Origin of the sequence: Anaeromyxobacter sp. SG64, assembly GCF_022690745.1 — a bacterium.
Classification (GTDB): Bacteria; Myxococcota; Myxococcia; order Myxococcales; family Anaeromyxobacteraceae; genus Anaeromyxobacter; species Anaeromyxobacter soli.
Genome location: NZ_JALCZB010000009.1, coordinates 1 through 95756 on the forward strand (window position 1 = coordinate 1; position 95756 = coordinate 95756).

A 95756-nucleotide genomic window follows, 5' to 3' on the forward strand; every position below is an offset into this window, starting at 1 on the left:
CAGGAGCTCGAGCGCGAGCGCGACGCGCGCGCCGTCGGCGGGCGGGGCCGCGTCGGCCTGGGCCGGCGGGGCGTCCTGCCCGGCAGGTGCGTCCCGCGGCGCGGGCGCGCGCGCCGCCGCGGCGAACCGGGCGACGCGCTCCGAGGCGTCCTGGATGGCCTGCACCCACGCCGTCCGCGCGTCGGGCGGGGGCGTCGGCGCCGGGAGCTCCTCCTGCGTCAGGGCGGGCGCGAGCCCGCGCTCGTCGGCGCCCCGGGACTGGTAGTAGAAGGTCCCGTGCGACTGCCGCAGGTGGTAGTCGGTCGAGACGCCGCGCAGCGTCTCGGCGTGGCCGAGGAAGAGATAGCCGCCGGGCACGAGCGCGCCGGCGATCCGCGCGACCACGCGCCGGAACACCTCGGGCGAGAAGTACATGACGACGTTCCGGCAGAAGACGACGTCCCAGCTCCCGGGCGCCCACAGCTCGGGATCCTCGTCGACGAGGTTCCGCTCCTCGAACGTGACGAGGGCCCGCACGTCGTCGACCACTCGGAAGTCGCGGCCCTCCGGGCGGAAGAAGCGGGCGCGCAGCGCGGGCGACGTCTGCCGCAGCGACCAGGCCGAGTAGCGCGCCTCGCGCGCCCGGGCGATCGCGGCCGGGTTGACGTCGATCCCGTGCACGCGCACGTCCCAGGACGCGAGCTGCGGAGTCGCGCGGACGAGCATGGCGAGCGTGTACGGCTCCTCGCCCGAGGCGCACCCGGCGGACAGGAGCCGGAGCCGGCGGTCGACGCCGCGCCGGCTCACCCGGTCCGGCAGCACCGCGCCCGTGAACGCCTCCATGTCGTTGGTGTTCCGGAAGAAGTAGGTCTCGCCGACCGTGAGCCGCTCGGCCAGGGCCCGGACCTCGTCGCCGCTCGCGTCCGTCGAGAGCCGCGCGACGTACGCGTCGATGGACCGGACCCCGGTCGCCTCGGCCCGCTCGCCCGCGACCTGCGCGAGGAGGTCCAGCTTGTCGTCGTCGAACCGCAGCCCGAGCCGGGCGCCCAGCGCGCGGCGGAAGCGCTCCACCTGATCCGGGCGGGCCGGGCCGATCACGCGACGTCCTCCTGCCCGGTGATGGCGCGCCACGCGCCGTCCGGCACGATCCGCGCCGCGCGCAGGAGGACGAGCAGCTCGCCGTCGAGCGCGCCGAGCGCCTCGATGGCGCCGCCGTCCGCGGCGCCCAGGAGCGCCGTCGCCGTCCGGTCCCCGCCGGCGATCGACGCGACGCCCGTGACGGAGTCCACCGCGAGCGCGGCGGGACGAGCGCCGCAGCGGACGAGGACGAAGCGGGTCGCCGGCGCGGGGGCGACGCCGAGGAACGCGCCGAGCTCCACCACGGGGACGGCCGCGCCGCGCACCACGGCGCCCCCGAGCACGAACGGCGGGAGCCCCGCGCACGGCGTCGTGGGGAGCGGACGCAGGGTCTCGATCACCTGGGAGAGCGGGATCGCGCACGCACGCCCGCCGGCGCGGACGAGCAGGACGGATTCGCGCTTTCCTTCCGGGTCCACGACGCCTCCAGACGGGGCATTCACCGTAGGCGACCGGAGGGCCGGGCCGCAAGCATCCGAGCGCCGCTCGGTCGACCCGCCGGTCAGCCGGCGGGAGCCTGGTCGGTCGCGTCGGGACCTCGTCGAGGACTCGCGGGGGCGGCGTTCCGCCCACCGTTCTGCGCCTCGCCGGCAGCAAGCCCCCGGGACGGGAATCCCCCTGCGTGCCTCGGCCGTGGGGCCGTCCCGTGGCGGCAGTTGCTCGCGCGCGGCGCGACGCTCAGCGTCCCGACGTGAAGCCGCTCGTGTGACGGCAGGGCGAGCGGCGCGTCGTCGAAAGGGGAAGCGGAGTGAGCGGACGTCTCGGCAGGAAGTGGGTCTTCGTGGCAGCCACCCTCCTCGCGGCGTGTGGCGGCGGTGGCGGCGACGGGGCGAAGCAGCCGCAGGAGCAGCCTCCGCCGGTGCAGCCGCCGCCGGTGCAGCCGCCGGTGGATCCTCCCGTCGTCGTGCCGCCGCCCGACGCTCAGCCGGCGGTGACGCTCGCGGCGCCGGCCACCGTGGGCAGCTGGTCGTTCTACGCCGCCGAGGGAGACAAGGTCGGGGTCTACGACGCGTCGCCCGACGAGGCCGGCAACGTGTACGTGGCGGCAGGCGCGGCGGTGTTCGCGAAGGCGCGCACCGACGCCGAGTTCAAGGCCTTCGACGCGAAGTCCGCGGGGCTCACCACGAACTGCGACGAGGCGCAGACGCTGCTGTGCCCCGTCATCTCGGTCGCCGGCGCCGCGCCGGGCCGCGCGGTGCTCGGCTTCATGGGGATGGGCACCGACGGCGACCTCGACCCGGAGTGGTGGATGTCGTCGGGCGGAGCGGACGTGGTCGACTTCGACGCGGCGGCGGGCACGCTCTCGCGCGCGCGGCACGTGTTCATCGCGGCGCCCCCGGAGCGCGTGAACGAGACGGGCGCCTACGACTTCTGGAACCTCGGTCGCAAGAAGGTCCGCCAGGTGCACCGCATCGCGGTCGAGCACGACACCGCGCGCGGCTCGCACTACGGGGACGTCTGGTTCGCCGGCTCGCACGGCTCGTTCTCGGTCCTCATCGCGAACGCCGCGGAGCGCGGCTGGCACGTGGACGCCACGAAGTACCCCGGCTTCGAGGCCGCGCAGGACGTGTGGGAGCACGATCACCCGGATCTCCGCGGCGTCATCTACGAGAACGGCGTCCCCCGGAAGCCGGGCGGGGAGATGATCACCGGCACCGCCACCGCCCTCGCCATCGACCCGACGACGGGGGATCCGTGGGCCGCGAACGGCATCCGGCTCGCGGTGAAGAAGGGCGCGGGGGCGCGCGCCGACGGCTGGAACGCGCCGATGTTCCCGCCGAAGGACGGCGACTGGTCGGCCTGGACCGGGTTCTACGACGTCTGGCCGGACCCGATCTTCACGTCCGCCACCGAGTTCTGGGCGAACAACCCCGCCTACCAGGACGCGGTGAGCTCGATCTCCTTCTGCCCGGACGGGACGCTCTGGATCGCCTCCGAGATCCACGGGCTCGCGCGCCGCGCGCCGGGCGAGCCGCTCCTGGACGACGTGTTCGAGCACGTCGCCATCCCGCCGGAGTACTGCTGGGACGAGGCCGGCACGTCCGTGTGCGCGGTGTACTCGGTCGCCTGCGACCCGAAGGACGGCTCTGTCTGGGCCGGCCTCGGCTACGGCGTCATCGGCCGCTACAAGGACGGCGCCTGGACGTTCCCGGTCCCGAAGACCGCCCCGCTCTTCGCGCAGCAGAACCCGGTCGGCTCGATCCAGATCGACGCCTACGCGGGCGTGGACGGCCGGATCGTCTACTTCAGCCACATGGCGACCTGGAAGGGCGCGAACGGCGGGCTCACCGTCTACCGGGGACCGTAGCGCGCCTCACGCGGGACCGCGAGCCCGGCGCGCACCGCTCAGCGCGACCGCCGGCTCGCGGGCCCGCACCCGCGGGCCAGCACCTCGGCGCTGCCGACGAGCGCCATGTGGCTGAACGCCTGCGGGTAGTTCCCGACGAGCCGCCGCGCGCCCGGGTCGTACTGCTCGCTGAGCAGCCCCACGTCGTTCGCGAGGCTGCTCACGCGCTCGAACAGGCGCACCGCCTCGTCCCGCCGCCCGGCGAGCGCGAGCGCGTCCACCATCCAGAACGAGCAGGCGAGGAAGATCCCCTCCCCCGGCGGCAGCCCGTCGGGCGTGGTCGCGGTGTCGTAGCGTCGCACGAGGCCGTCGTCCACGAGCTCGCGCCCGATCGCGTCGATGGTCCCGAGCACGCGCGGGTCGCGCGGGGGCAGGAACCCGACCACCGGGATGACGAGCAGGCTCGCGTCGAGGTCCTTCGCGCCGTAGCGCTGCACGAACGCGCCACGCTCGACGTCGTAGCCGCGCCGGCAGACCTCCTCGTGGATCTGCTTGCGCAGCGCCCGCCAGCGCTCGACCGGGGCCTCGAGCCCGAACCGGCGCACCGCCCGGATGGCGCGGTCGAACGCGACCCACGCCATCACCTTCGAGTGCGTGAACATCTGGCGCCCGGCGCGCACCTCCCAGATCCCCTCGTCCGGCTCGTCCCAGCGCCCCTCGAGCGCCTCGAGCAGCGCCCGCTGCATGCGCCACCCCTCGGGCCGCGGCGAGAGGCCGGCCTCCTCCGCCTGGAACAGGCTGTCCATCACCTCGCCGTAGACGTCGAGCTGGAGCTGGCGGTGCGCGGCGTTGCCGACCCGCACCGGTCGCGAGCCCTCGTACCCCGCGAGCCACGGCACCTCCCGCTCGTCGAGCCGCCGCTCCCCGGCGAGGCCGTACATGATCTGCAGCTTCTCCGGATCGCCCGCGACGGCGCGGAGGAGCCAGTCCCGCCACGCCGCCGCCTCCTCGCGATAGCCCGCGTCGACGAGCGCGGTGAGCGCGAGGGTGGCGTCGCGGATCCAGCAGTAGCGGTAGTCCCAGTTGCGCACGCCGCCGAGCCGCTCGGGCAGCGAGGTCGTGGCCGCCGCCACGAGGCCTCCCGTGGGCGCGTACGTGAGCGCCTTGAGCGTGACCAGGGACCGGATGACCTCGTCGCGCCACGGGCCCTCGTGCGTGCAGCGCGCGACCCAGCCCGCCCAGAACCGCTCGGTGTTCTCCAGCTGGACGAGCGGGTCGATCGGGCGCGGCGGCGCGCGGTGCGAGGGGAACCAGGTGAGCGTGAAGGGCACCCGCTGCCCCGCCTCGACCTCGAAGGTGCGCCGCGCGCAAGCGTCCTCGAGCTCGCACGCGAGCGGCGAGCGGAGCAGCACCGCGTCCGGTCCCGCCAGCGCCTCGACCCCGCCGTCGAGCCGGCGCAGCCAGGGGCGGCGCGCGCCGTACTCCATCCTGAGCCGCAGCTCGAAGTCGATCGCGACGCGCCCCTCGACGCCCTCGACGACGCGCACGAGGTCGGGCACGTCCGCGCGCGGCGGCATGCAATCGACGAGGCGGACACGCCCGCCGTCCACCTCGAAGTCCGTCTCGAGCACGAGCGTGCCGGGGTGGTAGCGCCGCGTCACGCGGCGCGGCTCGAGCCTCGGCGCGATGCGCCAGCGCCCGTCGTCCGGACCACCGAGCAGCGCGGCGAAGCACGCATCCGAGTCGAACCGCGGCCAGCACAGCCAGTCCACCGAACCGTCGCGGCCGACGAGGGCGGCGCTCTGCATGTCCCCGACGAGCGCGTAGTCCTCGATCCGAAGCGCCATGCCCGGGTGCTAATCCAGGCGCCTGGCGGTCGCTCCTCCCGTCGCGGCGGCGAGCGGGTTCCCCCGCGGGCTGGCGGTGCGAAGGTGGCCATCACGGCGCGGACGCGGTAACGAACGGCCGATGGGCTCCCCTCACCCCGTGACGCTGCGCCGCACCCTGTTCTCGGTCCCGAAGATGGACTGTCCGTCCGAGGAGCGGCTCATCCGGATGGCGCTCGACGGTGCCGAGATCGGAGAGCTCCGCTTCGACCTCGCCGCGCGGGAGGTCGCCGTCGTGCACGGGGGCGACGCGTCCGCGCTCCTGGCCCGCCTCGTGCCGCTCGGGCTCGGCGCCGCGGTCCTCCAGAGCGAGGCGGCGGCAGCGAGCGCCGGCGCGGTGGACTCGGACGCTCGGGAGGCGGGGACGCTCCGCGCGGTCCTCGCGATCAACGCCGCGATGTTCGCGGTGGAGCTCGTGTCCGGCTGGCTCGCGCAGTCGATGGGGCTCGTCGCCGACTCGCTCGACATGCTCGCCGACGCGGCGGTGTACGCGCTGGCGCTCTACGCCGTCGGGAAGCCCGCGGCGCTCAAGGTCCGGGCCGCGCACGTCTCCGGCTGGCTGCAGGCCGCGCTCGCGCTGGGGGCGCTCGGGGACGTCGTGCGGCGGCTCGCGGCGGGCAGCGCGCCCGAGGCCCCCGCCATGATGGGGATCTCGCTCCTCGCGCTCGCCGCCAACGTCTCCTCGCTCCTCCTCGTGTCGCGCCACCGCGACGGGGGCGCGCACATGAAGGCGAGCGTCATCTTCTCGACGAACGACGTGCTCGCGAACCTGGGCGTCATCCTCGCGGGCGCCCTCGTCGCGATCACCGGCTCCCGGCTGCCCGACCTCGCGGTCGGCGCTGCAGTCGCCGCCATGGTGCTCGTGGGCGGGATCCGGATCCTGCGGCTACGTTAGAGGACGCCAGCCGCGCGGGGCGGCGGGCGTCCTCCGCCCGTCGCTCAGGGTGCCGTGGCGGGCTGCACGCCGGCGGTGCCGTCGCACGCGTACGGACATGCGGTGCCGTCGGCGCAGGCGCCCATCGCGTACGTCCCGTCGGGGTTCGCCAGGCAGGCGCCCGGCCCCGTGCCCTCGCCCAGCATCGCCTGGCAGCGCACGCGCTGCTGCTCGAGCCAGCCGCTCATCTGACAGAGGTGCTGCTGCATCTCCGCGTGGTTCGCGAGGGCGTCCCCGGCGCACGCGACCGCCTGGTGGCGGGCGAGCTCCGTCGTCATCGCCGCGACGCCGCAGGAGAGATCGGCGCCGCCGCTCTGCATGCCCATCCCGCCGGTCATGCCCATTCCGCTCGTCCCACCCATGTGCTGGCCGTCGCCCGCGAGCGCGCCGCTCATCTGGCGCATGCGCTCCAGCGCCGGGCCGGCGGCCGCGCCGTACCGCGCCTGCGCCGCCTGGCAGGCGTCGGTGGTGCTCGCCGTGGACGCCTCGGACTGGTAGGTCTGGACCGCCGTCGCGAGGTCCCCCCGCGCCGCCTGGTACGCCTGGACCTGCGTGTCCACTCCGCCGCTCTCCGCGCCGCCGCACGCGGCGACGATCCCGAACATCCAGCTCTTCGTCCTCACGTCTCTACCTCTTGCGAGCGAGGTACTCCGCGGAGAGGCGCTCGCCTCCGGCTCCGGGCCGCGGCGTGCTCCGGCGCGCCGCGACCCCTCTCCATCGCAGTCGGCGTGCCACCGCTGCCGCCGCCCCGAAACGGCTGCATTTCAGGCGGATGTGAGCGCGGCCGGGGCACGCGGCACCGTACCATCCGGTACGCTCGACCGTACTGCACGGGACACCGGCGGGGCGAATCCCCGGCGTCCGCGCCGGGTTGCGAGCGGCACGAGGCGTGCTTTTCGCATCGTTGCCGCCGCGGGCGGCTCCCAGGAGAATGAGTCCATGCGCCAAGCCCCCCTCGCCGCCCTCGCCCTCGCCGCCGCGCTCGGCCCTCTCGCCGCCTCCGCCGACGACGAGACGATGCGCGCCGCGCACGAGGCGGTCCGGGAGGCCCTGCTCGAGCGCGCGTCGCTTCCGGAGCGCCCGCCCTCGCTCCCCGACGGCGACCTGATGGCACCGGGTGCCCGCGCCGAGCGGGAGCGCCGCGAGGAGGCCTCGCGGGCCGCCCACGACCGCGCCGCCCGTCACGGCGAGCAGCAGCGCGCGCGCCACGTCGGTCGCGACCGCGACCACGGGGCCGACGCGGGCCACCGGAGCGGGATGCACCCGGGGGACTCGGCGGGTGACTGCCGCGACGCGGCCGGGGCGGTGCGCACGCGCGAGATGCACGGCGGGATGGAAGGCGGTCACATGGGCGGTGGCATGGACGGCGGCCACATGGGCGGGAGATGAGCGGAGTCGTCGTGCTGCAGGCCGCCGCCCTCGCAGTCCTGGTCGCCGCGAACGCGCCGGCGGGCGGCGCCGAGTCGCATCTCCTCGCCGGAGCGGCGCACTTCCGGGCCGAGCGCTACGACGCGGCGCTCGTCGAGTTCCGCGTCGCCGAGAAGCTCGGGGAGCCGGAGGCAGCCGGGTACGCGGGCGCGGCGCTCGTGAAGCTCGACCGCTTCGAGGAGGCGGTCGAGACGTTCGAGACCGCCGGCGACGGCGGCCTTCCGCTCCACGATTACTACCGCGCCCTGGCCTGCTACGGCGCCCGGCTCTACACGTGCGCCGACCGGCTCCTCGCGGGCCTCGGCGACCGCTCCGGCCCGCGCATCGCCGAGCAGGCGCGCGCCATCCGCGCCGAGCTCGCCCCCGCCCTCGCGGCGGCCCCTTCGGAGACGACCCTCGCCTGGTACCGCGCCCGCTGCCAGGCCCGCCGCGCGGAGGGCCGCGCTGCGCTCGCCGCGGCCTACTGCCGGGAGGCGGACGCGCTCGCGACGCGAGCCGGCACGACGCGAGCCGCGGACCCGGACGGCGACGTCACGCCGCGGAACGGAGGCTGAGGTGCTCGCTCCCCTCCTATCGCTCGCGCTCGCCGCCGTGGATCCCTGCGCGCCGGTCGAGCCGCTCCCGCCCGATCCGGCCGCCGCGCAGGCTTACCGCGCCGTCGGCGACTCCGAGCTCGCCGCGGGGGCGCGGGACAGCGCCGCGGCGGCGTACCGCGAGGCGCTCGCGCGCGATCCCGTCGACGCGGCCTCCCGCGCCGCGCTCGCGCGGCTCTGCGCCGCGCGCGGCGAGGACCCGTTCCAGGAGGGCCTCCGCAAGCTCGACGCGGAGGATCTCGCGGGCGCGGCGCGCGCGTTCGAGGCGGCGTTCGCCGCGGATGGCAGCGCCCCGGCCGCGCTCCTCGGCGGCATCGCCCGCTACGAGCTGGGCGACGACGCGGCCGCCGAGCGGCTCCTGCGCGCGGCCGAGCGGGAGCCCGCGCACCGCGAGGAGGCGCGCTTCTACCTGGGGCTCGTCGCGCTGCGCGCCGGCGACGGGACGCGGGCCGCGTCGCTCCTCGAGGGCGCGGCGGCGAACCCGGCGCTCGCGAGCCCCGCCCTGGATCTCGCCCGCCTCGCCCGGAGAGATGGCCGGCTCGTCCTGTCGTTCCTCGCCGAGTCCGGCTGGGACTCGAACGTCAACCTGGGCCCGGGCGGCCCCGAAGGCGTCGCGCCCAGGTCCGACGGCACGGCGTCGCTCTCCGCCTCGGCCCTGTGGCGCCCGCGAGGCGCCCGCGGCCCGTACCTGCGCGCCGGCGGGCTCTGGCACGAGCTCGCCCGGCTCGACGCGTACGATCTGGGCGGGGTCGAGGCGGCCGCCGGCTGGCAGCTCCGCGCCGGAAACCGTGGCGCGGCCGCGGAGTACGAGTACGCGCACCGGGCCCTCGGCGGAGAGGACTACCTGGGCGCCCATCGGCTCCTCGCCTCGGGCTGGCTGCGCCGCGGCCGGGCGGCCGTGACCGGAAGCTACGCCGTGCGCTTCGAGTCCTACGCCGGCAACTGGTCGCCGTTCTCCGGAGTCCTGCAGCGGGCCGAGGCGCGCGCCTCGCTCGACGCGACCTCGCGGCTCCGGCTCGGCGTCGCGTACGCCGGCGCGCGGGACGCCGCGGACGAGCCCGTCCTCTCCTTCTGGGAGCACGGCCCGCGCGCCGAGGCGCGCGTCCTCCTCGGGCGCGCCCGGCTGGGAGTCGATCTCGGGCTCACCTTCCGGGCCTACGACGCGTTCGACGCCGCGCTCGGCGCCCGGCGCCGCGACACCTACCTCGACGGCGCGACGTTCCTGGAGGTGGATCTCGCCGACCGCTGGATCGCGCGGGCGGGCGTCGTCGGCCGGCACGCGCTGTCCAACGTCGACGCCCTCTCCTACGACCAGGTCGCGCCCTCGGTGGCGATCGGTTACACGCTGGGACGGTAGTGTCCCTCGCGCGCATTCCCCTCGCCGCGGCCGCCGTCGGCCTCGCCGTCGCGCTCACCGCGACGCTGTCCCTGCATCGCTCCGCGACCGGCGCGCTCGATCGGGTCCTCGAGGAGCGGCTCCGCGGCGCGGGCACCGCCGCGGCCGAGCTCCTCGCCGACGTCCCCCCGACCTCCCAGCGCCTGCGCGCCATCATGACGGCGAACGCGCTCGAGGGAGCGTACGTGCTCTCGCCGGAGCTCGTCGTGCTCGCCGACGCGACCGGGCCCGCGGGTGCGCGGGCGGACCTCTTGCGCGTGGACGCGGGTCGCGTCGCGCGCGCGCTCCGCGGCGAGGCCTCGATCGCGTTCGGGTACGCCGTCGGCGACCTGCCCGTCGCGACCGGCTACTTCCCGATCCGGGGACCGGACGCCCCCCGCGCGGTGCTGGCCCTCGAGGCGGGCGAGTCGTTCGCGCAGGCGCGGGCGGGGGTCCGGCGTGCGCTCCTCGTGGCGGTCGTCGTCTCGGTGCTCGGGGCGCTGAGCCTGGCCGCGCTCGGGATCCACTGGGCGCGCGGCGAGGCGCAGCGCCGCGTCGGCGCGGAGCGGGCCGCGCGCGGCGACGCCCTCGCGCGGATGGGGGCCATGGTCGCCCACGAGATCCGCAACCCGCTCGGCGTGATCCGCGGTGCGGTCGAGCTCGTGCGCGAGCGGACCGCGGGCGCGCTCGGCCCGCGCGACCGGGAGGCGCTGGAGGACGTGCTCGGCGAGGTCGAGCGGCTCCGGCGGCTCACCGACGACTTCCTCGACCTCGCGCGCGAGCCGTCGATCTCGCCCGCGGAGCTGGACGCGGCCGCGGTGGCGGACGAGGCCGCCCGCGGGCTCGCGCGCTCCCACCCGCGGGTGGAGGTCCGGCTCGCGGTCCCGCCGCTGCCCGTGCGCGCCGATCCCGCGCGCCTGCGGCAGGTGCTCTCGAACCTCCTCCAGAACGCCGCCGAGGCCGGCGCCGGGCGGATCGAGATCCGGGGGTCGGCCGTGGACGGCGCGGTGGTCCTCGAGGTGCGGGACGACGGGCGCGGGATCGATCCCGCGCTGCGCGCGCGGCTGTTCGAGCCGTTCGCGACGGGGCGCAAGGACGGCGCGGGGCTGGGGCTCGCCATCGCGCGCAGGATCGTGGAGCGGCACGGCGGCGAGCTGCGGCTCGTCGCCGGGCCCGGGCCAGGCGCTGCGTTCGAGGTGCGCCTGCCCCGGAGCACTGGATAGGAGCCTCTCATGACGCGGATCCTGGTCGTGGACGACGAGCCGAAGCTCGGGAAGCTCGTCGCCGAGATGCTGGAGCTCGACGGGCACGAGCTCGAGCGCGCCACCTCCGGGCGCGACGCGCTCGTCCGGCTCGCGGCCTCGCGCTTCGACCTCGTGGTCACGGACCTGCGCATGCCCGACGTGGACGGGCTCGCCGTGCTGCGCGCCGCGCGGGCCCTCCCGCAGCCGCCCGACGTGATCGTCATGACCGCCTACGCCTCCGCCGAGTCGGCGGTCGAGGCGATGAAGGCGGGCGCCGTCGACTACGTGACGAAGCCGTTCTCCATGGACGAGCTCCGGCTCCGCGTCCGCCGCCTCGTCTCGCAGCGCGGCGCCGAGGCGCGGGAGGCCCGGCTCGTCGCCCGGCTCACGCCCGAGCTCGTGGCGGAGAGCCCCGCCATGCGCGCGGCGCTGCAGGCGGCCCGCCAGGTCGCGGCGACCGACGCGACCGTGCTGCTCCTCGGCGAGAGCGGCACGGGCAAGTCGCAGCTCGCGCGGTTCATCCACTACCAGGGGCGCCGGGCCGCCGGCCCGCTCGTCGAGGTGCACTGCGCGGCGCTGCCGGAGACGCTCCTCGAGGGCGAGCTCTTCGGCCACGAGAAGGGGGCCTTCACCGGCGCGATCCAGCGCAAGGCCGGCCACCTCGCCGCCGCGGACCGCGGCACCCTGTTCCTGGACGAGATCGGCGAGATCACCCAGCCCACGCAGGTGAAGCTCCTGCGCTTCCTGCAGGATCGCCGCTTCGTGCCGCTCGGCGCGACCGAGGAGCGGACGGTGGACGTGCGGGTCGTGTCCGCGACGAACCGCGACCTCGCGGGCGCCGTCGCGGAGGGCGCCTTCCGCGAGGACCTGTTCTACCGCCTGAACGTGTTCGCCATCGCGGTGCCGCCGCTGCGGGACCGGCGCGAGGACGTGCTCCCCCTCGCGGAGCGCTTCCTGGCCGCCCGCGGCCTGCCGCCCGAGAAGCTCGGCCCGAGCGCGCGCGAGCGGCTCGTCCAGCACCGCTGGCCGGGGAACGTGCGCGAGCTCGAGAACGTCCTCGAGCGGGCGCTCATCCTCGCCGGCGAGGACGAGCTCCGGGCGGAGCACGTCGCCCCGGGGACCGCGCAGCGCGCGCGCCGCGTGGGCGACCTGCTCGTCGAGGGCTTCAGCCTCGACGCGCTCGAGCGCGAGCTCCTCCACGCCGCGCTCGAGCGCGCGGGCGGGAACAAGACGCACGCCGCCCGGATGCTGGGCGTCAGCCGGCGGCGCCTCTACTCGCTCCTCGCGAGCCACGAGGGCGAGGGCGGCCCGGAGCCGGATGCGCCGTGAGCGGTCGGCCGGTGCCCCGGCGCCCGCCGCGCGGCGAACGTGCGGGCGTGCGGCGGCTTTGCTAAACAGCCCGGATGCGCATCGTGGTCGTCGGAGCAGGGGGCGTGGGCGGGCTGCTCGGGGGGCTGCTCGCCCGCTCGGGCGTCGAGGTCGCCGTCGTCGCGCGCGGCGCGCACCTCGAGGCGATCCGGCGGGACGGGCTCGCGGTCGATTCGTCGCTCGGCGCGTTCACCGTGCGCGTCGCCGCGGACGCAGCGCCCGGTGCGCTCGGACCGGCCGACGCGGTGCTGGTGGCGGTGAAGGCGTGGCAGATCGCGGAGGTCGCCCCCTCCCTCGCGCCGCTCGTCGCGCAGGGCGGCGTCGCCGTCCCGCTGCAGAACGGCGTGGAGGCGGCCGACCGGCTTGCGGAGGCGCTCGGCCCCGAGCACGTCGCGGGCGGGACCATCAACGTCCTCTCCTGGATCGCCGGCGCGGGGCGCGTGCAGCACGTCGGGCCACCCCCGCGCCTCGCCATGGGCGAGCGAGGCGCCCTCGCCGCGGCGCCCTCCCCGCGCCTCGAGGCCGTCGCCGCGGTCCTGAGGGCCGCGGGCGCGGAGGCGGCGGTCACCCCGGAGATCGAGACCGCCATCTGGGAGAAGTTCCTCTTCGTCGAGCCGCTCGGGGCGATCGGCGCCGTGACGCGCGCCCCCGTGGGCGTCCTCCGCGCCGTCCCCGAGACCCGCGCCCTCCTCGCCGCGGCGCAGGAGGAGATCGCCGCGCTCGCCCGCGCGCGGGGCGTGGCCCTCCCGCCGGACGCCGCCGCCCGGGCGCTCAAGCGCGTGGACGGGGTCCAGCCCGACGGGACGATCTCCATGCAGCGCGACGTCGGCGCGGCCCGTCCGTCGGAGCTCGAAGATCAGCCCGGGGCGGTGGTGCGCCTCGCCCGCGCCGCGGGCGTACCGGCGCCGGTCCACGAGGCGCTGCTCGCGGCGCTGCTCCCGCAGGAGCTCGCGGCGCGCGGGCGGATCGAGCCGTTCACGCGGACCTGACGGCGACGCCGCGGCGGGCTTCACGGCCGCGACCGTAGCCCGACGAGGAGCGTGAGGTCGGCCCCGCGGTACGGGCTGAAGACATTCTCCGCGATCCCCGCCTGCAGCTCGACGCGGCGGGCGAGCGCGAACGTCGCTCCCCCGAGCACGTAAGCCGTCGCGCGGTCGACCTGGCCGAGGCCGGAGCCGGCGAGCGGCGAGAGATGGCCGCTCGCCTGGACCTGGAGCGCCACGCGTTCCCCGAGGCCCAGCGTCCAGCCCAGGTTCGCCGCGCCCAGGGTCGCGTCGTCACGTTCACCTCCGGAAGGCGAGCGGTGGGAACCCCGAGGTCGAGCTGGAGTCGCACCGCGCTCGCGGTCCAGCGGAAGCCCGCGAGCACGCTGGCGCCGAGATCGAGCTCCTCGCTCCCGTAGGGCAGCCTTCCCGTGGGGAGCTTGAGCGCGCCGCGCACGGAGAGCGCTCCGCGTCCCAGGTTCGCGACGCTCACCTTGAGCCCGGCCCAGACGTCTCCCACGCCGGCGCCCGGGCCGTCCCGCGAGACCTCGCCGCCCCCACGGCGCGCGAGCTCGAAGCGGGCGACATTCCGGGGACGGCCTCTTCGCTGCGGGTTCGACGCGTGGAACAGGCGCTCCGCTAGCTCGATGGGCCGGTCGAGAAAGCCGCCGGAGTCCACCACGAAGGGCACCGCGAGCTGCGCCTCGACCCCGCGCGCGATCCCTCGGCGCAGGAACAGCGTGGGCTGCGCCGCCTCGACGTGGACGTCGAGGGTGAACCGCTCGTTCTCCGCGACGAGGAGGCTGTTGGCGTACAGCAGGCGCAGCTCGAGCGCGAGCCGCCGGGCCGCGAGCGTCTCCGGCGCCTCGAAGGGGAGCTGGAGGAACAGCCGCGCCAGCGGCGCCGGCTCCTGCCACGCGAGGGGCGGAGCCACGGCGGCTGCGCCCGCGGGGGCGTCCACCGCGCCGGCGCGGACGGCCCCGCAGATCGACGCGAGCGCCATGATCGCGGCGAGCGCTCTCACACCGGTACGTCTTCCCTCCCGATCAGCAGAGCGCCAGCGCCGGCGAGCGTCGCGCGCGCGGGGATCGCTCGCGCACATGGCGGCACATCGCCGCTCATCGCCGCATGGCCGGCAGCCGGCCGTGCGCGCGACGGGCCGCCCGTGTCGTTGTAAGAAGGGACGCATGAAGCCCGAATCCTGGAGGAACTCCGTGCTCCGCAGACCTCAGCGCCTCACCCCGCTCGCCCTCGCCGCGGCGCTCGCCGCGACCCTCGCCTGCGGCGGCTCCGACAAGAAGTCCTCGTGTGACGTGGCCAAGCAGACCGGCTGCGCCTCCGGCCAGGTGTGCGAGGTGCTCGAGGGCGGGACGAGCCTCTGCACGCAGCCGCTCGTCATCCGCGGCAACGTGTTCGACCTCGGCACCGCCGCGGGTATCGAGAGCGCCCGCGTGGTCGCGCTCGACGCGAACCGCTCGCCCATCAGCACCGTCGCGATCACCGACGCCGCGGGCGACTTCAGCATCCAGGTCGCGAACGCCCGGTCGAAGGACGGCAAGCCGGTCGCGCGCGACGTCTTCCTCCGCGCCGACGCGGCGGGATACGCGACGTTCCCGTCGGGCATCCGCGAGGCGCTGCCCGTCAACACCGCCGCGGCCGCTCTCGTGGACGGGCGCTACGAGCTCGCCGACCCGCAGACCACCGACGTGGGCCTGCTCGAGCTCCCCTCCGCCGGCACCGGGACGATCTCCGGCACGGCCGCGGTCCCGGCGAACCAGCCGGGCGTGCTCGTGGTCGCGGAGCCCGCCGCGGGCGGACCCGGGTCGAGCGCGCTCGCCGACCGCAACGGCGACTACGCGATCTTCAACCTCGCCCCCGGCGACTACACGGTCCAGGCGTACGCGCGCGGCGCGGTCCACGCTCCCCGGACCGCGACGGTGGCCGCGGATGCGGTGACCGACGTGGATCTCTCCCTCGTCTCCGGGGCGGCGGGTGCGAAGGTCACCGGGCAGGTCAGCCTCGTGAACCGCGGCGCCGGCACGGGCACGTCCGTGGTCCTCGTCGTCGAGTCCACCTTCGACCCTGCCCTCCTCCGCGGCGAGACGCCCCCTGGCCTGCGCGCTCCCGGGCCGAGCACGGCGCCGAACCTCGACGGCGCCTTCGAGATCGCGGGCGTCCCGCCCGGCCGCTACGTCGCGCTCGCGGCGTTCGAGAACGACTTCCTCGTGCGCGACCCGGACGTCTGCCAGGGTGGGACCGAGCTCGTGCACTTCGACGTGACCGGCGCGCAGCCGGTGTCGCTCGAGACCTTCAAGATCACGGGCTCGCTCGACGTCATCTCTCCCGGCGCGGACGGCCCGGAGCTCCTCACCACGGCCAGCCCGATCATCTTCTCCTGGGTGGACGACAGCTCGGAGACGGCCTACGAGATCACCGTGGTGGACGCCTTCGGCAACGAGGTGCTCCCCCCCACGCGGATCCCCGGCGTGAGCGGAGGGACGCCGACGTTCACGTATCCCGGCACGCTCGCTCCCGGCTACTACCAGTTCAAGGTGAAGTCGGTGAAGGGCCTCTGCACCCCGCCCGGCGCCTCGAGCCCGGTCACCCAGTACATCTCGCAGACCGAGGACCTGAAGGGCGTCTTCATCGTGCCCTGACGGTCCTCCTCGGCGATCGATCCCCGGCCGCGTCCGCCGTCGCCTCAGGGCGCCGCGGGCGCGGCCGACTCGTTCTCGGAGGCGAGCCGCGGTGCGTCGTGCGCGAGGGGCAGCCGGACGGTGAAGATCGTGCCCGTCCCCTCCAGGCTCGCGACGGCGACGGAGCCGGCGTGCGCCTCGACGAGCCGCCGGACCACGTAGAGCCCGAGCCCCGTGCCCGCCACCGCCGACCGCAGGCTGCCGGTCCGCCGGAACGGCTCGAAGATCGTCGCCCGGTCGCGCTCCGAGATCCCGATCCCCTGGTCCGCCACCTGGATCACGGCCTCGCCGGACGCCACGCGCAGGGTGGCCCGCACCTCGCCCCCGGCGGGCGAGTACTTGATCGCGTTCGAGAGCAGGTTCGCGAGCACCTGCTCGATCCGGAGCGGATCGCAGTAGACGGGCACGGGGTGATCGGGGACCTCGGACACGAGCCGGTGGCCCGGCGAGGTGCCCTCGAAGAGCTCGAGCGCGGCGCGCACGAGCTCACGCAGGTCCACCCGCTCCACGCGCATCTCGACCTCGCCCGCCTCGATGCGCGCCGTGTCGAGGAGGTCGTTCAGCATCCGCTCGAGCTTCGTCGCCTGCCGGCGCACCACCTCGAACGCGCGCCGCATGCGCACCTCCGGCGGCAACGGACCGCCGGGCGGCACCGCCGCCGCGGTGAGCTTCAGGGCGGAGATGGGGTTGCGCAGGTCGTGCGCGACGCTCGCGAGGAACGCCGCCTGTCCCTGACGCTGCCGCGCGAGCGCGTCCGCCATCCGGTTGAAGTCGCGCGCCATCCGCGCGACCTCCTCCGGTCCCACCTCGCGCGCCCGCACCAGCGGGTCTCCCCCGCCGAAGCGCGCGAGCGCGTCGGAGAGCTCCAGCACCGGCCGGAGCGCCCGCGTCTTCAGCCACCACCCCAGCACCCCCGACGCGAGCACCAGGGTGAGCGCGAGGGAGATCCCGGCGACGTTCGCGATCCGCTGCCAGCGGGCGGCGCTCGCGCGCGCCGCCCGGGCGTGCGCGATGTTCACGTCGACGAGCGCCCCCACCGCGGCGTAGGCCCGCTCCAGCCGCTCCTCGATGCCAGGCGCGCCCATCCGGCTCGCGAGGAGGTACTCCCCGACCGCGTCGACCGCCTCGTGCGCCGCGGCGTGCTCCTCCTGGGTCGCGAGCAGCCGGTCGGCGTCGACGAGGTGCGAGGCGAGCCGCCGCTCGTGATCCATGCGCACGAGCGCATCGCGCGAGCGCGCGTGCACGAGCAGATCGATCGCCGCCTCCTCGGCCTCGCGCACGCTCTCGGCGGACGCGAGGATCGCGCCGTTCGCGCCCTGCAGCGCCGCCGTGATGACGCCGAAGGCGCCGGCCGCAAGGACCCCGAGGCTGGCGAAACCGGCCAGTACGGCGATGAGGCTCGCCTGCAAGCTCGTCTTCGTACGAAGGCTCCTCGTGCAGGGATAGGGATCGACCTTCCACAGCGTGAAGCGCGCTCGTCCGTTCTGGTGGGGGGTCGGACTCTCGGCCGCATCCGCGCGTGGGGCTCGGTGCGGGCGGGGTCCCTCCTCCCGCTGCGGCCGTGGCGCGCGGCCCCACAGGACCGCCGCCCGTCACGCGGGCCTCACCTCCGCGGTGGCGCGGAGCACCAGCGCGCCGGCCACGCCGGAGGCGAGCGAGCCTGCGAGGACCCCGAGCTTCGCCTGGGCGAGCAGGGCCGGATCGGACGCGTAGGCGAGGCCCGCGATGAAGATCGAGACGGTGAAGCCGATGCCTGCGACGATCGCGACGCCGAGGAGCTTGGCGTAGGAGGCGCCGCCGGGCATCGGCGCGAGGCCGAGCCGCACCGCGCCCGCCGCGAAGGCGAAGATCCCGACCTGCTTGCCGACGAACAGCGCGGCCGCCGTCCCGACGGCGACGTCGCCGAGCGGCTCGATGCCTCCCCCCCCGCCGAGCGCCACGCCCGAGTTCGCGAGCGCGAAGAGCGGCATCACGCCGAACGCCACCCAGGGGTGGAGCGCGTGCTCGAAGCGCGCGAGCGGCGCCTCCAGGTCCTCGATCGAGTCCTCGATCCGCAGCAGCGCCTCGGAGTCGAGCTCCTCGTCGCCCGAGGTCCCGAGGAGCCCGCGGACGTGCTCCCCGAGCCCGGCGAGCACCTCGCGCGGACCGCGGCGAGGCCTCGCGGGGATGGCGAGCCCCAGCACGACCCCCGCGATGGTCGCGTGGATCCCGGCGTGGTGGAGCGCCCACCAGAGGAGCACGCCCCCTGCCGCCCAGGGCGCCCAGCTCCGCACGAACGCGCGCGACATCGCCCACAGGCCGGCGGCCACCGCCGCAGCCAGGAGGAGCCAGCGCGCGTCGAGCCCGTGCCCGTAGAACAGCGCGATGACGAGGATGCCTCCGATGTCGTCGAAGATGGCGAGCGCCGTCAGGAAGACGACGAGCCCGTGCGGCACCCGGCGGCCGAGGAGCGCCAGCACGCCGATGCTGAAGGCGATGTCCGTCGCCATCGGGATGCCCCAGCCGCGCGCGCCGGGCCCGCCCGCGTTGAACGCGAGGAACACGGCGGCGGGGACGAGCATCCCGCCCACGGCCGCGACGGCCGGGAGCGCCGCCTGGGCCGGCCGGCGCAGCTCGCCGACCGCGAGCTCGCGCTTGATCTCCATGCCCACCACGAAGAAGAAGACCGTCATGAGCCCGTCGTTCACGAGCTCCAGCAGCGTGAACCGCGCGACGGCACCGCCCACGCCCAGCGCGAGCTCGGTCTCGAGCACGCCCCGGTAGACCTCGGCGCCTCCGAGGTTCACCCACGCGAGCGCGCCGAGGGCCGCGGCGAGGAGCACGATCCCGCTCGCGGCCTCCAGGCGGAAGAAGGCGAGGAACGGCCGCACGACCGCGCCGAAGAGCGGCGCGAGCGGGGTGCGCGCAGGGACTCGATCGTTCATCCAGGCTCCGGCTCCGGCGCAGGCGGGGGAGAGACGAGCATGCACGCCCGCCCGCTCCCCGTCGACCGCAATCGTCTTCGTTTCCGTTGCGCCACAAACGGTTGCGCCGCGGGCGCAGGCGCGCCGGACAAGATGATCATCGAGGCCGGCCGCGGCCCGGCAGGGATGCGGCTTTACGCGCGGGCATCGCGGAGTATCCTCTCGCGCCATGTCCGACCCCCCGTCGCGTCCCCAACCCTGGCGTGCGCTGGCGAGCGCGCTGTCCCGCTGGGTGGACGCCGCAAGCTCGACCGGGCGGGCGCTCCAGGGCGGCCTGTCGCTGCTCGTCCCGGAGGCGCCGCTCGAGCTGCGCATCGCGGGGCGCGTGCTCCTCCACGCCGCGGTGGTCGGCCTGCTGGCGGGGGTGGTCGGCGCAGCCTTCTTCGCCGCGCTCGAGCTCGGCCAGCGCGTCCTCCTGCACGGCCTCGCCGGCTTCGAGCCGGCGCGCGCTCGAGGGGAGGTCGTCGTCGCAGCCGCGAAGAGCGCGGCGTTCCGGCCCTGGCTCCTCGCGCTCCTGCCCGCCGCGGGCGGCCTCGTGAGCGGGCTCCTCACGAGCGCGTTCGCCCCGGAGACGGCGGGCGGCGGCGGCGACGCGACGATCGAGGGGTACCACCGCGGCGGCCTGTTCCGCTGGCGGGTCGTGCCGGTGAAGTTCGCCGCGGCCTTCGCCGCGCTGTCGTCCGGCGGGTCCGGCGGGCGCGAGGGCCCGACGATGCAGATCGGGGCGGCCATCGGCTCGGTCGCGGCGCGGCTCCTCCCCACGAGCCGGCGGGAGCGGCGCGTCCTCTTCGTGGCCGGCATCGCCGCCGGCATCGCGGCCGTGTTCCGCACCCCGCTCGGCGCCGCCCTGCTCGCGACAGAGATGCTGTACCGGGACGACTTCGAGGCCGACGCGCTGGTGCCGTCGATCCTCGCGAGCGTCATCTCGTACTCGGTCGTGATCGCCGCGTTCGGCGAGACGACCCTCCTCGGCCTGTCGCTGCGGTTTCCGTTCTCGCCACGCCAGCTTCCGCTCTTCGCGGTCCTCGCGATCTTCGTCTCGCTCGCCGCGGTGGGCTTCGTGCGCATGCTCCGGGCGGTGCAGGCCCTCTCGCGCAGGACGCCCGGCCCCCGCTGGCTGCGCCCCGCCCTGGGCGGTCTCGGGGCCGGCGTGCTCGGCGCCGGGATCGCCGTCGCGATGGGAGCCTGGCTCGGCCCGGAGGCCCGGGGGTTCGGCGTGATGGGCGGCGGGTACGGCACCGCGCAGGTCGCGATGGACGGCGCGCCGTGGTTCCCCGCCGGGTGGCAGCTCGTGGCGCTCCTGCTCGCCATGGCGGCAGCCAAGGCGATCGCGTCCGCCCTCACCATCGGGTTCGGCGCGGCGGTCGGCGACTTCGCCCCCTCCCTCGTCGTGGGCGCGCTGGTCGGCGCCGCGTTCGGGTACGCCGCCCGGGCGACGTTCGGCGATCCCGGGATCGAGCCGGCGGCGTTCGCGCTCGTCGGGATGGGCGCGTTCTACGGGGGCGTCGCGCACGTGCCGCTCTCCGCGCTCGTGCTCGTCGCGGAGCTCGCCGGGAGCTACGACCTGCTCGTCCCGATGATGCTGACGGTCGGGATCTCGTACGTGGCGCTCAGGCGCTGGTCGCTCTACCCCGCCCAGCCGCGGAGCCGCGCCACGGCCGCCGGCGGCGCGAGCGACGTGCTGCGACAGGCGCTGGCGCGGCCCGCGGCCGAGCTGCTCGTGCTGCCCGACCTGCCGGACTTCCCCGAGGAGGCCCCGCTCTCCGCCGTGGCGGCGGCGAGCGCCGGCACCAGCCAGCGGGTCGCGCTCGTCCGCGGGGCCGACGGACGCCCGCGGGGCCTCGTCGATCTCGCCCTCCTCGGCGCGCTCGGTCCCGCCGAGCTCGGCTGGACGCGCGCGGCCGACGCGATGGTGCCCTTCACCGCGCTCTCGCCCGCGGCGTCGTGGCGCGACGCCATCGCGGCGCTGCACCGGCACGGCCTGCCGCAGCTCCCCGTCGTCCAGGCGGGCGCCGTGCTCGGCTGGGTGGGGGAGCGCGAGCTCGCGCGCGCAGCCCTCGAGCTCGAGCTCGGAGCGACGCCCCCGCTCGCGCCCGCCTCGGGCGAGCCCGGCTAGGACGGAGCTACCGCTCTGGCTGGACCGCGCGCGCGAGCGACTCCGCCCGCGACTCCCGCCCGTCGAGGCGGCTGCGCTCCTCCACGAGCAGGCGGAGGAGATCGTCGATCGCCTCCTGGCTGGCGAGCCGGTACGCCGCGGCGCTCGCCTCGCTCGCGCCGATCACCACGCCGACGACTCCGGGCGCCCGGAACGCGTCCTCGTCGGTGGCGTCGTCGCCGACGTACAGGGCGGTCCGGCAGCCGCTCCGCTCGAGGAGCTCCGCGATGGCGTCCCCCTTCGTCGGCGCGTCCGCCGGGACCGCGTTCACGACCGCGTGGCCGCCGAAGACGCGCGCCCCCGGGAGCGCGGCGGCCGCCTCGCGGATCGCGAGCTCGGCGGCGGCCGGCTCCGCCGCGCGCCGGTAGTGGATCGCGATCGAGAGCCCCTTGTCCTCGATCTCGACGCCCGGGAGGTCGCCGAGGCGCGCCGTGAGCGCCGCGCGCCAGCCGAGCACCGTCCCGCGCGGGGACCGGTCCACCGGCCCGAACCCCGCCTCCGCGCCGTGGTTCCCGACCCACGCCACGAGGGGCACGCCCTCGAGCCGGGGGGCGAGATCCGCGCGGGAGCGCCCCGAGACCACGACGCACGGGTAGAGCAGCGCCGCGACGCGCAGGAGCGCGCGCGTGTCGGGCCGCATCAGGGCGCGGCCGGGCTCGTCCACGATGGGGGCGAGCGTGCCGTCGAAGTCGAACGCGAGGAGCGCCCGGTCGTGCGCGATCGCGGCGATGGCCTGCCGCGAGGGCGCGGCGAGCAGGTCGGGGATCATGGCTTCACCTCGTGGACGCTGCGCAGGCCCAGGTTGAGCCGGGTGGAGAGGCGGTCCCGCTGGCGGAGGCGCGCCGCGTCCACGAGCATGCGCCCCGCCCATCGGTACACGTTGAAGTCGGCCACGAACGCGCGCATCGCGCGCATGCGGGCCGCCTGCTCGTCGGGAGGCATGGCGATGGCCGTCGCGAGCGCCGCGCTCGCCTCCTCGATGTCGTACGGGTTCACGAGGAGCGCCTCGGTGAGCTCGCGCGCCGCGCCGGTGAAGCGCGAGAGCACGAGCACGCCGCGCTCGTCGTCCCGGGCCGCCACGAACTCCTTGGCGACGAGGTTCATGCCGTCGTGCAGCGAGGAGACGTAGCAGACGTCGGCGGCGCGGAGGTACCGGAAGATGGTGGGCGGCTCGTGGTGCGCGCGCAGGAGCGCGATCGGCCGCCACGCACCCTCCGCGAAGCGGGCGTTCACGCGGCTGGCGATCGCGTCGACCCGCTCGGAGAGCTCGCGGTACTTGTCGATGAGCGTGCGGCTCGGCGCGGAGAGCTGGACGAACGTGAAGCGGCCGCGCAGGTGCGGGAAGCGCTCGAGGAGCCGCTCCACCGCGAGCAGCCGCTCCTCGATGCCCTTCGTGTAGTCGAGCCGATCCACCCCGACGCCGAGCTTCGCGTCGGGCGGGAGCCCCAGCTCCGCGAGCACCTGCCGCCGGCACTCCGAGGGCGGCGGCGCCTCCGCGGCCCAGCGGTTCGGCCAGTCGATCGAGATCGGGTAGGCGCGCACGAGCGACTCGCGGCCGCCGAGCACGACCGACTGCCGCTCGCGGTCGAGGCGCGCCTCGAGGAAGCGGTCCACCCCGTCGAAGAAGTTGTTGCAGTGGAGCTGGGTGTGGAAGCCGACGACGCTCGAGCCGAGCATGCCGTCGAGCAGCTCGTTCGCCCACGGGCAGATCCCGAAGCGCTCGGCGTTCGGCCAGGGGACGTGCCAGAAGCTGATGATGGTGGCGCGCGGCAGCCGCTCGCGGATCATCCGGGGCGCGAGGGCGAAGTGGTAGTCCTGCACGAGGACGATCGGGTCGGGCCCGTCCACCTCCTCGCAGACGGCCTCGGCGAAGCGGCGGTTCACGCGCTGGTACTCGCGCCAGTCCTGCGCGCGGAACACCGGTCGCGTATGCGCCACGTGGCAGAGCGGCCAGAGGCCCTCGTTCGAGAAGCCGTAATAGTAGCCGCGCTCCTCCTCCGGCGTGAGCCACACCCGGCGGATCGCGTAGGACTCCTCGCCCGGCGGGACGCGCACCCGGTCGTGGCCGTCCACCGCGGCGCGGTCGGCGGTGCCGCTCCCGTGCGCGACCCACACGCCCGAGCAGGCGCGCATCACCGGCTCGAGCGCGGTCACGAGGCCGCTCGCCGGGTGCAGCACGCGCATGCTCCCGTCCGGCGCGCGGTCGTGGATGTAGGGCTCGCGGTTCGCCAGCGTGACGATCCCCTCGCCGTGGAGCGTCTCCGTCAGCGTCCGGTGGAGCCGCTCGGCCGACCAGCGGCCGCCGGTGCCGTGGCCCTGCTCCGCGGCGAGGTCCGACACGAGCTGGCGGACGTCGGAGAGCAGCGGCTGGAACTCCTTGCGCGGGGAGCGGACGGCGGCCCCCGGGACGGAGCGCCCGAGGGTGAGGACCCGGCGCAGCTCCTCGTTCCACGTCCGCCACGACAGGCGCCGCACGAACACGGTGAGGATCGAGGCGAGGATCGCGACGATCGCGAACGCGCCGGCGGTGTAGCGGCGCAGCGCGGCCTCGCGGCGCGCGACGAAGCTGAGGTCGTGGACGAGCGCGACGTGGGCGAGGACCGCCCCGTCGTCGTCGAGGAGAGGCTGGACGGTGAAGTGGACGAGCCCGCCCTCCGCGTCCTCGACCCGGTCGAGCTCGAGCCGCTCCCCCTCGGCCGGGACCCCGAACCGCTCGCCGAGCGCGTCGCACTCGTACGCGCTCGGGCCGACCCCCGTGCGCGCCACGGTCCGCATCCCGCGCCCGCACACCGACGCCGCCATGATGCGGTCGTCGCGGGCGATCTCGGCGAGCACCGCCCCCACCCGCCGCCGATCGCCCGACGCGAGGTGCGTGGCGAGCGCCTCGCGGGCGCCAGCCACCACGAGGTGCGCGCGCAGGCCGACGTCCTTCTCGTACCAGGCCCGGGCCGTCCCGTTCAGGAGCGCAGCGGCCGCCCAGGCGAGCCCCGCCAGGACGACCACCAGCGGGAGGAGGACCCGAACGAAGGCTCGCACCCGGGCATAGTGCGATCGACTCGTTTGTGTTGCAACCGGCCCCGCGGGCCCACGAGCGGACGGCTCCGCGCGGCGCACCCCGCCGGTGGCGCGCCCGCCACGCAGACGGGTCGCGTCCGCGGCTCTGCAGGGTGGCAGGGATCAGTTCCGGGCGGCCTGCCCGGCGGCCATGCGCTGGGCGCGGCCCGGCTCGACGGCCTGCGGCGGGCAGAACGCCCGCACGACCGACACCAGCCGCTCGAGGTCGAACGGCTTCTCGAGGTGACCGTCCGCGCCGGGCGGGCGCTCCTTCACCGCCGCGCTCATCGTCACGACCGCGAGCGAGCGGAGCCGCGCGTCGGCGCGGATGCGCCCGAGCAGCGCCACCCCGTCGAGCCGCGGGAGGAAGAGGTCGAGCAGCACCAGCGTGGGCCGGAGCCCAGCGTCGTGCAGGATCTCCCAGCCGTCCTCGCCGTCGACGGCCACCTCGACCCGCGCTCCGAGGAGCTCGAGCAGGTCCGCGAGCGCCTCGCGGATTCCGGGATCGTCCTCGACGAGGAGGACCGATGTGCGGCTCAGCGGCATCTCGCCCGAAATCTCCGCCCTCACCCCGGTTTCGGCTACCCCACCCGTCACCCCACGGTCGCGCGACGCCGAACGGTCGCACCGGCGCCGCCCCCCTGCCTCCTGCATCGACAGGGGCCGGGGAGCATGGTTTTCTCCCGCCATGTTCCAGGTGAGGCAAGACTCGCCGTATCCGGCCCTCCTCGCAGCCTGGAGCGCGCCCGGCGCGCCCGAGCCCCAGCTGCTCGACTCGACCCGCGAGGCGCTCGCGTCGGTCCGCCCGGACGACCTCCCGGCCGTCCGCCCGCTCGCCGAGCGCCTGGTGGCCCGGCTCGGGGACCCTGCCACGGCGCGGGCCGCGCGCCGCTCGCTCCACGCGCTCCTCGACGGCGTGCGCCGCCGCTTCTTCACGGGCTCGCTCGCGCCCGAGGCGATCGAGCCGTGGCTCGAGGTCGTCCTGCCGGTGCTCACGGCGACGGACTACACGCTCGGCGAGCTCCTCCGCGCTCGCGAGGAGTCGGATCCGAAGACGGTCGCGTTCCGCGTGATCGGCGACGATCCGGCCGAGCTGACCGTCGCCGAGGTGGCGCGCCGGACGCGCGCGATCGCGCGCGGGATCCTCGCGCTCGTGGACGACGAGCCGGGCGCGAAGGTCGCCATCCTCTCCGAGAACTCGCTCGAGGCGGCGCTCTGCGACCTCGCCTGCCTCACGAACGGCATCGTCGACCTGCCGCTGCCCGCGAACGCCGTCGCCGAGCAGATCGTCTACATGCTGAAGCACTCGGGCGCGCGCGTGCTGCTCGCGTCCGACGAGGAGCAGGTCGCGAAGGTCCTGCCCTCCCTGCCGGCCCTGCCCGAGCTCCGGGAGATCGTGGTCTTCTCCCGGACCGCGGCCGAGCGGAACGGGCTGCTCACGCTCGAGCAGATGGTCGGTCAGGGGGCGGAGTTCGACGACGGAGAGCGCGCCGCGCGCGCCGCCCGCGTGCGCGCCCGCGACGTGGCGACGGTGATGTACACCTCCGGCACCACCGGCAAGCCGAAGGGCATCCTCTTCACGCACGAGAACATCGTCTCGAAGCGCTTCTGCCGGGCCTTCGCGCTGCGCGAGGTGAACGAGGGCGACGTCTTCCTCTGCTACCTGCCGCTCTACCACACGTTCGGGCGGTGGCTGGAGATGACGGGCACGCTGTTCTGGGGCGCGACGTACGTGTTCGCGCGCTCCACGGCGCAGGCGACGCTGCTCGAGGACTTCCGGCGGGTGAAGCCCACGGTCTTCATCTCGGTGCCCAAGAAGTGGATGGAGCTCCAGGACGCGGCGGTCTGGGAGGCGGCGTCGGACGATCCCGACGACATCGCCGCCCACCTGCGCGGGATCACCGGGGGCCGCCTGCGCTACGGGCTCTCCGCGGCGGGCTACCTCGATCCCGGCGTGTTCCGCGCCTTCCACCGGGCCGGCACGGAGCTCTGCTCCGGCTACGGCATGACGGAGGCGACGGGCGGGATCACCATGACGCCGCCCGGCGAGTACGCCGACGACTCCATCGGCCTGCCGCTCCCCGGGATCGAGTGCCGCCGCGCCGACGACGGCGAGCTCCTCGTCCGCGGCCCGTACGTGTCGCCCGGCTACTACGATCCCGGCCCCGAGGATCACGGCGCCGACGCGGAGGGCTGGTTCCACACCGGCGACCTCGTCTCCATCGACCCGGCCGGCCACTACCGGATCACCGGCCGCAAGAAGGAGATCTACAAGAACCGCCAGGGCCAGACGATCGCGCCGCAGCGGGTGGAGAACCTGTTCCGGGACTTCGAGGCGGTCGCCCAGGCGTTCCTGGTCGGCGATCACCGCGAGTACAACACGCTCCTCGTGTGGCCGAACCACGCCTCGTCGGCGGTCCAGGATCGCTCGCCCGAGGAGCTGCGCGAGCTCCTGTCGTCGCTCGTCGCGAGCGCGAACCGCTTCCTCGCGCCGTTCGAGCGCGTCGTGACGTTCCAGGTCCTCCCCCGTGCGCTCGACCTCGAGCACGGCGAGCTCACGCACAAGCACACCTTCAAGCGCGAGGTCGTCGAGAAGTCCTGGAAGGACCTCATCGACAAGATGTACGAGCAGAAGCACCTCGCGCTCGCGCTCGACGGCAGCTTCCTGCGCATCCCGAACTGGGTCCTGCGCGAGATCGGCGTGCTGCAGCACGAGGTCTCCCTCGACGGCGACCTGCTGCGCGCGCGGGACCGCGCGCTGCGCGTCGGCCCCGCGCCCGAGGCGCCCGGCGCCACGCTCATCGGCGATCTCGCCTACACCTCCGAGGGCACCGTCATCGACCTCGGCGCGCTCCTCGCCCGCCCCGCCCTGTGGCTCGGCAACGAGGCGCTGCGGCGCTTCCTGGGGGACGAGGCCTTCGTGTCGCTCGTGTCCCGGCGCCGCAAGGGGACCTCCGATCTCCGCCTCGACGCGCGCGTGTGGCCGGCCCCCGAGCCGGAGCGGCTGAAGCCCATGCTCGACGTGGTGGACCGGGCAGAGGTGAGCTTCTGGTCGATCCACGTGGCCGGCGAGCTGCTCCGCGCGGAGCGCCCCGAGGCCCGCCGCGCCATCAGCCACCTGCACATCGGGCTCGCCGTCTCGGAGAGCGAGCACGCCGGGCTCTGCCGCGCGCTCCTCCGGCGCGCCGCGGACGCGCCGGACGAGGACGTCCGCCGGCGCGCGTTCCGAGTGCTCCTCCCGAACGAGGAGCCCGCGGAGACGCTCGGCACGCTCCGCCTCTTCCTCGACCGGATGGGCGCGCTGGCGCTCCGCGACGAGGACCTCGCCGACCTCGGCGAGCGCGGCCTCACCGACGCCCAGGTCCAGGCGCTCCTCGCGCACCTCTCCTCGGACAAGGTGCGCTTCGAGCTCGCGGATCCCTCCGACCGGCGCCAGCTCGTCGGGACGATGCGGCTCCTCACCGCGACGGCGATCGCCCACCCGCAGTACTTCGCCAAGGTCCGCATCCCCCTCGCGCGCCTCACCCTCCACGAGGACGCGGAGATCTCGGCGCGCGCGGGCGAGGAGCTCGATCGCCTGCGGCGCGGCTTCTCGAACTGGGTCGGCCCGAACCTCCGGCTCGCCATCGATCCGCAGACGGGCTCCGAGTACGGCTGGAAGGACGTGCTCGTCTTCGACGAGGGCGTCCCGGCGGAGGGGCGGACCCACCTCCTGCAGGCGCTCGCGGACGCGACCATCGTCCGCGCGTCCGTGTTCGTCCTCGGCAAGGGGGTGCTCATCTCCCTCGCGGACATCCCGCCCGGCGGCGCGGCCGTGTCGCTCCTCGGCCGCCAGCACGGGAAGAGCGTCTACCGGCTCTCGATCCACACCCGCGCGAAGGAGATCTTCGACGTCGCCATCAACGTCGCGGAGGACATGAACTTCTACGAGCTGAAGCAGGAGGTCTCGTGGCTCCTCGCCGCGGGCGCCCCGCCGCCGCTCGTCGAGCAGTTCGCCGGCTACTTCGCGGAGTGGGGCATCTTCACCGAGGAGTTCATCCCCGGCGCCGACGTGGAGCGCCAGGCCGCGCGGCTCCTGCGCCAGGGCGAGGCGGCGCGCCTCAAGCTGCTCTGGCCGTTCCTCGTGTGGACCGCGCTCGAGCTGCACGTGCGGTTCTGGGGCCGGACCGGCCGGCGGCTCGCCCTGCGCGAGCCCTCCCCCGCCGCGTTCATCGTGCCCTCGCACGACTACCAGACCGGCGCGCGGCTCGTGTCCATCTCGGATCGCTCGGCGTGCAGGACCTTCGACGAGCTCATCGAGCGGTTCGAGCGCTCGTTCATCCAGCGCATCGAGGCGCAGCGGCCGGACCTCCAGGGCCAGATCGACGACCGGGTCCTGCTCTCCGCGGTGGTCGAGGCGCTCGGCTACGAGCGCGGGGTCGCGCTCCTCGAGGACGCGGCGCAGAAGTCACGGCGCGCCGTCGCCATCGAGACCTTCCTCGAGCGGCTCCGCGAGAACGGCTTCACCCCGCAGCGCGTCTTCTTCGCGGCGCGCCGCTACCGGCGCTGGCTCGCCGCGACGCCGGGGGCGACGGTGGAGGCGAAGGGCAAGATGCTCGGCGAGCTGTGGGGCACCTACCGCCTCTCCGAGGTCGAGGCCTCCTGGCCGGACACCCGCCTGCGCTTCTTCCGCAAGACGGTGTTCGAGGACGCCCGGCCGGAGCTCTGCGCGGCGCTCGATCGCCTGATGCACCGCGCCCGCGGGCTGCCCGCCGACGGGCTCGACCTCGAGGAGCAGGTGGCCGCGGTGCGCTCCGCCGTGCGCCCGACGGCCGAGGAGGATTACTTCCTCGCCCGGATGACCTACCGCTACCTCGCACCCACCGACGAAGTGGCGCTCATCTCGATGCCGTCCGGCGGCCACTACGTCACCGAGGTGGTCGTCGCGCTCACCGACGAGGAGGGCAACCGCTTCGCGGTCCGCGGGCCGATCTCGCCGCGCGAGGTGGCCCGCCTCCTCCACATGTTCCACGAGGCGAACCTGCAGGTGACGTTCACCACCGAGCACGAGTTCCTCGTGGCCCTCGACGCGAAGGACACGCCCATCGCCGGCCTCTTCTACCGGCAGGTGAGCGCGGACCGGATCCACATGGAGAAGATCGTCGTCGCGCGGCGGCACCGCGGCAAGGGCGTGTCGGACGGCCTCATGCGCGAGTTCGTCCGGCGGCTCCGCGCGCGGGGCGTGAAGCGGCTCGAGACGGGCTACTTCCAGCCCGAATACCTCCGCCGCTACGGCTTCCGCACCGACCCGACCTCCGGCGGGCTCGTGTGCGACCTCGACCACGAGGGGATCCGCTTCTAGGGCGACCACCATGGCCAAGACCACCTGGAAGCTCATCGACACGACCCTCCGCGAGGGCGAGCAGTTCGCGAAGGCCGCGTTCCGCACCGAGGACAAGCTCGAGATCGCGCGCGCCCTCGACACCTTCGGCGTGGAGTACATCGAGGTCACGACCCCGGCCGCCTCGCCCCAGTCGCAGCGCGATCTCGCACAGATCGTGAAGCTCGGCCTCGCCGCCAAGATCATCACCCACACGCGCTGCATCCTCGACGACGTGATGGCGGCGATGGACACCGGCGTCCGGGGCGTGGGCCTGTTCTTCGCGACGAGCCGCATCCTGCGCGAGGCCTCGCACGCGAAGTCGCTCCAGCAGATCATCGACGCGATGGGCCCGCCCATCGAGGCGGCGCTCTCCGCCGGGCTGGAGGTCCGCTTCTCCGCGGAGGACGCCTTCCGCTCGGACGTCCAGGACCTCCTGGCGGTGTACCGCGCCGCCGAGAAGCTCGGCGTCCACCGGGTCGGCATCGCGGACACGGTGGGCATCGCCACGCCGCGCCAGGTCTACGCGCTCGTGCGCGAGGTCCGGAGCACGGTGAGGTGCGACATCGGCTACCACGGCCACAACGACACCGGCTGCGCGATCGCCAACTCCTACGAGGCGATCTCGGCCGGGGCGACGCACGTGGACGTGTCCGTGCTCGGCATCGGCGAGCGGAACGGCATCACGCCGCTCGGCGGCCTCGTCGCGCGCATGTTCTCGCTCGAGCCGCAGGTCGTCGCCGAGCGCTACCGGGTCGGTCAGCTCCGGGAGCTGGAGCGGCTCGTGGCCCGGGTCACGGGGATCGAGATCCCCTTCAACAACTTCGTCACCGGCGAGACCGCCTACTCGCACAAGGCGGGCATGCACCTCAAGGCCCAGATGACGAACCCGGGCGCCTACGAGATCATCCCGCCGGAGGCGTTCGGCCTCACCCGCCGCCTCATCGTGGGGAGCCGCCTCACCGGCCGCCACGCCATCGCCTACCGGGCCCGCGAGATGGGCATCACCTTCGGCGAGTCCGAGCTGAAGGCGATCACGCGTCGGATCAAGGAGCTCGCCGACGCGGGCGAGCTCTCGGAGGCGCAGATCGACGAGGTGCTCCGCGACTGGGTGACCGCTTGAGCGACAGGTGATTCGCAAGCGCCCCGGCGGGCTCGCTACGCTCGCCTGGTCGCGACTCGCGATCGGCCCGTGCCCGGCGCGCCCCGCGCGCGCCCGGCACGCAGACGACGGCGTAACCTGCGCGCGCCGGCCGGCGCGTGCGCTACACTGCGCGCCCCGTGCTCACGAGCCGCCTCCTCATCCTCGCAGCCGCGGTGCTCTGGTCCACGGCCGGCGCCGCCATCAAGACGAGCGGCCTCGACGGCTGGCAGCTCTCCGGCGGCCGCTCGCTCGTCGCCGGCCTCTTCCTCCTCGCCGCCGTGCGCGAGGCGCGGCGGCGCCCCACCCTGCGCGTCCTCCTCGTCTCCGTCGCCTACGCCTTCACGGTGGTGCTGTTCGTCGTCGCGACGAAGCTCACCACCGCCGCGAACGCGATCTTCATCCAGGACGCGGCGCCGCTCTTCGTGCTCTTCCTGTCACCGCTGCTCCTGCGCGAGCTCCCCACCCGAGGCGAGCTCCTCGCGGTGCCGATCTACGCGCTCGGCCTCGGGATGTTCTTCCTCGACGAGCTCTCGGGCGGGCAGCTCGCGGGGAACCTCATCGCCGTCGGCTCGGGGATCGCGTTCGCCTTCTCGATCGTCGGGCTGCGGCTCCTCAGGGACGAGGGGCCCGCGGCCCTCGTCTACGGGAACTTCCTCGCCGCGCTCGTGGCGCTGCCGGTGGGGCTCGGCGGCCCCGCGCCGACGCCGCTCGACCTCGGCCTCGTCCTCTACCTCGGCATCTTCCAGCTCGGCCTCGCGTACCTCTGCTTCTCGCGCGGCCTCCTGCACACGCCCGCGGTCGAGGCGTCGCTGCTCATGCTGCTCGAGCCGGTGCTGAACCCGATCTGGACCTTCCTCGCCGCCGGCGAGCGCCCCGGCCCGTGGGCGATCGCGGGCGGCGCGGTGGTGCTCGCGGCGACCGCCTGGCGGACCGTCGCCCCCGTCGTGGCGGCGCGCGCCGCGGCCTGGGGATCGAGAGGCTGAGCGGAGCGGCGTGCCGGACGCGCCGCCCGCGAGCGATCCTCTACCCCCGCGCCCGCTCCCGCTGCGGGGCCCCGAGGAAGAACTCCTGCAGCTCGTCCCGGCGCGTCATCGTGTCGACGTACCCGAGGTCCATCACGCGCTTCAGGTAGATCGGCTCGAACGCGAGATACGAGAGCAGGTCCTCGCCCGCGTGACCGGTCGCGCCGATCCCCTTCAGCAGATACCGCAGCATCGCCGGGAACCGATCGTACTCGTCGGCCGCGAGCTTGCCGAGGTCCTGCGACGGGCGGAGGACGAGGGCCGGCACCGGCCTGAGGTCGACGTCCTGGTGGTTCAGCTTCTCGCGCGGGATGAGCGCGAGGGTCTTGTTGATCCGCTGCAGGCGCTCGAGGTCGGAGTCGAGCGAGTCGAGGAACACCGCGTTCAGCAGCACGCCGGCGATCTCGGAGAGCGGGAGCTGCTCGTCCCTGTCCTTCGCCTGGCGCTTCAAGGTCTCCCCGGGCGGCCGCAGGTACCGCACGCTGATGGCGAGGATCCGCTCGGCCCCGAGGTGGATGGCCGGGCTCATCGGGTGGCTCATCCGCACGCAGCCGTCCCCGTAGTACGTGCCCTCGACGCGGATGGGCGGGAAGAACACCGGGATCGCCGCCGAGGCCATCACGTGGTCCAGGGTGAGGCGGGCGCGGATCCCGAGCCGCGTCGAGCGGAGCCACGGCTTGATGTCCGCCGCGCCCTCGAAGAACGTGACGCCGGCGCCGGTGTGGTAGTTCGTCGCGGAGACCGCGAAGGCGCGCAGCCGCCCGGTGCGGAGGTGCCGGCGCATCCGGCCCATCGGCACCTGGCTCTCGAGCAGCCGGCGGAGCGGGGCGGGATCGAGCAGGTAGTTGATGCCGGACTTGCCGATGAGGCCGCCCGCGGACAGATCGCGGAGCCAGCGGCTCCCGATGCTCGCGAGCCGCAGGGTGCCCGTCCGGTAGACACGGTCGGGCGTGAGGGACTCCCAGGTCGCGCGCAGGCGGTGGGTCGCACGGGCGAAGTCCTCGGCGCCCGTGGAGATGACGAAGGAGTTGATGGCCCCCGCGCTGATCCCCGCGATGATGTCGAACGGGAGCGGGCCCGGGCCGAGCACGTCGGAGAGGGCGCGAAGCGCCCCGACCTGATACGCGGCGCGGGCGCCTCCGCCCGTCAGCACGAGGCCCGTGTGGCCCACGGACCAAAGGTAGCGCCGCCTACGCAGCGCGGCATCCTGTCTGCGTGGGATGCCGCGTCACGTCGGCCCGGTGCGGCGTCCCGATCCGGGCCTGGGATGTCAGCGGAGGGCCTTCAGCGCCGCTTTCACGTCGGGGACGGCGAGGTAGAGGTTCATGCTCCGGGCGCTGCCGGCGGCCCCGACGTAGGCGTACTGCACGTTGATTCCCGCCGCGCCCAGGCGGTCCGCCACCTTCCCGACCGAGTCGGGCCGGTCGGGGACCGTGACCTCGACAACCTCGTCCTCCGTGCTCTCCCAGCCGTGCGCCGTGAGGATCCGCCTCGCGGCCGCCGGCCTGTCGACCACGAGGCGGACGAAGCCGCGTCCGTCCATCGAGGCCGCCATGAACGCCCGGATCGTGACGCCCTTCTCGCCGAGCGCGTCGGCGAGCTTGCCGAGGGTTCCGGGCCGGTCCTCCACCCACGCCGAGATCTGCTTCGCCCTGGGCATGCGCGCCTCCTGGCCGCCGCGAGCTTGCGCGGTGAACGGAGCACACATAATCCGGCGCGCCCGGACGTCCAGCGTCCGAGCGTGCAGCCCCCGTCGGCCCGCCGCTCGCTCGCGGCGTGCGCCGCTCACCCGGCGGTACCGAGCCGCTCCGCGAACGGGAACAGGCCGAAGGCCCCGCCGGTGTGCAGGAACACGACGCGTGACGCCGGGAGCCCACCGGGCTCGGAGGCGCGGCGCGCGACGCCGAGCATGGCCTTGCCGGTGTAGACCGGGTCGAGGAGGACGCCGTCCACACGCGCAGCGCGGCGGATGACCTGAAGCCCCTCGTCGGTCGCCTGCGCGTATCCCGGCCCGATGAAGCCGTCGTCCACGGCGATCTCGTCCTCGGGGACGCCCGGCAGCTCCGGCCAGCGCCGCCGGGCGTCGGCGCAGAGCCCGGCGATGGCGGCGCGGAAGTAGGCGGCGTCGTTGCAGACCGCGAACCCGAGCGGCCGCGCCTCGCGCCAGCCCGCGACGCGGACGCCGAGCTCCAGCCCCGCGCCCGTTCCGCCCGAGCCCGCCGCGTAGGCGATCGTCACGGGCCCCGTGCGCCAGGCCTCGGGGAGCTGCGCGCGGAGCTCCGCCACCGCGGCCACGTAGCCGAGGCTGCCGAGCGCGCTCGAGCCGCCCTCGGGGATGACGTAGGGTCGCCGGCCGGCGGCGCGGAGCTCGGCGGCCACCGCCTCCATGACCTCCGCGCGCCGCCGGTACTCGTCGTGCGAGACCCAGCGGAGCTCGGCTCCGGCCAGCCGGTCCAGGAGCGCGTTCGCCTCGAGCGCCGGCGGCCGCGACGGATCGGGGACGCGGAGCAGGACCACCGCGGCGAGCCCGCGCCTCGCAGCGGCGAACGCCGTCGCCCGGCAGTGGTTCGACTGGACGCCGCCGCAGGTCACGAGCGTGTCGGCCCGGCCCGCCTCGGCCTCCGCGATCAGGAACTCGAGCTTCCGCGCCTTGTTGCCGGAGAGCTCGAGCCCCGTGAGGTCGTCGCGCTTGTAGAGGAGGTCGAGGCCGAGCTCCGCGCCGAGGCGCGGCGAGCGCTCGAGCGGCGTCGGCAGGCGAGCCAGGGCCACGCGCGGCGCGAGGTGCACGGTGGGTGGGGTCGGCGGGGTCATGGCGGGCGAGCCTAGCACCGCGCCCCGATCCGCTGACACGCATGGCAAGGGGACGCGCCCGCCCGGCCGCCTGCACCGCGAGCGCCATGCAGGGGGGCGCGCGAGCGAGCGATCCGGCGTCCGCCCGCGGACGCGCCGACCCGTCCACGACCTTGCCGCCTCGGCGCAAAGCCGTTCCACGCGCGCGCAACGGCGTTGCCGCGCGCGCACGCCAGTCTGGCCGGTTCGGCGTGGCCCGCGGCTCGCAACTCGCTCGAGCGGCACTCGTGCGCCCTCCGGTCAGCCGGCGCGGGCGCGGGGAGAACGGATGACGAGACGGGGGTGGGTGGGGCTCGGCGCGGTCCTCTGCGTCCTGGCCGTGGCGTGCGGCGGCTCGGGCTCGAGCGACAAGACGCCGTCAGGCGGGACCGGCGGCGACGGCGGCGGGGGCGGCGGGACCACGCCGACGCCCCCGCCCGTGACCCCACCTCCGCCGGAGCAGCCGCCCGGCTTCCAGTTCGGGACGCAGGGTCCGTGGCCCGTCGCGAACGCGATCTACGGCGCGAAGGACGGGATCGAGGAGACGCCCGTGGTCGCGATGACCACCGACGAGGCGCAGAACCGCTGGGTGGCCACGCCGCGCGCGCTCTACCTGCTGCGCCCGGGCGAGACGACCTTCCGCCGCTTCGACGAGGTGGACGGCCTGCACCTCGGCGCGATCACCGGACGGACGCCCGGCCCGGTGGGCTGGGCGAAGTACTGCGACAAGGCGCCGATCCCCGACGACCGGCCGTGCAACGGCGACCTCGTGTGGGGCGGCGCGGCGTCGGAGGGGATCAAGGCCATCGTGGGCGGCGGCAAGAACGAGGTGTTCATCGGCTACGACGGCGACCAGACGCGCGGCGCGGACGGCGAGCCGATCCCGTGCCTCGACGCGGACGATCCCGTCGGCTGGAAGGGCTTCGACTACTGCGACCCGCTCCGCCACAGCGGGAAGGTGGACTGGGTGCGCCTCGCGGAGGACGGCACGCTGCAGGTGGTGCGGTTCGACCTCCTGTCGAACCGCTACGGCGCGAAGTACTGGCACGACCGGACGATCAGCCGGCTCGCGTACGACCACTTCGTCCACCCGGGCACGCTCTACACCGGCGCGAACCACGGCGTGTCGATCCTCTTCCCGGCGAAGTACCGGGAGCCGGCGCCCGGCGAGTGGTTCGACATCGCGTACTCCGAGTACATGGGCGACCACCAGCACGCGCGCGTCTGCTACCACGAGGTCTGCGGCCCCGACGGCGAGAGCGCCAGCATGCGCGTCGGCGAGTGGCTCGGGCTCGCCATCGACGCGGAGGGGCGCCTCTGGCACGCCGGCAAGTGGACGGCGGGCCGGATCACCTGGGTCGACGACGCGTACGAGTGGCACCATCGCTACGGCGCCGCCTTCGACGCCGCGTTCGGCGACCCGTGGATGGACGGGGCGCGGACGAGCCCGCCGGTGTTCGACGTGACGGAGTCGGGCGACCCGGTGTACCTGACGGCCGTGTCGGCGTGCCCCGACGGGCGGGTCTGGTTCTCGAGCCGTGGGCCGACCACGGGCAACGCGGCGGCCCGCAAGGACGCGGTCGCGGTGTGGGACGGGAAACGCTTCGCCTATCTCACCGCGTCCCAGGTCGGCCTCGGCGAGGCCGGGGTCCGGGATCTGGCGTGCCTCCCGGACGGACGGCTCGCGATCGCGGGCTACACGACCGGCCTCTCCGTCTACGACCCGGCCACCGGGACCTCCAGGCCCATCCGCGCCGCCTCGGGGCTCATCCCCAGCGACCGCGTGAGCGCGCTCGAGGTGGACCGCATGGTCGTACCGCCCGCGCTCCACGTGGCGACGGCGTCGGGCGCCGCGGTGCTCCGGACGCTCCCGTAGCCGCGCCGGCCGGTGCGTGCGGGCGGCACCTACCCGCCCGCACCGGTCGCCGAGTGGCCCACCCGCGGGAATCCGCGGTAGAACGGCGCAAACGCTCTCGAGCGGAGGCTCGTCCGTGCGCCTTTCCATGCGGCTCAAGATCGCGGGGCTGGTCGGCGTCGCGACGGGGGTCACCGCGATCCTCGACACCGTCGTCTTCCACGTCCTGCACGAGGAAGCCTCCGCGGCCGTCCTCGCGCGCGGGCTCGGCCTGGCCATCGCCATCTCCCTCACCGCCGCGGCGATCTCCTACCAGGTCGCGCGGCGCCTGACCCGGCCGCTCGAGCGGCTGCGCGACACGGCGGCGGCCATCGCGGCCGGCGACCTGGCCAGGCAGATCGACGTCGACGCGACCGCCGAGACCGCGGACCTCGCCGCGAGCTTCGGCGCGATGATCGAGGGGCTCCAGGCCACCATCGCCGAGCTGCGCGAGGCGGCGCTGACCCTGGACGGCCGCTCGAGCGACATCCTCGGCTCCGTCACCCGCCAGGCGGCCATGGCCGCGCAGCAGGCGGCCGCCATCAACGAGACCTCGACCACCGCGTCCGAGATCGCCCAGACCTCCAAGCAGGCGACGCAGCACGCCGACTCGGTCATCGAGATGACGCGTCGCTCCGACGATCTCTCGCAGGAGGGGCTCCAGACCGTCGAGGAGGCGGTGAAGGCGAGCGCGAGCCTCGGCGAGCAGGTCAACCGGATCGCCTCCAGCATGAGCGGGCTGAGCGAGCGCACGCTGCAGGTCGGCGAGATCATCTCCTCGGTGAAGGACCTCGCGGAGCAGTCGAACCTGCTGGCGCTGAACGCGTCCATCGAGGCGTCGAAGGCGGGCGAGCACGGGCGCGGGTTCGCGGTCGTCGCCATGGAGATGCGCAACCTCGCCGAGCAGTCGCGCCAGGCCGCCGTGCAGATCCGCGCGATCCTCCAGGAGATCCAGCGGAGCGCCCGCGACGCGGCCTCGGCGACCGACGAGGGCGCGAAGCGCGCGTCCGCGGCCATGGGGCTCGCGCGGAGCGCCGGCGAGGCCATCGAGGGGCTCGCGATGGTGATCCGCGAGTCGGCCGTCGCCGCCCGGCAGATCGCCAACAACACCCGGCAGCAGACCATCGGGGTGGACCAGATGGTCGCCGCGATCTCCGAGCTCTCGCAGGCGATCAACGAGAGCGCCGAGGGCACGCGGACGATCGAGCAGGGCACCGCCGCGCTGTCCGAGATCTCGAAGCAGCTCGCCTCGGCGGTGCAGCGCTACAGGGTCTAGGCTCCCCGAACCGCGGGCGCCCGCTCACCGCTCCGCGCGGCGCCGCGCGCCCGCGCGCCGCGCGGCCTCCGCCAGCACCTCGTACGGCTGGCAGCCCACGATCCGCGCCACCGGTCGCGCACCGGGCCCGGCGGAGAAGTCGAACGTCGGGACGCCGCCGACCCCGGCCTCCCGGGCGGCGCGCCGCGCCGCGTCCACGCACGCGAGCGCCCCCGGCTCGTCCGCCGCCGCGAGCGCGGCGGCCGGATCGAGCCCCACCGCGCGCGCGACGTCCGCGAGCTCCTCGTCGCGGTCGAGGTCCCGCCCCTCGCGCCAGTACGCGTCGAAGGCGGCCGCGCGGAAGGCCTCGAGCTTCCCGGCCTCGCGCGCGTACTGCGCCGCGGCGAGCGCGCGGCGGGTGCTCACGAGCCGGTCGGGCGCGCGCAGGTCGCGGAGGCCGAAGCCCGCGGCGAAGCTCTTCACGTACTCCAGCACGGCGGCGGGGTCCGCCAGATGGGCCACGAGCGGGAGGCCGCCACGCGGCGTGCCCGGGTGCAGCTCGTAGCCGACCCAGTCCACCTCGATGTCGTACTCCGCCTGCAGCCTGACCAGGCTGCTCCGCTCCGCGACGAAGCAGAACGGTCAGACGAAGTCGGAGAACAGCCGCACGATGGCGCCCATGGTACAGGGCTCTAACGAGGGCGGCCGCTCCGCTCCACTCCCGGCGCGGGTACGGGCGGCGCGGCGCGCGGCCCCGCGCCGTGATAGATCCGGCAGCCCGTGCCACGCCCTCTCCAGCGCTGTCCGCGCTGCCGCTTCCCGCCCGAGTTCTGCCTCTGCCCCGCCATCCCGAGGCTCGCGGCGCCGTTCCGCCTCGTCGTGGTCCGGCACGCCAGCGAGCGCGAGCGGATGTCCAACACGGCGCGCTGGGCGGCCCTCGCGCTCGACGGAGCGGAGATCCTGGAGCACGCCCTCCCCGGCGTCCCGCTCGACGAGACGCTGCTCCGCGCCCCGGGCGCGGTCGCGCTCTTCCCCTCGCCGCGCCCGGAGGACGCGGCCGCGCCGGCCACGCCGCCGCCGATCCTGGTCGTCCCGGACGGCACCTGGACACAGGCTCGCCGGATGATGCAGCGCCTCCCCGCGCTCCAGCGGCTCCCGCGCCTGTCGCTCCCGGGGCCGCCTGCCGGGCTGCGACTCCGGCGGCCGCCGTGGCCGGACGGGATGTCGACGCTCGAGGCGATCGCCGGCGCGCTCGCGGCGTTCGGCGCGGGCGACGCGTCGGCGCGGCTCCTCGCGCTGCACGACGCGGGCGTCGAGCGCGTGCTCCGGCTCAAGGGGACGTGGGACGCCGACTCCGCCGCCGCGATCGCGCGTCGCCGCGCGACCGAGGTCTCCTAGAGGATCCCGATGCCCTTCGCCTACCAGCCCGGCCCGAGGGACGCCGCGACCCGCGCGCGCCGCGGCGCGTTCACGACGCCCCACGGCCGCGTCGAGACGCCGGCGTTCATGTCCGTCGGCACGCGCGCGAGCGTGACCGGCATGACGCCCGAGGAGCTCCACGCGCTCGGCGCCGAGATCATCCTCGGGAACACCTACCACCTGCTGCTCCGCCCCGGACCGGAGCTCGTCCGCGACATGGGCGGGCTCCACCGCTTCATGCGCTGGTCCGGGCCCATCCTCACCGACTCCGGCGGGTTCCAGATCTTCTCGCTCTCGCACGACCGCGTGATCTCCGAGGAGGGCGCCCGCTTCCGCAGCTACGTGGACTGCAGCGCGCAGCTCCTCTCGCCGGAGCGCTCGATCGAGGTCCAGACCGCCCTCGGCTCGGACGTGATGATGGTGCTCGACGTGTGCCTCCCGTCGACCGCGGAGCCCTCCGCGATCCGCGAGGCCATGGGCCGGACCCACCGCTGGGCGCTCCGCAGCCTCGCCGCCCGGACCAACCCGGAGCAGGCGCTCTTCGCCATCGTGCAGGGCGGGCTCGTCCCGGAGCTCCGCGCCGAGTCGGCGCGCTTCCTCACGCAGCACGCCTTCGACGGGTTCGCCATCGGGGGCCTCGCGGTGGGCGACACGCGCGCCGAGCGCTTCGACGTCGTGGGCCGGACCGCCGAGCTCCTCCCCGACGAGCGCCCGCGCTACCTCATGGGCGTCGGCACCCCGCCGGACATCCTCGAGGCCATCGGTCACGGCGTCGACATGTTCGACTGCGTGCTGCCGACCACGATGGCCTGGCAGGGCACCGCGTTCACCTCCACCGGGCGCGTGCGCCTCACCCGCGGGGAGCACCGCACGAGCCAGGCGCCGCTCGACGCCGCGTGCGGGTGCTCGACCTGCGGGGGCTACACGCGCGGCTACCTGCACCACCTCGTGAAGTGCCGGGAGCCGCTCGGGCCGCGGCTCCTCTCCGTCCACAACCTGCACCACTACCTCGACCTCATGCGCGAGGCGCGCGCCGCCATCGAGGCCGGGAGCTACGCCGCGTTCGCGAAGGCGAAGCTCGACGAGCTCGACCGGCACGAGCACGACGCCTCGCGGCGTCCTCCGGGGAGGAAGACGACCGTGAGCCCGACCCAGGCCGGAGACACGACGGGGGCCGCGGCCGCGGTCGAGGGCGCGACCGGGACCGCCGCCCCGCGCTTCGAGATCGTCACCACCTCCCTCGGCGCGGCCGCGGTCCGCGATGCCCGCGCGGGCGAGGTCATGCACCCCGTCATCGGTCCGGACGTGGAGTCCGAGCGGCTGTACGTGGCCCAGTCCCGGCTGCGCGAGCGGCTCGCCGCGCCCGGCCCCCGGCTCGTGCTGCTGGACGTGGGCCTCGGCGCGGCCTCCAACGCGCTCGCCGCGCTGCGCGCCGCCGAGACGCTCGCCGCCCCGGGCCGCGGCCTCGAGATCGTGAGCTTCGAGCAGGACCTCGGCGCGCTCGCGCTCGCGACCTCCGAGGACGGCGCCGCGCGGCTCGGGCTCGACCCGGACTCGCTCTCCGCCGCCCGCGCGCTCCTCTCGAGCGGCCGCCACGAGTCGCCGCGCGTCGTCTGGCGACTCGTCCAGGGCGACCTGCTCGCGACGCTCCCGCGCGAGGAGGTGCGCGCCGACGTCGTCTTCTGGGATCCCTTCTCGCCGAAGGCGAACCCGTCGCTCTGGACCTGGGCGGCCTTCACGGCCGCGCGCGCCCGCTGCGGCGACGCGGCCACGCTCTACACGTACAGCACCGCCACCGCGACCCGCGCCGCGCTCCTGCTCGCAGGCTTCCACGTGGGCCAGGGCGATCCCAGCGGCCCGAAGGAGCAGACCACCGCCGCCGCCACGGATCCGGCGCTCCTCGCGCGTCCGCTCGACGCGCGCTGGCTCGCGCGGCTCGAGCGCTCCAGCGCGCCGTTCCCCGACGACGCCCCGCCGGACGCCCTCGAGCGGATCCGCGCGCATCCGCAGTTCAGGTGAGGGCAGGCGCGATCACCCATGTCCCCGCCCCCCTCGCCCTACGCCCCGGCCCGCTGGCTGCGCGGCGGCCACGCGATGACGATCTTCGCGAGCCTCGCCCGCGTGTACCCGCGCCCGCGGGCCCGCCGCGAGCGGTGGGAGCTGCCGGACGGCGACTTCGTGGACGTCGATCGCTACGCCGCGAGCGGCGACGCGGCCCGGCCGGTGCTCGTCGTGTGCCACGGCCTCGAGGGCTCGTCCCGCGCGCCGTACGTCCGCGGCCTCGTCGCCGTCGCGCTCGCGCGCGGGCTCGACGCGCTGGCCTTGAACTTCCGCGGCTGCTCCGGGGAGCAGAACCGACTTCCGCGCTTCTACCACTCGGGCGACACGGGAGATCTGCACGAGGTCGTGGCCCGGCTCGCCGCGGAGCGGCCCGGGCGGCCCATCGTGCTCGCCGGGTTCTCGCTCGGCGGCAACGTCGTCGTGAAGTACGTCGGCGAGCGCGGCGACGGTCTCTTCCCGGAGGTCCGCGCCGCCGCCGGCATCTCGGTCCCCTTCGACCTCCTCCGCTCGGCGCGGGCGCTCGACGCCGCGGGGTTCTGGAACCGCGTCTACCGCGAGCGGTTCCTGCGCCGCCTGCGCGAGAAGGCGCTCGCGAAGGCGCGGCGGTTCCCGGAGGCGATCGACGCGGCGCGCGTGCGGGCGGCGGCCACGTTCGCCGAGTACGACGCGGCCCTCACCGCTCCGCTGCACGGGTTCGCGTCCGCGGAGGACTACTGGACGCGCTGCTCGTCCGCGCGCTTCCTCGCCGGGGTCCGCCGGCCGCTGCTCGCCATCGCGGCGATGGACGACCCCATCGTCCCGGGCGACGCGCTCCCCCTCGCGGAGGCCCGCGCGAACCCGCTCGTCACGCTCGAGGCCACGCCGGCCGGCGGACACGTCGCGTTCGTGTCGGGCTCGCCGTTCTGGCCGGACTTCTGGGCGGAGCGGCGCGCGATCGAGTTCCTCGCGGCGGCCGCGCTCGGCGCGTGAGGCGCGGCTACTCGCCGCCCTCGGCCTCGGTCCGGCCGCCGCTCTCGAGGCGGAGGCGGACGCGCTCCCAGCCGGTCGCGGCCGCCGCGACGAGGCCGCTCCGGACGCGCTGGAAGGCGACGTTCACCGCGAAGCTCCCGAGGAGCACCGCCGTGGCGACGAGGAGCGCGCTCCCGAGCCCGAGCTGGGGCCCGATCCGGTTCGTGAGGCCCGTGAAGGTCGACCAGCCGTAGACCACCGGGACGTGGATCGCGTAGACCCCGAGCGACGCGCGGCCGACCGGCGCGAGCCGCGCCGCCCACGCCGCCGGCACCGTGGAGAGGGCCGCGAGCACGAGCAACACGGCGCCGCTCCGGAACGTGAACAGGAGCGGGTGCCCCATCGGCATCTCGCCCACCCCGGTCCCGATGGTGCCCGCGACGAGCACCGCCCCCACGAGCGCCATCCCGGCGGCGCTGCGACCACCGCCGGTGCCGGCGAGGAGCCCGACGAGCGCGCCCACGAAGAAGTAGGCCGCCCAGGGGAACAGCGGGAAGGGCGAGGTCCCTCCCGCCGCCTGCCGGAGCGCGAGCGCCGGCAGCGACCGCGGCAGCTCGGCGACGCCCGGCACGACCGGCGCCGGCGCGAGCATGCCGAGCGCGATGCAGAGGAGGCCGAGCGCGCCGATCGCCCACGCGTGCTCGCGACGCGACCACGGCAGCGCGAGGACGAGCGAGGCGGCGAGGAGCGCGAGGGCGATCGTGTGGAGCGCGTCGAACGACAGGAAGTGCGCCCACACGTCGAGCTCGCCCGCCGCGAGCCGCTCGACGCCCCAGCCCGGCCACCGGAGCGCGTAGCCGATGCCGAGCAGGAGGAGGACGCGGCCGATCCGGCCGCGCGGGATGTCGAGGCCACGCGCGCGCCCGCGCGAGATCGCGACGGTGACGGCCCAGCCCGAGACCATGAGGAACAGGGGCGCCGTGAACCCGCGCGCCTTCCAGTACAGCTCCACGCCCGCGGTGGCCCGCACGGCGGGCGCGAGCAGCGCGTCGAGGGTGTGGCCGAACACCATCGCCAGCACCCCGAGGGCACGGGCGGCGTCCAGCGCGGCGATCCGGCCCCGGGGCGGCTGCGGCGCGCTCGCCGCGGGTACGGCACGCAGCGGTGGCGCGACGGCGGAGGGACGGCGCGACTCTGTCGGCTGATGGGTCGCCTGCAACGGAGCGGCTCGCGGAAACGGGCGGGCGCCGGGCCACTCGGCTCCGGCGCCTCGCGCGCGAAACCTATAACACGGACCCGTCCGCCGCGCTCCCCGTCCGGGCCGCCCGCAGGACGGCCCGGACGGTCGGTTCCTTCCCTACTTCAGCCCGCCCTTCACGTACTTCGCGACGGCCTGGATCTCGGCCTCCGTCATCTTGCCCTTGAACGCCGTCATCTTGCCCTTGCCGTTCTCGATCGTCTTCGCGATGTCGGCCTCGCTGGCCGTCAGCGTGGTGAGGTCCTTCGCGCCGAGCTTCTGGGCCATCGGGGTGTTGCCCTTGCCGTCCTTGCCGTGACAGGCGGCGCAGCGCTTGGCGAAGATCTCGGCGGGGGCGACGCCCTCGGCGCGAGCGACGGCGGCGGCGGCGAGGACGACGAGGGCGACGGCGATGCGCTTCATGTGCTTCCTCCCTTGTGCGTGGTTCAGTGCGCCGGGAACCCGGCGCCGCTCGGACCCGGCGCGGCCACCCGCTCCGGCGCCCGGAAGGTTCCGACGAGGATGGGCGCCGCGATCTTCACGAGCGCCGTGAAGACGAGGAACCCGACCCCGAACACGCCCGCCGCGATGGCCCATTCCGTCGCGGTCGGGGTGTACTCGTAAATTTCGCCCAGCGTGTCGGGCGTGAACCCCGGGATGATGAGGCCCATCCCCTTCTCGATGTAGACGCCCGCCCAGATGAGCAGGCAGCCGAGGTTCAGCGTGACGTAGTTCCTCCGGGTGCGCGGGATGAGGAACAGCACGAACGCGGCGACGCTGCAGGTGAGCGACAGCCACGCGTACGGCACCAGGGCCCGGTGACCGTCGAGGCCGCCCCAGAAGTACTGCGTGTACCGGAGGTGCTCGGTCGCCGAGTAGTACTCCTTGAACAGCTCGGCGCCGAGCAGGAACAGGTTCAGGAACATCGCGTAGCTCATGAGCTCCGCGATCTTCCAGATCGCCTCGTCCTTGATCGGGAACCGGTTCGTGCGGCGCAGGATCTGGAACAGGATGATCATGACCGCGGGGCCGGAGCAGAAGGCGGACGCGATGAAGCGCGGCGCGAGGATGGAGGCGTTCCAGTACGGGCGCGCGGCCATGCCGTTGTAGAGGAACGCGGTCACGGTGTGCGTCGAGATGGACACCGGGATCGAGAGCAAGACGAGCGGCAGGAAGATCCGCCTGTCGTAGTGCTCGCCGCGGTACGTCTTGAAGAGCAGGTAGAGGACGAGCGCGACGTTCAGGAGCAGGTACGTGTTGAGGACGAGCGCGTCCCAGGCGAGGAGCGAGCGCGGCCAGTTCGGCGTGCCGAGGAGCGGCATGACGTGGAGGAACCGGTCCGGCCGGCCCATGTCCACGAGGATGAACAGGAGGCACATGGTGAGCGCGCTGATGGCGAGCAGCTCGCCGAGCACCACCACCTCCTTGATCGGCTTCCACTGGTAGACGTAGGCCGGGACGACGAGCAGCACCGCCGCGGCCGCGACGCCCACGAGGAAGGTGAAGTTGCCGATGTAGAACGCCCACGAGACCTGATCGCGCATGTTCGTCGCGATGAGCCCCGTGCGCACCTGGTGGACGTAGGCGATCGCGCCGACCGCCACGAGCGCGAGGAGCGCCGCCACCCAGGCCTTGTACGCGCGCCCGCCGGTGACCAGGAGGCGCGCGCTCCCCTTCACGAACTCCGCCGCTCCGCTCATCGCCCGCCTCGCTAGGTCGCGTAGAAGTAGTAGAACTGCGGGTGCGTCGCGAGCTCCTCCTTGAAGACGAACACCCGCTTCGTCTCCATGACCCGGCGGATCTCGCTCTCCGGATCGAGGAGGTTGCCGAACTTGCGCGCGCCCACGGGGCAGACCTCGACGCAGGCCGGGTAGCGCCCCTCGCGCGTGCGCTGGATGCAGAAGGTGCACTTCTCGACCACGCCCTTCGGACGCGGGCGGTTGCCGAGGTAGTGCTGGTGCGGGTTCAGCTCGTCCGCGGGCAGGGTCGGCGTCGCCCAGTTGAAGTGGCGCGCGCCGTACGGGCAGGCGGACATGCAGCAGCGGCACCCGATGCACCAGTCGTAGTCGATGACGACGATGCCGTCCTTCTCCTTCCACGTCGCCTGCGTCGGGCACGCCTTCACGCAGGGCGGGTTCCGGCACTGCTGGCACTGGACGGGCATGTAGAACTTGCCCGGCCGCGGCACCGCGTCCGCCTCGTAGTAGTGGTTCGCGTGGGCGAGATCGACGCCGTGCTCCTTGTCCATCTCCATCACCCGGATCCACTGGATCTGCGGGCTCTGCCGCGACGGGTTGTTCTCCGCCACGCACGCGTAGACGCAGCGGCGGCAGCCGACGCAGCGCGAGAGGTCGAGGCCGTAGCCGAACTCGACGCCGGGCCGCGGGCCGGTGGCGGACACCGTGGTCTTCTTCCCGAAACGCTCGAGGTTCTTCCGCTCCACCTTCGCGAGCACGTGGCGGAGCTCGTCCGGCGAGAGCTCCTTGAAGTGGCCGCGCAGGAAGTCCTCCATCTCCACGCCGCAGGAGGAGAGCGCCGCGACGGCGGCGCCGGCGGCGGCGGTGCGCATGAAGGCGCGGCGCGACGGGTCGGCGGGCGCGTCCGCCACGACGGGCAGGCTCTTCCGCTCGGACATGGCTACCTCCCGCCCGCGGCGGTGGTGGAGGCCTTCGGCGCCACGGGGCGGCGCATCTCCTCGGGACGGAGCGGCCGCGGCTCGGGGCGCAGCATCTCCAGCGTGGGCGCGGTGGTCTTCTTCCCGTCCACCTCGATCTCCTTCACGCCCTTGAAGCCCGGCGTGTGCGGGTTGTGGCAATTCACGCAGAGGAAATAGGTCTTCTGGCCGTCCCACTGGCCGACGCGCTTGCCGTGCACGCCCGCGCGCCAGTCGCGGTACTTGTCGCCGTGGCACTGGCCGCAGAGCCGGTACGACTCCGTGAACGGCACCGTCTCGCCGCTCGCGAGCTTCAGCACGTCCCGGTTCTGCGCGTCGTGGCAGTCGAGGCACCAGCGCGCGTTGGAATCGTGGTCGAACACCTTCTGGATGTCCTCGTGGAACGTGAGCTCGCGGCGGGTGCGATCGCCCGGATCGACGTGGCACCCGCTGCACGGGAAGATCCCCTCGGAGAACGGAGGCGGCTCCGCCTGGATCAGCGGAGGCGTCCTCGGCCCCTCCGCCGTCTCCCGCGCCTTCGCGCCGTTCGCCGGCTCGGGGCTGGGCTCGCTCTTCGTACTCTTCGTCGGTCCCGCCGGGCTCGCGGCAGGGTTACCGCCCGCGGCGTGCGCGGGCGGCGGTGACGCGAGCGCGGCGGCGACGATCGCCAGGATCGTCAGGGCATGGGTGTCGAGGCGCATGGAGTCTCCCGCTCTCGGGGGAACGTACTCCGCGACTTGATCTGTCGTTTGATCTAGGTCAATTCGATGCTCGCTCGCTTGGGGCGTGAGCGCCCACTGACGCCGCGTCTACGCACCCTTGCGCGGCAACCGGAGCGCCCGCTCCTCCTGCCGCCGCCATTGACCGTGCGCCGCCCCGGAGGCCGCGAGCCGCTCGAGGATGGCCCCGCTCGCGGCGTCGATGCGTCCTGGCGGCTCGCGCGCCCAGGGGGTGCCGGGCAAGGGCATGAACGCGTGCGCGTGCACGCGCGCTCCCTCGGCTGCGAGCCGGAACATGGCCTGACGCGTCGCGACGCGGTCCTCCTCGGTCTCGCCCGGCAGGCCGAAGATGAAGTCCACCGACGGCAGGAACCCGGCCTCCAGGGCGAGCCGGGCCGCGCGCGCCACGCTGCCCGCGTCGTGCCCGCGCTGCATCGCCGAGAGCAGCCGATCCGAGCCCGACTGGCCGCCGATGACGACCGTCCGGTTGTCGCAGTAGCGGCGCAGCAGCGCGAGCGCCTCGGCGGAGACGTGCTCGGGGCGGAGCTCCGACGGAAACGAGCCGACGAAGAGCCGCCGCGCTGGTCCGATCGCCTCGCGCGCGGTGGCGAGCAACGCCTCCAGCGCGGCGAGATCGCAGCCGCCGTCGTCCGAGCCCCACGAGAGCGCCGACGGCGTGAGCACGCGCAGGTCCCGAGCGTCGACGCGCGCGAGGGCGCGAGCCCAGCGGCGGATGGAGTCGAGCGAGCGGTGGCGGAAGCGGGCGCGGAAGAGGAACGGCGTGTGACAGAACCGGCACGCCCAGATGCAGCCGCGGGTGATCTCGAGCGGCCCGATCCGGCCGGCGCGCGGCGCGAAGGGCGGCACCTCGTCCAGATCCACGGGCGGTGCGCGGCCGCTCCTGCGCACGCCGCCGCCGTCGAGCCAGGCGAGCCCGGGCCCTCCGCGCGGATCCTCCCCCACCGCGACGCGCGCGAGCAGCGCGGGCAGGGTCTCCTCCCCTTCCCCGATGGCCACGAGGTCGAACCCCGCCGCGAGCGTGCCCGCAGGATCCGCGCTCGCGTGCGGCCCGCCCGCGACGTGCAGCACGCGTGGGTCGGGAACCGCGGCTCGCACGCGGGCGAGCTCCGCGGTCACCTCGTCGAAGCTCGCCGTGTAGAAGGACCAGGCGACCACCGGCCTGCGCCCTTCGTTCGACGCCGTCCGCGCGGCTTCGATCACGGCCTCGGGCGAGGTCGCGACGACGGCGGGGACGTCCGTGGTGGCGGGATTCGTCTCGACCGCGCCGAGGAGCACGTTGAGCGCGTGGCGGGCGGTCCTGCGGTAGTGGAGGACGAGAGTGGTCACCGCCCAGCGAGCGTGCTCCGGGTCGCGGTGGTGGGCAAGGGGCGGCCGGACGGGCTTGGTGGACGGAGTCGGTCTTGGTCAGGGTCGGGTCGGGGTCGAGGCCGAGGTCGGGTCGCGCTCGCGGCCCGTTCGCGCGGCTCGCTTCCGCTGCACCGCGACGACACGCATCGTGAACGACCCACCTCGCCGACGATCGCGAGCGCCGAGGTTCGGCGGCGGTTACGGAACGCTCCCATGCCGACCCGCTCCATCGACGTGCTGCGACCGCGCCGGCCACCGGCGTGGAGTCCCGCGGAGGGCCCGGCGGCGGCCCCCCAGCAGCGGCTTCCCCGCCCGTCGATCGTCCGGGCCGATGGGAGCACCGCGCGCGGCTCCGGCGCGCTGTGGGCTCCGAGCCAGGGCCCCTGCCGCCCGGAGACCGGGGGCGCGGGCGGCGAGCCCAGCGGCCACAACATCCCCATCCGGAAGGACTGCTGGGACTAGGACGATCGAGGCACGGTGGCGACCAGGTCGTCGCCGCGATCGCTGCGCGTCTCGATCGGCCTACCGCCACTCGCAGCGGAACTCGCAGCAGTCCGCCTTCCGCGCGCGGCAGCGCGTCTCCACCACGCTGACGCCGAGACCACCGCAGATCTCGATCGCGCGCTGGAGCCACCCGACGGTCGTCAGGCAGTCCTCGGCGACCACCTCTTCCTCGCCGCAGGTGCGGATCAGCGCCGCGCGCTCTCCGGTCGCCTCGTGGACGCGGTGTCCGGAGGAGTGCTGCGCCGCGTACATGCGAGGCACGTCCGCGAGGAACCGCTGGGGATCACCGTCGCGCACGAACGCTCGCTGGACCCCCGCCGCTCCCAGGTTCGTCGAGGCGCTGAACCGGCCCATGTCCAGGAACAGCCGCGTCCGGTCTCCGTTCGCGAGGATCGCCGCGGCGGTCATCTCCAGGCGGAGCAGGAGGTCCGCCGGATACCAGCCGCTCTGGAGGACGATCCCGCGGAGCGCCTCCTGATCCGCCTTCGAGAGGTGCCGCACCACGCGCCCCGACTTCTCCTCTCCCTGGGCCTCCAGGTACTTCAGGCGCGCGAGGAGAAGGGTCCCCTTCACCTTCCCCGTCGCTCGCGCGCCAGTCTGGGGCGATACGGCAGAAGCGCTGGGGCTGTCGGGCATGGATGTCGGCCTCCGCGGCGATCGACCGCACGCGCCACTTCGCCTTCCCCGCGCGCCGGTGTCAATCTCCTCCACTCTCGGTGCTTGCGCCTACACACACCCACGGCATACCCGGGCGGGATGAACGTGAGCCCATGCGTCGGGAGGTCCCCGGCTAGAACGTCCCCTGCGCGAGCAGGTCTCGCATCGCGACGGTGCCGACGAGCCTCCGCCGATCGTCGACCACCGGCAGCCGGTCGAGGTCGGTCTCCCCGAAGCGCTCCGCCACCTCCGCCAGGCTCATCGTGGTCGTGATCGGGACCACGTCCCGGTTCACCACGTCGGCCGCCACGATCATCCCCAGGTGGGCGTGATCGGAGATGGTGCCCTTCAGGGCGTCGAGCTGGATGACGCCGAGGAGCTCGTTGTCGACGGTGGTCACGTAGAGATCGTGCCCCGGAGGCAGGGAGAGGAGCTTCTTCAGCATCTGGTCGAACGGCAGCGTCGGCTCGACGCGCACGGCGTCGGGCACGACCAGCGCGGCCACGGGGGTGCGGCGGAGCCAGTCCGGGCGGGGCAGCTCGGGGAGCCGCACGCCGCGCCGGCGAAGCGGCGCGGTGTAGAGCGAGTCGGGCTCGATGGCCCGGCTCGTCGCGGCGGCGATCGCGGCCGAGAGCATGAGCGGGAGGATGACGCCGTAGTCGCCCGTCATCTCGAAGATGATGAGCACCGACGACACCGCCGCGTGCGTCGTGCCGGCGAGCACGCCCGCCATCCCGACGAGGGCGAGCGCGCCGGGAGGCGCGAGCCCCGGGAAGACGAGCGCGAGGAGCTCGCCCGCCGCGCCGCCGATGGCGGCCCCGTAGAAGAGCGACGGCGTGAAGAGTCCACCGGGGACGCCGGAGCCGGTGCACAGCGCGCTCGCCGCGAGCTTCAGCAAGGGGAAGATCAGCAGCGCCTTGAGCTGCACGGTGCCGAGCAGCATCGCGTGCACGCTGTCGAACCCGTTGCCGAGCACGGGCGCCCAGCGCACGGACATGAGCCCGACGACGAAGAGCCCGAACACCGGGAGGAGCGGCTTCATCCAGCGCGGGAACCGCTCGAACGTGACCTCCACCCACCCCATCACCCGGACGAAGATCACCGAGGCGAGGCCGAGGAAGGGCGCGAGGACGAGGCCGGGGACGAGCTCGCGCGGGTGGAGCAGCTCGTACTCCGGGATGATGTAAGTCATGTGCGCGCCGGGCAGGATGCGCGAGACCGCGGTCGCGACCACGCACGACACGACGATGGGCCCGAGCAGCTCGAGCGCGAACGAGCCGAGGAGCACCTCGAGCCCGAAGAGCGCGCCCCCGATCGGCGTGTCGTAGGCGGCCGCGATGCCCGACGCGGCGCCGCACGCGACGAGGACCCGCGTCTGCCGCTCGTCGAGCCTGAGACGCGACGCGAGCCAGGATCCCGACGACGCCCCGGCCTGCACGAGCGCGCCCTCTCGCCCGAGGGACGCGCCCATGCCGACGGCGATGATCGAGAGCAGCCCCCGCGCCATGGTCGGCCCGAGCGCGAGCTGGCGGTCGCGGTGCCAGATCGCCTCGATGATGCGCGCGGTGCCGTGGCCGCCCATCGGCCGCCGCCAGAACAGATAGACGACCGTGACGAGCGCGCCCGCGAGGGTGGGCACGAGGACGCGCTGGAGCGGCGGCGCGGCCTCGACCGCGGCGATGAACCGATCCGCGTCCGGCCAGGCGAGCCCCTGGACGAGTCGCAGGACGTAGAGCAGCGCGCCCGCGCCCAGCCCGGAGAGCAACCCCGTCGCGATGACGAGCACCCAGAAGCGCTGCGCGGCTCCGGGCAGGACGCGGAGGAAGTCGCGCAGCGACCGGAAGAACAGCGGCGGTGCGCCCCCCGCCGGCACTCGCGCGCCGAGGGGCGTTCCGCCCTGCGCGGCGCCCGTCCCGCGAACTGTTCCCGTCCCAGCCAAGCGTGCGCGCGCCGTCCGTGTCCCAAGCTCCGCACGATCCAGGCACGTCGGCAACGGCTGCGGTGGCGCACCGGCGTCGCACACGCCCCCGCCGGACCGCCACGCCGCTCGCCGCGAGGGCTCTACCGCCCGCCGGGATGGGGCGCAAGCTTCCGGGAGTGGATCCGGCGAAGGAGGTCGTCTCGGAGCCCGGCGCACGCACCGCGCGGGAGTTCACCCGCCGTGCCCACGCGCTCGCGAAGCTGCACGCCGTCCTCGCCGTGGGCGCCCTCGCCGGCGAGGTGCTCCTCCTGGTGCGCGGCAGGGTGCTCGTCACGCTCGCGCAGCGGTCGAACGTCGAGACCCTCACCCTCGCGTTCTTCGCCGTCTTCTTCGCCTACGTCGGCTTCCTCGGGGCGCGCGGCGTCCCGGGCGCGCTCCGCGTCCTGCGCTACGCCCTGCTCGCCAGGACGCGGGGCCGCGACCACGCAGAGCGCGCGAAGCACGAGGCGCTCGGCCCGCCCCGGGGCGAGAGCCCCCTCGCGGCGCTGAGCGTCCTCGTCGAGCGGGAGGACGCTCCCGGGCGCCCGTTCGAGCTGGCGGTGGAGGACGCGGCCGGCTCCATGGGGCGGCTCCACGTGGACGGCGCGCGGGTGCAGCACGCGCCGCACCGCCGCGACGGCTCGAACAACCTCATCGCCTACCTCGCGCACCAGGTGCAGGACGTGGCGGGCAGGCGCCAGGGGCGCGTGGTCGACGTGGTGGAGTGGGGCACGCTCGACGACGAGTCCACGCACCAGTTCCTCGCGCTCGCCGAGTTCGGGCGGAACCTCGGCGTCGCGCTCGGCAAGGAGGGGCTGTGGCCTCGCGTCACCCTCACCGCGGAGGACTGCGCCGAGCTCGAGCGCCGTCTCGCCGCGATCTGCCCTGCCCTTCGCGACGAGGGGTTCCTTCCGCACTGGGAGTACGAAGCGGAGCACAAGCTCCCCATCGTGCCCGAGCCGCTCGGGCTCGCGAGCCTCGGGCGGAGCGAGCGGCGTGCGGATCCGCTCCCGTCCCTCACCGCGCTCGCCCTGGTCGTCGCGACGGCGACGTCGATCCTCGCCGCCCTCGTCCTCTATCCGCCCTGGGTCCCGGGGAAGTGACGTGAAGCGCGCGCTCGCCCTCGTCGTCGCCGCGGTCGCCGGAGCCCTCGCGGTCCGGGCGTGCGCCGGCCCGCGGCCGTCGGTCGCCGCGACCTGGCTGGAGCAGCGGTCGGACGGGTGGATCGCCGCCGCGCGGATCCGGAACGCCGGCGGCGACGGCGAGATCCAGGTCACGTTCCGGCTCCGCGATCGGGTGACCGGACGGACGATCCCCGCCGAGGGCACGGCGCAGGTGCGCCGCGGCGAGGAGGTCGAGGTGCGCGCCGCCGTGCCCGCGCCGCCCGGCGACTGGTCGGTCGAGGCGGAGTCGGAGTACCCGCCGCAGTGACGCGACGGGGGCCGCTACGTCGGCGTGCCCGGCTCGGGCACCGTCGCAGGGGCGCCCCGCCGCCGGACCACCGCCACCATGACGAGCAGCACCGCGATGCCCGTGAACGTGAGCACCACGTCCATGGCGAGCGAGCCGTGCGAGCCGCGCAGGCTCGCCGGGAAGAGCGGCGCGCTCGCCGCCCAGCCGTCGAGCCAGGTGACGTAGCTGATGGCGAGGTTCGAGGCCGAGTTGAAGAGCGCGTACTTCGTGGTCGTCGCGGCCGTGTGGCCGATGAGCTCGAGCACCATGCCCGCCCAGGTCGCGAAGGCGATCCCGTTCGCGAACGAGTACGCGAGCGTGCCCCACGCGTACGTCGCCGGCGTGAGCGGCGCGAGCAGCATGGCGAGCGCGGAGAGCGCGGTGATCCCGCCGGCCACGGCATAGGCGAGCCGGCGGCTCATCCGATCCGCGAGGTAGCCGCCCACGAGCGAGCCCGCCGCGCTGGTGATGCCGCCGCCGAGCCCGTTGACGAGCTCCACCACGCGGGCCGACGCGCCGAAGTCGGGCGCCATGCCGGCGAAGAGGTTCGTGAGGGCGCCGCAGCCGACGGGGACGAGGCAGATGACGAGCCCGGTGAACCCCGCGCGGCTGCGCACCGTCCGGCCGAGGTCCTTCGTCATCTCCCACAGGTGCAGCCCGAGCGCGCGCGCCACGCTCCCCGCCCGCGCCACCGCCGCGTCCACCCGGCGGGGCTCGACGATCCGGAGCGCGAGCGAGGCGCTCGCGACGACGACGAGCGCGAGCACGATCCCCCCCGCCCGCGGCGAGACGTGCTCGGACACCCACAGCGCCAGGGCGCCGAGGAGGCCCGTACCGCCCACGTTCGAGGCCATCGAGAACCCGCCCGCCTTGCCCTTGTCCTCGAAGCGGGTGGTGATGGCCATGAGCGCGTTGTTGGCCGCGTGGCCGGTCGTCGCCGTCGCCTGCGCGAGCATGATGAGCGTCGTGTAGAGGCCGAGGTTCCGGAGCGGATCGGGGACGAGCGAGGCGGCCACGAGCAGCGCCGCGGTCGCCGTCGTCATGGCGAGGTACCAGGCGCGCTTCAGCGACCCGATGTCGAGCACCGGGATCCAGAGGATCTTGAACGCGTGCGGGGCGAACACCGCCGCGCTGATCGCGCCGACCCGGTCGAGCGGCACCCCGCCCTGCCGCAGCCAGAACGGCATCGCGATCATCGCGTAGCCGACCGCCGCGCCGAACGGGAGGTCCAGGAACAGGAACAGCCAGGGGGGCGTCGGGCGGGCGGGCGGAGCCGCGGGCGTCGAGGTCACGCGGGGGAGTCTAAACGGCCGACCCTGATTCGCGAACAGGCGAGCGAAGCGAACCCGCCGGGGCGACGCCGCGGAGGCGGCGAAGCCGCTCGCGGCAGCGCACGGGCCCCGGCGAGCGGGGCGGGGGACGCAGTCCCCCGTTCGAACGTTTATCGCGCCTCGAGCCAGGCGCCGACCGCGGCCTGGGTCCGCTCGCGCAGCGCCACGTCCTGGCGGAGCCGCTCGAGCGTCTGGGCGATGGCCTGGCGCGCCTCGCCGAGCGGATGGGCCGCGAGGAACGCCTCCGCCTCCTCGAGCTCGCCGCGCTCGACGAGCGCGCCCATGGCCTCGACGACGCGCCGGAGCAGCATCGGCGCTCCCTTCACCCGTCCGTGCAGCTCCTCCCAGTCCGCCCGCAGCCTGTCCCAGAACGGGCGCCGCGCGGTGCGGTTCGCGAGGAGCGCCGCGACGAACGAGGCGACGTCCTGCAGCGGGACCTCGTCCGTGAAGACGAGGTCCACTCCCCGCGCCGCGAGCGCAGGCTCCTCGAAGGACGCGAGCGCGAGGAGCCAGCGGCGCCGGAAGGCGGGGTCGGTCTCCTTGGCGAAGAGCCCGCGGAACGCCTCGAAGCGCGCGAGGTCGCCGCCGCGCGCCGCCATCGCCACGGCGGCGTCGTGCAGGTTCGGCTCGAGCGCCCCGCGGTCGCCGCCGATCCAGCGGTCGAGCCGCGCCGCCGCCTCGTGGGTCACGCCCGCGCTCCGGGCCACGAGCCCGAGGGCGCGCACCGCGGCGGCGCGCCGGAGGCGCACCTCGTCACCCTCGCTCGGCGCCGCGCCCCAGCCGCACGCGGCGAGGCGCGGCCCGAACAGCGTCACGACGAGCGCCGCGAAGCGGAGCCGGTCGCCGTCGCCGAGGAGGCGGTACTCGATGGCGGACAGGCGCGCGACGAGCTCGTCGAGGACCGCGTGATCCTCCTCGCCGCCGAAGCGCGTCACGAGATCGAGGAACGCCCCGATCTCCCGCTCGCCGCTCCGCACGAGCGCCCACTCGTCGGAGACGAGCTGGATGCGCTCCGCGGGCGCGAGCCCGGCGAGGTTCTGCCCCAGGGCCTCGAGCCCCGCGGCGTCGTAGGCGACCCGGTAGAACCCCGTCGCGCCGGCGTTGGCGCAGACGAAGGCGGGCGCGTCGGCCCCCGCGAGCTCCACCTCCGCGCGCCGCTCGCGCAGGAGGACGCGCTGCTCCGTCACCCGATCGCCGTCGCCGTGGCGGAGGACGAGCGGCACCGGCCAGACCGTGTCTTCCCCACCCGCGGCGCTCCCCTCCGAGAAGAACCGCCGCTGCTCGAGCGTGAGCACGCGCCCCTCGCGGCGGACGTGCACGAGCGGGAACCCGGGCTGGCCGATCCAGGCGTTCGCGAGCTCGACCACCGGCTCGCGCGAGGCCTCGGCGAGCGCGCCCCACAGGTCGTCGGCGACGGCGTTCCCCTTCGCGTGGCGGCGCATGTAGAGCCGGATCCCGTCCCGGAACCGCTCCGCGCCGAGGTAGCCCTCGATCATGCGGAGCACCGCCCCGCCCTTCTCGTAGGTGATGAGGTCGAACGCCTCGCCTGCCGCGTTCACGTCGCGGATCTCGGCGTGGATGGGGTGCGTGGAGCGCAGGGCGTCGAGGTGCATCGCCGCCGCCTTGCCCTGGTCGAACTCGAGCCAGACGCGCCAGGCGGGGTTCCACTGATCCACGACCTTGAACGCCATCCAGGTGGCGAACGCCTCGTTGAGCCAGAGGTCGTCCCACCACGTCATGGTGACATAGTTGCCGAACCACTGGTGCGCGAGCTCGTGGGTGACCACCTCGGCCACCCGCTTCTTCTGGGCGAGCGACGCGGTCCCCGGATCGAGGAGGAGGGCGACCTCGCGGAAGGTGATGAGCCCCGCGTTCTCCATCGCCCCGGCCTCGAACTCGGGGAGCCCGACCTGATCGACCTTGCCGAACGCGTACGGCACGCCGAAGTAGTCCTCGAGGCGAGGCAGCACCTCGACGGCGACGGCCTGGCCGAAGCCGGTGAGCGGGAGCTTCTCGGGCGAGGCCCAGGTGCGGACCGGCACGCCGCGGACGTTCACGGATGGGAAGGACTGCACCCCGCCGACGACGAGCGCGACGAGGTAGGTCGGCAAGGGCGGGGTCTCGGCGAAGACCACCCGCCGGCGGCCCCCGGGGAGCACCTCCTCGCCCTCGGGTGCGCCGTTCGAGAGCACGACCGCGCCCGCGGGCGCCTCGATCGTGAGCCGCCACGTCGCCTTGAAGCCCGGCTCGTCGAACGAGGGGAACACGCGCCGGGCGTCCGCCGCCTCGAACTGCGTCGCGCAGAGGGCGGGGGCCGCGAGGTAGAGCCCGCGGAGCCCCGGGCTCATGCGCCCGGTCCAGGCGAGCTCGAGCGTGCCCGGCCCGCCCTGCACCGGCTCCGCGAAGCGCAGGACGACGGTCTCGCTCGCGGGCGCCGGCGTGACCGACGCGACGAGGACGCGGCCGCCGGCGTGGAGCGCGGCGCGTGTCACGTCGAGCTCGGCGGCGTGCAGGACGATCTCGTCCACCCCCCTCGAGGACGAGAGCTCGATCCGCTCGCTGCCCGAGAAGCGCTTTCCGTCGAGATCGACGGACAAAGTGGCCTCGTAGCGGAGCGGACGGAGATGGGGCGGGAGCCGGAAGGTGCGGTCGTCGGTGGGGTGTGGCATCGGTCGGTCCTCGAGCGCGCGCGCGGCGCACGCGCAAGGCGTAACCGATGACGGCCGCGTTCCCCACGACTTTCGGCAGGGCACGTGACGTGGCGCAGCTGGATACCCGCGCGGGCGCGCGCCGACCCGCCGGGGCCGGGACGGAGCCGGCTCTACGCGGACACGGCCCCGGAGCTCCGCCATCCTCGCGGCGCTAAACGACAGTTCGTGATTCGCGATCACCTTTGGTGACGCGAATCACGCTGTCGTTCAGCCATGTTCGAACGGGGGCTGCGCCCCCGCCCCGCCGAGCGAAGCTCGTCGGGGCCCCACCCCTGCCCGCCGGGTCCCGTGCGCCGCCGCGAGCGGCTTCGCCGCTTCCGCGGCGTCGCCCCGGCGGGCTCGCGTCGCTCGCCTGGTCCTCGAATCATGATCGGCCGTTTAGATGCCCGCCCCGTCCTTCGGGGCGGCCGGCGCGGCCAGCCCGTCGGCCTCGTCCGGCTCCCTGCGCGGCCCCGTCTCCACGCGCGCCTCGCGCGACTGCGCGGGCTCGAGGCGCGGCAGGCGGACGGCGAAGGTCGTCCCGGTGCCGGGAGAGGAGACCACACCCACGTCGCCCCCGTGCGCCTCCACGAGGCTCCGCACGATGAAGAGCCCCAGCCCGAGCCCGCCGCGCCTGCCGCGGCGCGCGCCGGAGCGGAACGGGTCGAAGATCGACGGGAGCAGCTCGCGCGGGATCGCGCCGGCGTTGCGGACGCGCAGCTCCACCGTGCGCGGGTCCCCGCCGTCCACCTCGACCCGCACCGGCCGATCCTCGCCGTGCTGCAGCGCGTTCGCGACGAGGTTCGACACCACGCGCCCGAGCCGGTCGACGTCCCACTCGCCGGAGTCGTCGCCGCGCACCTCGACGACCGTCCGCTCCGGGTGCTCGCCCTCGAGCTCGCCCACGATGCGCCGGGCGATCTCCCCGAGCCGCGCGGCTCGCCGCTCCAGGCGGATCCCGCCGCTGACGCGCAGGCGGGTGAAGTCGAGCAGCTCCTCGATCATCCGCGCCATCCGGCGCCCGGAGAACAGGATCCGCTGGGCGGTCCTCACGGTGGGCTCGCTCTCGGCGCGGCGCTGGATGAGCTCGGCCGAGGTGAGGATGGAGGAGAGCGGGTTCCGCAGGTCGTGCGCGAGGATCCCGGCGAAGGTCTCGTTCATGCGCAGCTGCTCGCGGAGCTGCGCCACGAGCCCGTCTCGCTCCTCGAGCCGGGCGGCGAGCTCGCGCCGCTGCCGCGCGAGCTGCAGGAAGACGTCCACCTTGGAGCGGACGACGTGCGGATCGAGCGGCTTGTGCAGGAAGTCCACCGCCCCGGCCTCGTACCCCTGGAACACGCGCCCCGGCTCCCGGGCCGCCGCGGTCACGAAGATGACCGGCACCCCGCGCGCGTGCCGCGTGCCGCGCATCAGCTCGGCGAGCTCGAAGCCGTCCATCTCGGGCATGTGCACGTCGAGCACCGCGAGCGCGTACTCGTGGCGCAGGACGAGCTCGAGCGCGTCCTCGCCGGAGCGGGCGCAGTGGATCTCGAGCCCGTCCCTCGCGAGCAGCGCCTGGAGCGCGACGAGGTTCTCCTCTCGATCGTCGACGAGGAGGATCTTCTCCGGGCCGCTCACCGCCTCACCCCCGTCCGTCCCAGGGCGGCGAGGTGGACGCGGAGCTCCGCGGGCGAGAGCACGAGCTCTGGGTCCGCGGCGCGGAGGGCCGCCTCGGGCATGAGCGGCGACGACGCCGTCGCCGGGTCCTGGACGATCGCCAGCCCGCCGGCGCGACGCACGGCGGCGAGGCCCGCGGCGCCGTCGCTGCTCGCGCCGGAGAGCACCACCGCGACGACGCCGTCCGCGAAGGCGTCGGCCGCCGACTCGAGGAGCGGATCGATGGCCGGCCGGGAGTGATGCACGGGAGCGTCGACGGACAGCGCGAGCGTACCGTCCCCCTCGAGGAGCAGATGATAGTCGGGCGGCGCGAGGTACACCGTACCCGGGCACGCGCGCGCCTTGTCCTCCGCCTCGACGACCGGGAGCGCGCTCCGGGTGCCGAGGACCTCCGCCAGGAGGCTCGGCTGCCCCGCGGGCAGGTGGACGACGACGACCACGGGCAGCGGGTAACCCGGCGGCAGCGCGGGGAGGATCTCGAGGAGCGTCTCGATCGCCCCGGCGGATCCGCCGATGACCACGATGCGCGGCTCGGCCACGTTCACGCCCTCCGGTAGATCCGCTCTCCCCGATCGAAGTCGGTGAAGCGCCCGGCCTGGGCGGAGAAGCGGACGGTCTCGCGCGCGCCGAGGCCGAGGAACCCCATGGGGCAGAGCGCGTCGGCGAAGAGGCGCAGCGCCCGGTCCTGCAGCCCGCGGTCGAAGTAGATGAGCACGTTCCGGCACGAGACCATCTGCACCTCGGCGAAGACCTCGTCGGTCGCGAGGCTGTGGTCGGCGAACACGACGCGCGCGCGGAGCGAGCGGTCGAACGCGGCGCCGCCGTAGCCGGTCACGTAGTGATCGGACAGCGAGCCCTTCCCGCCCGCGCGCTGGTAGTTCTCGCTGAACGCGGGCATGCGCTCGAGCGCGAACACGCCCGCCTCCGCCTGCGCGAGCGCCGGCGGGTGGATGTCCGTGGCGTAGATGATCGTCCGCTCGAGGAGCCCCTCCTCCCGCAACAGGATCGCGTACGAGTAGACCTCCTCCCCGGTCGCGCAGCCCGCGATCCAGAGCTTCACCGACGGATACGTGGCGAGGACCGGCACCACCCGCTCCCGCACCGCCCGGAAGTACGAGGGGTCGCGGAAGAGATCGCTCACCTGGATCGTGAGGTCCTCGAGGAGCTGCGGGAAAACGGTGGGCTCGTGGAGCACGCGCTCCTGCAGGGCGGACAGCGTCCGGCAGCCGAGGCGGTGGGCGGCGCGCACGAGGCGGCGCTTCATCGAGGCCCGGCCGTAGCGGCGGAAGTCGTACTGGTACTTCTCGAAGATCGCCTCGAGGAGGAGCTGGATCTCCAGATCGACGTCTTGCGAGGCCAAAGGTCTCCTAGCGCGGCATCCAGACCCGCATGAGCGAGAGGAGCTTCTCGAGGTCGATGGGCTTCGAGACGTAGTCGTTCGCCCCGGCGTCGAGGCAGCGCTGGCGATCGTCCGCCATCGCGCGGGCGGTGAGCGCGATGATGGGCAGCTTCGCGAGCCGCGGATCGGCGCGGATGCGCCGCATCGCCTCGTATCCGTCCATCTCCGGCATCATGATGTCCATCAGCACGAGGTCCGTGCGGGGAGTGCGCGCGAGCACCTCCAGCGCCTCGCGCCCGTTCCGCGCGATGTCCACCGTCGCGCCGCGCGCCTCGAGGAGCGCCGCGAGCGCGAACACGTTGCGGACGTCGTCCTCCACCACCAGCACCCGGCGGCCCTCGAAGGCGGCCTCGCGGCTGCGCGCCACCTGGAGCATGCGGCGCCGCTCCGGCGGGAGCTCGGACTCGACCTGGTGGAGGAACAGCGTGACCTCGTCGAGGAGCCGCTCGGGTGAGCGCGCCCCCTTCACGATGATGGACCGCGAGTAGCGCCGCAGCCGCTGCTCCTCGTCCGGCTCGAGCGAGCGGCCGGTGTAGACGATGACGGGCGGGAACGGCGTCCGCTCGCTCGCGGCCATCCGCTCGAGGAGGTCGAAGCCCGAGCCGTCCGGGAGCGCGAGGTCCATCACCACGCAGTCGAAGGTCTGGCTCCCGAGCTTCGAGAGCGCGTCCACCACGGTCGAGGCGCCGACGGTCTCGACGTCGCGCCCCGAGAGCAGCCGGGACAGGCTCTCCTGCTGGACGGGGTCGTCCTCCACCAGGAGGATGCGCCGCACCCCGGCGCGGAGACGCTGCTCGAGGGTCTCGAACGCCCCGAGGAGCTCCTCGCGCTTCACCGGCTTCAGGACGTACCCGACCGCGCCCATCTCCAGCGCGGCGTGGGTGTAGTCCTCGACCGACATCACGTGGACCGGGACGTGGCGGGTGCGCGGGTCGCGCTTCAGCTGATCGAGCACGGCGAGCCCGGAGAGGTCCGGCAGCCCCACGTCGAGCACGATCGCCTCGGGGGGCTCCGCGAACGCCCGCTCGAGCCCCGCGGCCGCCGTCGTGGCGAGCTCGCAGGCGAAGCTGCGCTCCCGCGCGAGCCCGCAGAGCACCTCGGCGAAGGCCGGGTCGTCCTCGATCACCAGCACACGGCGCGCGCCGGTGAGCTTCGCAGGCGCCGCCTCCGGGGAGGCGTCGGGCGGCGCCTTCGCGAGGGCGGCGGGCGCGGTCGCGCGCAGGGCCGGCGGCGGCCGGCTCGCGGCCGGCGCGGGCTCGGCGGGCGGCGCAGGCGGAGCCGGCGCGGGAACGTGCGGGACGCCCTCGCGCGCGCGAGGGCCGATGGCTCTCGGCAGCGTGACCGTGAAGACGCTCCCCTTCCCCGGCGCGCTCTCGATCGAGAGCTCCCCTCCGAGGAGCGCCACGAGCTCGCGCGCGATGGAGAGCCCGAGCCCCGTGCCCCCGTAGCGCCGGTTGATCGTGCCGTCGGCCTGCCGGAACGCCTCGAACACGAGGCGCTGCTTCTCCTCGGGGATGCCGATGCCGGTGTCCCGGACCGACAGCGCGACGCGGTCGTCCGGCGCGGACGAGACTCGCAGGATGACCCCGCCGCGCTCCGTGAACTTGAACGCGTTCGAGAGGAGGTTCTGCAGGATCTGGAGCAGGCGCTGGGGATCGGTCGTGAGCTCCGCGGGCGCCCCCGGCTCGATGATCCGCTCGAACGCCAGGCCGCGCTCCGCCGCGATCGGCGCGAACGTGAGCGCGAGCTGCTCCACGAGCCGCGCGATCGGCAGCGCCTCCGGGTGGACCTCCAGCCGGCCCGCCTCGATCTTGGAGAGGTCGAGGATGTCGTTGATGAGCGCGAGCAGGTCGCTGCCCGCCTGGTGGATCGTGCGCGCGTACCTCACCTGCTCCTCCGTGAGGTTCCCGGTCGCGTTCTCGCCGAGGAGCTTCGCGAGGATGAGCGCGCTGTTGAGCGGGGTGCGGAGCTCGTGCGACATGTTGGCGAGGAACTCCGACTTGAACCGGCTCGCGCGCTCGAGCTCGCGCGCGCGCTCCTCGAGCTCCGCGCCGCGCCCGGCGAGCTGCGCCCGCTGATCCTCGAGGACCGTGGCCTGCTCCTCGAGCTGGACGTTCACCTGCTCGAGCTCCGCCTGCTGTTCCTCGAGCCGAGCCTGGGACTCGCGCAGCGCGTCGGCCTGCGACTGCAGCTCCTCGTTCGCGACGCGCAGCTCCTCCTGCTGCACCTCGAGCCGCTCCGCCTGCCGCTGCGTCTCCGCGAGCAGCTCCTCGAGCCGCGCCCGGTCCCGGGCGGAGCGGAGCGAGATCCCCAGCGGCAGCGCGATGCGGTCGAGCACCTCGACGTCGAGGTCGTCGAACGGTCGGAACGCGCCGAGCTCGACGACGCCGTTCACCTCGTCGTCCACCCTCGACGGCGCGAGCACGAGGGCGCGCGGGTCGGCCGCGCCCGCGCCGGAGGTGACGCGCAGGTAGCCCGGCGGGACGTCGTTCACGACCCGCACGCGCCCGGCCACCGCGACCTCTCCCGGGAGCCCCTCCCCCTCCGCGAACGGGGCGGGCGCGCCGCCCGGCGCTCCCGCGAGGGCCGCGCGCCGGTGATAGCGGCCGTCGTCGCCCGCCACGTGCAGCACGCCGATCTCGGCGCCGAGGTGGTTCGCGATCGCGCGGAGCGCGTCGGCCGCGACCGCCTCGACGGCCTTGTCGCCCTGCAGCGCGCGCCGGACCACGGCCGTCCCCTCCCGCAACCACTGCTCCCGCGCGACCTCCGCCCGCGCGCGCACCGTGGCCCGGACGATGAGCGCGACCACCCAGACCATCACGAGGCCGATCACCCTGTTCGTGACGGGCAGCCAGGCGGGGAGGCCCACCGGCGCCGCGGGCGACAGGTGGTAGCCGACCGCGACCAGGGCGGTGGCCGCGGTGGCGGTGGCGAGCGGCGCCCACGCGGTTCGCGCGAGCAGCGTCAGGGCGACCGGCACTGCGTACAGCGCCCACTCGGCGGAGCCGAGGGGGCCCACGGCGTCCGCGCCGAGCACGGCCAGGAGGGCGAGGGCGAGCAGCGCGAGGAAGGCGGGCGATTCGCGGGAGGGCGGCTTCGGCATCGTCTGGCCAGCGATAGGGTCGATCGCATGGCGCCCGGACGCCAGGGGCTGTCCCCCGCCCCCTCGGGCGAGCCTCCGCCGACCCGCGCCCCGAGGGGTCGTGTCAGTTGGCAAGGCGCGTTGCGTTAATTTGATTAGGGAATCAGGGGAGGTAGCGCCATGGCCGTGACGCAGCGCAATGACGAGATGCAGCGCTCCCGCGAGGTGGCCGAGGCGGCACGGGAGGCCGAGTGGCAGGGTGCCGGGTTCCTCCGCGAGCTGTTCCTCGGGAAGCTTCGGCTGGATCTCATCCACCCCTATCCGCTCGATCGGGCGGAGCGTCCCGAGTTCCAGCGCTTCTACGCGGAGCTCGAGCGGTTCCTGCGCGAGAAGGTGGATCCCGTCCGCATCGACGAGACCGGCGAGTATCCGCCGGAGGTCCTCGACGGGCTCCGCAAGCTCGGCGCGTTCGGGATGAAGGTGCCGGTCGAGTACGGCGGCCTGGGGCTCACCCAGGTCGAGTACGGCAAGGCCATGCAGCTCGTCGGCGGCTACGACGCGAACGTCACCGCCCTGCTCTCGGCGCACCAGTCGATCGGCGTCCCGCAGCCGCTCAAGCTCTTCGGCTCTCCCGAGCTGAAGAAGAAGTACCTGCCGCGCATCGCGAAGGGCGCGGTGAGCGCGTTCGCGCTCACCGAGGTGCAGGTCGGCTCGGATCCGGCCCGCCTCTCCACGAGCTACGAGCTCAGCCCCGACGGCAGGCACTACGTCATCAACGGCTCCAAGCTCTGGTGCACGAACGGCACCATCGCCGAGCTCCTCGTGGTCATGGCGAAGAACCCGCGCACGAGCGCCATCAGCGCGTTCGTGGTGGAGGCGGACTCGGAGGGCGTGGAGGTCACGCACCGCTGCAGGTTCATGGGCCTCCGCGCGCTCGCCAACGCCGCCATCCGCTTCACGGACGTGAAGGTCCCGGTCGAGAACCTCATCGGCAAGGAGGGCCGCGGCCTCAAGATCGCGCTCACGACGCTCAACACCGGCCGGCTGTCGCTCCCGGCCGCGGTGGTCGGCGGCGGGAAGCGGTTCCTCGAGCTCTCGCGCAAGTGGTCCCAGGCCCGCGTCCAGTGGGGCCAGGAGATCGGCAAGCACGAGGCGATCGCGCACAAGCTCGCCGGCATGGCGTCCACCGTCTTCGCCATGGAGGCGGTCTCGGATCTCGCCCAGTCGCTCGCCGACCGGAAGGGCTACGACATCCGCCTCGAGGCCGCCGCGGCGAAGGAGTGGAACACCGTCGAGGCCTGGCACCTCGTGGACGAGACGATGCAGATCCGCGGCGGCCGCGGGTACGAGAAGGCGAGCTCCCTCGCCGCGCGCGGCGAGGCGGGCGTCGACGTGGAGCGCGCGATGCGCGACCTGCGCATCAACCTCATCTTCGAGGGCTCGTCGGAGGTGATGCACCTCTTCATGGCGCGCGAGGCGGTGGACAAGCACCTCGAGATCGCCGGCGCCCTCATCGACCCGAAGGTGCCGGTCTCGAGCAAGCTCGCCCAGCTCCCGAGGCTCGGGGCGTTCTACGTGCCCTGGTACCTCGGCCTGTGGGCGCGGGGTCTCTTCGCCCCGCGCTACCGCGAGTTCGGCAGGAACGCGAGCCACCTCCGCTTCGTCGAGCGCTCGAGCCGCAAGCTCGCGCGAGAGATCTTCCACTCGATGGTGGTCTTCCAGGCCGCCGCGGAGCGGAAGCAGGCGTTCCTGTTCCGCCTCGTGGACATCGCGAACGAGCTCTTCGCGATGGCGGCGAGCGTGACGCGCGCGCAGGCGATGAAGAACGCCGGCCTCTCCGAGGCGGCGGACGCCGCGAGGCTCGCCGATCACTTCTGCCTCGGCACGCGCCGGAAGGTGCGTGCCCTCTTCGGCGCGCTCTGGAGCAACGACGACGCGAGGAGCTACGCGATGGGCCGCGAGGTGCTCGAGGGCAAGCACGCCTGGCTCGAGCAGGGCGGCATCGGCCTCGGCGTGACGGTCGAGGAGCTCCGCCCGAAGCTGCCCGTGACCCCGGCCGCGCGGCCAGCCGCCGTCGGGGAGGCGGGCGGGCATGCCCTGTTCGCCGAGCCGCAGCCGGTCTCCTGACGCTCCGCCCCCATGGGAGACGCCCGCGCCCGCTCCGGTCCGCCGGGGCGGGCGCTCGCGCGACGCTGCCAGACCGCGCGGAAGACGTGACGAATGGAGAACGGACGACGCGTGGGGGGACCGGTCGCACTCGCGGTCGAGTCCCCCTCCCCTACGGCGCCGGCGGCGCCAGCGCCCGGATCCCCTCCGCGATCGCGCGGCACACGTTGTCCACGAGGTCCTCCCGCGCGTTCACCACGTAGACGTGCGGCCCGACCGACCACGTCTCTCGGAACAGGCGGCGGACCGGCCCCGCGCCGCCGCCGCGCGCGAGGGCGAGCTCGAACATCGGGACGATCTTGTCCCCGAGGCGGAGCGCCGTGTCGACGACGAAGAGCGCGACGTCGGGCCGGACCGCCGAGACGCGGCGCAGGAACGCGCCGACCTCCGGCTGGGTGACGTGCTTGGGCGGGGACGACTTCACCTCCAGGTAGATGAGCTTCCCCTCGCCGGCCGCGACGACGTCGAGGTCGCCGCCGACGCCGGGCGCGCCGGAGCGGACGCCCGTCGCCACCTCGAGCGCGAGCCGCGCGCGCAGCTCCTCGCCGAGCCACCACTCGAGCGTGCCGCCGAAGGTGCGCGGCCGGTGCACGAGCCGGTAGCGGCCGCGGGGGAGCGGCGCGGCGAGCCCCATGGCGACCAGCGCGTCGGCCAGCTCGCGCGCCTTCTCGGCGGCGACGTAGCGCGTCGCCTGCCCGGGCGTGAACCCCGCGCCACGCAGGATCGCGCCGCGCAGGAACAGCCGGAAGGCGTAGTGCCGGAGGCGCTCGACGAGGGCCGCGACGGCGGCGGGATCGTGCCCGGGCGGGAACGGCAGGTCGTGCCGCGACGGGCGCGGGTCGAGGCCCCGCCGCTGCAGCATCGCGAGCGGCTCCGAGACCGGCGGCCGCGCCGTGCTGCCCGGCGCCGCGCGGGCGGCGCGCGCCTCCAGCTCGGCCGCGGTCCGCCGCGCGCCCATGGACCGTCAGGGCCCCGGCGCGCGCGCGTCGCTCGCCCGTTCGCGAATCATGATCGGCCGTTCAGCGTACGGCGGTGTAGAGCTTCACCGCGAACCAGGCCCGCTCGTCCGTCCAGGTCCGCTCCGGGCGCCAGCCGGCGATGAGCGCGAGCGCGTCGAAGGCGCGCGGCTCCCACTTGTACGCGCTCTCGGTGTGGATGGTCTCGCCGGCGCGGAACGCGAAGGGCTCGCCCGCCACGGTGACGATCTGCGGCTCCAGGCTCTCGAGGTGCATCTCCACGCGCGAGTAGTCCGGGTCGAAGATCGCGCGGTGGCGGAACGAAGAGAGCCGGAAGTCCCCGCCGAGCTCGCGGTTCATGCGCGCGAGCAGGTTCAGGTCGAACGCGGCGGTGACGCCGCGGGCGTCGTCGTAGGCGCGGACGAGGGTCCGCTCGTCCTTGGCGAGATCGACGCCGATGACGAGCGCGCCGCCCGGCCCGGCGTCGCGCGCCATCCGCCGGAGCAGCGCCACGGCCTCGGGCGGATCGAAGTTGCCGATGGTCGAGCCCGGGAAGAACGCCACGCGCCGGCGCGCGGGGAGCTCCCCGAGGGGCAGCGCCATGGGCGCGGTGAAGTCGCCCACGAGCGGCAGGACCGGGAGGCGCGGGAACTGCCGGCGCAGGGACTCGGCGCCTTCGAGGAGCGCGTCCCCGGAGATGTCGACCGGCACGTAGCCGGCGGGCCGCTCCAGCGCCGCGAGCAGGAGCGCGGTCTTCCGGCCGCTGCCGGCGCCGGGCTCGAAGACGAGCGCGCCGGGGCCGATCGCCTCGGCGATCTCACCGGCGTACCCCTCCAGGATCCCGAGCTCCGTCCGCGTCGGGTAGTACTCCGGCTGCTCGCAGATGAGCTCGAACAGCGCCGAGCCGCGGCGGTCGTAGAGCCACTTCGGCGGCAGCGCCTTTCGCGGCAGCGACAGGCCGCGCACCACGTCCTCGCGGAACCGGGCGGACTCGCTCGTCCGCTCCCCCACCCCGATGCTCGCACCCTCGAGTCCGATCACGCCCCGTCCCTCGCCAGTCGTACGCCCGTGAACTGCCAGCGCGCCCCCGGAGGGAAGAAGTTCCGGTACGTCGGGCGCACGTGCCCCCGCGGCGTGGCGCACGAGCCGCCGCGCAGGGTGAGCTGGCTGACCATGAACTTCCCGTTGTACTCGCCGAGCGGCCCCGCCAGCGGGCGGAAGCCCGGGTATGGCGCGTAGGCGGACGAGGTCCACTCCCACACGTCGCCGAGGAGCTGGCGGAACCCCGGACCGGCGGCGGCCGGCGCGGGGTGGAACCGTCCCGCGTCCGCGAGCGTCCCTTCGGCGGTGGCGCTCGCTCCGGCCGCCGCCGCCTCCCACTCGACCTCGGTCGGCAGCCGCGCGCCCGCCCACCGCGCGTAGGCGTCCGCCTCGTAGTACGAGACGTGCGCGACGGGCTCCGCGGGATCGAGCGGGCGCGGGCCCGCGAGCGTGAAGATCGCCCATCCGCTCTCCCCGCGCTCCCAGTAGAGCGGCGCCTTCCAGTCACCTGCGCGCGCCGCGGCGAACCCGTCGGAGAGCCACAGCTCGGGCCGCCGGTAGCCCCCGTCCTCCACGAAGGCGAGCCACTCGCCGTTCGTGGTGGGCCGCGTCGCGAGGGCGTGCGGCTCCAGGAGGGCGCGGTGGCGGGGCCGCTCGTTGTCGAACGCGAACTCGCTCCCGCGCGCGCCGACCTCGACGATCCCGCCGTCGCGCGGGACGTAGGCGAGCGGCGGGGCGGAGGCGGGCGCCGGTCTCCCCGGGAGGGCGTCCGGGGCGTAGGCGGGGCGGAGCGGGTTCGAGAAGAAGGCGTGCTTCACGTCGGTGAGGAGCAGCTCCTGGTGCTGCTCCTCGTGGGCGATCCCCAGCTCCACCGTGGCGAGGACCTCGTCCCCGGGGCGCGCGGCGAGCGCCGCCGACATCCGCTCGTCCACGTTCGCGCGGTAGCGGAGCACCTCCGCCAGCGAGGGGCGAGAGAGCAGGCCCCGCTGCGGCCTGGGCTGCCGCGGCCCGACCGCCTCGTAGTAGGAGTTGAAGAGGTACGCGTACGCATCGTGAAACGGGCGGAAGGCCCGCTCCACCCGGGGGAGCACGAACGCCTCGAAGAACCAGGACGTGTGCGCGAGGTGCCACTTCGCCGGGCTCGCGTCCGGCATCGATTGAACGGCGGCGTCCTCCGGCGAGAGCGGAGCCGCGAGCGCGACGGTGCGGCGGCGGACGTCAGCGAGCCGCGCGGCCAGCGTCCCCGCGCGATCCGCCCCTCCTGCGCCCCCCACGCTTTCCCTCACCCGTCCTCCCTGGCGCGCCGGACGGACGGTCCGCGTCCCGCGCCGGCTCTGAACCTTTCCACGCGCGGAGAGCCAGGCAACGCGGCGGACCCCTTTCGCTTAGCCCCAGCGGAGGCTGCGCGCTCGGGCGTCCGGGAGCGCGCCTCGGCGCCCCGGCGGGTCCACGCCTCCGAACCGTCGCGCCTGCGAACCGGTGCGGCCGCGCCGCTTCCGCGCTACCCTCCCGCGCCGTGAACGGTCCCCGAGAGGAGATCACCCGCCGCCTCGAGGCGCGCCGCGCGGCGGTCGCGCGGCTCGACCGCGCCGACGCCCGCATCGCGTGGGGCCGCCTCGCGATCTTCGCCGCCGGCGCCGCGCTCGCGTGGCTCGCGTGGGGCCAGCACCGGCTCTCGGCCGGCTGGCTCCTCGGGCCGCTCGCCGCGTTCGTGGCGCTCGCCGTCGTCCACGATCGCGTCCTCTCCGCGCGCGCTCGCGCCCGGCGCGCCGTCGCGTTCCACACGGCGGCGCTGGCGCGCATGGACGGAACGTTCGCCGGCGCCGGCGCCGGCGGCGAGCGGTTCGCCGATCCCGCCCACCCGTACGCGCTCGACCTCGACCTGTTCGGCCGGGGCTCGCTGTTCGAGCTCCTCTGCGCCGCCCGCACGCGCCCGGGCGAGGAGCGCCTCGCGGCCTGGCTCCTCCACCCCGCGCCGGCGGCGGAGGGCCGAGCCCGCCAGCGCGCGATCGCCTCGCTCGCTCCGCGCCTCGATCTGCGCGAGGACCTCGCGGTCCTCGGCGAGGACGTCCGCGCCGGCGTGGACGCCGCCGGGCTCGCCGCGTGGGGCGAGGCCGCGCCCCTCCTCCCGGCCTTCGTGCGGCCGGCGGCGCTGGCGCTCGCCGCGCTGGCCGTCGCGGCGGCGGTCGCCTGGGGAGTGGGGCTCGGCCCGGCGCCGCTGCTCCTCGTCCTCCTCGGGGAGTGGGCGTTCTCGCGCGTCCTGCGCGGCCGGATGGCCCACGTCCTCGGCGGGGTCGAGCACCCCGCGGCGGAGCTGCGCGTGCTGGCGCTGCTGCTCGAGCGGCTCGAGGCTGAGCCGCTCGACGGCGACGCGCGCCTCGGGGCGCTCCAGGCGTCGCTGCGCGGCGCCGGGGCGCCCGCCTCCGTCCGGATCGCCGCCCTCGTCCGCGTGGTCGCGCGGATGGAGTGGGGCCGGAACCAGTTCTTCGCCCCCCTCGCGTTCGCGCTCGCGTGGGGGCCCTTGCACGCCGCCGCGGTCGAGCGCTGGCGCGCGGCGTCCGGCCGCGGCATCCGGCGCTGGCTCGAGGCGGTGGCGGAGCTCGAGGCGCTCTCCTCGCTCGCGGGGTATGCCTACGAGCATCCCGGCGACGCCTGGCCGGAGCTCCTGGACGGAGGTCCGGGTCGCGGGCCGATCCTCGAGGCCGAGGGGCTCAGGCACCCGCTGCTGCCCGGCGCGGTGCCGAACGATCTCCGTCTCGGCGGCGAGGGTCCGCGCGTGCTCCTCGTCTCCGGCTCGAACATGTCCGGGAAGAGCACCTACCTCCGCACCGCCGGCGTGAACGTCGTGCTCGCCCTCGCCGGCGCGCCCGTCCGCGCCGCCCGCATGCGCCTCACGCCGGTCCAGGCCGGCGCCACGCTGCGGATCCAGGACTCGCTCCAGGCCGGCAAGTCCCGCTTCTACGCCGAGATCACGCGGCTCAAGGAGCTCGCCGACCTCGCGGCGGGCCCGTTCCCCCTCCTCTTCCTCCTCGACGAGATCCTCCACGGCACGAACTCGCACGACCGCCGCATCGGCGCCGAGGCGATCGTGCGGGGCCTCCTCGACCGCGGCGCCCTCGGGCTCGTCACGACGCACGATCTCGCCCTCACCGAGCTCGGCGGCTCGGACGGCGTGCTCGCGAACGGGCACTTCGAGGATCAGGTGAAGGACGGCGAGATCGCGTTCGACTACCGGCTGCGGCCGGGGGTCGTCGCGCACTCGAACGCCCTCGCGCTGATGCGCGCGGTCGGGCTGAGGGTGTGAGGGGGCGCGCGCCCCGCCGGCTCACCTCGGCGCCTGCGGGCGGGGGCGGAGCTACTCCTCCAGCGTGAGGATCTCCGCCCCGTCGTCGGTCACTGCCAGCGTGTGCTCGAACTGCGCCGAGCGCTTCCCGTCCGCGGTGACGGCGGTCCAGCCGTCGTCCCAGAGCAGGTCCTGCCAGGTCCCCTCGGTGATCATGGGCTCGACCGTGAACGTCATGCCCTTCTCCATCGTGCGGCGCAGCGACGGATCGTAGTGGTGCGGGATCTGGATCGTGGTGTGGAACGTCTCGCCGATGCCGTGCCCGCAGTAGGAGCGGACGACGCCGTAGCCGTGGCGCGACGCGTGCGACTCGATGGCGCGCCCGATGTCGGAGATGGGCCGCCCCGGACGGACGGCCGCGATGCCCTTCGCGAGGCACTCGCGCGCGACCTGCACGAGCCGGCGCCCCTCGCCGTCCACCTGGCCGACGAGGAACGTCGCCGAGCAGTCCCCGTGCATGCCGTCGAGGTAGACGGTCACGTCGAGGTTCACGATGTCGCCGTCCTCGAGAGGCCGGCTGTCCGGGATGCCGTGGCAGATCACCTCGTTCACCGAGGTGCAGAGGGACTTGGGGTAGCCGCGGTAGTTGAGCGGGCTCGGGTAGCCGCCGAGCCGCAGCGTCTCCGCGTGGGCGAGCTCGTCGAGGGCGTCGGTCGTGACCCCCGCCCGGACCGCCTCGCCGGTGACCCGCAGCACGCGGGCGGCCGCCCGGCAGGCGCGCCGGAGCCGCACGAGCTCCTCGGGCGTCTTCACGTCCCGGCCCTGCGCCTTGGGACGCCCGCTCGACGCGTAGTCCGGCCGCGGGATGGTGGCCGGCACGGCCCGCCGCGGCGATACGACCCCCGGCCGCAGGGGGCGGCGGTGCGGGCGCGCCGGCGCGTCCGGCGCCGCGCCGCGGGAGTCCTCGTCGAGGTGACACTTCTTGTACTTCTGCCCGCTCCCGCACCAGCAGGGGTCGTTCCGACCCGGCCGCGCCCGAGCGAGCAGCTCGGTCTCGTTCACGGGAGCCGTTTTAAGGGAGCCGGGGGGAGCGGGCAACTCGCCCGCTCAGATCTGCGACGGCGCGTCCGTCTGGCCGGGGATCTTGGCGCTGGCGTCCCCCTCCGCCTCCAGCCGGTCGAACATCTGCTCCATCCGCTCGCCGAGGTCCTCGAGCTCGTCCTTCGACAGCGCCTTGCGGACCTTGGGGAAGAGCTCCTTCTCCTCCTCCTCGACGTGGTGCTCGACCTGCTCCTTGAGCACCGACAGCTTCGCGTCGAACTGCGCGTCGTCGGCCCCGAGCTCGAGCAGGTCGGAGAGGATGCGCTTCATGGACAGGTGCTCCTCCACGGACTCGCGGAGGATGTCCTCGGTGTTCTCCTGCTTCGACTCCGGGTAGAAGAGCTTCTCCTCGATCTCGGCGTGCATCGCGAGCTGGTCCGAGATCTCCCGGCAGAGCTGCTCCTTCTTCTTCTTCGCCCGCTCCCCGGCGCTCTCGAACTCCTCGAAGAGCTCCTCCACCTCTCGATGCTGCTGCTCCAGTAGGTCGATGGCGTTCACGGTGTTCCCTCCCTCCTGGCAGCGTAGGCACGCGCCGCCGAAAAGGCGGAGGGGCGAGACCGGCGAACCGGCCCCGCCCCTCCGTCGCGCCTCGGGCTCGGGGGAAACCCCCTGGCGCTCGCGCGTCCGTCCGGGACGGACGCGCTCCCACGTCCGCCCGGCTACGCCGCCCGGCGCACGTCCGTGCGCTCGCCGGCCCTGTCAGCGCGGCGGAGCGCGACGTCCCGCGCGATGGCGCGCACCACGAACGTGAGGAGGAGCGCGGCGCCGCCGAGGAACACGAGGTCCGGCACGAGGCGCGCCCAGGTGACGGCGTGGATGAAGGCGCTGCCCGTCACCTCGGGGCTGCGGGCGTACCAAAGGCCCTTCTCGATCCCGATCGCGAACTGGTAGATGCCCGCGGGGAGGAGGGAGAAGACGATCATGCCCGCGAGGCCGCCGTTGAGGCCCCAGAACGCGCCCTTGAGGAGGCCGTCGCTCCAGGCGTCCTTGCGGACGATGTTCCGCATGGAGAAGAGCATGAGCGCGATGGCGAGGAAGCCGTACACGCCGAACAGCGCGCCGTGCGAGTGGATGGGCGTCGTGTTGAGGCCCTGCGCGTAGTAGAGGACGATCGGCGGGTTGATGAGGAAGCCGAGGACGCCGGCGCCCACCGCGTTCCAGAACGCGACCGCGACGAAGAAGTAGAGCGGCCACTTCCAGGGCTGCGCGTTCGGGCCCGACCGCGCGAGCTTCAGGTTCTCGTACACCTCGAAGCCGAGGAGCGTGAGCGGCACGATCTCGAGGGCCGAGAACGTCGCGCCGAGCGCCGTGATGAAGAGCGGGGAGCCGGTGAAGTACAGGTGGTGGAAGGTCCCGATGATGCCGGAGCCGAGGTAGAGCAGGATGGAGAAGTAGGTCGCGCGGAGCGCCGACTTCTGACCGACCGCCCCGATGCGGGCGAGGATGAACGCGAGCGCGACGGTGGCGAACACCTCGAAGAAGTTCTCCACCCACAGGTGCACGACCCACCAGCGCCAGTAGTCGGCGACGGCGATGTGCGTGCCCGGCGTGTAGAAGAGCCCGACCGAGTAGAAGAGCGGGATGGTGACCGAGGCGTAGAGCAGCAGGTGGGTGAGGCCGCCCTTGTCCTTCTCGGCCGCGAGCGCGGGCTTCACCGCGCGGTACACGAGCGCGAGCCAGAGGAGCATCCCGCCGATGAGCGCGAGCTGCCAGACGCGGCCGAGCTCGATGTACTCGTAGCCCTGGTGTCCGATGAGCCAGCCGTTCGGCCCGGAGAGCTTGCCGCGGACGCCGAAGTAGGTGCCGGCGAGGGCGCCGACGACGACGACCACGAGCGCGCCGAGGAGGGTGTAGACGAGGGCCTTCTGGCCCTTCGGCTCGTGGCCGCTCACCGCCGGGCCGATGAAGAGGCCCGTCGCGAGCCAGCAGGTCGCGATCCAGAAGACGGCGAGCTGGAGGTGCCAGCCGCGCGTCGCGGCGTACGGCAGGAGCTGCCCGATCTCGATGCCGAAGAGCTTGTTGCCCTCGACGGCGAAGTGGCCGGTGACGGAGCCCAGCGCCGCCTGGAGGATGAAGAGGACGATCGCGACGAGGAAGTACGGCAGCGCGGCGCGCTGGCTCGGGGTCGGGTTCGGCTCCGCGAGCGGCGCGAGCCGGGCGGGCTCCTCGTGATCCTTCCCGCGCAGCCGCAGGTAGAAGTAGATGGCCCCGAACGTGCCCAGGATGAGCAGCACGACCGAGACGATGGACCAGACGAGCGACGAGGGCAGCGGGCGGTTGCCGACGAGCGGGTCGTACGGGAAGTTCGCGGTGTAGCTGAACGTCTCGCCGGGGCGGTTCGTGCCCGCGGACCAGGCCGTCCAGAAGAAGAACGCTGTCATCGCCCGGGCGTCCCGGGGATCGGCGACGAAGCCCTTCGGGATCGACATCGGGTCGGAGCCCTCGCCGAAGAGCTTCGTGTAGTACGCGACCAGCGCGGGGAACGCCGCGGACTGGCCCGGCGAGAGCGTGAGCGTGCCGGTGGCGGGGTCGTAGCGGTTCTGGCGCAGCTCGGCGGCGACCTCGGCGTCGACGCGCCCGCGCTCGCCGGCGGGCAGCGCCTCCAGGTCTCCCTGCGTGAACGCGGCGGCGTCCGCGGGCGCGCGGCCGGCCGCGAGCCCCGCCGCGGCGAGGCCGACGCGGTGGAGCGCGTCGGCGGACCAGTCCGGCGCGAGGTACGCGCCGTGGCCCCAGATCGAGCCGGTCTGCTGCCCACCGCGGGACAGGTACTGCAGCTGGCCCTGGTGGATGTCCTCGCCCGTCATCACCACCTCGCCCGTCGCGGAGACGACGCGGTCGGGGATGGGCGGCTTGTGCTCGTTGATCTTCGCACCGCCGAAGATGAGGACGGAGAAGGCGGCGACGATGGTGAACAGCAGGATGGCGCGTCCCTTGTGGCTCATGGACTCTCCGGACTGCGGGGTATGAGGCTCGCGCGGCGGCGTGCCGTGGCAGCCGTGCGGGTGCGGGGTGAAGGTCGTGGGTTGGCGAGCGGGCGCGGGCCGCTAGCCGCAGCAGTCGTGGCGGTGCGGCTGGGTCGTGCTCGCGGCGGGGTGGATGGTGCCCGCGTGGCGGAGGACGAGCTCGTCGGCGAGCGCGTGGTAGCGCTCGTGCTCGCCCGCGCCGGTCTGCTCGCGCTCGAAGCGCTCGCAGTCCTCGGCGACGCGCTCCATCGCCTCGGGCGGGAGCCGCTGCTCCGCCATCGGGTAGAGGATGGCGTCTTCCTTGTGGATGTGGGCGTGGAGCAGGTTCGAGTACGCGTACGCGCCGTCGGCGATCTCCTGCAGGTCGGCCGGGGTCCACTCGCCGTCCTGCGCGGCCTTGGCGGCGAGCTCGCCCACGAGCGCCCTGCCCTGCGCGTGCTCGTGGAGCATCACCGCGACCGGACCGCCGTTCTTCGGGAAGCCGTGCGACACCATCGCGGCGAAGAGGATGTCCTCCTCCTTCCCGTGGTGGCAGCGATCGGCGAACTCGCGGATGAAGCCGACGAAGCGGCCGAGCTCCGCCTTGTCGGTCGTGCCCTTGCGGCGGGCCTCGTCGGCGAAGCCGACGAGAGCGTCCAGCACGCGCTCGATCAGGCGGTGCTCGTTCATGAGGGTCTCGATGGCGTCCATGGCTTCCTCTCCGTGCGGGGGCGACAGCGCGCACCCGTCCGTGAGCTAGAGCAAGGGCGTTGCCAACCGCCGAACCCCCCGGTCTTCCTGGGGTTCGACTCTCCAACGGGGGAACTCGCACCGCCGGGAGGTTGACGGACGCACCGGCATTTCGTTACTCACCGGCCCATGGTTGGCTCGATCCTGCCCGTCGTCTCGCACGAGGACCCGCACCGGCGCATCGTCGAGGAGGCGATCGAGGCGGTGCTCTCGACCGTCGATCTCGCCTCCGTGCTCGACCGCACGGGCCAGCTCCTGCGCCGCCACTTCGGGGTGACGCGCGTGGCGATCAACCGCATCTCTCCGACCGACCCGACCCGTGCAGAGGTCGTGCTCGTCTCGGACCCCCGCCAGCCCTCGCCGGAGCTCGGCACCTCCTTCCCGCTCGCGGGGTCCGCGGCCGGCAAGGCGCTCGGCGAGCGGACGCCCTGCGTCGTGGACCCGCTCCAGCCCAAGTCGCCCCGGTACCGCGAGGAGCCGCTGCTCGCCGCGTACGGCTACGGCTCCCTCGTCTCGTTCCCCCTCGTCTTCGAGAACGAGGTGCTCGGCACGCTCGACATCGCCCATCCGCCCGCGGAGGGGCTCCTCGACTGCTGCTTCGAGGTGGCGAAGCAGGTCGCGCACCTCGTCGCCATCGCCCTGCACAACAGCCTCATGGTCGAGGAGGTCCAGCGCCTCAACCGGCTCCTCGGGCGCGAGAACGCCCTCCTCAAGGAGGAGATCCGGCAGATCAAGCGCGACGCCCGCTACGTGGCGGAGAGCCCGGGGATGAAGGACGTCGTCGAGCGGGTGCGGCTCGTCTCGCCCTCCACGACCACCGTCCTCATCCGGGGCGAGACCGGTGTCGGCAAGGAGGGGCTCGCGCGGATGGTCCACGAGTTCAGCCCCCGCTTCAACGCACCGTTCGTCCCGGTGAACCTGGGCGCGATCCCCGAGGGGCTCATCGAGAGCGAGCTGTTCGGCCACGAGAAGGGCGCCTTCACCGGCGCGAGCCGCCGCCGCCCGGGCCGGTTCGAGCAGGCGGACGGCGGGACGATCTTCCTCGACGAGGTCGGCGACGCTCCACCCTCGGTGCAGGTGCGGCTCCTCCGCGTCCTGCAGGAGCGCGTGGTCGAGCGCGTCGGCGGGACCGAGCCGGTGAAGGTCGACGTGCGAGTCGTCGCCGCGACGAACCGGAACCTCGAGGAGATGGTCGCGCGCGGCACCTTCCGCGCGGACCTCTACTACCGCCTCGCGGTGTTTCCCATCGAGCTCCCGCCGCTGCGCGAGCGGCGCGACGAGATCCGGCCCCTCGCCATGCACTTCCTCGCGCGCCACGCGGCGGGGATGCACCGCCGCCCGCCCCGCGTCGCCGAGGACGTCTGGCGCGCCCTCGAGGCGCACGACTGGCCGGGCAACGTCCGCGAGCTCGAGAACTTCCTGCAGCGGGCGCTCATCCTCTCCCCCGGGCCCGAGCTGTCCCTCCCCGACCTGCCCGTCCGCCTCACGCAGGACGGCGCGCCGGCGGCCGCGCCCGACGCCGCGGCGCCCGGCACGTTCGAGGAGGAGGTCCGGGCGCTCATCGAGCGCGCGCTCTCGCACGCCGGCGGCCGGGTCTACGGCCCGGGCGGCGCGGCCTCCCTGCTCGGCCTCCGTCCGACGACGCTGCAGGGCAAGATGAAGAAGTACGGCGTCGCGCCCACGCGCGCGCGGCCGTAGCGCTCGCCCGGACGCGCCGGCCCAGCGGAGCCGGCGCGTGACGGGCGCGGGCTCACCCCGCCTCGCCGCCCCCGGCGATGGAGAGGATCTCCGCGAGGATGCCGCCCGCGGTGCTGGCCCCGCCGACGCCCGCGCCCTGCACGATGAGCGGCCGCTCCGCGTGTCGCGCGGTCGTGAACGCCACGTAGGCCTCCACGCCCACCAGCCGGGCCGCGGGGTCCGCGAGCTCCACCGCCTCCGGGCCCACCCGCGCGGAGACCCGGCCGTCCGGACCGGTCTGCAGGCGCGCGAGGTACCGCAGCACCTTGCCCTCGCCGCGGAGCCGCTCCACGCGGGCCGCGAGGGCGTCGTCGTGCGCGCGCAGCGCGGCGATGAGCGCCTCCGGGCGACCGGGCACGAGCGCCTCCCCCGGCACGAGCGGCTCGACCGAGACGTCCTCGAGCGCGAGCTGCGCGCCCATCTCCCGGGCGAGGATGAGCGCCTTGCGGGCGGCGTCGAGCCCGGAGAGATCGTCGCGCGGGTCCTCCTCGGCGTAGCCGAGCCCGATCGCCCACCGCGTCGCGAGCGACAGCGGCACGCCGCGGCCGAGCTCGGTGCAGAGGTAGCCGAGGGTCCCCGACAGCGAGCCGACGATGGACCGGATCCGGTCGCCGCTCCGCACGAGGCGCCGGAGCGTGCCGATGACCGGCAGGCTCGCGCCGACGGCCGTGTCGTAGCGGTACTGCCGCCCGTGGTGACGGCGCGCCTCCCGGAGCTGCTCGCGACGGCGCGGGGGCGCCGCGAGCGGCCGCTTGTTCGCGGCGACCACGTCGATGCCGCGACGGAACGCCTGCTCGTAGACCTCCTCCATCCCCTCCGCGGCGGTGAGATCCACGAGCACCGGCCGCGGCATCCCCGCGAGCCGATCGAGGAGCGCCGGCGCGCTCGCCGGGACGACGGGGCCGGACGCGGGCGCGGCGGCGAGCAGCTCGCGCCAGCGCTCGAGATCGACGCCCTCCGCCCGGACGAGCGCGCCGCGCCGGTCTGCGATGCCGACCACCCGCAGCACGGTCTCGTAGTCGAGCTCGAGCTCGGTGCGCTGGGCGCGAAGCTGCTCGAGGAGCTCCGCCCCGACCTTGCCCTTGCCGAGCACGAGGAGCGAGACGCCGTGCTCCGCGTAGGCGCGGTCGATGGGCGCCTCCCCCTCCACGGCCGCGCCGGCGACCCGCCGCCGCTCGCCCCGGAACTCCGCGACCATCTCCGAGAGGCGGTCGACGTCGATGAGGAACGCGTCGTGACCGTGGGGCGAGTCGAGCATCGCCAGCCGGGCGTTCGGCAGGAGCGAGGCCACCTCTCGCTGCTCCCACGGCCAGTACAGCACGTCCGAGTCGATCGAGACGACGAGCGTCGGCTGGCGCAGGGAGCGCAGCACGTCGTCGAAGTCGCCGCGCGCGCGGGACACGTCGTGCGTGTCCATCGCCCGCGTGAGCGTGACGTAGGTGGCCGGGTCGAAGCGGTCGACGAGCAGGCGCCCCTGGTAGCGGAGGTAGCTCTCGATCGCGAACAGGTCCTCGGTCTGCGGGCGCCGCGCGAAGCGCTGCTCGAACGAGGGCTGGCTCCGGTACGAGAGCATCGCCATCATCCGCGCCGCGGCGAGCCCCGCCGCCGGCGGATCGGCCGGGTCGTACGCGCCGTCCCTCCAGCGCGGATCCGCGTAGATCGCCTGCCGCTGCGCCTCGGACAGGCCGATGCACCAGGCCGAGTGCCGGGCCGTCGAGGCGATGAACACCACCGACTCGACGAGCTCCGGGTAGAGGAGCGCCCACTCCAGCACCTGCATGCCGCCGAGCGAGCCGCCGATCGCCATCCGCACGCGGCGGACGCCGAGCGCGTCGACGAGCGCGCGCTGGACGCGGACCATGTCGCGGACGGTGACGGCGGGGAACGCTCCCAGGTACGGCCGGCCGGTGGCGGGGTCGATCGAGGTCGGCCCGGTGGTGCCGTAGCAGCTCCCGAGGATGTTCGCGCAGACGATGAAGTCGCGCTCGGGGTCGAGCGCGCGCCCGGGCCCGAACATGCGCGCCCACCACTGGTCGGCGTCCGCCGAGCCGGTCAGCGCGTGGCAGACGACCACGCCGTTCCCGCCGTCGGCGGCGAGCGCGCCCCAGGTCCGGTACGCGACCTGGACGCGCTCGAGCCGGCCGCCGAGCTCGAGCTCGAGGCCGCCCGGCAGCTCGAGGGTGAGCGTCTCCGGCGAGACGAACGCCGCGCGCCCCGCCGCGGAGCGATCCGCGCTGCCCGTCGTCGAGGTCATGGACGGCGGAGGGTAACGACCGGGGATCCGGGGTGTCAAGGAGCGGCGGAGGGCAGCTCGACGGTGAACCGCGGCGTCGCCGAGCGGCGCTCTCCCCGACCTCGAGGCCGCCGCCAGAGCGCCGCGTGGGCGCCGGATCAGAGCGGGGTGGTCCCCGCCGCCGCGCTCCCCCCGGGCGCGAGGTGGGTCCGCAGGAACGCGGCGGTCTCCTCCCACCGGCGCACGACCGCGGTCGGCTCGGGGAGGAGGTGCGTGGCGCCCGCGACCGGCAGGAGCTCGAAGCGGCGGCCGGCTCGGAACAGCGCGTTCCCGAGCTTGAGCGCGTGGGAGAAGAACACGTTGTCGTCTGCGGTGCCGTGCAGGACGAGGAGCGGCCGCGTGAGCCCCGGGGCCCACGTGAGGAGCGAGCTCGCGTCGTACCCGGCGCGGTTGTCGTCGGGGAGCCCGAGGTAACGCTCGGTGTAATGCGTGTCGTAGTCGCGCCACTCGGAGACGGGCGCGCCCGCCACCGCGGCGTGGAACACGTCGGGGCGGCGCAGCACCGCGAGCGCCGAGGCGTAGCCGCCGAAGGACCAGCCCGTGATCCCGACGCGCCCGAGGTCCAGCTCCGGGAGCTCCGCCGCGAGCGCGCGCAGCCCGGCGATCTGGTCCTCCAGGACGATCGAGGAGAAGTCGCCCTTCACCGCGCGAGAGAACGCGCGGCCGCGGCCGGTCGTCCCGCGGCCGTCGATCCGGACGACGAGGAACCCCTGATCCGCGAGCCACTGCTCGGCGAGGAGCGGCGCGCGCACGGCGCGCGGTCCGGAGGGCCCGCCGTAGACGTCCACGACCACGGGGAGCTTCGCGCCCGGAGCCGCGCCGCGCGGGCGCACCACCGCCGTCCAGAGCCCCTCCCCCGCGCCGACGCGCCGGAGCTCGGTCGTGGGGGCGAAGGGCGGCTCCTCCGCGACGCTCGGCAGCTCCGCCAGCCGCTCCCCGCCCCGCGCGAACACGGTGGTGCGCGCCGCGTGGGTGAGCGTGGTCCACGTCACCGCCACCGCCCCGCCCTTCTCCGCCGCCACGGCGCGCGCGAGCGCGGGGCCGTCCTCTCCGAGCGCGAGCGTCTCGGGCGGCCCGCCGCGGCGCACGCGCTGCACCACGGTCCGCGTCGGATCCGGCGCGGCGGTGTAGACGAGCTCGTCCTCGTCGCGGTCGTAGCCGGCGAGGTCGACGAACCCGGACGACGCCGGGACGACGCTCGCGCGGAGCGCGCCGTCGGCGCCGCGCAGCTCCACCTCGGGGGCGCCGTTCCGCTCCGTCTCCCAGTAGAAGCTCCCGTCGCGCCGGAAGCGCGGGAACGCCTGGAAGAGCTCGACCCACGCCTCGTCCCGCTCGTCGAGCAGCACGCGCGTCGCGCCCGTCGCGGGGTCGGCCGCGAGGAGCCGCAGCTCGGTCTGCGCGCGGTTCTGCACGACGAGCGCGAGCGGGCCGCCCGCCTCCCAGCGCACGGTGGCGAGGTAGGGGAACGCCTCCCGGTCCCAGCGGACGAGGACCGGCCGACCCCCGGAGGCGGGCACCACGGCGAGGCGCACGGCCGCGTTCGGCGTCCCGGCGCGGGGGTACGCCACGTCCTCGCAGCGCGCCTCCGGGCGCGCCGGATCGCAGAGCGCGAGGCGCTGCACGGGCGCCACGTCCACCTCCGCGTAGGCGAGCCGGCGCCCGTCGGGCGACCACCAGTAGCCCTCCTGCCGCCCCATCTCCTCCTGCGCGACGAACTCGGCGAGGCCGTTCGTGATCGAGGCGGAGCGCGCGCGGGTGATCCGCCGGGTGCGGCCCGACGCGAGCTCGAGGACGTGCAGGTCCCGGTCCTTCACGAAGGCGAGCGCGCCGCCGTCCGGCGATAAGCGCGGATCGAGCACGCCGTCCGCCCCCGCGACCGGCGCGGCCCTCCCCGTCGCGCGCTCGAGGAGCCACAGGCGCCCGCCGAGCGCGAAGGCGATCCGGCGCCCGTCGGGCGACGCCGCGTAGTGCGTGATGCCGCGCGCGAGGATGCGCTGCCGCTCGAGCCGCGCCGCCTCCGCCGCCGTCGGGGCGAGCGCGCCGCCCGCGAGCGCCGCCGGCGAGAGGAGCTCACGCGTCTCGCCGGTGCGGAGGTCGGTCTCGTAGAGCGACTGGACGGCCGTTCGCGGCCCCGAGCGGAGGAAGAGCGCGTGCTGCCCGTCCCGCGCGAGCGTGACGCGGGTCGGCCTGCCGGCGCGGAAGCCGCGGGTCTCGGCGAGCTGGGTGAGGAACGGGGCCTGCGGCGGGGGCACGGGCGGCTGCGCCGCGGCGAGGAAAAGCGAGCAGAGGAGCGTCACCATGCGGGCCCATGTCTTAGCACGGGCCTCGCGCGACGCAGCCGGGCCGCCGAAAGCGCGAGCGCCGCCGGGGAGCTCCCGGCGGCGCCGTGATCACCGCTGGATCGCGTCATCGCGTCAGCGCGTCAGCGCGTGCGGCTCGTGCGGCTCGTGCGGGACGTGCGCCGCGCCGTGCCGCGCCGGGCCGCGCCGCGCTTGGTCGTCGTGCCGCGCTTCGAGCTGGTGCGCGCCGCGGAGGAGGAGCGCCCCGCCCGCGCGCCGGAGCGGCTCTTCTTGCCGCCCTTGCGGCCGATCTCCGAGTAGAACTCCGGGCCACGCGCGCGAAGCGTCGCGTTCCCGCCCTTGCGCCCCGCGTCGCTGCGGGAGGCGCCGCTGCGGCGGCTGCCGCGCGCGCGCGCCGTGGCGCCCTTCCGGTTCGTCGTCTTCTTCGGCATGCGTTCCCTTCTCCCGAGCGCTCGCGTGCGCTCGCTTCCTTTCGCGGAAACCCTGCTCACGGTGGGTCGCACCCGCAAGCGCTCGGGGCCCCCGGCCCGGGCACCGAGCAGGCGGAAGCGCCCGCAGAGGAGGTCGGCGAGCCCCTCCGCGTCGTCGGGATCGAGCGCGGGGATCCGCCGCCGCGTGGGCCGCGTGCCGACGATCGCGAACACGCGCGGGTCTGCGTCCGCGAGCAGCGCCCGCGACACGCCGGGGCGGTACACCTCCACGCGCGGGAGCGGCTCGCGCTTGAAGCCCTCGGCGAGCACGAGATCCACCTCGGGCAGGAGCCGCGCGAGCGCCCGCGCGCCGCCGGCGGGGGGGCCGAAGTAGGCGAGCCCGTGCGGACCCTCGATGGCCGCCGCGACCGCGCCGGCGCGGCGCAGCACGTCGGTGTCCTTGCCGGGCACGTCGAACGGGTGCGGGTGGCCGGTGTGCTTCAGGACCCCCACGCGAACGCCGCGGCGCACGAGCACCGGGATGAGGCGGGAGAGGAGCCGCGTCTTGCCGGCGCCGGAGGCCCCGGACACGGCGACGAGGGGCGCACGCCTCACGCGTCGTCGCCGAGCAGCCACGCCGTCACCTCCGCGCCCTCGGGGAGATCGCCCGCGTCGGCGGGCACGAGGAGCAGCGCGTCCGCGAGCGCCGGCCCGCGCACCTGCGCGGCGTCCTTCCCGAGCGGCCGCGCGCGCCCGCCGCCCTCGAGGCGCGCCCACACGAGCCGCGCGCGACCCGGTCTGCCCTCGGTGACCTCCGCGAGCCTCACGGGTAGCGCCGGGCGCTCGCGGCGGGCCGCACCGGCCCGGGCGAGGAGCGCGGGCCGCGCGAACACCTCGAACGCGACGAGGCAGGCGGAGGGGCTGCCGGGCAGCCCGAACACCGGCGTCGCGCCGGCGAGCGCGAACAAGAACGGCTTGCCGGGCTTCATGGGCACGCCGTGCACGCGCACGTCCGCGCCGAGGCCGGCGAGCGCCGCGGGCACGTGGTCACGCTCGCCCACGGACACGCCGCCGATCGTGACGACCGCGTCGCAGGTCCGCGCGGCCTCCGCGACCGCGGCGGAGACCGCCTCGAGCCGGTCCTCGACCGCGCGGCGGACGACCTCGAGGCCGAGGGCGCGGACGAGGCCCGCGACCGCGACTCCGTTCGAGTCGGGCGTGCGCCCCGTCACGACCTCGTCCCCGGTGGAGATGACGGCCACCCGCGCGCGCCGGTGGACGCTCACCGGATCGGCGCCCACCGCGGCGAGGAGCGCCGCCTGGCGGGCGCCGAGGCGGGTCCCCGGCTCGAGCGCGAGCCCGCCCGCCGCGACGTCCTCGCCGGCGAGCCGGACGTTCTCGCCGCGCCGCGCAGCGGCGGCGAAGCGCACGCGCCCGCCCTCCGCGTGCGTCGCCTCCTCGCGCACGACCGTGTCCGCGCCGGGGGGCAGCGGCGCGCCGGTGAAGATCCGGACGGCGGTCCCGGGCGTGAGCGGCGCGCCCGCTTCCTCTCCGGCGTAGCGCGAGCCCGTCACGGCGAGCACGCAGGGCCCGGTCACGTCCTCCGCACGAACCGCGTAGCCGTCCATGGCCGAGCACGTCGCGGGCGGCGCGGGGACGCGCGCGCGCGCGGGCGCGGCGAGGTACCGGCCGGCGGCGTCGCCGAGGGCGACCTCCTCGGCCTCGAGCGGCGAGATCGCGGCGAGCACCTCGTCGCGGATGCGCAGGAGCCTCTGCATGCGCGCGCATCATGCCACGCGCGCGCGGCGCGGGCCGTCCGCACGGCGCGTCACCCGCGCCTGCGGAGGTCGCCTGCGCTCACGCCCGAGACGGCGCCGTGCTCGCCCCCGCCGCCCGTGCCGCGACGCGCGGATCCGTCCTGCGCGAGCGGCCGCGAGACCGCGCGGGGACCGGGTGGAGGAGCGGGTCCCCGGACGAGCCTCCGCAAACCTTGCGCACACCGGAGGGCCCCCGAACCGCAAACGCATTGTCTGCACGGAGCGCCCTATAAAACCCCGGGCGTACGCGGGCCTAGCTCGTGCAAACAGACGCCGATCAAGTAAAAGGAAGTCTGTCGCGGGGGAGGAACTGCGGTGCTCTCGAACGCTCCGGTCTCTGACTGCAACGCCTGCTCGCTGGGTCTCGCTTCGCAGGGGCGCTGCCGGCTGACGCCCACCTCGCGCGAGTCCGGCGCCACGATCTGCGCGCAGGGCGAGCGCCCCCGGACCGTCTACTTCGTCAAGGAAGGCTTCGTCGCCCTCTCGGCGGTGAGCCCACGCGGCTCCGAGCTGCTCCTCTCGCTCCGCGGGCCGACGTCGCTCCTCTGCACCGAGTCGCTGCACGGCGAGCCCTCGCCCTTCGAGGTCCGCGCGCTGTCGCGCGTGAAGATCTGCGGGATCGGCGGCGACGCGATGTCCCAGTGGATTGGACCCGAGAAGAGCGCCGCGCGGGTCGTCCTCGATCTCCTGCTCACCGAGTCTCGCGCCCAGCGCGACGAGGTGAACTGGCGCCAGGGCGACTGCCTCTCGCGCGTCGCGCGCTTCGCGCTCGCTCACGCCCGCTTCCTCGCGGATCGCCCGAACGCGGTTCGCAAGCAGGTGGTGGCTCGGCTGCTGGGGATGCGCCCGGAGACGCTCTCGCGCTGCCTGACGAAGCTCGAGAAGGACGGTGTGGTCGACGCCTCTCGCGGCGTCCGCGTGCTCGATCAGCGCCGCCTCGCGGCGATCGCGATGGAAGACAACGCGGCCTGATCCCTGTTAGAAGAGGGCCGTCGCACCGAGGTTCAGAAAGGACTCCCGCATGTTTCCCAAGCTCGGAATGGGCGAGCTCGTCGTCATCCTGCTCATCGTCGTGATCCTGTTCGGGTCGAGCAAGCTCCCTCAGCTCGGAGCGGGCCTGGGTCAGGGCATCCGCAGCTTCAAGAAGTCGTTCTCGGGCGAGGACGAGGAGAAGCCGGCGGAGCCGAGCGCCTCCTCGCAGGATCAGGCGTCGAAGGCCGGCAAGCAGGCGTAGCCGACCTCGCACCGCGCGACCGCGCGGTCCCCATCTTCCGACTCTCGTCGGGGGCGAGCGCGACCGTGCTCGCCCCCGCGCCTTTTGCGGCCTTACCGGCGCGCCTCCCTTCCCGTTACCTCGCACATGATCCTCGGCCGGCGCGCGGGATGCGTCCCACCGCCCGGACCCGCTCGAGCCGTCCCACCCCGTGTGGGCCCAGCCTCGCGCGCGCCCCGTTCCGCGTTCGCTCGCACAGGCGGTCGCCAGCGGCCGGGAGATGCCCAGGCGGGTTGCGAGCCCGAGGAAAGCACCGGCTCGCGGGCCCGGCCGGCGGGCGAATCGCGCCGCTCCGCGCGGTCCCTCCGGAGCGTGACGCGAAGGCATCCCCCTTGAATGGTTGGAGCGTCACGCAGGGGGGAGAACACCATGAAGCGCATCCTGGTCGCCGTCGACGGCTCCGACTCATCGCTCAAGGCGGCCCGCATGGCCGCCGACATCGCGCTGCGCTTCGGCGCCAAGCTCTCGCTCGTCCACGTCGTCCCGAAGCTGCTGCTTCCGCCGGACGTGTACGGCCTCACCATCGCCGAGGTGGAGCGGGAGCACCGCGCCTACGCGGACCGCCTGCTCGAGCGGGCCGTGGAGGCCATCGAGGAGCCCGCCATCGAGGTCAGCACCTCCGTGCTGTACGGCGCGCCCGCCGAGGCGATCGCCGAGGAGGGCGCGGCGGCCGACGTCGGCATGATCGTCGTCGGGAGCCGCGGCCACGGCGCGGTGGCGCGCATGTTCCTCGGCAGCGTCTCCGACCGGCTCATACACATCAGCCCGAAGCCCGTCCTGGTGGTGCATTAGACGGCAGCGCGCGCGGCACCGGACGCGCCGCCGCCGGGCCCGCGCGAGGGAGGGCTCCGGGTGCGGCAGCGCCGGGCCGTTCGCCCGTTGACCGGAGGGGGGCGCGCCGCTAGATGAGCGGTGTGCCCGAGACGGTCTTCGACGAGCTGAAGCGGTACGTCCGCTGGGGGGAGACCGACGAGCAGGCGCTCCGGACGCTGCACGGGTTCGCCGCGCCGCAGTTCCAGCTCCTGGCCGAGGAGTTCTACGACCGCATCCTCAAGCACGAGGGGGCGCGCGCCGCGCTCGCGGGCGGCGAGAGCCAGGTCGGTCATCTGAAGGTGACGATGGTCGCCTGGCTCGATCGGCTCCTCGCGGGGCCGTGGGACGAGGCGTACTGGGAGCAGCGCTACCGGATCGGCCGGGTGCACGTCCGCATCGGGCTGCCGCAGCACTACATGTTCGGAGCGATGAACGTGCACCGGACGGGGCTCGCGCGCATCGCCTACGAGGCGTTCCACGACGATCCGGACGCGCTCCAGCGCGTGCGGACCGCGCTCGGGAAGATCCTGGACCTCGAGCTCGCGGTGATGCTGCACACCTACCGCGACGACCTCCTCGCCCAGCAGGCGCGCGTCGAGCGGCTCTCCACCTTCGGTCAGCTCGTCGGCTCGATCGGCCACGACCTGCGCAACCCGCTCGGCGTGATCGAGACGTCGCTGTACATCCTGCGGACGCGCATCGGCGAGGGCGACGAGCGCGCGAAGAAGCACCTCGACCGCATCGGCGAGCAGCTCGGCGTCGCGAACGGGATCATCACGAACCTGCTCGACATGATCCGTAACCGCCCGCTCGCCCGCGAGCGCGTCGCGCTGGCGGAGGTGCTGGGCGGCGCGGCGGCGGTGGTGAAGCGCCCCGCGGGCGTCTCCCTCGACCTCGACGGGCTCGACGCGATCCCGGAGGTGGAGGGGGATCCGGTCCAGCTTCGGCAGGTGTTCGTGAACCTGCTCGAGAACGCGGTCTTCGCCGCGTCGCCCGAGGGCGCCGTGGCGGTCCGCGCGCGCGCGGCCGACGGGAGCGTCGCGCTCGAGGTGGAGGACACCGGCCCGGGCGTCGACCCCGCCACACGCAGGCGGCTCTTCGAGCCGCTCATCACCACCAAGGACAAGGGCATCGGTCTCGGGCTCGCGCTCGTGAAGCGGATCGCCGAGCGCCACGGCGGGACGGTCGAGTACTCCGATCGCCCGGGCGGCGGCGCGCGCTTCACGGTTCGACTGCCCGCCTGACGCGCGAGGTCTCCATGCGCCGCTACCTCATCGTGGACGACAACCGCGAGTTCGCCGAGAACCTCGCCGAGATCCTGCGGGACGCGGGCGACGAGGTCGCCATCGCGGAGAACGGGCAGGAGGCGCTCGAGCTCGCGCACGGGTCCCGCTTCGACGCGCTCCTCACCGACATGCGGATGCCGCTCATGGGCGGCGCGGAGCTCGTGCACGAGATCCGCCGGGTGGACCCGGAGGCCGCCGCGATGGTGATCACCGCCCACGTCGCGGACGACGCGATCGAGGCCGCGCGGCGCGAGGGGCTCCTCGCCGTGCTGCCCAAGCCGGTCGCCGTGAGTCGGCTCCTCGACCTGCTCGCGGTGGCGCGCCGCGACGGGCTCGTCGCCGTCGTCGAGGACGACCCCCGCATGTCGGACAACCTCTGCGAGGCGCTGCGCGGCCGCGGGTTCGCCGCCGTCACGGCCGCGTCGGTGCTCGAGACGGAGCGGCTCGGCCCGGTGAAGCCCTTCTGCGCGCTCGTCGACCTCCGCGTCCCCGGCGGAACGGACGGCGAGGCGATGCGCCGGCTCCGCGAGAAGTTCCCCGGGCTGCCGATGATCGTCGTGACCGGCATCCCCGAGGTCCCGGCGCTCCCGCACGAGGGGTACTTCACGAAGCCGTTCGACACCGCGGAGCTCCTCTCCGCCGTGGAGCGGCTCCACCGCCACCGCGGCGAGGCGGTCGCGCGCCCATGAAGGACGCCCCCAAGCCGGCGCGCATCCTCGTCGTCGACGACAACGAGGGGCTGGTCGACAACCTCTGCGAGATCCTGGACGGCGCGGGCTACTCGGCGCGCGGCGCCGGGACCTGCCGGCAGGCGCTCGCGACGGCGCGCGACGGGTTCGACGTCGCGCTCGTGGACCTGCGACTGCCGGACGGCGACGGCACCGCCCTCGCCCCCCAGCTGAAGGAGCTCTCGCCCGACGGAGAGGTGGTGCTCCTCACCGGCTTCGCCACCCTCGAGTCGGCGGTCGCGGCGGTGCGCGCGGGGGCCTGCGCGTACCTCGTGAAGCCGTGCGCGACGCAGGAGCTGCTCGTCACGGTCGAGCAGGCGATGCGGCAGGTGCGCCTCCACGGCGAGAAGCGCGAGCTCTCGCGGCGCGCCCAGATGGCCGAGCGGCTCGCCACGGTCGGCACCATGACCGCCGGCCTCTCGCACGAGATCCGCAACCCGCTGAACGCCGCGGCCCTGCAGCTCTCCGTCCTGGAGCGCCGCATCCAGAAGCTCCACAAGGACACCCAGGGGCCGCTCCTCGAGCCGCTCACGCTCGTGCGCGACGAGATCAGGCGGCTCGATCACATCCTCGAGGACTTCCTCCAGTTCGCCCGGCCGCGCGAGTTCGTGGCGCGGCCGATCGAGGTGGCCCCGCTCCTGAACCGCATCCTGGATCTGCTCGGCGCCCAGGCCGAGCGGCGCGAGATCCGCCTCGAGCGCGAGCTCGAGCCGGTGCCGCCGGTCGCGGGCGACGAGGAGCGGCTCCGCCAGGTGCTCGTGAACTTCGGGCTGAACGCGCTCGAGGCGGTGAAGGACGGCGGCCTCGTGCGAGTCTCCTGCCGGGAGGTGCCCGCCGCGAGCGGCACCGGCGAGGCGCCGGGCCAGGTCGCGATCGTCATCGACGACGACGGCCCCGGCGTCCCGCCCGAGTCGCGCGACCGGATCTTCGAGCCGTTCTTCACCACCAAGGCGAAGGGCTCGGGGCTCGGGCTCTCCATCGTGCACGCGATCGTCACGCAGCACGGGGGCACGATCACCGTCGCGGAGTCCCCCGAGGGCGGAGCGCGGTTCGTCCTCGAGCTGCCGCAGGCGCGCTGAACGGCGCGATTCGCGTCATCGAAGGTGTCGCGAAGTGGACTGTCGTCTACTGTCTCCGGCATGCACCGCTTCCGCGCTCCCTGGGACCGCTCACTCCGGATCACGACCGCGCTCGTGCTCGTCCTGATCGTCGCCGCCGCGGCGACGGCGCTCGCCGCCGCCGCGCACGCGGGCTGGTCCCTCCCCCGGGTGGCGCTCGCCGCGCTCGTCGCTGCCGTCCCCGTCGGCGCATGGGCGCTCGGGCCCCGCGGCTTCGTGATCGGGGGCGGCTTCCTCCGCATCGAGCGGAACGCCTGGCCGGCGCGACTCGTACCGCTCCGCGAGGTCCGCACGGCCGAGCCCCTCGCCCCCGACGCCCTGCGCGGTGCGCTCCGGCTCCTCGGCACGAGCGGGCTGTTCGGACACTACGGGCTGTTCCGCTCGCGCGCCCTCGGTCGCTTCCGGATGTACGCGACGCGCAGCGCCGGGCTCGTGCTGGTGCGCGCGGGCGGAGCTCAGTACGTCCTCTCGCCGGACCGGCCGGAGGCGTTCCTGGCGACGATGGCCGCGTCAGTCGCGGCGGCTCCGCGCGGGCGCTGAGGTCGCGCCCGGCGGGCGGGCCGCCTGCCCTACTCCGCCCCTTCCGCCTTCTCCGCCTCGAGCTCCCCGTGCTCGCGGGGCTCGCGGTTTCCGGAGGCGTACTCCTTCAGCCGGTACTGGATCTTGCGGACGCTGATCCCGAGGATCTCGGCCGCGCGCGAGGTCGAGCCCCCGACCATCTCGAGGGTGCGGAGGATGGCCTCGCGCTCGATCTCGTAGAGCGTCGCGCCGGGGATGAGGGCGCCCGGGGACCGCTCGCGCGGCCGCGGCCCGCGCAAGGTCGGCGGCAGGTCGTCCGCGGTGAGCTCGGTCGCCTTGCAGAGCACGACGGCCCGCTCGACGACGTTCTCGAGCTCGCGCACGTTGCCGGGCCAGTCGTGCGAGAGGAGGGCGTTCAGCGTGCCCGGCGCGAGGCCGCGGATCTCCTTGCCGTAGGCCTTCGCGTACTTGTCGATGAAGTGGGAGACGAGCGCGGGGATGTCGCCCTTGCGCTGGCGCAGCGGGGGCAGCGTCACCGCGACCACGTTCAGCCGGTAGTAGAGATCCTCGCGGAACTTCCCCGCCTTCACCTCGGCGGCGAGATCGCGGTTCGTGGCCGCGACGAGCCGCACGTCCACCTTGATGGTCTGCGTGCCGCCGACGCGCTCGAACTCCTTCTGCTGCAGGACCCGCAGGAGCTTGATCTGGAGCGCGGGCGAGATGTCGCCGATCTCGTCGAGGAACAGCGTCCCGCCGTCGGCGAGCTCGAACCGCCCCTCCTTGCGGCCGATGGCGCCGGTGAAGGAGCCCTTCTCGTGCCCGAAGAGCTCCGACTCGAGGAGGGTCTCGGAGAGCGCCGCGCAGTTCACCTTGATGAACGGCTTGTCGGAGCGCGGCGACTCCTCGTGGAGCGCCTGCGCGATGAGCTCCTTGCCGGTGCCGGACTCGCCGAGGATGAGGACGGTCGCGCGGGTCGGCGCGGCGCGCTTGACGACCTCGTAGACGGCCTGCAGCTCCGGGGCGTCGCCGACGATGTTGTGGAACCGGTAGCGCTCGCGGACGCGCTCGCGCAGGTTCGCCGTGTCTCGCTGGAGCCGGAGCTTCTCGAGCGCCTTCTCGAGCACGACGATGACGGCGTTCACGTCGAGCGGCTTGACGAGGTAGTTCTCCGCCCCGGCCCGCATGGCCTCGACCGCCGCCTCGACGCTCGCGAAGGCGGTCATCATGACGAACACCGCGTCGGAGCCCTGCTCGCGCGCCCGCTTGAGGAGCGTGATGCCGTCCATGCGCGGCATCCGCACGTCCGCGAGGACCGCCGCGGGGGCGAACCCCGGCAGCAGCGCGAGCGCCTCCTCGCCATCCGCCGCCTCCGCGATCTCGTAACCCTCCTCGGTGAGGATGGTCCTGAGCGCGACGCGCGCGTTTTGCTCGTCGTCGACGACGAGGATCCGCTCTTTCCCCGAGCGGCCGGCCGTGTTCGGAATGTTCACCGTTGCCTCACGCCAAGCGCAAACCGTGCAGGATGCCGCACGTTATGCATGATCCTGCGCGCGAGATCCACCAGATCTCGACGCAAGTCCCCAATCCTACGGGACAAAGCCGCTTACCAACCCCGCCTGGCTCACGCGCTTCCCTGGGGGAGCGAGCCGGCCCCCTCGACCCGACCGAGCCGGTCGAAGGGTCTCCACCGGAACCGGGCCCCGAGTGACTCGGCCACGCTCCGGCACGCCTCCTCGGACAGGCCGGGGAGCGCAACCGCGCTCGCCGCCACATCCGGGATGCAGCGCACCGCGCTGCGGATGAAAGCCTTCACGGACTCGTACGCCGCCTCGCCGTACCGGCTCGGGCAGATCCGTGCGTAGGTCGCGGGGTCCGCCGCGTTGAGCGAGACCGAGACGGCCGAGATCCCAGCGGCCGCGAGCGCGGGAGCGACGTCGTAGCCCTCGCGCAGGGACGCCAGCCCGTCGGTGTCGACCCGCACGCGCTCCACGCCCGCTGCCCGCAGCCTGCGAGCGACCTCGAGCAGGACGGCGAGCCGTCGCGTCGGCTCGCCGAGGCCGGTGAAGACGACCTCGGATCGCCCTGCGATCCCGGCGTGCACGGCCGCTTCCCAGACCTCGTCCGCGCTCGGGTTGCGGGCGAGGCGGAGGTCGAACCCGCCCACCGTCCAGTCGTCGTCGCGGATCTTCGGACAGAAGACGCACGCGAGGGTGCAGGCGCTCGTCAGGTTCAGGTAGAGCGCGTCGCCAAGCGAGTAAGCGAGCGTCGGCTCGCGCTGTGCGATCTCGGGCAACACGGGCGGGTGAAATAGCAGGCCCCCGCCTGGAGCGCTACACGACGACGCCTGCGGGCGGGAGTGACTACCTCTACAACCGCCCGGACCGGCCTGCGATTTCGCTTGAAGCGCCGCGTCAATCCAGGAGGTGCACGTGGCCGCTGCAGGCCAGGCAGTAGCGCGCCTCGGGGATCGCGCGGAGGCGCTGCAGGCCCAGCGGGCCGCCGCAGTTGAGGCAGCGGCCGTAGCTCCCCTCCTGGATCCGCGCGAGCGCCGCGTCGATGTCGGCGAGCTCCCGCCGGGCCAGCTCCGAGACCGGATCGGGCATGGCCTCGTAGTCCGTCCAGCGCGCGGCGGGATCCGCTGCGGCGTGGGACGTTCCCTGGCTGAGTGAGCGGCGGCGACGCAGCAGGACCTCGCGCGCCTCCGCCTCGATACGACTCATGGGGTCCGCCCCTCTTCACGAGGCGTGCCTCCAGGAATCCCGCGTGATTCCGCGATGTACCCGCCAGAGTTTGCGTGCGGCCGAGCAGGTGACGCACGCCTTGCGCAGCGCCGAATGGGGCTCCACGTCCAGAGCCGCCGCGGGTTCGGGGGCGCAGTCCCCGCCTCGACACCTCACCGCCTCAGCGCGCGAGACACGCCCACGTAGCCGACTGCGAGCGCCGCCGCGATGGGCAGGAGCCAGAGGCCCGCCGCGAGGCGGTGCTCGATCACGTCGAGCCTGTCGCCCGCGAGCAGGAGCGCCCAGCGCGTCGCGCGGTGCTCCGGCACGCGATACGCGAGGCGCCGCACCGCGCCGGAGAGCGCTCGCGGCGGCGCGGCGGTGCCGAACACCGGCGTCGCGTGCAGGAGCCCCGACCGCGCGAGCGGCGTCAGGTCGTGCTGCTGCTCGGGCCTGTCCCAGTGCGCGCCGGGGTCCGGTGCGCGCCGCTCGCGCGGCACGCCCGGACGCACGCCCGTGGCGCCGTCGATGCCCGCGCCGGAGACGTTCACTCGACCCGCGTCGTCCATCTCCTCCCCCTCTACGCGCTCGGCACGAGCACGCACTTCACGCAGCCGTCCGCCTTCGCGTCGAAGAGGTCGTATGCCTCCGGCGCGCGCTCGAGCGGGAACCGGTGCGTGATGAGCCCCTTGCCGTCGAGCCGGCCCGCGCGGACGTGCTCGAGCAGGTGCGGCATGTAGCGCTTCACGTTCGCCTGGGCCATCCGGAAGGTGAGGCCCTTGTTCATCGCGACGCCGATCGGGACGAGGTTCGCGGGCGGGCCGTACACGCCGACGATCGAGACGGTCCCGCCCTTGCGGACCGAGTGGATCGCCCAGTGGAGCGCGATCGACGATCCGGGCGCGAGCTTCAGCTTGCGCCCGACGAGCGTCTGCCACGCCGAGCCGGAGGCCTCCATCCCCACCGCGTCGACGACCACGTCCGGACCGTGCCCGCCCTTCAGCGCCTTCAGCGCGGCGATGGGATCGTGCTCGCGCCGAAGGTCGATCGTCTCGGCGCCGGCCCAGCGCTCGGCGAACCCGAGCCGCGCCTCGATCCGGTCGACCGCCACCACCCGCGACGCGCCGAGGAGCCACGCGGAGCGCGCCGCCACGAGCCCCACCGGCCCGCAGCCGAGCACCGCCACCACGTCGCCCTGGCGGATCGCGCCCATCTCCGCGGCCTGGTAGCCCGTGGGCAGCACGTCGGACAGGAGGAGCACGTCCTCGTCGTCGAGGTCGTCGGGGATCTTCATCGGGCCCACGTCCGCGAACGGCACCCGGACGTACTGCGCCTGGCCGCCGTCGTAGCCGCCGGTCGTGTGCGAGTAGCCGAACACGCCCGAGGCGAGGTCGTTCATCGGGTTCGAGGACTCGCAGTCGCCGTACAGCCCGCGCTCGCAGTAGAAGCAGGTGCCGCACGAGATGTTGAAGGGCACGACGAGCCGGTCGCCTGCGCGCACGCCGCGGACCGACGACCCGATCTCCTCGACCACCCCGGTGAACTCGTGCCCGAACGTCGTGCCGACGCGGGTGTCCGGGACCATCCCGTGGAAGAGGTGCAGGTCCGAGCCGCAGATCGCGGCGCGGGTGACCCGCAGGATGACGTCATCCGGGTGCTCGATCCGAGGCGCGGGCTTGTCCCTCACCCGCACCCGGTACGGCCCCTCGTAGACGAGCGCGCGCATCGCCCTCCCCACGGGAAAGGTTCGACGTGCCCGCGCGGAGCGCAAACGGGACGCTCGCGCGGCCGCCCGAGCTAGGCGGTGTCGAGCTCCGAGGAGCGCACCAGGCGGACGCCCGCCCGGGCGAACGCGCGGTCGATCTCGGTCCGGCGCTCCGGGAAGACCGCGCGCGTCAGGTCGTCGAGCACGAAGGTCTCGAAACCCTCGGCCGCCGCGTCCTCCGCGGACCAGAGCACGCAGAAGTCTCGCGCGAGGCCGCACAGGAACACGCGCCGCACGCCGCGCGCGGCGAGCCACGCGCCGAGGCCGGTGGTGGGGCGGTGCCCGTCCGGCCCGACGTTCTCCCGGAACGCGCTGTAGGAGTCCACCGTGAGGTGGATGCCCTTGCGCAGGATCATCGTGGCCGCGACGTCCGGGAACTCCGGGTGGAGGGCCGAGCCGCGGCTGCCGCGCACGCAGTGGTCCGGCCAGAGCTCCTGGGGCCCCTGCGCGAGGGCGATCGTCTCGTAGGGCTTCGCGCCGGGATGGGCCGACGCGAACGAGACGTGTCCCGGCGGGTGCCAGTCCTGCGTCGCCACCACCGTCGCGAAGCGCGGCGCGAGCCGCGCGATCGGCGCGACGATGGCGTCGCCGTCCTCGACGGCGAGGGCGCCGCCCGGCAGGAAGTCGTGCTGCAGGTCGACGGCGAGGAGGGCGTCGTGCTCGCGATCGATTCGCATGCGTCTCCAGTTTAACCGGGGCGCGCGCCGCGTTCCCCTCCTCGCGCGCGCCGCCCTCCGGCCACCCGGCCGGGGGGAAGTCCAGGACCGCGCGCGCCGCGCGAAGAGGCCCGGAACCGGCCGGAATCCGTGTTGTCTCGGGCGCGGGCCTGAGCTAGCTTGCGCGCACCATGGACAAGATCTGGGTCAAGGACGTCAAGGAGGGCGAGCGGCTGAAGAGCGTCTTCCTCGTCGCTCGCAAGGCGGTGCCCACCGCGAAGAGCGGCAAGACGTACCTGTCGGTCACCTTCCAGGACAAGACGGGGGAGCTCGAGGCCCGCGCGTTCGAGCGCGTGGACGAGCTCTCGGGGCTCTTCGACGAGAAGGACTACGTCGAGGTCGAGGGCCCCATCGGCGCGTTCCAGGGCAAGCCCCAGCTCAAGATCGAGACGGCGGCCAAGGTCGCCGACGCCACGGCGCTCGACGCGGCGGAGTTCGTGTGGGCGCCGCCGCCGGAGCCCAAGAAGCCCGAGAAGCCGGGGCCGAGCGAGGGCGAGGACGCGCTCTGGAAGGAGCTCGTCGGCATCGTCGACGTCATCGTCGATCCGCACCTGAAGAGCCTCGTGAAGGCGTTCGTGGACGACGAGGACGTCGCGAGCCGCATGCGCCGCGCCCCCGCCGCGAAGTCCGTCCACCACGCCTACGCGGGCGGCCTGCTCGAGCACACCGTCTCGTCGCTCAAGCTCGCGCACCGGATCGCCGACCACTACCCGCAGGTGGACCGCGACATGCTCGTCGCCGGCGCGTTCTTCCACGACCTCGGCAAGATCCGCGAGATCCAGGGCGATCGGAACGCCGAGTACACCGACGAGGGCCGGCTGGTGGGCCACCTCGTCATGACCGCGCAGTGGGTGCACGACAAGGCCCGGCGCGTGGGCGTGCCGCGCGACCTCGAGCACCACGTCGTGCACATGGTCCTCGCGCACCACGGCCGGCTCGAGTACGGCTCGCCGAAGCCGCCGATGACGCTCGAGGCGCTGCTCACCCACTACATCGACGAGCTCGACAGCCGCGTGAACTCCTGGCTCAACCTGATGGCCAAGGAGTCCGGCTCGAAGCGCTGGACCTCGTCGGACAACGTCTACGAGCAGCAGATCTGGCGGGGCCAGCTCCCCACCGTGCAGGCCGAGAAGAAGGGGCCGCCGGCGGAGCTCATGACGCCCGTGATCTACGTGCCGCGCGAGGGCGGCGGCGCCGGCGGCGGACCGAAGCGGAACAAGCCGCCGCGCGAGAAGCGCGCGCCCGCGCCGCGGCCGCCGCCCGCGCAGGGCGAGGCGAGGCCGGCCGAGGGCGCCCCGGCGCCG

Annotated in this window: 76 protein-coding genes and 1 pseudogene; 32 read left to right on the forward strand and 45 right to left on the reverse strand. The window is 74.5% G+C overall.

Annotated features, from left to right (window positions below):
• On the reverse strand, positions 1–1077 hold a 1077-nt coding region (locus MNZ29_RS04490), incomplete at its 3' end, for a CheR family methyltransferase (protein ID WP_242353083.1).
• Entirely contained in the window at positions 1074–1535 is a 462-nt protein-coding gene (locus tag MNZ29_RS04495; protein WP_242353085.1) for a chemotaxis protein CheW, read from the reverse strand. The genes MNZ29_RS04490 and MNZ29_RS04495, both read right to left, overlap by 4 nt.
• 362 nt (positions 1536–1897) lie before the next feature.
• Here MNZ29_RS04495 and MNZ29_RS04500 point away from each other — a divergent pair, with 362 nt between their 5' ends.
• Positions 1898–3424 carry a hypothetical protein gene (locus MNZ29_RS04500; RefSeq protein ID WP_242353088.1) on the forward strand — a complete coding sequence of 509 codons (1527 nt, stop codon included), beginning with the start codon at positions 1898–1900 and terminating at the stop codon, positions 3422–3424.
• Between the two features lie 38 nt (positions 3425–3462).
• On the opposite strand, the gene MNZ29_RS04505 is transcribed toward MNZ29_RS04500, so the two are convergent.
• The gene (locus tag MNZ29_RS04505) at positions 3463–5250 is read right to left on the reverse strand and encodes a glycoside hydrolase family 15 protein (RefSeq protein WP_242353090.1); all 1788 of its coding nucleotides are present in this window, start codon (positions 5248–5250) and stop codon (positions 3463–3465) included.
• A gap of 121 nt (positions 5251–5371) precedes the next feature.
• Between MNZ29_RS04505 and MNZ29_RS04510 the strand changes: the two genes are divergently transcribed.
• On the forward strand, positions 5372–6184 hold the full coding sequence (locus MNZ29_RS04510) for a cation transporter (protein WP_242353101.1): 813 nt from the start codon (positions 5372–5374) through the stop codon (positions 6182–6184).
• A 44-nt stretch (positions 6185–6228) separates the two neighbouring features.
• Here the strand turns inward: MNZ29_RS04510 and MNZ29_RS04515 are convergent, their stop codons facing one another.
• Complete coding sequence (locus tag MNZ29_RS04515) at positions 6229–6846, reverse strand: hypothetical protein (protein WP_242353103.1); 618 nt, start codon at positions 6844–6846, stop codon at positions 6229–6231.
• A 316-nt stretch (positions 6847–7162) separates the two neighbouring features.
• On the opposite strand from MNZ29_RS04515, the gene MNZ29_RS04520 reads away from it, so the two are divergent.
• The 6 genes from MNZ29_RS04520 (at position 7163) to MNZ29_RS04545 (ending at position 13220) form a co-directional block, all read left to right on the forward strand.
• Complete coding sequence (locus MNZ29_RS04520; RefSeq protein ID WP_242337383.1) at positions 7163–7612, forward strand: hypothetical protein; 450 nt, start codon at positions 7163–7165, stop codon at positions 7610–7612.
• On the forward strand, positions 7609–8205 hold the full coding sequence (locus tag MNZ29_RS04525) for a hypothetical protein (protein ID WP_242337381.1): 597 nt from the start codon (positions 7609–7611) through the stop codon (positions 8203–8205). The genes MNZ29_RS04520 and MNZ29_RS04525 overlap by 4 nt, the downstream gene beginning before the upstream one ends.
• A 1-nt stretch (position 8206) precedes the next feature.
• The gene (locus MNZ29_RS04530) at positions 8207–9601 is read left to right on the forward strand and encodes a hypothetical protein (protein WP_242353106.1); all 1395 of its coding nucleotides are present in this window, start codon (positions 8207–8209) and stop codon (positions 9599–9601) included.
• The gene (locus tag MNZ29_RS24845; RefSeq protein WP_242353125.1) at positions 9601–10842 is read left to right on the forward strand and encodes a PAS domain-containing sensor histidine kinase; all 1242 of its coding nucleotides are present in this window, start codon (positions 9601–9603) and stop codon (positions 10840–10842) included. Before MNZ29_RS04530 ends, MNZ29_RS24845 begins: the two co-directional genes overlap by 1 nt.
• A 9-nt stretch (positions 10843–10851) precedes the next feature.
• Positions 10852–12192, forward strand: a complete 1341-nt coding sequence (locus tag MNZ29_RS04540; RefSeq protein WP_242353128.1) for a sigma-54 dependent transcriptional regulator — start codon at positions 10852–10854, stop codon at positions 12190–12192.
• Positions 12193–12266: 74 nt separating this feature from the next.
• Positions 12267–13220 carry a ketopantoate reductase family protein gene (locus tag MNZ29_RS04545; protein ID WP_242353130.1) on the forward strand — a complete coding sequence of 318 codons (954 nt, stop codon included), beginning with the start codon at positions 12267–12269 and terminating at the stop codon, positions 13218–13220.
• On the opposite strand, the gene MNZ29_RS04550 is transcribed toward MNZ29_RS04545, so the two are convergent.
• The gene (locus tag MNZ29_RS04550) at positions 13207–14238 is read right to left on the reverse strand and encodes a DUF3187 family protein (protein WP_242353140.1); all 1032 of its coding nucleotides are present in this window, start codon (positions 14236–14238) and stop codon (positions 13207–13209) included. The two genes, MNZ29_RS04545 and MNZ29_RS04550, sit on opposite strands and share 14 nt — an antisense overlap.
• Positions 14239–14401: 163 nt before the next feature.
• Here MNZ29_RS04550 and MNZ29_RS04555 point away from each other — a divergent pair, with 163 nt between their 5' ends.
• Complete coding sequence (locus MNZ29_RS04555) at positions 14402–15871, forward strand: carboxypeptidase-like regulatory domain-containing protein (protein WP_242337369.1); 1470 nt, start codon at positions 14402–14404, stop codon at positions 15869–15871.
• Between the two features lie 44 nt (positions 15872–15915).
• Here MNZ29_RS04555 and MNZ29_RS04560 read toward each other — a convergent pair whose 3' ends face one another.
• Both MNZ29_RS04560 and nhaA read right to left on the reverse strand, forming a co-directional pair.
• On the reverse strand, positions 15916–17319 hold the full coding sequence (locus MNZ29_RS04560) for a HAMP domain-containing sensor histidine kinase (RefSeq protein ID WP_242337367.1): 1404 nt from the start codon (positions 17317–17319) through the stop codon (positions 15916–15918).
• 183 nt (positions 17320–17502) lie between these two features.
• On the reverse strand, positions 17503–18834 hold the full coding sequence (nhaA, locus tag MNZ29_RS04565) for a Na+/H+ antiporter NhaA (RefSeq protein WP_242353142.1): 1332 nt from the start codon (positions 18832–18834) through the stop codon (positions 17503–17505).
• Positions 18835–19042: 208 nt separating this feature from the next.
• Between nhaA and MNZ29_RS04570 the strand changes: the two genes are divergently transcribed.
• Positions 19043–20989, forward strand: coding sequence for a chloride channel protein (locus MNZ29_RS04570; RefSeq protein WP_242353144.1), 1947 nt, complete (start codon positions 19043–19045; stop codon positions 20987–20989).
• A gap of 7 nt (positions 20990–20996) precedes the next feature.
• Here MNZ29_RS04570 and otsB read toward each other — a convergent pair whose 3' ends face one another.
• The 3 genes from otsB to MNZ29_RS04585 all read right to left on the reverse strand — a co-directional run bounded on the left by otsB (position 20997) and on the right by MNZ29_RS04585 (position 24628).
• The gene (gene otsB, locus MNZ29_RS04575) at positions 20997–21797 is read right to left on the reverse strand and encodes a trehalose-phosphatase (protein ID WP_242337362.1); all 801 of its coding nucleotides are present in this window, start codon (positions 21795–21797) and stop codon (positions 20997–20999) included.
• A complete protein-coding gene (locus MNZ29_RS04580; protein ID WP_242353154.1) occupies positions 21794–24064 on the reverse strand; it encodes a trehalose-6-phosphate synthase in 2271 nt (756 codons plus the stop codon). Before MNZ29_RS04580 ends, otsB begins: the two co-directional genes overlap by 4 nt.
• Positions 24065–24205: 141 nt before the next feature.
• Positions 24206–24628, reverse strand: coding sequence for a response regulator (locus MNZ29_RS04585; protein WP_242337358.1), 423 nt, complete (start codon positions 24626–24628; stop codon positions 24206–24208).
• Positions 24629–24770: 142 nt separating this feature from the next.
• On the opposite strand from MNZ29_RS04585, the gene MNZ29_RS04590 reads away from it, so the two are divergent.
• From MNZ29_RS04590 to MNZ29_RS04600, 3 genes are all read left to right on the forward strand, one after another.
• Positions 24771–29423: a GNAT family N-acetyltransferase gene (locus MNZ29_RS04590; protein ID WP_242337356.1), complete on the forward strand. Its 4653-nt coding sequence runs from the start codon at positions 24771–24773 to the stop codon at positions 29421–29423.
• A gap of 10 nt (positions 29424–29433) precedes the next feature.
• On the forward strand, positions 29434–30564 hold the full coding sequence (lysS, locus tag MNZ29_RS04595; protein WP_242337354.1) for a homocitrate synthase: 1131 nt from the start codon (positions 29434–29436) through the stop codon (positions 30562–30564).
• Positions 30565–30722: 158 nt separating this feature from the next.
• Positions 30723–31568 (forward strand): DMT family transporter, encoded by an 846-nt coding sequence (locus tag MNZ29_RS04600; RefSeq protein ID WP_242337353.1) that lies wholly within the window; start codon positions 30723–30725, stop codon positions 31566–31568.
• A gap of 40 nt (positions 31569–31608) precedes the next feature.
• Here the strand turns inward: MNZ29_RS04600 and MNZ29_RS04605 are convergent, their stop codons facing one another.
• From MNZ29_RS04605 to MNZ29_RS04615, 3 genes are all read right to left on the reverse strand, one after another.
• On the reverse strand, positions 31609–32778 hold the full coding sequence (locus MNZ29_RS04605) for a patatin-like phospholipase family protein (RefSeq protein WP_242337351.1): 1170 nt from the start codon (positions 32776–32778) through the stop codon (positions 31609–31611).
• Positions 32779–32877: 99 nt separating this feature from the next.
• Positions 32878–33267: an amino acid-binding protein gene (locus tag MNZ29_RS04610; protein ID WP_242337349.1), complete on the reverse strand. Its 390-nt coding sequence runs from the start codon at positions 33265–33267 to the stop codon at positions 32878–32880.
• 125 nt (positions 33268–33392) lie between these two features.
• Positions 33393–34418: a D-cysteine desulfhydrase family protein gene (locus MNZ29_RS04615; protein ID WP_242353156.1), complete on the reverse strand. Its 1026-nt coding sequence runs from the start codon at positions 34416–34418 to the stop codon at positions 33393–33395.
• A 307-nt stretch (positions 34419–34725) separates the two neighbouring features.
• Here MNZ29_RS04615 and MNZ29_RS04620 point away from each other — a divergent pair, with 307 nt between their 5' ends.
• Both MNZ29_RS04620 and MNZ29_RS04625 read left to right on the forward strand, forming a co-directional pair.
• Positions 34726–36312, forward strand: a complete 1587-nt coding sequence (locus MNZ29_RS04620; protein ID WP_242353158.1) for a WD40 repeat domain-containing protein — start codon at positions 34726–34728, stop codon at positions 36310–36312.
• 115 nt (positions 36313–36427) lie between these two features.
• A complete protein-coding gene (locus MNZ29_RS04625) occupies positions 36428–37606 on the forward strand; it encodes a methyl-accepting chemotaxis protein (RefSeq protein ID WP_242337344.1) in 1179 nt (392 codons plus the stop codon).
• Positions 37607–37630: 24 nt separating this feature from the next.
• On the opposite strand, the pseudogene MNZ29_RS04630 reads toward MNZ29_RS04625, so the two are convergent.
• Positions 37631–38215, reverse strand: a pseudogene (locus MNZ29_RS04630) (DsbA family protein); the annotation flags it as partial.
• A 150-nt stretch (positions 38216–38365) separates the two neighbouring features.
• On the opposite strand from MNZ29_RS04630, the gene MNZ29_RS04635 reads away from it, so the two are divergent.
• Genes MNZ29_RS04635 through MNZ29_RS04645 form a run of 3 tightly spaced genes read left to right on the forward strand, consistent with a single transcriptional unit; the run spans position 38366 to position 42034 of the window.
• Complete coding sequence (locus MNZ29_RS04635) at positions 38366–38983, forward strand: DTW domain-containing protein (protein WP_242337339.1); 618 nt, start codon at positions 38366–38368, stop codon at positions 38981–38983.
• Between the two features lie 9 nt (positions 38984–38992).
• On the forward strand, positions 38993–41023 hold the full coding sequence (tgt, locus tag MNZ29_RS04640; protein ID WP_242337337.1) for a tRNA guanosine(34) transglycosylase Tgt: 2031 nt from the start codon (positions 38993–38995) through the stop codon (positions 41021–41023).
• An 18-nt stretch (positions 41024–41041) separates the two neighbouring features.
• Complete coding sequence (locus MNZ29_RS04645; protein WP_242337335.1) at positions 41042–42034, forward strand: YheT family hydrolase; 993 nt, start codon at positions 41042–41044, stop codon at positions 42032–42034.
• A gap of 7 nt (positions 42035–42041) precedes the next feature.
• Here the strand turns inward: MNZ29_RS04645 and MNZ29_RS04650 are convergent, their stop codons facing one another.
• The 6 genes from MNZ29_RS04650 to MNZ29_RS04675 all read right to left on the reverse strand — a co-directional run bounded on the left by MNZ29_RS04650 (position 42042) and on the right by MNZ29_RS04675 (position 47969).
• Positions 42042–43232: an acyltransferase gene (locus MNZ29_RS04650; protein WP_255821180.1), complete on the reverse strand. Its 1191-nt coding sequence runs from the start codon at positions 43230–43232 to the stop codon at positions 42042–42044.
• Positions 43233–43370: 138 nt separating this feature from the next.
• Positions 43371–43673 (reverse strand): c-type cytochrome, encoded by a 303-nt coding sequence (locus tag MNZ29_RS04655; RefSeq protein ID WP_242353162.1) that lies wholly within the window; start codon positions 43671–43673, stop codon positions 43371–43373.
• Positions 43674–43696: 23 nt separating this feature from the next.
• The gene (gene dsrP / locus MNZ29_RS04660; protein ID WP_242337329.1) at positions 43697–44950 is read right to left on the reverse strand and encodes a sulfate reduction electron transfer complex DsrMKJOP subunit DsrP; all 1254 of its coding nucleotides are present in this window, start codon (positions 44948–44950) and stop codon (positions 43697–43699) included.
• An 11-nt stretch (positions 44951–44961) separates the two neighbouring features.
• Positions 44962–45885, reverse strand: a complete 924-nt coding sequence (locus MNZ29_RS04665; RefSeq protein WP_242337327.1) for a 4Fe-4S dicluster domain-containing protein — start codon at positions 45883–45885, stop codon at positions 44962–44964.
• A 2-nt stretch (positions 45886–45887) separates the two neighbouring features.
• On the reverse strand, positions 45888–46604 hold the full coding sequence (locus MNZ29_RS04670) for a hypothetical protein (RefSeq protein ID WP_242337325.1): 717 nt from the start codon (positions 46602–46604) through the stop codon (positions 45888–45890).
• A 108-nt stretch (positions 46605–46712) separates the two neighbouring features.
• Positions 46713–47969 (reverse strand): TIGR04013 family B12-binding domain/radical SAM domain-containing protein, encoded by a 1257-nt coding sequence (locus MNZ29_RS04675; RefSeq protein WP_242337323.1) that lies wholly within the window; start codon positions 47967–47969, stop codon positions 46713–46715.
• 234 nt (positions 47970–48203) lie between these two features.
• Between MNZ29_RS04675 and MNZ29_RS04680 the strand changes: the two genes are divergently transcribed.
• Positions 48204–48452: a hypothetical protein gene (locus MNZ29_RS04680; RefSeq protein WP_242337321.1), complete on the forward strand. Its 249-nt coding sequence runs from the start codon at positions 48204–48206 to the stop codon at positions 48450–48452.
• Between the two features lie 60 nt (positions 48453–48512).
• On the opposite strand, the gene MNZ29_RS04685 is transcribed toward MNZ29_RS04680, so the two are convergent.
• Positions 48513–49067, reverse strand: coding sequence for a TIGR02265 family protein (locus tag MNZ29_RS04685; protein ID WP_242337319.1), 555 nt, complete (start codon positions 49065–49067; stop codon positions 48513–48515).
• Positions 49068–49284: 217 nt separating this feature from the next.
• Positions 49285–51024, reverse strand: coding sequence for a chloride channel protein (locus tag MNZ29_RS04690; RefSeq protein WP_242337317.1), 1740 nt, complete (start codon positions 51022–51024; stop codon positions 49285–49287).
• Between the two features lie 224 nt (positions 51025–51248).
• On the opposite strand from MNZ29_RS04690, the gene MNZ29_RS04695 reads away from it, so the two are divergent.
• Entirely contained in the window at positions 51249–52214 is a 966-nt protein-coding gene (locus tag MNZ29_RS04695; RefSeq protein ID WP_242353164.1) for a hypothetical protein, read from the forward strand.
• A gap of 1 nt (position 52215) precedes the next feature.
• Positions 52216–52542 carry a hypothetical protein gene (locus MNZ29_RS04700; RefSeq protein WP_242337313.1) on the forward strand — a complete coding sequence of 109 codons (327 nt, stop codon included), beginning with the start codon at positions 52216–52218 and terminating at the stop codon, positions 52540–52542.
• Positions 52543–52556: 14 nt separating this feature from the next.
• Here MNZ29_RS04700 and MNZ29_RS04705 read toward each other — a convergent pair whose 3' ends face one another.
• The 6 genes from MNZ29_RS04705 to MNZ29_RS04730 form a co-directional block, all read right to left on the reverse strand.
• Entirely contained in the window at positions 52557–53855 is a 1299-nt protein-coding gene (locus tag MNZ29_RS04705) for an MFS transporter (RefSeq protein WP_242337311.1), read from the reverse strand.
• 149 nt (positions 53856–54004) lie between these two features.
• Positions 54005–56563 carry a M1 family metallopeptidase gene (locus MNZ29_RS04710; RefSeq protein ID WP_242337309.1) on the reverse strand — a complete coding sequence of 853 codons (2559 nt, stop codon included), beginning with the start codon at positions 56561–56563 and terminating at the stop codon, positions 54005–54007.
• A gap of 420 nt (positions 56564–56983) precedes the next feature.
• Positions 56984–58198, reverse strand: coding sequence for a hybrid sensor histidine kinase/response regulator (locus MNZ29_RS24850; RefSeq protein WP_242337307.1), 1215 nt, complete (start codon positions 58196–58198; stop codon positions 56984–56986).
• Positions 58195–58782 (reverse strand): chemotaxis protein CheB, encoded by a 588-nt coding sequence (locus MNZ29_RS04720; protein WP_242353166.1) that lies wholly within the window; start codon positions 58780–58782, stop codon positions 58195–58197. The genes MNZ29_RS24850 and MNZ29_RS04720 overlap by 4 nt, the downstream gene beginning before the upstream one ends.
• Entirely contained in the window at positions 58779–59597 is an 819-nt protein-coding gene (locus MNZ29_RS04725) for a protein-glutamate O-methyltransferase CheR (protein WP_242337303.1), read from the reverse strand. The genes MNZ29_RS04720 and MNZ29_RS04725 overlap by 4 nt, the downstream gene beginning before the upstream one ends.
• 7 nt (positions 59598–59604) lie before the next feature.
• On the reverse strand, positions 59605–62739 hold the full coding sequence (locus tag MNZ29_RS04730) for a response regulator (protein ID WP_242353176.1): 3135 nt from the start codon (positions 62737–62739) through the stop codon (positions 59605–59607).
• 159 nt (positions 62740–62898) lie between these two features.
• On the opposite strand from MNZ29_RS04730, the gene MNZ29_RS04735 reads away from it, so the two are divergent.
• Entirely contained in the window at positions 62899–64845 is a 1947-nt protein-coding gene (locus MNZ29_RS04735) for an acyl-CoA dehydrogenase family protein (RefSeq protein WP_242339309.1), read from the forward strand.
• Between the two features lie 151 nt (positions 64846–64996).
• Here MNZ29_RS04735 and MNZ29_RS04740 read toward each other — a convergent pair whose 3' ends face one another.
• The 3 genes from MNZ29_RS04740 to egtB all read right to left on the reverse strand — a co-directional run bounded on the left by MNZ29_RS04740 (position 64997) and on the right by egtB (position 68155).
• Complete coding sequence (locus MNZ29_RS04740) at positions 64997–65842, reverse strand: hypothetical protein (protein ID WP_242339307.1); 846 nt, start codon at positions 65840–65842, stop codon at positions 64997–64999.
• A gap of 61 nt (positions 65843–65903) precedes the next feature.
• Positions 65904–66881: an L-histidine N(alpha)-methyltransferase gene (gene egtD / locus MNZ29_RS04745; RefSeq protein ID WP_242339305.1), complete on the reverse strand. Its 978-nt coding sequence runs from the start codon at positions 66879–66881 to the stop codon at positions 65904–65906.
• Positions 66878–68155 (reverse strand): ergothioneine biosynthesis protein EgtB, encoded by a 1278-nt coding sequence (gene egtB / locus MNZ29_RS04750; protein ID WP_242339303.1) that lies wholly within the window; start codon positions 68153–68155, stop codon positions 66878–66880. Before egtB ends, egtD begins: the two co-directional genes overlap by 4 nt.
• A gap of 242 nt (positions 68156–68397) precedes the next feature.
• Between egtB and MNZ29_RS24855 the strand changes: the two genes are divergently transcribed.
• Entirely contained in the window at positions 68398–70185 is a 1788-nt protein-coding gene (locus tag MNZ29_RS24855) for a DNA mismatch repair protein MutS (protein WP_242339300.1), read from the forward strand.
• A gap of 51 nt (positions 70186–70236) precedes the next feature.
• On the opposite strand, the gene map is transcribed toward MNZ29_RS24855, so the two are convergent.
• The 4 genes from map to MNZ29_RS04775 all read right to left on the reverse strand — a co-directional run bounded on the left by map (position 70237) and on the right by MNZ29_RS04775 (position 74918).
• Positions 70237–71226: a type I methionyl aminopeptidase gene (gene map, locus MNZ29_RS04760; protein WP_242339298.1), complete on the reverse strand. Its 990-nt coding sequence runs from the start codon at positions 71224–71226 to the stop codon at positions 70237–70239.
• A gap of 45 nt (positions 71227–71271) precedes the next feature.
• Entirely contained in the window at positions 71272–71763 is a 492-nt protein-coding gene (locus tag MNZ29_RS04765; RefSeq protein WP_242339296.1) for a hemerythrin domain-containing protein, read from the reverse strand.
• A gap of 161 nt (positions 71764–71924) precedes the next feature.
• The gene (locus tag MNZ29_RS04770) at positions 71925–74207 is read right to left on the reverse strand and encodes a nitric-oxide reductase large subunit (protein ID WP_242339294.1); all 2283 of its coding nucleotides are present in this window, start codon (positions 74205–74207) and stop codon (positions 71925–71927) included.
• 102 nt (positions 74208–74309) lie between these two features.
• Positions 74310–74918, reverse strand: coding sequence for a hemerythrin domain-containing protein (locus MNZ29_RS04775; protein ID WP_242339292.1), 609 nt, complete (start codon positions 74916–74918; stop codon positions 74310–74312).
• 168 nt (positions 74919–75086) lie between these two features.
• Here MNZ29_RS04775 and MNZ29_RS04780 point away from each other — a divergent pair, with 168 nt between their 5' ends.
• A complete protein-coding gene (locus MNZ29_RS04780) occupies positions 75087–76655 on the forward strand; it encodes a sigma-54-dependent Fis family transcriptional regulator (RefSeq protein WP_242339290.1) in 1569 nt (522 codons plus the stop codon).
• 52 nt (positions 76656–76707) lie between these two features.
• Here MNZ29_RS04780 and metX read toward each other — a convergent pair whose 3' ends face one another.
• From metX to glp, 4 genes are all read right to left on the reverse strand, one after another.
• Complete coding sequence (gene metX / locus MNZ29_RS04785; protein ID WP_242339288.1) at positions 76708–78948, reverse strand: homoserine O-acetyltransferase; 2241 nt, start codon at positions 78946–78948, stop codon at positions 76708–76710.
• A 137-nt stretch (positions 78949–79085) separates the two neighbouring features.
• Entirely contained in the window at positions 79086–81287 is a 2202-nt protein-coding gene (locus MNZ29_RS04790; RefSeq protein ID WP_242339286.1) for a S9 family peptidase, read from the reverse strand.
• A 122-nt stretch (positions 81288–81409) separates the two neighbouring features.
• A complete protein-coding gene (gene mobB, locus MNZ29_RS24860; protein ID WP_242339284.1) occupies positions 81410–82312 on the reverse strand; it encodes a molybdopterin-guanine dinucleotide biosynthesis protein B in 903 nt (300 codons plus the stop codon).
• Entirely contained in the window at positions 82309–83475 is a 1167-nt protein-coding gene (gene glp, locus MNZ29_RS04800) for a gephyrin-like molybdotransferase Glp (RefSeq protein WP_242353179.1), read from the reverse strand. The genes mobB and glp overlap by 4 nt, the downstream gene beginning before the upstream one ends.
• 354 nt (positions 83476–83829) lie before the next feature.
• On the opposite strand from glp, the gene MNZ29_RS04805 reads away from it, so the two are divergent.
• The 7 genes from MNZ29_RS04805 to MNZ29_RS04835 all read left to right on the forward strand — a co-directional run bounded on the left by MNZ29_RS04805 (position 83830) and on the right by MNZ29_RS04835 (position 89272).
• Complete coding sequence (locus MNZ29_RS04805; protein WP_242339280.1) at positions 83830–84486, forward strand: Crp/Fnr family transcriptional regulator; 657 nt, start codon at positions 83830–83832, stop codon at positions 84484–84486.
• 49 nt (positions 84487–84535) lie between these two features.
• On the forward strand, positions 84536–84748 hold the full coding sequence (gene tatA / locus MNZ29_RS04810) for a twin-arginine translocase TatA/TatE family subunit (protein ID WP_242339278.1): 213 nt from the start codon (positions 84536–84538) through the stop codon (positions 84746–84748).
• Between the two features lie 408 nt (positions 84749–85156).
• On the forward strand, positions 85157–85579 hold the full coding sequence (locus tag MNZ29_RS04815; RefSeq protein ID WP_242339276.1) for a universal stress protein: 423 nt from the start codon (positions 85157–85159) through the stop codon (positions 85577–85579).
• 113 nt (positions 85580–85692) lie between these two features.
• On the forward strand, positions 85693–86844 hold the full coding sequence (locus MNZ29_RS04820; RefSeq protein ID WP_242353190.1) for a sensor histidine kinase: 1152 nt from the start codon (positions 85693–85695) through the stop codon (positions 86842–86844).
• A gap of 14 nt (positions 86845–86858) precedes the next feature.
• Positions 86859–87575: a response regulator gene (locus tag MNZ29_RS04825; protein ID WP_242353200.1), complete on the forward strand. Its 717-nt coding sequence runs from the start codon at positions 86859–86861 to the stop codon at positions 87573–87575.
• Positions 87572–88693, forward strand: a complete 1122-nt coding sequence (locus tag MNZ29_RS04830) for an ATP-binding protein (RefSeq protein WP_242339270.1) — start codon at positions 87572–87574, stop codon at positions 88691–88693. The genes MNZ29_RS04825 and MNZ29_RS04830 overlap by 4 nt, the downstream gene beginning before the upstream one ends.
• 60 nt (positions 88694–88753) lie before the next feature.
• Positions 88754–89272, forward strand: coding sequence for a PH domain-containing protein (locus MNZ29_RS04835; RefSeq protein ID WP_242339268.1), 519 nt, complete (start codon positions 88754–88756; stop codon positions 89270–89272).
• A gap of 29 nt (positions 89273–89301) precedes the next feature.
• Here MNZ29_RS04835 and MNZ29_RS04840 read toward each other — a convergent pair whose 3' ends face one another.
• The 6 genes from MNZ29_RS04840 to MNZ29_RS04865 form a co-directional block, all read right to left on the reverse strand.
• Positions 89302–90735: a sigma-54 dependent transcriptional regulator gene (locus MNZ29_RS04840; RefSeq protein WP_242353233.1), complete on the reverse strand. Its 1434-nt coding sequence runs from the start codon at positions 90733–90735 to the stop codon at positions 89302–89304.
• 137 nt (positions 90736–90872) lie between these two features.
• Positions 90873–91544 (reverse strand): TatD family nuclease-associated radical SAM protein, encoded by a 672-nt coding sequence (locus MNZ29_RS04845; RefSeq protein WP_242353202.1) that lies wholly within the window; start codon positions 91542–91544, stop codon positions 90873–90875.
• A 118-nt stretch (positions 91545–91662) separates the two neighbouring features.
• Entirely contained in the window at positions 91663–91971 is a 309-nt protein-coding gene (locus MNZ29_RS04850; protein ID WP_242339264.1) for a TraR/DksA C4-type zinc finger protein, read from the reverse strand.
• 173 nt (positions 91972–92144) lie between these two features.
• Complete coding sequence (locus tag MNZ29_RS04855; RefSeq protein WP_242339262.1) at positions 92145–92540, reverse strand: hypothetical protein; 396 nt, start codon at positions 92538–92540, stop codon at positions 92145–92147.
• Between the two features lie 11 nt (positions 92541–92551).
• Positions 92552–93697, reverse strand: coding sequence for a zinc-dependent alcohol dehydrogenase (locus tag MNZ29_RS04860; RefSeq protein ID WP_242339260.1), 1146 nt, complete (start codon positions 93695–93697; stop codon positions 92552–92554).
• Between the two features lie 71 nt (positions 93698–93768).
• Positions 93769–94413, reverse strand: coding sequence for a nicotinamidase (locus MNZ29_RS04865; RefSeq protein ID WP_242339258.1), 645 nt, complete (start codon positions 94411–94413; stop codon positions 93769–93771).
• 170 nt (positions 94414–94583) lie between these two features.
• On the opposite strand from MNZ29_RS04865, the gene MNZ29_RS04870 reads away from it, so the two are divergent.
• Positions 94584–95756 (forward strand): 3'-5' exoribonuclease YhaM family protein (locus MNZ29_RS04870; protein ID WP_242353204.1); only part of this gene is annotated, 1173 nt, incomplete at its 3' end.

Coding starts and splice junctions, on each gene's coding strand:
- MNZ29_RS04505 (WP_242353090.1), bottom strand. CDS start 5,250: ATGGCGCTTCGGATCGAGGACTACGCGCTCGTCGGGGACATGCAGAGC.
- MNZ29_RS04510 (WP_242353101.1), top strand. CDS start 5,372: ATGGGCTCCCCTCACCCCGTGACGCTGCGCCGCACCCTGTTCTCGGTC.
- MNZ29_RS04520 (WP_242337383.1), top strand. CDS start 7,163: ATGCGCCAAGCCCCCCTCGCCGCCCTCGCCCTCGCCGCCGCGCTCGGC.
- MNZ29_RS04525 (WP_242337381.1), top strand. CDS start 7,609: ATGAGCGGAGTCGTCGTGCTGCAGGCCGCCGCCCTCGCAGTCCTGGTC.
- MNZ29_RS04540 (WP_242353128.1), top strand. CDS start 10,852: ATGACGCGGATCCTGGTCGTGGACGACGAGCCGAAGCTCGGGAAGCTC.
- MNZ29_RS04545 (WP_242353130.1), top strand. CDS start 12,267: ATGCGCATCGTGGTCGTCGGAGCAGGGGGCGTGGGCGGGCTGCTCGGG.
- MNZ29_RS04555 (WP_242337369.1), top strand. CDS start 14,402: ATGAAGCCCGAATCCTGGAGGAACTCCGTGCTCCGCAGACCTCAGCGC.
- nhaA (WP_242353142.1), bottom strand. CDS start 18,834: ATGAACGATCGAGTCCCTGCGCGCACCCCGCTCGCGCCGCTCTTCGGC.
- MNZ29_RS04570 (WP_242353144.1), top strand. CDS start 19,043: ATGTCCGACCCCCCGTCGCGTCCCCAACCCTGGCGTGCGCTGGCGAGC.
- otsB (WP_242337362.1), bottom strand. CDS start 21,797: ATGATCCCCGACCTGCTCGCCGCGCCCTCGCGGCAGGCCATCGCCGCG.
- MNZ29_RS04585 (WP_242337358.1), bottom strand. CDS start 24,628: ATGCCGCTGAGCCGCACATCGGTCCTCCTCGTCGAGGACGATCCCGGA.
- MNZ29_RS04590 (WP_242337356.1), top strand. CDS start 24,771: ATGTTCCAGGTGAGGCAAGACTCGCCGTATCCGGCCCTCCTCGCAGCC.
- lysS (WP_242337354.1), top strand. CDS start 29,434: ATGGCCAAGACCACCTGGAAGCTCATCGACACGACCCTCCGCGAGGGC.
- MNZ29_RS04610 (WP_242337349.1), bottom strand. CDS start 33,267: ATGCCCAGGGCGAAGCAGATCTCGGCGTGGGTGGAGGACCGGCCCGGA.
- MNZ29_RS04615 (WP_242353156.1), bottom strand. CDS start 34,418: ATGACCCCGCCGACCCCACCCACCGTGCACCTCGCGCCGCGCGTGGCC.
- MNZ29_RS04620 (WP_242353158.1), top strand. CDS start 34,726: ATGACGAGACGGGGGTGGGTGGGGCTCGGCGCGGTCCTCTGCGTCCTG.
- tgt (WP_242337337.1), top strand. CDS start 38,993: ATGCCCTTCGCCTACCAGCCCGGCCCGAGGGACGCCGCGACCCGCGCG.
- MNZ29_RS04645 (WP_242337335.1), top strand. CDS start 41,042: ATGTCCCCGCCCCCCTCGCCCTACGCCCCGGCCCGCTGGCTGCGCGGC.
- MNZ29_RS04655 (WP_242353162.1), bottom strand. CDS start 43,673: ATGAAGCGCATCGCCGTCGCCCTCGTCGTCCTCGCCGCCGCCGCCGTC.
- dsrP (WP_242337329.1), bottom strand. CDS start 44,950: ATGAGCGGAGCGGCGGAGTTCGTGAAGGGGAGCGCGCGCCTCCTGGTC.
- MNZ29_RS04665 (WP_242337327.1), bottom strand. CDS start 45,885: ATGTCCGAGCGGAAGAGCCTGCCCGTCGTGGCGGACGCGCCCGCCGAC.
- MNZ29_RS04670 (WP_242337325.1), bottom strand. CDS start 46,604: ATGCGCCTCGACACCCATGCCCTGACGATCCTGGCGATCGTCGCCGCC.
- MNZ29_RS04680 (WP_242337321.1), top strand. CDS start 48,204: ATGCCGACCCGCTCCATCGACGTGCTGCGACCGCGCCGGCCACCGGCG.
- MNZ29_RS04710 (WP_242337309.1), bottom strand. CDS start 56,563: ATGCCACACCCCACCGACGACCGCACCTTCCGGCTCCCGCCCCATCTC.
- MNZ29_RS04730 (WP_242353176.1), bottom strand. CDS start 62,739: ATGCCGAAGCCGCCCTCCCGCGAATCGCCCGCCTTCCTCGCGCTGCTC.
- MNZ29_RS04735 (WP_242339309.1), top strand. CDS start 62,899: ATGGCCGTGACGCAGCGCAATGACGAGATGCAGCGCTCCCGCGAGGTG.
- MNZ29_RS04740 (WP_242339307.1), bottom strand. CDS start 65,842: ATGGGCGCGCGGCGGACCGCGGCCGAGCTGGAGGCGCGCGCCGCCCGC.
- MNZ29_RS04770 (WP_242339294.1), bottom strand. CDS start 74,207: ATGAGCCACAAGGGACGCGCCATCCTGCTGTTCACCATCGTCGCCGCC.
- MNZ29_RS04775 (WP_242339292.1), bottom strand. CDS start 74,918: ATGGACGCCATCGAGACCCTCATGAACGAGCACCGCCTGATCGAGCGC.
- MNZ29_RS04780 (WP_242339290.1), top strand. CDS start 75,087: ATGGTTGGCTCGATCCTGCCCGTCGTCTCGCACGAGGACCCGCACCGG.
- metX (WP_242339288.1), bottom strand. CDS start 78,948: ATGACCTCGACGACGGGCAGCGCGGATCGCTCCGCGGCGGGGCGCGCG.
- MNZ29_RS04790 (WP_242339286.1), bottom strand. CDS start 81,287: ATGGTGACGCTCCTCTGCTCGCTTTTCCTCGCCGCGGCGCAGCCGCCC.
- glp (WP_242353179.1), bottom strand. CDS start 83,475: ATGCAGAGGCTCCTGCGCATCCGCGACGAGGTGCTCGCCGCGATCTCG.
- tatA (WP_242339278.1), top strand. CDS start 84,536: ATGTTTCCCAAGCTCGGAATGGGCGAGCTCGTCGTCATCCTGCTCATC.
- MNZ29_RS04815 (WP_242339276.1), top strand. CDS start 85,157: ATGAAGCGCATCCTGGTCGCCGTCGACGGCTCCGACTCATCGCTCAAG.
- MNZ29_RS04820 (WP_242353190.1), top strand. CDS start 85,693: ATGAGCGGTGTGCCCGAGACGGTCTTCGACGAGCTGAAGCGGTACGTC.
- MNZ29_RS04825 (WP_242353200.1), top strand. CDS start 86,859: ATGCGCCGCTACCTCATCGTGGACGACAACCGCGAGTTCGCCGAGAAC.
- MNZ29_RS04830 (WP_242339270.1), top strand. CDS start 87,572: ATGAAGGACGCCCCCAAGCCGGCGCGCATCCTCGTCGTCGACGACAAC.
- MNZ29_RS04835 (WP_242339268.1), top strand. CDS start 88,754: ATGCACCGCTTCCGCGCTCCCTGGGACCGCTCACTCCGGATCACGACC.
- MNZ29_RS04850 (WP_242339264.1), bottom strand. CDS start 91,971: ATGAGTCGTATCGAGGCGGAGGCGCGCGAGGTCCTGCTGCGTCGCCGC.
- MNZ29_RS04855 (WP_242339262.1), bottom strand. CDS start 92,540: ATGGACGACGCGGGTCGAGTGAACGTCTCCGGCGCGGGCATCGACGGC.
- MNZ29_RS04860 (WP_242339260.1), bottom strand. CDS start 93,697: ATGCGCGCGCTCGTCTACGAGGGGCCGTACCGGGTGCGGGTGAGGGAC.
- MNZ29_RS04865 (WP_242339258.1), bottom strand. CDS start 94,413: ATGCGAATCGATCGCGAGCACGACGCCCTCCTCGCCGTCGACCTGCAG.